This window comes from Neobacillus niacini, from assembly GCF_046591715.1.
In the GTDB taxonomy this organism is placed as follows: Bacteria; Bacillota; Bacilli; order Bacillales; family Cytobacillaceae; genus Neobacillus; species Neobacillus niacini_L.
Genome location: NZ_JAWVNQ010000002.1, coordinates 230,686 through 346,028, shown reverse-complemented (window position 1 = coordinate 346,028; position 115,343 = coordinate 230,686). Strand labels below are relative to the sequence as shown.

The 115,343-nt window shown below is 39.0% G+C and carries 107 protein-coding genes, 1 tRNA gene and 1 other RNA gene (2 of these 109 only partly in view); 20 read left to right on the top strand and 89 right to left on the bottom strand.

What is annotated here, in order from left to right; all coding sequences use genetic code 11:
• Positions 1 to 728 carry the 5' portion of a cation diffusion facilitator family transporter gene (locus SFC47_RS08950; protein ID WP_411253933.1) on the bottom strand. Its footprint begins 244 nt before the window's first position, so 728 of the gene's 972 nt are visible here — the first part of the coding sequence; the start codon lies at positions 726 to 728; its stop codon lies beyond the left edge, outside the window.
• 164 nt (positions 729 to 892) lie between these two features.
• On the opposite strand from SFC47_RS08950, the gene SFC47_RS08945 reads away from it, so the two are divergent.
• On the top strand, positions 893 to 1,600 hold the full coding sequence (locus tag SFC47_RS08945) for a DNA alkylation repair protein (RefSeq protein ID WP_411253932.1): 708 nt from the start codon (positions 893 to 895) through the stop codon (positions 1,598 to 1,600).
• 36 nt (positions 1,601 to 1,636) lie between these two features.
• Here the strand turns inward: SFC47_RS08945 and SFC47_RS08940 are convergent, their stop codons facing one another.
• Positions 1,637 to 1,870 carry a hypothetical protein gene (locus SFC47_RS08940; RefSeq protein ID WP_411253931.1) on the bottom strand — a complete coding sequence of 78 codons (234 nt, stop codon included), beginning with the start codon at positions 1,868 to 1,870 and terminating at the stop codon, positions 1,637 to 1,639.
• A gap of 12 nt (positions 1,871 to 1,882) precedes the next feature.
• Positions 1,883 to 2,884: an AI-2E family transporter gene (locus SFC47_RS08935; protein WP_411253930.1), complete on the bottom strand. Its 1,002-nt coding sequence runs from the start codon at positions 2,882 to 2,884 to the stop codon at positions 1,883 to 1,885.
• A 221-nt stretch (positions 2,885 to 3,105) separates the two neighbouring features.
• Between SFC47_RS08935 and SFC47_RS08930 the strand changes: the two genes are divergently transcribed.
• The 3 genes from SFC47_RS08930 to SFC47_RS08920 all read left to right on the top strand — a co-directional run bounded on the left by SFC47_RS08930 (position 3,106) and on the right by SFC47_RS08920 (position 4,630).
• Positions 3,106 to 3,324 carry a hypothetical protein gene (locus SFC47_RS08930; RefSeq protein WP_411253929.1) on the top strand — a complete coding sequence of 73 codons (219 nt, stop codon included), beginning with the start codon at positions 3,106 to 3,108 and terminating at the stop codon, positions 3,322 to 3,324.
• 62 nt (positions 3,325 to 3,386) lie between these two features.
• Complete coding sequence (locus tag SFC47_RS08925) at positions 3,387 to 4,034, top strand: DUF2085 domain-containing protein (RefSeq protein ID WP_411253928.1); 648 nt, start codon at positions 3,387 to 3,389, stop codon at positions 4,032 to 4,034.
• A gap of 131 nt (positions 4,035 to 4,165) precedes the next feature.
• Entirely contained in the window at positions 4,166 to 4,630 is a 465-nt protein-coding gene (locus SFC47_RS08920) for a hypothetical protein (protein ID WP_411253927.1), read from the top strand.
• A 49-nt stretch (positions 4,631 to 4,679) separates the two neighbouring features.
• Here SFC47_RS08920 and SFC47_RS08915 read toward each other — a convergent pair whose 3' ends face one another.
• From SFC47_RS08915 to SFC47_RS08905, 3 genes are read right to left on the bottom strand one after another with little or no spacing between them, the layout of a single operon-like run.
• The gene (locus SFC47_RS08915; protein ID WP_411253926.1) at positions 4,680 to 5,030 is read right to left on the bottom strand and encodes a 2Fe-2S iron-sulfur cluster-binding protein; all 351 of its coding nucleotides are present in this window, start codon (positions 5,028 to 5,030) and stop codon (positions 4,680 to 4,682) included.
• A complete protein-coding gene (locus SFC47_RS08910; RefSeq protein WP_411253925.1) occupies positions 5,030 to 5,878 on the bottom strand; it encodes a family 1 encapsulin nanocompartment shell protein in 849 nt (282 codons plus the stop codon). The genes SFC47_RS08915 and SFC47_RS08910 overlap by 1 nt, the downstream gene beginning before the upstream one ends.
• Before the next feature lie 20 nt (positions 5,879 to 5,898).
• Complete coding sequence (locus tag SFC47_RS08905; protein WP_411253924.1) at positions 5,899 to 6,477, bottom strand: IMEF encapsulin system ferritin-like cargo protein; 579 nt, start codon at positions 6,475 to 6,477, stop codon at positions 5,899 to 5,901.
• 170 nt (positions 6,478 to 6,647) lie between these two features.
• Here SFC47_RS08905 and SFC47_RS08900 point away from each other — a divergent pair, with 170 nt between their 5' ends.
• Together SFC47_RS08900 and SFC47_RS08895 are read left to right on the top strand one after the other, a co-directional pair.
• Complete coding sequence (locus SFC47_RS08900; RefSeq protein WP_411254096.1) at positions 6,648 to 7,337, top strand: spore coat protein; 690 nt, start codon at positions 6,648 to 6,650, stop codon at positions 7,335 to 7,337.
• Positions 7,338 to 7,463: 126 nt separating this feature from the next.
• Positions 7,464 to 7,871 (top strand): LAGLIDADG family homing endonuclease, encoded by a 408-nt coding sequence (locus tag SFC47_RS08895; RefSeq protein WP_411253923.1) that lies wholly within the window; start codon positions 7,464 to 7,466, stop codon positions 7,869 to 7,871.
• 336 nt (positions 7,872 to 8,207) lie between these two features.
• On the opposite strand, the gene ssrA is transcribed toward SFC47_RS08895, so the two are convergent.
• The 5 genes from ssrA to SFC47_RS08870 form a co-directional block, all read right to left on the bottom strand.
• Positions 8,208 to 8,544: a transfer-messenger RNA gene (ssrA, locus tag SFC47_RS08890) on the bottom strand.
• A gap of 154 nt (positions 8,545 to 8,698) precedes the next feature.
• Positions 8,699 to 9,166 (bottom strand): SsrA-binding protein SmpB, encoded by a 468-nt coding sequence (gene smpB / locus SFC47_RS08885; protein ID WP_411253922.1) that lies wholly within the window; start codon positions 9,164 to 9,166, stop codon positions 8,699 to 8,701.
• Between the two features lie 120 nt (positions 9,167 to 9,286).
• A complete protein-coding gene (locus tag SFC47_RS08880) occupies positions 9,287 to 9,517 on the bottom strand; it encodes a hypothetical protein (protein ID WP_411253920.1) in 231 nt (76 codons plus the stop codon).
• A gap of 62 nt (positions 9,518 to 9,579) precedes the next feature.
• Entirely contained in the window at positions 9,580 to 11,178 is a 1,599-nt protein-coding gene (locus SFC47_RS08875) for a spore germination protein (RefSeq protein WP_411253919.1), read from the bottom strand.
• 49 nt (positions 11,179 to 11,227) lie between these two features.
• Positions 11,228 to 12,427 (bottom strand): Ger(x)C family spore germination protein, encoded by a 1,200-nt coding sequence (locus SFC47_RS08870; protein ID WP_411253918.1) that lies wholly within the window; start codon positions 12,425 to 12,427, stop codon positions 11,228 to 11,230.
• A 171-nt stretch (positions 12,428 to 12,598) separates the two neighbouring features.
• On the opposite strand from SFC47_RS08870, the gene SFC47_RS08865 reads away from it, so the two are divergent.
• Positions 12,599 to 13,714, top strand: coding sequence for a GerAB/ArcD/ProY family transporter (locus SFC47_RS08865; RefSeq protein ID WP_411253917.1), 1,116 nt, complete (start codon positions 12,599 to 12,601; stop codon positions 13,712 to 13,714).
• Between the two features lie 95 nt (positions 13,715 to 13,809).
• On the opposite strand, the gene rnr is transcribed toward SFC47_RS08865, so the two are convergent.
• The 14 genes from rnr to SFC47_RS08795 form a co-directional block, all read right to left on the bottom strand.
• Positions 13,810 to 16,164 carry a ribonuclease R gene (gene rnr / locus SFC47_RS08860; protein ID WP_411253916.1) on the bottom strand — a complete coding sequence of 785 codons (2,355 nt, stop codon included), beginning with the start codon at positions 16,162 to 16,164 and terminating at the stop codon, positions 13,810 to 13,812.
• Between the two features lie 22 nt (positions 16,165 to 16,186).
• Entirely contained in the window at positions 16,187 to 16,933 is a 747-nt protein-coding gene (locus tag SFC47_RS08855; RefSeq protein ID WP_411253915.1) for an alpha/beta hydrolase, read from the bottom strand.
• A gap of 135 nt (positions 16,934 to 17,068) precedes the next feature.
• Positions 17,069 to 17,302 (bottom strand): preprotein translocase subunit SecG, encoded by a 234-nt coding sequence (gene secG / locus SFC47_RS08850; protein WP_095246682.1) that lies wholly within the window; start codon positions 17,300 to 17,302, stop codon positions 17,069 to 17,071.
• A 100-nt stretch (positions 17,303 to 17,402) separates the two neighbouring features.
• Positions 17,403 to 18,320: a DUF7916 family protein gene (locus SFC47_RS08845; protein ID WP_411253914.1), complete on the bottom strand. Its 918-nt coding sequence runs from the start codon at positions 18,318 to 18,320 to the stop codon at positions 17,403 to 17,405.
• Positions 18,321 to 18,716: 396 nt separating this feature from the next.
• Complete coding sequence (gene eno / locus SFC47_RS08840) at positions 18,717 to 20,015, bottom strand: phosphopyruvate hydratase (protein ID WP_411253913.1); 1,299 nt, start codon at positions 20,013 to 20,015, stop codon at positions 18,717 to 18,719.
• 29 nt (positions 20,016 to 20,044) lie between these two features.
• Complete coding sequence (gpmI, locus tag SFC47_RS08835) at positions 20,045 to 21,577, bottom strand: 2,3-bisphosphoglycerate-independent phosphoglycerate mutase (protein ID WP_411253912.1); 1,533 nt, start codon at positions 21,575 to 21,577, stop codon at positions 20,045 to 20,047.
• Positions 21,570 to 22,331, bottom strand: coding sequence for a triose-phosphate isomerase (tpiA, locus tag SFC47_RS08830; protein ID WP_411253911.1), 762 nt, complete (start codon positions 22,329 to 22,331; stop codon positions 21,570 to 21,572). Before tpiA ends, gpmI begins: the two co-directional genes overlap by 8 nt.
• A 33-nt stretch (positions 22,332 to 22,364) precedes the next feature.
• A complete protein-coding gene (locus SFC47_RS08825) occupies positions 22,365 to 23,549 on the bottom strand; it encodes a phosphoglycerate kinase (protein WP_411253910.1) in 1,185 nt (394 codons plus the stop codon).
• Positions 23,550 to 23,694: 145 nt separating this feature from the next.
• Positions 23,695 to 24,702, bottom strand: coding sequence for a type I glyceraldehyde-3-phosphate dehydrogenase (gene gap / locus SFC47_RS08820; protein WP_411253909.1), 1,008 nt, complete (start codon positions 24,700 to 24,702; stop codon positions 23,695 to 23,697).
• Between the two features lie 84 nt (positions 24,703 to 24,786).
• Positions 24,787 to 25,809: a sugar-binding transcriptional regulator gene (locus tag SFC47_RS08815; RefSeq protein WP_411253908.1), complete on the bottom strand. Its 1,023-nt coding sequence runs from the start codon at positions 25,807 to 25,809 to the stop codon at positions 24,787 to 24,789.
• Positions 25,810 to 25,942: 133 nt separating this feature from the next.
• Positions 25,943 to 26,200, bottom strand: coding sequence for a glutaredoxin family protein (locus SFC47_RS08810; RefSeq protein WP_411253907.1), 258 nt, complete (start codon positions 26,198 to 26,200; stop codon positions 25,943 to 25,945).
• Positions 26,201 to 26,213: 13 nt separating this feature from the next.
• Complete coding sequence (rpoN, locus tag SFC47_RS08805; protein WP_411253906.1) at positions 26,214 to 27,539, bottom strand: RNA polymerase factor sigma-54; 1,326 nt, start codon at positions 27,537 to 27,539, stop codon at positions 26,214 to 26,216.
• Positions 27,540 to 27,686: 147 nt separating this feature from the next.
• Positions 27,687 to 28,688 carry a DUF3231 family protein gene (locus tag SFC47_RS08800; RefSeq protein ID WP_411253905.1) on the bottom strand — a complete coding sequence of 334 codons (1,002 nt, stop codon included), beginning with the start codon at positions 28,686 to 28,688 and terminating at the stop codon, positions 27,687 to 27,689.
• A gap of 135 nt (positions 28,689 to 28,823) precedes the next feature.
• A tRNA-Arg gene (locus SFC47_RS08795) sits at positions 28,824 to 28,895 on the bottom strand.
• Positions 28,896 to 29,093: 198 nt separating this feature from the next.
• Here SFC47_RS08795 and clpP point away from each other — a divergent pair.
• The gene (clpP, locus tag SFC47_RS08790) at positions 29,094 to 29,699 is read left to right on the top strand and encodes an ATP-dependent Clp endopeptidase proteolytic subunit ClpP (RefSeq protein ID WP_179595237.1); all 606 of its coding nucleotides are present in this window, start codon (positions 29,094 to 29,096) and stop codon (positions 29,697 to 29,699) included.
• A gap of 42 nt (positions 29,700 to 29,741) precedes the next feature.
• Here the strand turns inward: clpP and SFC47_RS08785 are convergent, their stop codons facing one another.
• The 20 genes from SFC47_RS08785 to hprK form a co-directional block, all read right to left on the bottom strand.
• A complete protein-coding gene (locus SFC47_RS08785) occupies positions 29,742 to 29,999 on the bottom strand; it encodes an HPr family phosphocarrier protein (RefSeq protein ID WP_411253904.1) in 258 nt (85 codons plus the stop codon).
• A gap of 26 nt (positions 30,000 to 30,025) precedes the next feature.
• Complete coding sequence (gene whiA, locus SFC47_RS08780) at positions 30,026 to 30,976, bottom strand: DNA-binding protein WhiA (RefSeq protein WP_411253903.1); 951 nt, start codon at positions 30,974 to 30,976, stop codon at positions 30,026 to 30,028.
• A gap of 44 nt (positions 30,977 to 31,020) precedes the next feature.
• Positions 31,021 to 32,004, bottom strand: a complete 984-nt coding sequence (locus tag SFC47_RS08775) for a gluconeogenesis factor YvcK family protein (protein WP_411253902.1) — start codon at positions 32,002 to 32,004, stop codon at positions 31,021 to 31,023.
• Entirely contained in the window at positions 32,001 to 32,894 is an 894-nt protein-coding gene (gene rapZ, locus SFC47_RS08770; RefSeq protein ID WP_411253901.1) for an RNase adapter RapZ, read from the bottom strand. Before rapZ ends, SFC47_RS08775 begins: the two co-directional genes overlap by 4 nt.
• Positions 32,895 to 32,913: 19 nt before the next feature.
• Positions 32,914 to 33,372 (bottom strand): NUDIX hydrolase, encoded by a 459-nt coding sequence (locus SFC47_RS08765; protein ID WP_411253900.1) that lies wholly within the window; start codon positions 33,370 to 33,372, stop codon positions 32,914 to 32,916.
• Between the two features lie 428 nt (positions 33,373 to 33,800).
• Positions 33,801 to 34,751: a thioredoxin-disulfide reductase gene (gene trxB / locus SFC47_RS08760; protein ID WP_411253899.1), complete on the bottom strand. Its 951-nt coding sequence runs from the start codon at positions 34,749 to 34,751 to the stop codon at positions 33,801 to 33,803.
• Between the two features lie 122 nt (positions 34,752 to 34,873).
• Positions 34,874 to 36,367: a tetratricopeptide repeat protein gene (locus tag SFC47_RS08755; protein ID WP_411253898.1), complete on the bottom strand. Its 1,494-nt coding sequence runs from the start codon at positions 36,365 to 36,367 to the stop codon at positions 34,874 to 34,876.
• Between the two features lie 166 nt (positions 36,368 to 36,533).
• A complete protein-coding gene (gene hisIE, locus SFC47_RS08750; RefSeq protein WP_411253897.1) occupies positions 36,534 to 37,151 on the bottom strand; it encodes a bifunctional phosphoribosyl-AMP cyclohydrolase/phosphoribosyl-ATP diphosphatase HisIE in 618 nt (205 codons plus the stop codon).
• The gene (hisF, locus tag SFC47_RS08745) at positions 37,148 to 37,909 is read right to left on the bottom strand and encodes an imidazole glycerol phosphate synthase subunit HisF (RefSeq protein ID WP_411253896.1); all 762 of its coding nucleotides are present in this window, start codon (positions 37,907 to 37,909) and stop codon (positions 37,148 to 37,150) included. Before hisF ends, hisIE begins: the two co-directional genes overlap by 4 nt.
• On the bottom strand, positions 37,906 to 38,634 hold the full coding sequence (gene hisA / locus SFC47_RS08740) for a 1-(5-phosphoribosyl)-5-[(5-phosphoribosylamino)methylideneamino]imidazole-4-carboxamide isomerase (protein ID WP_411253895.1): 729 nt from the start codon (positions 38,632 to 38,634) through the stop codon (positions 37,906 to 37,908). Before hisA ends, hisF begins: the two co-directional genes overlap by 4 nt.
• Positions 38,631 to 39,257, bottom strand: coding sequence for an imidazole glycerol phosphate synthase subunit HisH (hisH, locus tag SFC47_RS08735; RefSeq protein ID WP_411253894.1), 627 nt, complete (start codon positions 39,255 to 39,257; stop codon positions 38,631 to 38,633). Before hisH ends, hisA begins: the two co-directional genes overlap by 4 nt.
• Positions 39,258 to 39,845: an imidazoleglycerol-phosphate dehydratase HisB gene (gene hisB, locus SFC47_RS08730; protein ID WP_411253893.1), complete on the bottom strand. Its 588-nt coding sequence runs from the start codon at positions 39,843 to 39,845 to the stop codon at positions 39,258 to 39,260. It lies immediately after the preceding gene.
• Positions 39,846 to 39,868: 23 nt separating this feature from the next.
• Positions 39,869 to 41,140, bottom strand: coding sequence for a histidinol dehydrogenase (gene hisD, locus SFC47_RS08725; RefSeq protein ID WP_411253892.1), 1,272 nt, complete (start codon positions 41,138 to 41,140; stop codon positions 39,869 to 39,871).
• Position 41,141: 1 nt separating this feature from the next.
• Positions 41,142 to 41,780: an ATP phosphoribosyltransferase gene (gene hisG / locus SFC47_RS08720; protein WP_411254095.1), complete on the bottom strand. Its 639-nt coding sequence runs from the start codon at positions 41,778 to 41,780 to the stop codon at positions 41,142 to 41,144.
• A complete protein-coding gene (locus tag SFC47_RS08715; RefSeq protein ID WP_411253891.1) occupies positions 41,780 to 42,946 on the bottom strand; it encodes an ATP phosphoribosyltransferase regulatory subunit in 1,167 nt (388 codons plus the stop codon). The genes hisG and SFC47_RS08715 overlap by 1 nt, the downstream gene beginning before the upstream one ends.
• 155 nt (positions 42,947 to 43,101) lie before the next feature.
• A complete protein-coding gene (locus SFC47_RS08710) occupies positions 43,102 to 43,632 on the bottom strand; it encodes an acyltransferase (RefSeq protein WP_411253890.1) in 531 nt (176 codons plus the stop codon).
• Between the two features lies 1 nt (position 43,633).
• The gene (gene ppaX, locus SFC47_RS08705) at positions 43,634 to 44,281 is read right to left on the bottom strand and encodes a pyrophosphatase PpaX (RefSeq protein ID WP_411253889.1); all 648 of its coding nucleotides are present in this window, start codon (positions 44,279 to 44,281) and stop codon (positions 43,634 to 43,636) included.
• Positions 44,278 to 45,225: a nucleoside recognition domain-containing protein gene (locus tag SFC47_RS08700; RefSeq protein ID WP_411253888.1), complete on the bottom strand. Its 948-nt coding sequence runs from the start codon at positions 45,223 to 45,225 to the stop codon at positions 44,278 to 44,280. Before SFC47_RS08700 ends, ppaX begins: the two co-directional genes overlap by 4 nt.
• A 19-nt stretch (positions 45,226 to 45,244) precedes the next feature.
• Positions 45,245 to 46,075 carry a prolipoprotein diacylglyceryl transferase gene (gene lgt, locus SFC47_RS08695; protein ID WP_411253887.1) on the bottom strand — a complete coding sequence of 277 codons (831 nt, stop codon included), beginning with the start codon at positions 46,073 to 46,075 and terminating at the stop codon, positions 45,245 to 45,247.
• A gap of 20 nt (positions 46,076 to 46,095) precedes the next feature.
• A complete protein-coding gene (gene hprK / locus SFC47_RS08690) occupies positions 46,096 to 47,028 on the bottom strand; it encodes an HPr(Ser) kinase/phosphatase (protein WP_411253886.1) in 933 nt (310 codons plus the stop codon).
• 349 nt (positions 47,029 to 47,377) lie between these two features.
• Here hprK and nagA point away from each other — a divergent pair, with 349 nt between their 5' ends.
• Genes nagA through SFC47_RS08675 form a run of 3 tightly spaced genes read left to right on the top strand, consistent with a single transcriptional unit; the run spans position 47,378 to position 50,038 of the window.
• Entirely contained in the window at positions 47,378 to 48,559 is a 1,182-nt protein-coding gene (nagA, locus tag SFC47_RS08685; RefSeq protein ID WP_411253885.1) for an N-acetylglucosamine-6-phosphate deacetylase, read from the top strand.
• A gap of 4 nt (positions 48,560 to 48,563) precedes the next feature.
• A complete protein-coding gene (gene nagB, locus SFC47_RS08680) occupies positions 48,564 to 49,289 on the top strand; it encodes a glucosamine-6-phosphate deaminase (protein WP_411253884.1) in 726 nt (241 codons plus the stop codon).
• A gap of 26 nt (positions 49,290 to 49,315) precedes the next feature.
• Positions 49,316 to 50,038 (top strand): GntR family transcriptional regulator, encoded by a 723-nt coding sequence (locus tag SFC47_RS08675; protein ID WP_411253883.1) that lies wholly within the window; start codon positions 49,316 to 49,318, stop codon positions 50,036 to 50,038.
• A 31-nt stretch (positions 50,039 to 50,069) separates the two neighbouring features.
• Here SFC47_RS08675 and SFC47_RS08670 read toward each other — a convergent pair whose 3' ends face one another.
• The 24 genes from SFC47_RS08670 to SFC47_RS08555 all read right to left on the bottom strand — a co-directional run bounded on the left by SFC47_RS08670 (position 50,070) and on the right by SFC47_RS08555 (position 79,906).
• On the bottom strand, positions 50,070 to 50,429 hold the full coding sequence (locus SFC47_RS08670) for a phage holin family protein (RefSeq protein WP_411253882.1): 360 nt from the start codon (positions 50,427 to 50,429) through the stop codon (positions 50,070 to 50,072).
• A gap of 14 nt (positions 50,430 to 50,443) precedes the next feature.
• Positions 50,444 to 51,559 carry a DUF4097 family beta strand repeat-containing protein gene (locus SFC47_RS08665; RefSeq protein ID WP_411253881.1) on the bottom strand — a complete coding sequence of 372 codons (1,116 nt, stop codon included), beginning with the start codon at positions 51,557 to 51,559 and terminating at the stop codon, positions 50,444 to 50,446.
• Positions 51,560 to 51,645: 86 nt separating this feature from the next.
• Complete coding sequence (locus tag SFC47_RS08660; protein ID WP_411253880.1) at positions 51,646 to 51,963, bottom strand: magnetosome magnetite crystal formation protein family; 318 nt, start codon at positions 51,961 to 51,963, stop codon at positions 51,646 to 51,648.
• Positions 51,964 to 52,049: 86 nt separating this feature from the next.
• Positions 52,050 to 54,926, bottom strand: a complete 2,877-nt coding sequence (gene uvrA, locus SFC47_RS08655; protein ID WP_411253879.1) for an excinuclease ABC subunit UvrA — start codon at positions 54,924 to 54,926, stop codon at positions 52,050 to 52,052.
• Positions 54,927 to 54,933: 7 nt separating this feature from the next.
• Positions 54,934 to 56,913, bottom strand: a complete 1,980-nt coding sequence (gene uvrB / locus SFC47_RS08650; RefSeq protein WP_411253878.1) for an excinuclease ABC subunit UvrB — start codon at positions 56,911 to 56,913, stop codon at positions 54,934 to 54,936.
• 207 nt (positions 56,914 to 57,120) lie between these two features.
• A complete protein-coding gene (locus SFC47_RS08645; protein WP_411254094.1) occupies positions 57,121 to 57,357 on the bottom strand; it encodes a DUF2198 family protein in 237 nt (78 codons plus the stop codon).
• A 228-nt stretch (positions 57,358 to 57,585) separates the two neighbouring features.
• Positions 57,586 to 58,527: a cation diffusion facilitator family transporter gene (locus tag SFC47_RS08640; protein ID WP_411253877.1), complete on the bottom strand. Its 942-nt coding sequence runs from the start codon at positions 58,525 to 58,527 to the stop codon at positions 57,586 to 57,588.
• Between the two features lie 41 nt (positions 58,528 to 58,568).
• The gene (locus tag SFC47_RS08635) at positions 58,569 to 58,970 is read right to left on the bottom strand and encodes an ArsR/SmtB family transcription factor (RefSeq protein ID WP_411253876.1); all 402 of its coding nucleotides are present in this window, start codon (positions 58,968 to 58,970) and stop codon (positions 58,569 to 58,571) included.
• A 128-nt stretch (positions 58,971 to 59,098) separates the two neighbouring features.
• Positions 59,099 to 59,680: a putative ABC transporter permease gene (locus SFC47_RS08630; RefSeq protein ID WP_411253875.1), complete on the bottom strand. Its 582-nt coding sequence runs from the start codon at positions 59,678 to 59,680 to the stop codon at positions 59,099 to 59,101.
• Between the two features lie 234 nt (positions 59,681 to 59,914).
• Complete coding sequence (locus SFC47_RS08625) at positions 59,915 to 61,105, bottom strand: PDZ domain-containing protein (protein WP_411253874.1); 1,191 nt, start codon at positions 61,103 to 61,105, stop codon at positions 59,915 to 59,917.
• Positions 61,106 to 61,391: 286 nt separating this feature from the next.
• Positions 61,392 to 62,852, bottom strand: a complete 1,461-nt coding sequence (locus tag SFC47_RS08620) for a S41 family peptidase (protein ID WP_411253873.1) — start codon at positions 62,850 to 62,852, stop codon at positions 61,392 to 61,394.
• Positions 62,853 to 63,018: 166 nt separating this feature from the next.
• Positions 63,019 to 64,350, bottom strand: coding sequence for a murein hydrolase activator EnvC family protein (locus SFC47_RS08615; protein WP_411253872.1), 1,332 nt, complete (start codon positions 64,348 to 64,350; stop codon positions 63,019 to 63,021).
• 105 nt (positions 64,351 to 64,455) lie between these two features.
• On the bottom strand, positions 64,456 to 65,349 hold the full coding sequence (gene ftsX / locus SFC47_RS08610; protein WP_411253871.1) for a permease-like cell division protein FtsX: 894 nt from the start codon (positions 65,347 to 65,349) through the stop codon (positions 64,456 to 64,458).
• Entirely contained in the window at positions 65,339 to 66,025 is a 687-nt protein-coding gene (gene ftsE / locus SFC47_RS08605; protein ID WP_411253870.1) for a cell division ATP-binding protein FtsE, read from the bottom strand. The genes ftsX and ftsE overlap by 11 nt, the downstream gene beginning before the upstream one ends.
• Before the next feature lie 275 nt (positions 66,026 to 66,300).
• On the bottom strand, positions 66,301 to 66,621 hold the full coding sequence (cccB, locus tag SFC47_RS08600; RefSeq protein ID WP_411253869.1) for a cytochrome c551: 321 nt from the start codon (positions 66,619 to 66,621) through the stop codon (positions 66,301 to 66,303).
• A gap of 51 nt (positions 66,622 to 66,672) precedes the next feature.
• On the bottom strand, positions 66,673 to 67,536 hold the full coding sequence (locus SFC47_RS08595; protein WP_411253868.1) for a YitT family protein: 864 nt from the start codon (positions 67,534 to 67,536) through the stop codon (positions 66,673 to 66,675).
• Between the two features lie 327 nt (positions 67,537 to 67,863).
• Positions 67,864 to 68,965 (bottom strand): peptide chain release factor 2 gene (prfB, locus tag SFC47_RS08590; RefSeq protein WP_411253867.1). Its coding sequence is split into 2 segments (ribosomal slippage): positions 67,864 to 68,892 and positions 68,894 to 68,965, totalling 1,101 coding nucleotides; the frame shifts between segments, so codons are not numbered across the junction.
• 362 nt (positions 68,966 to 69,327) lie between these two features.
• Positions 69,328 to 71,280 (bottom strand): hypothetical protein, encoded by a 1,953-nt coding sequence (locus SFC47_RS08585; protein ID WP_411253866.1) that lies wholly within the window; start codon positions 71,278 to 71,280, stop codon positions 69,328 to 69,330.
• Positions 71,281 to 71,600: 320 nt separating this feature from the next.
• On the bottom strand, positions 71,601 to 73,547 hold the full coding sequence (locus SFC47_RS08580) for an Ig-like domain-containing protein (RefSeq protein WP_411253865.1): 1,947 nt from the start codon (positions 73,545 to 73,547) through the stop codon (positions 71,601 to 71,603).
• A gap of 380 nt (positions 73,548 to 73,927) precedes the next feature.
• Positions 73,928 to 75,442: a cytochrome c3 family protein gene (locus tag SFC47_RS08575; protein ID WP_411253864.1), complete on the bottom strand. Its 1,515-nt coding sequence runs from the start codon at positions 75,440 to 75,442 to the stop codon at positions 73,928 to 73,930.
• Positions 75,443 to 75,620: 178 nt separating this feature from the next.
• Positions 75,621 to 76,592: a 6-bladed beta-propeller gene (locus SFC47_RS08570; protein ID WP_411253863.1), complete on the bottom strand. Its 972-nt coding sequence runs from the start codon at positions 76,590 to 76,592 to the stop codon at positions 75,621 to 75,623.
• A 2-nt stretch (positions 76,593 to 76,594) separates the two neighbouring features.
• On the bottom strand, positions 76,595 to 77,293 hold the full coding sequence (locus SFC47_RS08565) for a tetratricopeptide repeat protein (RefSeq protein ID WP_411253862.1): 699 nt from the start codon (positions 77,291 to 77,293) through the stop codon (positions 76,595 to 76,597).
• A 20-nt stretch (positions 77,294 to 77,313) separates the two neighbouring features.
• Positions 77,314 to 78,495, bottom strand: coding sequence for a cytochrome c3 family protein (locus SFC47_RS08560; protein WP_411253861.1), 1,182 nt, complete (start codon positions 78,493 to 78,495; stop codon positions 77,314 to 77,316).
• Positions 78,496 to 78,526: 31 nt separating this feature from the next.
• On the bottom strand, positions 78,527 to 79,906 hold the full coding sequence (locus tag SFC47_RS08555) for a cytochrome c3 family protein (protein ID WP_411253860.1): 1,380 nt from the start codon (positions 79,904 to 79,906) through the stop codon (positions 78,527 to 78,529).
• Between the two features lie 519 nt (positions 79,907 to 80,425).
• Between SFC47_RS08555 and secA the strand changes: the two genes are divergently transcribed.
• Positions 80,426 to 82,939 carry a preprotein translocase subunit SecA gene (gene secA / locus SFC47_RS08550; RefSeq protein WP_411253859.1) on the top strand — a complete coding sequence of 838 codons (2,514 nt, stop codon included), beginning with the start codon at positions 80,426 to 80,428 and terminating at the stop codon, positions 82,937 to 82,939.
• A gap of 432 nt (positions 82,940 to 83,371) precedes the next feature.
• On the opposite strand, the gene SFC47_RS08545 is transcribed toward secA, so the two are convergent.
• Positions 83,372 to 85,327 carry an SEC-C metal-binding domain-containing protein gene (locus SFC47_RS08545; RefSeq protein WP_411253858.1) on the bottom strand — a complete coding sequence of 652 codons (1,956 nt, stop codon included), beginning with the start codon at positions 85,325 to 85,327 and terminating at the stop codon, positions 83,372 to 83,374.
• 177 nt (positions 85,328 to 85,504) lie between these two features.
• Here SFC47_RS08545 and SFC47_RS08540 point away from each other — a divergent pair, with 177 nt between their 5' ends.
• Positions 85,505 to 86,140 carry a transglutaminase domain-containing protein gene (locus tag SFC47_RS08540; RefSeq protein ID WP_411253857.1) on the top strand — a complete coding sequence of 212 codons (636 nt, stop codon included), beginning with the start codon at positions 85,505 to 85,507 and terminating at the stop codon, positions 86,138 to 86,140.
• A gap of 60 nt (positions 86,141 to 86,200) precedes the next feature.
• Here the strand turns inward: SFC47_RS08540 and SFC47_RS08535 are convergent, their stop codons facing one another.
• From SFC47_RS08535 to SFC47_RS08500, 8 genes are all read right to left on the bottom strand, one after another.
• Positions 86,201 to 86,575, bottom strand: coding sequence for a cytochrome-c oxidase (locus SFC47_RS08535; RefSeq protein ID WP_411253856.1), 375 nt, complete (start codon positions 86,573 to 86,575; stop codon positions 86,201 to 86,203).
• Positions 86,576 to 86,706: 131 nt separating this feature from the next.
• Complete coding sequence (locus tag SFC47_RS08530) at positions 86,707 to 87,549, bottom strand: DUF1028 domain-containing protein (protein ID WP_411253855.1); 843 nt, start codon at positions 87,547 to 87,549, stop codon at positions 86,707 to 86,709.
• Between the two features lie 66 nt (positions 87,550 to 87,615).
• Positions 87,616 to 88,164: a ribosome hibernation-promoting factor, HPF/YfiA family gene (gene hpf, locus SFC47_RS08525; RefSeq protein ID WP_411253854.1), complete on the bottom strand. Its 549-nt coding sequence runs from the start codon at positions 88,162 to 88,164 to the stop codon at positions 87,616 to 87,618.
• Between the two features lie 242 nt (positions 88,165 to 88,406).
• Complete coding sequence (locus tag SFC47_RS08520; RefSeq protein ID WP_411253853.1) at positions 88,407 to 89,123, bottom strand: ComFC family protein; 717 nt, start codon at positions 89,121 to 89,123, stop codon at positions 88,407 to 88,409.
• The gene (locus SFC47_RS08515; protein WP_411253852.1) at positions 89,120 to 90,607 is read right to left on the bottom strand and encodes an ATP-dependent helicase ComFA; all 1,488 of its coding nucleotides are present in this window, start codon (positions 90,605 to 90,607) and stop codon (positions 89,120 to 89,122) included. The genes SFC47_RS08520 and SFC47_RS08515 overlap by 4 nt, the downstream gene beginning before the upstream one ends.
• A gap of 405 nt (positions 90,608 to 91,012) precedes the next feature.
• Positions 91,013 to 91,852, bottom strand: a complete 840-nt coding sequence (locus SFC47_RS08510) for a DegV family protein (protein WP_411253851.1) — start codon at positions 91,850 to 91,852, stop codon at positions 91,013 to 91,015.
• A gap of 107 nt (positions 91,853 to 91,959) precedes the next feature.
• Positions 91,960 to 92,640: a response regulator gene (locus SFC47_RS08505; RefSeq protein ID WP_411254093.1), complete on the bottom strand. Its 681-nt coding sequence runs from the start codon at positions 92,638 to 92,640 to the stop codon at positions 91,960 to 91,962.
• Between the two features lie 44 nt (positions 92,641 to 92,684).
• A complete protein-coding gene (locus SFC47_RS08500) occupies positions 92,685 to 93,830 on the bottom strand; it encodes a sensor histidine kinase (protein WP_411253850.1) in 1,146 nt (381 codons plus the stop codon).
• Between the two features lie 262 nt (positions 93,831 to 94,092).
• Between SFC47_RS08500 and SFC47_RS08495 the strand changes: the two genes are divergently transcribed.
• Together SFC47_RS08495 and SFC47_RS08490 are read left to right on the top strand one after the other, a co-directional pair.
• A complete protein-coding gene (locus tag SFC47_RS08495; protein WP_411253849.1) occupies positions 94,093 to 94,749 on the top strand; it encodes a YigZ family protein in 657 nt (218 codons plus the stop codon).
• Between the two features lie 102 nt (positions 94,750 to 94,851).
• The gene (locus tag SFC47_RS08490; protein WP_411253848.1) at positions 94,852 to 95,892 is read left to right on the top strand and encodes an LCP family protein; all 1,041 of its coding nucleotides are present in this window, start codon (positions 94,852 to 94,854) and stop codon (positions 95,890 to 95,892) included.
• Positions 95,893 to 96,186: 294 nt separating this feature from the next.
• Here the strand turns inward: SFC47_RS08490 and SFC47_RS08485 are convergent, their stop codons facing one another.
• From SFC47_RS08485 to SFC47_RS08470, 4 genes are all read right to left on the bottom strand, one after another.
• Positions 96,187 to 97,257 (bottom strand): glycosyltransferase family 4 protein, encoded by a 1,071-nt coding sequence (locus SFC47_RS08485; protein WP_411253847.1) that lies wholly within the window; start codon positions 97,255 to 97,257, stop codon positions 96,187 to 96,189.
• A 146-nt stretch (positions 97,258 to 97,403) separates the two neighbouring features.
• Positions 97,404 to 98,465, bottom strand: coding sequence for a glycosyltransferase family 4 protein (locus SFC47_RS08480; protein ID WP_411253846.1), 1,062 nt, complete (start codon positions 98,463 to 98,465; stop codon positions 97,404 to 97,406).
• 101 nt (positions 98,466 to 98,566) lie between these two features.
• Positions 98,567 to 99,700 carry a glycosyltransferase family 4 protein gene (locus tag SFC47_RS08475; protein WP_411253845.1) on the bottom strand — a complete coding sequence of 378 codons (1,134 nt, stop codon included), beginning with the start codon at positions 99,698 to 99,700 and terminating at the stop codon, positions 98,567 to 98,569.
• Positions 99,693 to 100,442 carry a WecB/TagA/CpsF family glycosyltransferase gene (locus SFC47_RS08470; protein WP_411253844.1) on the bottom strand — a complete coding sequence of 250 codons (750 nt, stop codon included), beginning with the start codon at positions 100,440 to 100,442 and terminating at the stop codon, positions 99,693 to 99,695. Before SFC47_RS08470 ends, SFC47_RS08475 begins: the two co-directional genes overlap by 8 nt.
• A 283-nt stretch (positions 100,443 to 100,725) precedes the next feature.
• On the opposite strand from SFC47_RS08470, the gene SFC47_RS08465 reads away from it, so the two are divergent.
• From SFC47_RS08465 to SFC47_RS08445, 5 genes are all read left to right on the top strand, one after another.
• Positions 100,726 to 101,802 carry a glycosyltransferase family 4 protein gene (locus tag SFC47_RS08465; protein ID WP_411253843.1) on the top strand — a complete coding sequence of 359 codons (1,077 nt, stop codon included), beginning with the start codon at positions 100,726 to 100,728 and terminating at the stop codon, positions 101,800 to 101,802.
• 15 nt (positions 101,803 to 101,817) lie between these two features.
• Positions 101,818 to 103,269, top strand: coding sequence for an O-antigen ligase family protein (locus tag SFC47_RS08460; protein ID WP_411253842.1), 1,452 nt, complete (start codon positions 101,818 to 101,820; stop codon positions 103,267 to 103,269).
• A gap of 85 nt (positions 103,270 to 103,354) precedes the next feature.
• A complete protein-coding gene (locus SFC47_RS08455) occupies positions 103,355 to 104,461 on the top strand; it encodes a glycosyltransferase (protein ID WP_411253841.1) in 1,107 nt (368 codons plus the stop codon).
• A gap of 39 nt (positions 104,462 to 104,500) precedes the next feature.
• On the top strand, positions 104,501 to 105,454 hold the full coding sequence (locus tag SFC47_RS08450) for a glycosyltransferase family 2 protein (protein ID WP_411253840.1): 954 nt from the start codon (positions 104,501 to 104,503) through the stop codon (positions 105,452 to 105,454).
• A 40-nt stretch (positions 105,455 to 105,494) separates the two neighbouring features.
• Positions 105,495 to 106,931, top strand: coding sequence for a flippase (locus SFC47_RS08445; RefSeq protein WP_411253839.1), 1,437 nt, complete (start codon positions 105,495 to 105,497; stop codon positions 106,929 to 106,931).
• A gap of 50 nt (positions 106,932 to 106,981) precedes the next feature.
• On the opposite strand, the gene SFC47_RS08440 is transcribed toward SFC47_RS08445, so the two are convergent.
• The 7 genes from SFC47_RS08440 to SFC47_RS08410 form a co-directional block, all read right to left on the bottom strand.
• On the bottom strand, positions 106,982 to 108,073 hold the full coding sequence (locus SFC47_RS08440) for a glycosyltransferase (RefSeq protein WP_411253838.1): 1,092 nt from the start codon (positions 108,071 to 108,073) through the stop codon (positions 106,982 to 106,984).
• Positions 108,074 to 108,167: 94 nt separating this feature from the next.
• Positions 108,168 to 109,685, bottom strand: a complete 1,518-nt coding sequence (murJ, locus tag SFC47_RS08435; protein ID WP_411253837.1) for a murein biosynthesis integral membrane protein MurJ — start codon at positions 109,683 to 109,685, stop codon at positions 108,168 to 108,170.
• A gap of 4 nt (positions 109,686 to 109,689) precedes the next feature.
• Positions 109,690 to 110,397, bottom strand: coding sequence for a WecB/TagA/CpsF family glycosyltransferase (locus SFC47_RS08430; RefSeq protein ID WP_411253836.1), 708 nt, complete (start codon positions 110,395 to 110,397; stop codon positions 109,690 to 109,692).
• A gap of 32 nt (positions 110,398 to 110,429) precedes the next feature.
• Complete coding sequence (locus tag SFC47_RS08425) at positions 110,430 to 111,707, bottom strand: nucleotide sugar dehydrogenase (protein ID WP_411253835.1); 1,278 nt, start codon at positions 111,705 to 111,707, stop codon at positions 110,430 to 110,432.
• A gap of 187 nt (positions 111,708 to 111,894) precedes the next feature.
• On the bottom strand, positions 111,895 to 114,129 hold the full coding sequence (locus SFC47_RS08420) for a SpoIID/LytB domain-containing protein (protein WP_411253834.1): 2,235 nt from the start codon (positions 114,127 to 114,129) through the stop codon (positions 111,895 to 111,897).
• Positions 114,130 to 114,236: 107 nt separating this feature from the next.
• The gene (locus SFC47_RS08415) at positions 114,237 to 114,929 is read right to left on the bottom strand and encodes a hypothetical protein (RefSeq protein WP_411253833.1); all 693 of its coding nucleotides are present in this window, start codon (positions 114,927 to 114,929) and stop codon (positions 114,237 to 114,239) included.
• A 47-nt stretch (positions 114,930 to 114,976) separates the two neighbouring features.
• Positions 114,977 to 115,343 carry the 3' portion of a cell wall-binding repeat-containing protein gene (locus SFC47_RS08410; RefSeq protein ID WP_411253832.1) on the bottom strand. Its footprint extends 1,715 nt past the window's final position, so 367 of the gene's 2,082 nt are visible here — the last part of the coding sequence; its start codon lies off the right edge, out of view; the stop codon is at positions 114,977 to 114,979.

Below are 115,343 nucleotides of genomic sequence, written 5' to 3'. Positions count from 1 at the left end.
AATTGCCCAATCTTCTCTTCCATTTCCTCATCGGCCCTTCCTAGAACACCTGCGGCATTATCCAAGAAGACTCGGCCGACAACAAAAAACATCATTAAGCCAATAAGGATAGAAGCAGCACCTTCAATCCAATGGATATGGGTAAAATGGGAAATGATAACGGCAATAATTGCGAGCAGACCCCCGCTAGTCGCGACTGAATCTTCCAGGAATACAAGCTTTGTTGCCGGTTTAGCCCTGTTAAGATGTGTAAAGCTTTTAATAAAAATACTTGGACCGCTTGCTGGTTCTCCCACTTCATGCATTACTTCCTTCATAGCCTTATAAAGGACGTATATCTCGAGTATGAGGGCAAATGCAAGTACACTGACATTAATAAGGAACCCTTCTGATTCAGCTGGATGAAGAATATGATGATAACCTTCTTGAATCGTTTCAAACGCCATAATTCCAACGATTAATACGGCTCCTAATAAAACTAAATTAACTAAACGGCCAAAGCCATTTGGAAATCTGTCGGTTGGTGACTTCTTACTTAAAGCAGAACCCACAAACACAAAAAATTGGTTAGCTGCATCCCCTAGACTATGCATCGTTTCAGCAAACATCGCAACATTTCCTGTATACATATAGGCAACACCTTTAGCGATGGAAATGATGGTGTTAACGATCGCTGCAATCAATGCAGATTTATTACCTTTTCTTAATAATTTTAATAATTCTCCCATGATATCCCTACTTTCTCGTGCATTAGATAATCTTACTATTTTCAAAAAAAGCTGATTTCATGAAAATAGCACACTTCCTATTTAGTGAATTTTTCCCAAAAGGTAAAATTGCTGGTAGAATTAGTAAGACAAAGGGATATACTGATTTTTGAGGAGGAATGGGCATGAACTTGGAAGAAGTGATGAGAAAGCTTGAGGAACTGGGGTCAGAGCAAACAAAAAAAATCTATATGAACCACGGTGTAAAGGAACCATTCTTTGGAGTGAAGGTTGGCGACTTAAAAAAACTCGTTAAGTTTGTAAAAAAGGACCATGAACTTGCGTTAGCACTCTACAATACAGGAAATCATGATGCAATGTACTTAGCTGGTCTTTCTGTGAACCCAAAACTGATCTCAAAAGAAACGCTTCAGGATTGGGTTAAAAAAGCCTATTGGTACATGCTTGCTGAATATACAGTTGCGGGGGTTGCATCAGAAAGCAAATTTGCACTTGAACTTGCCCGAGAATGGATGGATTCACCTGAAGAAATGACTGCAGTATGCGGGTGGAATACATATACAAACTATCTTTCCATTTCACCAGATGAAGAATTGGACATCGAAGAAATACGCAGCAGGTTAACTCAAGTAGCAGCAACTATTCACAATGAACGGAACCGAGTCCGATATGCAATGAATACCTTTGTTATTAGTGTCGGAGCCTATGTGAAAGAATTGCATGGAGAAGCCGTTTTAGCTGCAGAAAAGATTGGAAAGGTTCATGTCAATGTCGGTAACACCGCATGTAAAGTTCCAGCAGCAACACAATATATCAATAAAATTGCCGAGAGGGATAAAATTGGAGTAAAGAAGAAAACGGCCATTTGTTAAAGCAAAAACCCCCAAGAACTTGGGGGTTTTCATTTTTTACACATTTTTCAATACTAATAGCAGCCTGTTATTTCTCGTATTTCTTTCCTCAACTTTCGCTAAATCATATTTTTTCAAAAGATGAAACACTTCATTTAATAGGTCCTGAGTGTGTTCTTCTGAAAAAAATTGAGTAAATAAAGGCTTCAATTCTTCCGGGAGAAAAGCTGCTTGTGATTCATATTTATTTCTTACATCTTCCTTTGTGTGGTCCAGTTTGCATTCACTCATAAGGTTCACCTTCTATACTTTCTTATTATCAGTTACTTCCAACACATCCAATAGGAAAACAAAGACCGGAATACCTATTATTAATCCCCAAACACCAAAGAAATGTTCCGAGAAAATTAATACTAGGAAGGTATAGAAAACAGGTAAATTGGTTTTTGAAGACATTAAATTTGGATTTAATATATATGCTTCAATCGCATGAATAATCATGATGGCAATAAAGACATAAAGGACTGTCATGATTCCGCCAATACTATACCCAATAATAACAAGCGGGATAAGAGAAATGATCACTCCCGCAACCGGAATTAATCCAAGGAATAAAATCATAATGGATAATCCGCCTAATTGCGGAAAACCAAATATCCATAATGCAATGGTGGTCAGGATACAGTTAACGACTGCGATGATAATTTGGGCTTCAATAACTTTACCAAATGTACCAACAAATTTAAGTGAAAAGAATTCTATTTCTGCATAAATAGAAGCTATCTTACTCTTTTTAAACTTTTTAGTAAATTCAATTAAACGAGGTTTTTCTAGTAAAAAGAACAAGCTCATCAACAGAGCAATAAGTATTTGTAAGCCAAAGGTACTAATATCAGTAAAATAGGTAATTAAAAAGGTAAATCCTCTCTCCAGATAATTAGAAATCTGAATTTCCTCAAGGCGGCTGACCAAATAATTTAATATGATATTGTCATGTTCTTTTGTATAAAATGCAGTGATTTGTTTTATTAATGCTGTTATCTCACCGATGATCATTGGTAAGTATTTCACAAGACCATATGAGAGCAGCCCAACAATTGTAGAATAGGAAGCTACAACAAGGATTTTTCGATTTAATGGAATTTTTCTAGATAAGAAAATCACCAGCCGGTCCATTAAAAAGGTGAAGATAAACGTAAATAAAATCAAATTAATCATATCTTTTAGTCCATAAAGAACTAGCGCCAATAAGACAAAAATAGAAATTCTTTTAAACCCGCTGCTTTTAATTAGATTATTTATCATATCAAACCCCATTTATTATGTCCTAATTTATGTATTATCTTTATTATAACAAATAAGTATCTGATTGTTACTTTTAAGACTGAATCTTTATAAAAAAAGATTCAGTCAAAAGACCCAGAGGAATTTTATAAAGCTAGACAGGCAAAATATCCAATTACCTCTCATACATATTCAAAGAGCATGCATTTACCTGGTTTTTAGTAAGGAATGGAGGGGTCGATATGTCTGGCGGTCAAAGAGCACTGTTATACATTTTGTCTTTTCTTATACCGGTTGTTGGAATCATTTTAGGGATTGTATGGATGAATGATCAAGATATAGACAAAAAGGCAGTGGGAAAAACTTGTTTAATTGTTGGTATTGTTGCGATTGCCCTTAGTTGTATTTGCTGGTTTGCAGCTTCTGCATTATCTATTATTCCGGCATTTATGACCTATTAATTCTCGGAACGAAAACCCAATTCTTCTGATTGAATTGGGTTTTTTGATTACAGGAGTGATGCATGATGCTGCATGATATTTTACATTTTCTTGGCCAGGCGTTATGCCATCAATTAGAAGAACGGTCACTGCAAGTGTCCGGTCGTTCGTTGGCTGTGTGCGCAAGAGATACTGGTATTTATATAGGGATATTTTCAACGCTTATCTATTTACATGTTTCAAAACGAAAACAAAGTATTACCATTCCATCAATTAAAACAAGCTTTACGCTTCTGTTGTTCTTAGTTCCATTAATAATAGATGGTCTAGGTTCATACACTCATCTTTTTGAATCGACTAACCCACGGAGATTGGTAACGGGGATTTTCTTTGGATTCGTTCTGCCTTATTTTATTTATCCTCTTCTTTCGAAAAAACACCACGAACATGACAGTATCGCTGTAATTAGAAAGGGACAAGATCTATTTATCCCCCTGATGGTAAGTGTTATTTGGGGCGGGTTATTTTATTTAGGGCTGTTACCGCATATGGTTCTTGACAGCTTTATTATACTTTCAGTAATCGGATGGTTCAGTCTGTTGGCTTCCTTCTTTTTTCCTTTTATTCGTAAGCCAAGTCTAAAGTATTCACTTTCCATTATGGTCAGTTTAACTTTTCTTTCACTTCTATCTTTTGCGCATTTTTGGGTTTCTTCTCTTGCTATGAATTAGATTTTGGTTTGAATTTCCAGCGGGCATTTTCATATAAACGTCAAAAATAGACATTATACTCCATTGACAATGATTCTCATTATCTATAGAATCATCAATATAAAGTACTTCGGAAATGGGGGATCATCACTATGTTTAACATGTTATTTGGGTTAAAGGATATTCACACGGTCATAGCCAATCAACGTAAAATCGGCGGTGCAGCAGAAGCAGACTCTATCACTCTTTCTTCCGGTGAAACCTATTTAAACCCTGTGTTTACTAATGTTGATTTCTCAAAAGGACAATATGTATCTGTTGGGTTTATCGATGAAGACGGCCAAAATATCATCGCCCATGTCGATCAAATTGCCGTTATTAAAGGATTAGAGCATAAATTAATTTGCCAGCTCAAGAATGCCTTTATTAAACAAATGCTCGTTCGCGATACATTACAATATCTGCAAAAACTATGTGAGGTCAACAGTGGCTTCATTACAAAAACCTTTAAAAAAGAAGCATTAAGACTTGTACATGATATAAGTGTGACTGAATTACAAAAGCACAATTTCTCACTTCCGTTCCCTGTAGAAGAAAAAGTGGTTAAATTAGCATAATAAAAAACGAGGTCCTGATTTTGTGGACCTCGTTTTTTTGTTGAATTTTTTATAGAATTTCTGCCTGGCAAGCTAAACGATAGCTCTTTGTTAGTTCATCCTTTAGCTTTTTCTGCTCCTGCTCATTAGGGAGAGACAATCCAGAGCCTTTTATGACTTTGACTTTACACTGTCCGCATGTACCTTTTTTGCATTTATAATTGATCTGTTTTCCTTGATTTAAGGCTGTGTCGAGCAGCTTTCCTTTTACCGGTTGAATTTCAATCTTGCTGCCGTTTTGTTCCACAACGATTTTTTCTGGCTGCATTTTTTCTTTCTTTTCGACTGGTACTGGTGCTTGGGGTTTAACCATCAGCCTTCCCGGTATGAGTGAACCGACGGTGAATACGCGATGTTTCATTAATCCCCCATAGACTCCAATGTACAAATAGCAGAAGGGCGCTTAATTCTCAGTACGACGGTTTCATAAACCCGGAAAGGATGATTCATCCCTTCTACACCTAAGTATGCAGTATCAAAATCCTCTGATATAGCAAGGTCTAGATTATTTTTCCCTGTATTCACCAGTACGCCTGATTTTCCTTTTAAAACAGGAGATTGGAACACCCCATCTGTAACCAATTCACGAATATGTTCAATTTCTAATACATTTGTATCACGGTGGACACGATGGATCAGGGAATATAATTGTGGAGATAGTACAAGTGCAAATGGTCCATTATGGTTCATTTCAAGCAGCTTATTCCTGGCATCAACAATATCTTGAAAAGCATTTCCGGATTCATACCATTCCCCAATCAAGTGGGTTAGACGGCCGGGAACATTCATCAAACCAGGAATATCAAACTCCCTTGTACCATGGAAAATCATTTGGTCTTCAAGTATCGCCACATCACGAGCCGCATTGGCTGCCGCAGAAAAATCTATTGGGATATCTAATACCTTTGCCTGCTCTAAGTCACGCCAATACAATACAAAGTCCTTATAAAGCAATGGAATCGTATAGTTCACCCTCTTACTTGTCTCGATATCCGTATCGAAGGACCCCTGAAAATCCATTTTAGCTTCTAAGTTTTCTGCAAAAATATCATTAAAGATACTTTGTACGCCTCTTCCCAGCGGGCCGTATAATTCAATAAAACGGCGCCCGACCAATTGTCTCCTTGCTGCATCAACGACAGTTTGATCTAACTGAGTAAATTCTTGATTTGATAACGGTGAATCAGGATATAACTGTATTTTGTTCATTTGTTTTTCCTCTCTTTTCCTTAAATTAAGCTTCCCACCGTAAAGCCTCTTCTCTGTTTAGTCTGTGGAGCCGTATGATGGTGATGGTCCATCGTTACCGAATGGGACCGGTCAAGGTGGTCATGTTCCTCATCATGATAGGCATGTGGGTCTACATAATTAGTATCAAATCGACTATTAATATCGATCAGCATTTGTTTAACCTGCTGATAATCCTTATAGGAAACTTCCCTTAAGCTATTTAACAAGCTGCTTCGCTCTTCATCTGTAAAGCGAAATAGTGCTAAATCTAAGTGTTCTACGAAATTATGTAATCCGAATTTCTCAAGATTAAGTTCTTGTAGAAGCCGATTAAATTCATTGTTAGCTGGAGAAAATTCCTTCTCATCCTTCACTTGCTGAAATTTACTAATAAGTGGAATCAGGACAACTAAACGGGAAAGCCGCTGCTCTTCTTCTTCATAAATATGGTGATAATATAGCCGTTCATGTTCATCAGCCGCATTTTGAATTATTGGGTCGAGCATATTCATAAATTTTTCAATTGCATCTTTTGTGGTTGTAAATATTTGATAAAAAATCTTTAATTCTTCTTGCATTGGCTGCTTCACCTCCTGCTACTCATTACCTGCCATTATTGACGTGGAATTCTAATTCTAAAACCCCTACCGTTACAATCTTTTGAACAAATTGTACAGGTGAATAACTCCGGTCAATTGATACATAATAACTATGGCTAACATCTACACATTAGGAGGAGAAGAATATGATGCAAAACCAGCAAGGACAACAAGGCCAAATGCACCAAAATATGCATACGGGAAATGTACCTCCGCAATTGAATCATGGAGGCCATGAGGTAATTGATTTAAATGAGGTTCTAGGAGCAGCAATTGGCACAATGAATTCATACATGTTATTACGCCAGCATGTAAAGGATCCAGAATTACTGGATATTCTTGATCGTCAATATAAATTTATGCAGGATGAATACAACATCACGGTCGAATGTTTCAAAACTGGACAAAATCCTTCCCACCCTACTTCAAAATATATGATGAACCAAGGTAATGACTTCATCTATGGAATGAAACCAGCTCAGCCAAAGAAGCCTTGGCAATCACCATCGGAAATTAATGATGAATACATTTCAAGCTGTATGCTGGCTTCTTGCAAATCAAGCGCATCAATGAAAACGATGGCAGCATTAGAGACAACGAATCCAGTGGTACGTCGCGTGCTCGCAGATTCAATTCCAAATTGCATTGAAATGGGCTATGAGCTTTCTATTTATCAAAATAAACATCATTACTATCAAGTGCCGCAGCTTGCTGAGCAGGATATGAATAATTACAGAAATACTTTCGCCCCTGCACAAGGTTCAGCGATGGGGCAGAATATGGGGCAGCCGCAAATGCCGCCTAACAATATGAATATGAATAACAATATGCCGCATTAAATAATAAAAGCTATCCTTTCTTGATGAAGGGATAGCTTTTGTTAAATTTGAAAGTTTTAACAAAATATCATATAATATAAATAGAACGTATGTTTGTATTTCATTGTATGATGAGGAGTGATATAAATGGAAAGTTGGGAAGCTGCATATATTGCAGGTATTATTGATGGGGAAGGCTCCATTTCTTTAACTAGAATGCATGTACACGAACATCGACGCCCTTGCATATCCATTGCTTCAACAGATAAAGAACTATTAGTTTACATACAGTCTCTATCAGGAGGAACAATCAATAATAAGAAAAATTACAAACCTGATAAGCATAAGAATTCATATACCTTAAATATAAAGAAAAAAGAAGCTGTTATATCCATACTAAGACATATATCTCCTTATCTAAGGGTAGATAAAAAAAGAAACCGAGCACAATGGATTCTTAAAAAGTATGAGGAGGTTACACCCCGAAACGGAAAGTACACTATGGAATCTCTAGAAAAGAAACTAGCTTTTGAAGAAAGCTTTTTTAGTATATAAAAAAAGACCAGCATCAGCTGATCTTGTATTCCACCTTATGTATGGTGGAGACGGCGGGACGTGCGTTTCCATGCTTTCGTCATGGCACTGACTATATCTTGAACCTGCGTAGTTTACAGGTCCTTCGGCGTCTTATGCGAATCATATTTTTTACCTAAAGGTAAGGATTTCGCATCCTAGTACTACCAATTAAATGGCAGCCTATAAGTCGATACACGGCTGTTGGATTACTCCACATACCGCTCGGCATTGCCTTATCGCTCGTTTAAGCGACTTAGGTTTCACCGATAAAGCCGAATTTTCACTTATGTGTTACCACATAAGGCGACTATTTACTAATCGAACCCGCGTCCAAAGATATCGGCACTTAAGCTTCTACGAGTGTAGTCGACATATTGGCGATTCGCTGATCCTTTTGCCTGTCGACAGGCGGCCGGTCAGCTAGTCTGGTTGTTCTCTTCCTTCGTCCTCAGACGGTGGACTCCGGCGTAGCCTACTATCGTTGAGTCCGCTACCCTACCACATAGGCGATGGAGGGGCGAACAGCTATGCAGTTATTAAGCTGCGAAAGCTAAGTTGTTGTTAGTTTTGCCAGTTATAGGCGTTGACGTTTTAACGAGGCCGATCCCCTCGACTCGCAACCCAAGCTCGAACTACCCCTGTCGAATCCGTAGCGTCCCCATTATAAAATGAGCAATAATCTACTTAAGATTAAAGCTAGTGACGTCGGATGCTCAACAATAGTTTGAGCAAAAGTTATCGCCGCTCCTTAGCGACAAACTTATTATAACACACTGAACGTCTTTTTCAATTGTAAGTTTTTGTAATTACATTTTTTGACGCTCACGGAATGCTCGTTCAATATCACGCTTGGCTTCTTTCTGCTTCAAGACCTCACGCTTATCATAATTCTTTTTACCCTTTGCTAATCCTAATAAGATTTTTGCAAAGCCATTTTTCAAATAAATCTTTAATGGAATAAGCGCATAGCCTGCTTCTCTTGTTTCTCCAAAAAGCTTATTAATTTCCCGCTTATGGAGCAAAAGTTTTCTTTGTCTCAAAGGATCATGATTATAGCGATTACCTTGCTCATATGGACTAACATGCATATTTAATAGATGCATTTCACCATTATGAATCCTTGCATAGGAATCCTTTAAGTTCACTTTTCCAGCGCGGATTGACTTGATTTCTGTTCCTTGTAGGACAATTCCAGCCTCATATGTTTCTTCAATATAGTAATCATGGTATGCCTTTTTATTCTGGGCAACCACTTTCCCTTCACCTTTTGGCATAGACAACACCTCTTCTCTAGGCTTTTATTGTAGCAAAAAAAATCCTTTATAACAATTGAAAGGAAGCCTATTTGAAGGTTAAAACTGCCGTTCTTAAAGTAAAAGACTACGTAAGGAAGTTTATGTTAATAAATTTTTCAACAGATTAGAAAATGGTTTATAAATGAATGTAAGCCAGATTAGCGGATTAGGAATCCAAACATGTAAGGCTCTAGCAATACTTAGTACGGTCCCAAATAATAAAAGGAAGGAAAATATCCATAGCTCTTTTACCAATCGTTTTCTTAACATATGAGGTACATCAATCGCAATAATGATCGCAACAACAACTAAGATTCCGGCTATAGCCACTTTTATAGCTTCTTCCTTTCTTCTTAAGAATAAAAATCAAGACAATGAAATGGAGGTCAATATTAAATTTTATCTTCCGGTGGAGTTGGAACCGGATTATGGCCACGATTTTTGTTGGTTTTGCTTATTAGCCGAGGGCGAGAAACCATCCTCCACCATGGTAAGCGAACAATTGAATCCCCTATTTCCTCCTTTATTAAAGGACCGAAGGGGCTCATATAAGGAACGCCAAACGAACGGAGGCTGCACAAATGGAGAATAAGTGATATTAAACCGACAATTATACCGAATAACCCAAAAGAAGCAGCAAGCCCCATCATTGGAAAACGAAGCATTCTAAGAGACGCTGACATGGCAATGGAGGGAAGTATAAAGCTAGAAATTGCCGTGATGGCAACAACAATTACCATGGCTGCTGATACGATTCCAGCCTCAACTGCAGCTGTTCCAATGACCAATGTTCCCACAATTGAAATGGCTGAACCTATAGCCCTTGGCATTCGTAAACCAGCTTCCCGCAAAATTTCAAATGCAGCCTCCATCATGAGCGCTTCAATAAATGCTGGAAAGGGAACACCTTCTCGTTGGGCAGCAAGATTTATCAAAAGTGCAGTCGGCACCATCTCCTGATGAAAAGTAGTGATCGCAACAAATAAGGAGGGGGCCAATAATGCAATAAATAGACTTAAAAATCGAAGCAAACGGATAAGTGAGCTAATATCTGCCCGCTGATAATAATCTTCAGCAACATGTATAAAAGAAACGAACAGTGCTGGTACGATTAAAACATTCGGGGTTCCATCCACTAGTATCGCAATTTTTCCTTCAAGGAGCTCCGCAGAAATCACATCAGGCCGTTCTGAGTAATATACCGTTGGAAACGGAGTATAGGTTTTATCCTGGATCAATTCTTCAATATAACCACTCTCCAAAATCCCATCTATGTCAATTTGATTTAGCCGTCTATGAACTTCCTGTACAATTTTGTCATTTGCAATTCCTTTTATGTACATGATCGCTATATCGGTTTTAGTGAGTTTACCGATGTTTTTCGATTCAATCCATAATTGCTGCGATTTTATTTTTCGGCGAATCAATGCAGAATTCGTACGGATTGACTCAGTGAAACCTTCCTTTGGACCTCTAATGACATTTTCAGCGGTTGATTCACTTACAGCCCGTTCCTTCCAGCCGCACATACTGATCATGAGACCTTGAGCAATTCCATCCAGCAAAAGAATGACATCCCCTGATAATAAGGAATTGAACAGAGTGGTGTAATCCATAACATCTTTTATGGATCCAACAGTAAGATAGTGGTCCTTTAAGACTTCTAATATACTTGACCTAGAAGCTAAAAATTGATCATTATGGGAAGTAATGTCCAACATGAGCGGTTCCAGGACAGATTTTTGAATAGATTCAGTATCCACTAATCCATCACAATAAAAAATGCTGGCTCTAACTAAATTCTCTTTGCCAATTTTTATATCCCTAATTACAATGTCGCTGCTATTTCCAAGTTTCTTCAGGACGAATTTTTTATTTTCTTCTAGGCTTTCGCTTAAGTAACCCTTACTATTGTTAAGACTTTGATCATCTATTTCATCTGTGAAAGGGTTTAATCTGTTTTTATTTTTTAGTTTCTTAAAAACCACCATCCATTTATCCCCTCTCATTTTCTTGAATCCATTATATGAAACAGAAATTTCATTTTAATTCTTCTAAAAATGAATTACCTACCGTTCCTATACTATTGATTTTTCCATGGACATTCACATTTACTTCCATGTCTTCGAATTTTTTATCCCAGTCTTTTTTTAGTTTTTCCCATTCTTTAGGATCTGCCCTATAAATTGCCTGACCAAACCCAAAAATGTCTACTTTTTCATTTTTCTGAACATGTTTAATTGCCTCTTCAAGCATTTTCTTTGTTTCTTTTTCATAGATTTTCTCTAAATTATCAATTGATTTTTTCCCTTTCAAATCAAGATCACATTCAATCTCAGCCACTTTGCCCTCTACGCGAACATTTATATCAATTACAGGTTTTCCATTTACTACTCTTCCTTTTACTTCCGTTTCTGAATTCGTCACTTGATAAACAAATTTCCCTCCTTTTGGACAGGATACATTTCCAACAGAACTTAGTTCGTTGTTTGTGACAATACTGTAAGTTTTACTTTGAGCTTCGTTTAACCAGCCGATTAATTTATCTCTTTTAAAAACCGCTAAATCTTTAAAATACAATCTAGCAACAGGATCGATTTTTTCTACTATTTGTTTACTGAAAGAAGTTTTTTCGTCACCTTTTACTTTTACATGAACACCTGTCAACACCGGTTGTTTTCCTTCACTTACCATATCCTCAATCAATTCATCTAACGTAACATATCTTGTTGCTGACCATGCCTTCGCGGAGACTTCGAGAGTATTAAACAATTTATTCGCAGGTATTCGTTCTAAAGAAGTTGGAACCTTTAAGATATCTTCTGCTTTCTTTCCCTTTGCTACAGCAATGTAAAAATCAGATCGCAATTCCCAATCTCTTAAGAGCAAATCTAATGGTTTTCCAATCCCCTCCTTTGCTAAAGACTCTCCAATTACCAAGATTCGGAGATGAGAAGGATAAATTTTCCTTGGAGCTTCCATGGTCATTTTTCTGAATGCCTCAAGCATGGAATCCCCCTCAGCTTGAAAAATAATGACTGGTGCATGCCCCCTAGCTTTTGTCGTAATTTCTCCTGGATTTACCACTTGAGCAGTCACAAGATATTTACCATCCTCGTTTAGGTCAATTCCCATAGCCAGAGTAATAGCAAGTTCATTTAATTCACGACGGTTCCAGCAGCCGGTTGTGATTATTTGAATTACAATTAATAAGACCAAAATTGCCTTTCTCTGTATCATGGATTCCGACCCTTTCTATTTAAGCAAATACATAAAGGGAAAATTTTAAAAAAAGTTCCGCCTCAATACTTCCAATGTTTTCTATCAAAGAATAATATCCCCATTTGCAGAAGAAAATATATATTAACCATTACCTTTATTACTTGGAATTTAATGAAAAGGACAACAACGATGCAGAAAGACGGTAAAATATCTGTAGGTCAATTATCTATTCTAGTCATTTTATTAACAGTGGGGAGTACGATCTTAAATGCGCCTACAGGGTTAATTACGTATGCCAGACAAGATGCTTGGGTTTCCATAATAGTTGGAATCATAATTGGAATGTTACTCATGTGGTTGTATTACACCCTGGGAATTCGTTTTCCAGACATGACATTGGTTGAAATAAATGAAAAATTGTTAGGAAAATGGTTAGGTAAATTCGTTTCTCTTTTTTTTAGTTTTTGCTTATTCATCATTGCAGCCACTCTATTATTTTTTTTAGGAGAGTTTTTGACAGTACAAATATTGCCCGACACCCCAATTGAAGTGATCCTTATTCTCTTTTTATTGATTATTATTCAAGGGGTACGTCATGGTATAGAAACTGTCGCGCGAGCAGGGGAGATCCTTTTTCCCTGGTTTATATTGCTTTTTATTATTTTTATCATTTTTGTTTCACCTAAAATTGAAATACAAAATATTCAGCCCGTCTTTGTGACGGGGATAAAACCAATCATATCAGCTATTCTCTTGTACTTAGATTTTTCTTGCCTTTCGCTTATCTGCCTGTTAATGGTTTTTCCAGGCTATATTCAACATCCTAAACAAGCATTTAAAGCCCTTATCATTGGGAATTTAATTGGGGGAGTATTGCTTTTAATTATTACAATATTAAGTATCTTGGTTATTGGTGTTGATAATTCAGCAAGGCAGTTATATCCAAGTTATGCATTAGCTCGAAAAATCAATGTAGGCGGGTTTGTACAACGTTTAGAAGCAATGCTTGCTATCATGTGGTTTATTTCTCTTTATTTCAAAATTACGATTTACTTTTTTGGATCTGCCGTAGGATTTGCTCAAACGCTGAACATAAAAGATTATAGGCCGCTGACTTTACCCTTAGGCATGATATTAGTGATACTTTCCTTGATAATATATCCAAACATTACATATTCAGAGTCAACAAGTATGGAGGTTTGGATTCCACTTTTGTTAACTATAGGGATGTTTCTTCCACTTTTATTATTATGCCTGGATTTAATTCGAAAAAAAATCAACACCAAAATATCAGCTAAGAATTAAACTTCTTGAATATAGAGGGCACAACAAAAAAACTGTTCGAGTCACGGTTATTAAACCGCTTCGAACAGTTTTTTCTAGTGTACTAAAATAAAAGCTTATCTCTTCTTTTTCCGCTTTGTACTTTTATTTTTAGGGACATTATCGTAAAACTTCTTTTTCTTGCGTGTACCAGATCCCTGCCCAGAACTGCCTCCACGGCCTTCTGACTTTTGACCACCGCGGCCTTCCTGGGTTTTATTACGTCTAGGCTTTTTCGTATCGCTTCCGGTTTTGAACACTCTCGGAGTGTCTGAACGTTCACGACGGGTCCCTTTCATTCCGACAATTTCGAAGTCGATCGAACGTTCATCTTTATTGACCTTTACAACCCGAACCGTAATTTCATCGCCAATTCTGAATACATTACCGGTCCGTTCGCCAATCATGGCAAAATGACGCTCATCAAAACGATAGTAATCATCAGTCAGGTAGCTGACATGAACGAGACCTTCAATCGTATTGGGCAGCTCGACAAACATTCCAAAATTGGTCACGGAGCTAATAATACCGTCATACTCTTCACCAATCTTGTCTTCCATGTATTCAGCTTTCTTCAGCTCATCCGTTTCACGCTCTGCATCAACCGCACGGCGCTCCATCTTCGAGGAATGCTGAGCAATTTCCGGTAATCTCGCATTCCACTTTTCCCTTGTTGTCTCATCAAGTTTTCCTTCAATAAGATACGTTCGGATTAAGCGATGAACAATGGTATCAGGATAGCGACGAATTGGCGATGTGAAATGAGTATAGAACTCTGTTGATAATCCAAAGTGCCCCAGGCTTTCAGGGTCATATTTCGCCTGCTGCATAGAACGAAGCATCACCGTTGAGATAACCATCTCTTCCGGCTTCCCTTGTACCTCTTCAATAATTTCTTGCAATGCCCTTGGATGTACATCATTGGCTGTTCCTTTGACAATATATCCGAAATTCGTGATAAACTCAAAAAATCTTCTTAGCTTATCTTCTTTTGGGTCCTCGTGAATACGGTAAATAAACGGCACTTCCATCCAGTGAAAATGCTCAGCCACTGTTTCATTGGCGGCCAACATAAATTCTTCAATTAATCTTTCCGCAACCGAACGCTCGCGAAGAACAACATCAGTCGGTTTACTGTCTTCGTCAACCAAAACCTTTGATTCTTTAAAATCAAAATCGATTGCTCCTCGCTTCATTCTCTTCTCTCGCAATATTTGTGCGAGCTCTTCCATTTGCTCAAACATTGGAACAAGGGACTCGTAACGACTGCGTGTTTCTTCATCTTTATCAACTAGAATCTTATTGACATCGAAATATGTCATTCTCTCAGTCGTTTTGATTACGCTTTGAAAAATCTCATGATTCACAACGCGGCCTTCATCGTTGATCTCCATATCACATGACAATACTAAACGATCAACCTTTGGATTAAGTGAACAAATTCCATTTGATAATCGATGTGGAATCATCGGGATAACCCTGTCTACTAAGTATACGCTTGTTGCCCGTTCTTCGGCCTCAAGGTCAATAGGCGTTCCTTCTTTCACATAGTAGCTTACATCCGCGATATGTACGCCAAGCTTATAATTGCCATTCTCAAGCTTCGTCACCGTAACCGCATCATCCAGGTCCTTTGCGTCTGCTCCATCTATTGTGACGATGGTTTCATTTCGTAAATCTCGGCGGTTAGCCAGTTCACTTTCATCAATCGTATCTGGTGTTTCATTTGCCTGCTTTAATACTTCATCAGGAAATGCCATCGGCAGACCATGCTTGTGAATAACTGATAAAATATCGACACCTGGGTCATTTTTGTGGCCAAGAACTGTGATAACTTCTCCCTCAGCACTTTTCCTGCCTTCTGGGTAGGTGGTTAACTTAACCACAACCTTATGACCTTCGACTGCACCTTTAGACGCAGATTTAGGGATAAACACATCACTCGCAAACTTTTTATCATCAGGGATCACAAAACCAAAGCTTTTGCTTTCTACATAGGTACCGACAATTTGCTGAACTCCTCGTTCGAGAATGCGAATAATACTGCCTTCTCGGCGCTGTCCTGAGCTTTCTGAAGAGATACGGGCTAGTACGGTATCACCATGCATGGCTGTATTTGTTTCATTTGGCGGGATGAAAATATCGTCCATTCCCGGCTCATCTGGAATCACAAACGCGAACCCTTTAGCATGACCCGTTAATTTTCCGCGGATTAGATTCATTTTTTGCGGCAGGCCATAACGGTTGCTGCGAGTACGGACAACTAGACCCTTTTCTTCCATTTGTACAAGTGCTTTTACAAATTCCTTAAACTCGCTTGAATCTGAAATTCCAAAAGCCTCTTCCAGTTCTTGAACAGTCAAAGGCTTGTATGCCTCGTCCTTCATATATTGTAATAGCTTATCAACGTGTAGTTGAATATTATCTTCCAATAAAATCCCTCCTCAATAGGATTTACTTCTTCCAATCTAATTTTTCTAAGAAGGCATAAACATCTTCATGAAGCTGCTCCCGCTCTTTATCTAAGGTAATGACATGTCCTGATTCCTCATACCATTTGATCCCTTTTATCACGGATTCCACTTCATTGTAAATAATGTTGGCACTGTCTGTATTAATCATCTTGTCATGTCGTGCTTGCACCACAAATGTTGGAGCATAAATCATATCAACATGATTTCGAACGTCAGCAATTAATTCTTGCAGCGCTTTTAAAGTTTTCATCGGTGTCTTCCGAAACTCATTCATTTCTAGTTCGATTTGTTCCTCGCTTTTTCCTTCTCGTACCTTATATTCACGTGCATACTCAAGAATTCCTTGATACATGACTTCCTCACTTTTTATATACATGGGTGCACACATTGGAAATACACCCTTTATAGGTACAGTGTAACCCAATTTCAAGGAAAATACGCCGCCAAGAGAAAGTCCTCCGACTGCAATTTCCTCATATCCTTGATTTTTTAAAAAGTTATATCCCTCTAATACGTCCTGCCACCAATCACTAGGCCCGGTGTGCACCAGCTCCTCTGGCGGAACACCATGTCCCTTATAGTGCGGTGCATGACAGGTATATCCCCTTTTTTCTAAAAAGCGCCCCAGCATTCTGACATCTGCTGAATTTCCTGTAAATCCATGAAGTAATAGAACAGCTCGTTCTCCCCCTTTAAAGGTAAAGGGCTTTGGTGCAGCAATTTTCATAGTTAAAACTCCTTCAGTTCAATAAAATCCATTATCTTAGTTTAAGCAAAGTATTGGGTAACATTCCAGAAATACGCCTTCGATTTTTGCGCATAAAAAAAACCTGACAGTGAGCCAGGTTTCTGAGCATTCTTATTAAACTTCGAAGTATGCAACCAATACCGCTAGGATAATGAAAAGAACGGCTAAAACAATGGTAATACGGTGTAAAATTAAATCAAGACCTCGTGCCTTTTGCTTACCAAATAATGTTTCAGCACCGCCTGAAATGGCGCCGGATAATCCAGCACTTTTACCTGATTGCAATAATACAACTAGAATAAGTCCAATACTCACGATTACTAATAATGTAACAACCAATGCATGCATGTAAGCCACCTCCTGTTAGTTCGTACATTTCACAGTATTTTTAATGTACCATAATATTGCCCTTTTAACAATACTAGTGTTTGTGTCAGCTTTTAGGAGATTACCTTAAGATCGATGATGCCATTCTTACATAAGTATGTCGTTTTCCTCTTACAACGATTGAATATGAGGTGATATTTTCAGGAATCGCCATCCCTGCTGCCCCAGCATCACCAATATGGAAAAGGTCACCACCTGCCATCTTGCTGTTTAAAGCTATCTGTCTAATGGTTCCTTCGTCTGCTCCTTCTTGGCTGGTGCCAGTGGTCAGAATCGCAAGAGCGCCTTTTTCATGGACAGCATCAACTAATTTTGACGTCTTCTCAACTGTGAATCCAGGTACCGTTCCGGGTGAAGGGATCAGGATAATATCTGCTCCTGCTTCAATAAATGCATGCAGGGTTTCAGGCGACATCAAACTGCTGCCCACCTCGCCAGCCACACCTGCACTGTGCATTTTACCTGCAATAATTAGCCCATCTTCACCAAACACACTCCGTGCCAGCTGAATGGCCCTGGTTATCTCGGAGTTAGAAACTCCTGTTTTCGGATTTCCTGTTAGGCAGACAAAATCAAATCCTAATTCCTTCGCTTTTTGCAGCGACTTTTCCGTGGCTGTTCTGCCCACTGGAAGTTCAACCAGGTCCTCTATCTGCTTTGCAGTTAAATCGACTGGTTCTAGGTTAAGGCCAATGGGACGGCCGACTAGCTTTTTAAGTGAACGGATTAAGGAGTCTGGGTTTTCTGCTGTTAGCCCTTCTAAACTCGGATTAAAAACGTCAAAGAAATTTAACAGGATTAAATCTGCCCCAAATGCGGCCGCCATCTCTGCGTTTGTAACTGCAGGATAATAAGGGGTAACTGCTCCAATAACCTCAGCTACAATCGTTCTTCCTTCCGATGCAAGAATCGACTGCTTCAGGTCCCTGCCGGTCATTTTTTCAAAGTCTGTGGCTGTACAATCTAATAAACGTTTCATCTTTGATTACCTCCATTAGATATCATGATTATATTTTACAAGAAGGCGGGTACATTTGTAAAAAATTGTCATCATTAGAGCTAGGCATGCCGGAATGACCATGATTCCTTTTCACACCTTGAATGGTGCATTCCAGATTCTCTCCATTGACCCCAAACTCATTTCCTCCCATGCCTCGGGCACTCCAGCTCATCTGCATTAACCCAAAACTCGTTTTTTCTCATGCTTCGGGCACTCCAGCACCTCTGCATTGACCCAAAACTCATTTCCTCCCATGTCTCGGGCACTCCAGCTCCTCTGCATTGACCCAAAACTCGTTTTTTCTCACGCTTCGGGCACTCCAGATCCATTACTCAAAAAGGCACTCATTCGTCAATGAGTGCCTTACCTTGATGATTATTTCTTTAAGTTGTAGAAAGATTTTAATCCATTGTATTGTGCAGTTTCACCTAATTGATCTTCGATGCGAAGCAATTGGTTGTATTTCGCAACACGGTCTGTACGTGAAGGTGCACCTGTTTTGATTTGACCCGCATTTGTTGCAACAGCGATGTCAGCGATTGTGTTATCTTCAGTTTCACCAGAACGGTGAGAAATAACAGCTGTGTAACCAGCACGCTTCGCCATTTCAATTGCGTCAAATGTTTCAGTTAATGTACCGATTTGGTTAACTTTGATTAGGATAGAGTTGCCGATTCCTTTTTCAATACCTTCAGAAAGCTTTTTCGTATTAGTAACGAATAGGTCATCCCCAACTAATTGAACTTTTTTACCAAGGCGTTCAGTTAGAAGCTTGTGTCCTTCCCAATCGTTTTCATCTAAACCGTCTTCGATAGAGATGATTGGATATTTAGTAGACATATCCTCATACCAATCAACCATTTCTGCAGAAGTCTTAACAACGCCTTCACCTTTAAGATGGTATTTCCCATCTTCTTTGTTGTAGAACTCAGAAGAAGCAGCATCCATTGCTAAGAATACTTCTTCACCAGGCTTGTAGCCAGCTTTTTCAATTGCTTGAACGATTGTTTGAAGTGCTTCTTCGTTAGATCCTAGGTTTGGAGCAAATCCACCTTCATCACCAACAGCAGTGTTAAGGCCTTTTTCTTTAAGAACAGACTTTAAGCTGTGGAAGATTTCTGCGCCCATACGAAGTGCTTCTCTGAAGTTAGGAGCTCCAACAGGCATAACCATGAATTCCTGGATATCAACGTTGTTATCAGCGTGCTCTCCGCCGTTTACGATGTTCATCATTGGCACTGGAAGCTGCTTAGAGTTGAATCCGCCAAGGTATTGATATAAAGGAATATCTAAGTAGTTTGCAGCAGCATGAGCTACAGCCATAGAAACACCTAGGATGGCATTTGCACCTAGTTTCCCTTTGTTTTCAGTTCCATCAAGCTCGATTAAAGCTTGGTCAACAGAAACTTGATCAAGAACACTGAACTCTTCGCCCACTAGATGTGGAGCAATAATTTCATTTACGTTATCTACTGCTTTTAATACACCTTTACCAAGGTAACGTTCTTTGTCTCCATCACGAAGTTCAACTGCTTCATATTCACCAGTAGAAGCACCGCTTGGAACTAAAGCACGGCCAAAAGCTCCTGATTCAGTAAATACTTCTACTTCAACTGTTGGGTTACCGCGGGAATCTAATACTTCACGTGCGTATACATCTGCAATAAATGGCATTTAATTTCTCTCCTTTTGATATATAAAATTTATTTAATTAATGATTTCCCTGTCATTTCCTCTGGCTGATTTACACCAAGCAATTTTAACATCGTTGGAGCTAAATCACCAAGGATTCCACCTTCACGCAATTCTACATCATTTTTTGTGATAATGACTGGAACTGGGTTCGTCGTATGAGCTGTCATTGGCTCACCTTCAATGGTGATTACCTCATCTGCATTACCATGGTCAGCTGTTATAATCGCTGATCCACCTTTTTCAAGAATTAAATCAACAATTTTACCTAAGCATTCATCAACGGTTTCAATTGCCTTTACAGTTGGTTCCAGCATACCTGAATGACCAACCATATCAGGGTTTGCAAAGTTTAGGATAATAGCATCAAATTTATCATCTTGAATTTCCGCGAGTAGCGCATCTGTCACTTCATAGGCACTCATTTCCGGCTGCAGGTCATATGTTGCAACTTTAGGTGAATTGATCAGAATCCGTTCCTCACCTGGGAATTTATCCTCACGGCCGCCGCTCATAAAGAAGGTAACATGCGGATATTTTTCAGTTTCAGCAATTCTTAATTGCTTTAATCCATTTTGCGACAATACCTCTCCCAAAGTGTTATCTAAGTTAGAAGGCTTAAACGCCACATATCCATTTACCGATTCACTGAAGTGTGTTAAACAAACAAAGAACAAATTCTTCGGATGCTTCTCACCGCGATCAAATGGACGGAAATCTTCGTTTGTAAATACATTCGAAATTTGGATTGCCCGGTCTGGACGGAAGTTATAAAAAATGACTGCGTCGTTTTCCTGAATAGTCGCAACTGGCTTTCCATCTTCTTTTGTTATGACAGATGGAATAACGAATTCATCAAAAATTCCATGCTGATAAGAATCTTCTACAACGTCTAATGGATTTGTGTAGGCAGGTCCATCTCCATATACCATGGAGCAATATGACTTTTCCACACGCTCCCAGCGCTTATCGCGGTCCATTGAATAATAGCGTCCAGATATGGTAGCAAACTCACCAACGCCATACTCCTTCATTTTGTCCAGAGTCTGCTGAATATATGTTGCTGCTGTTTTCGGACCAACATCACGTCCGTCAAGGAAGCCATGAATATAAACATTCTCTACGCCTTCCTCTTTCGCCATCTTTAACAAAGCAAACATATGGTTAATGTGGCTGTGTACACCGCCATCAGATAACAACCCAAATAAATGAAGGTTTGTACCGTTTTTCTTCACATGGTCCATCGCACTGCAGATGGTTTCATTTTTTACAAATTCACCTTCACGAATCGCAATGTTCACCCGTGTTAAGCTTTGGTATACAATCCGGCCGGCACCAATATTTAAATGGCCCACTTCGGAGTTACCCATTTGACCCTCAGGAAGTCCAACTGCCTCACCAGAAGCCGTTAAATGCGAGTGGGGGTAAGAATTCCAATACCGGTCAAAGTTTGGTTTTTTTGCATGATAGACTGCATTCCCTTTTTGTTCATCCCTGCATCCAAATCCATCGAGAATGATGAGGGCAACGGGAGACTTACTCATAACTTCCTGCCTCCAATAGCTGCAAGAATGAATTCGGCTCAAGGCTTGCGCCGCCAACTAGAGCACCATCAATATCTGGCTGTGCCATGTATTCCTTAATATTTTCAGGTTTCACACTTCCGCCATACTGAATTCTAACAGCATTTGCAACCTCTTGATTAAATTGCTGCGCGACAACTTGACGAATATGAGCACATACTTCATTTGCATCTTGAGCAGTAGAAGATTTCCCTGTTCCAATTGCCCAGATTGGTTCGTAAGCTATAACTGTTTGTTTTACCTGCTCATCTGTTAAACCAGTTAAAGCTTTTTGAATTTGTGAACCAACAAGTTCATTTGTTTCACCGTTTTCACGCTGCTCTAATGTTTCACCGCAGCAAACGATTGGAGTTAAATTATATTTAAAAGCTGCTAATGTCTTTTTATTAACACTTTCATCGGTTTCATTAAACATTTCACGGCGTTCTGAATGTCCAAGAATCACATATTGAACCCCAATTTCAGAAAGAGGCTTTGGACTAATTTCCCCTGTAAAAGCTCCGCTCTCTTCGAAATGCATGTTTTGAGCCCCAATTTTTACATCGCTGCCTTCAGTAAGTTCTACAAGACTTTGTAAAAATAACGCTGGTGCACAAATAACGGAATCCATTTTTTCATGATGTGGAACAAGACCTTTTACTTCCTCTGTAAAGCTCTTAGCCTCAGCAAATGTCTTATTCATTTTCCAGTTACCTGCAATAATTGGTTTACGCATTGGTGGCACTTCCTTTCTAACTACAAGTTAAAATTATTTATCATTTAAAGCTACAACACCCGGAAGTTCTTTGCCTTCCATGAATTCAAGTGAAGCTCCGCCGCCTGTTGAAATATGACTCATTTTATCTGCTAAATCGAATTTTTCTACTGCTGCTGCAGAGTCTCCGCCGCCAATGACTGAATATGTACCTTCTGCTTCGGCAAGTGCTTGTGCCACTGCCTTCGTCCCGCCAGCAAATTTATCAATTTCAAACACACCCATAGGTCCATTCCAGATTACTAATTTGGACTTTTGAATAACTTCACGATAGATTTCTCTTGTTTTAGGTCCAATATCAAGGGCTTCCCAATCAGAAGGAATCTCTTCAATTGCTACTTCTTTAGAATTCGCATCTGCAGAGAAATCATCCGCAACGATTGCGTCAACCGGCATATAAAAATTGACACCTTTTTCTTTTGCTTTTTCAATAAAGGAATTTGCTAGATCAATCTTGTCAGCTTCAAGAAGTGACTTACCAATTTCATGGCCTTGTGCCTTAATAAAGGTATAAGCAAGTCCGCCGCCAATTATCAGATTATCAACCTTTTCTAATAGGTTTTCAATCACGCCAATTTTGTCCTTTACCTTAGCACCGCCAATGATAGCTGTGAATGGACGCTCCGGATTTGATAATGCTTTTCCTAGTACATCAAGCTCTTTTTCCATTAGAAGACCAGATACAGCAGGAAGATGGTGTGCAATACCTTCTGTTGATGCATGAGCTCTGTGAGCTGCACCAAAGGCATCATTTACATAGACATCCGCAAGCTCAGCAAAGGATTTTGCTAGTTCAGAATCATTCTTTTCTTCTCCTGGGTAAAAACGAACGTTTTCTAGAAGGAGAACATCGCCCTCGTTCATAGCTTCAATTTGAGATTTAACAGAATCTCCATAAGCTTCATCCGCTTTTTGCACGTTCTTGCCTAGAAGCTCAGAAAGTCTTACACCCACTGGAGTTAAGCGCATTTCTTCTACCACTTTACCCTTTGGTCGTCCAAAATGGCTTGCAAGAATAACTTTTGCACCCTGATCAATTAAGTATTGGATAGTAGGTAATGCTGCGCGGATTCTTGTTTCATCCGTGATTTTCCCATCCTGCATTGGAACGTTAAAATCAACTCGGCAGAAAACGCGTTTTCCTTTTACATCAACATCTTTTAATGTTTTCTTATTCATGCGAAAAGCCTCCCTAGAGCATTATATACACAAAAAAAAGGGAAGGGGGAATGTTCCCCGCTCCCCTTTGAAATACCATAAATCATTATAGCTGTTAGAAGAAAGAAATACCATTATCAGCCAAATAATGAATGAAAGTTTAGGATTATAGACCTTTTTGAGCGATATAACCAATTAGGTCAACTACACGGCTTGAGTAACCAACTTCGTTATCATACCAAGATAATACTTTAACCATATTATCTTCAAGAACCATAGTTGATAATGAATCAATTGAAGATGAAGCAGGGCTGCCATTATAGTCAGTAGAAACTAATGGAAGTTCGCTGTAGTGAAGAATTCCTTTTAATGGACCTTCAGCTGCTGCTTTTAGTGCTGCATTTACTTCTTCAGCTGTAACATTCTTTTCTAACTCAGCTACTAAGTCAACGATTGAAACATTTGGTGTTGGTACACGAACAGCCATACCATTCAACTTACCTTTAAGCTCTGGAAGAACTAAAGAAACTGCTTTCGCTGCACCAGTTGATGTTGGAATCATGTTCTCTGCTGCTGCACGTGCACGACGGTAGTCCTTATGCGGTAAATCAAGGATTTGTTGGTCATTAGTATAAGAGTGGATAGTAGTCATCATTCCACGCTTAATTCCGAATTCATCATTTAAAACCTTCGCAAAAGGAGCTAGACAGTTTGTTGTACATGAAGCGTTCGATAATACGTGGTGGTTTGCAGGATCGTATTGATCATGGTTAACACCCATAACGATAGTGATATCTTCGTTGTCTGCTGGAGCTGAAATGATAACCTTTTTTGCACCTGCTTCAAGGTGTTTCGCAGCGTCATCACGCTTTGTGAAACGTCCAGTTGATTCAACAACTACCTCAACACCAAGATCTCCCCAGCCTAATTGAGCAGGATCGCGTTCAGCAAGTACTTTTACCTTTTGGTTGCCAACTACTAGGAAAGAACCGTCAACTGTTACATCTTGCTGAAGAGTTCCATGAACTGTATCGTACTTTAAAAGATGCGCAAGCATATTTGCATCTGTTAAATCATTGATTGCTACGATTTCCATTTCTGGGTTATTTAATGCCGCACGGAATACGTTACGGCCGATACGGCCAAATCCATTAATACCAACTTTTACTGTCATTGTTATTTCCTCCTTGTATTGAAAAAGGTTTATTTTTGGCTGTGTTCAATTATTGTGATGAAACAAAGCCTTATTTAAAAAGGATTAACCTTTTAATAACTTTCTTGCGGCACCTTCGTCTGTGATGAGAATCGTCGAGGGTGGTGCTTTTTTCATATATGCTTTTATTGCTTTCGCCTTTGAGGCTCCGCCCGCAACAGCAATTACGTTTGGAATCTGTGCCAGGTCTTCTAGTTGAAGTCCAATGGTTAGTACCTTATGGACAATCTCGCCTTTTTCATTGAAATAATAGCCGAAGGCTTCCCCTGCTGCCGCATTCTCTATAAGTTTTTGCTTGACCTCAGGTTTTGAGTTTCTTCTTTCAGCCATTGTGATAGCGTCCCCTATTCCATGAAGAACCATGCTTGCGGATTTAATTAAGTTTAAGACTTCATGAATTTCTGGTTCTTTAATAAGGGATTGATAAATTTCATTACTAACTTGGTCAGGAACATAGAATACACGATGTTTTGACTCTGTATTTTTCGACATAATTGAACTAATTGTATTTGCCTGGTTTTGAACATCCTCACCAATGCCTCCCCGAGCAGGAACAAAAAGAAGATCCTTTTTACCAAGCTCCGGTGTAAGCACATTTGCGACAGCTGCCATCGTTGAGCCGCCAGTTACAGCGATAATATTTTTTCCTGTTAAATAGTTTTTCATGCAGATTGCGCTAGCCTTACCAAGGTCATTCTTCACCATAGAAGACTCATCGCTATTACCAGGAACAATTACTACCTTACGTATTTTGAGGCGGTGCTTCAATTCAAGTTCCATGACGTCAATTCCGATTAATTCACGTATCATGTCTTCCAAGTCTTCTAGTAAATTTTTCCCTTCAAGGGTCAAACTCATTCCTATATTGTTAATCGAAACAAGATTTTGTTCCTTTAGAAAATCCACTTCACTTCGAAGGACTCGTTCTGTATAACCAAGATTAGCAGCAAGACTTCTTCTTCCAACGGGCTGCATAAAACCAATATGCCTTAGGATAGAATATCGTTTATGTAGCACTTGAAGGAGGTCAGGTAATAGTCTTTTTTGGATATCGATGAGTGATTGCATAACATCCTGCTCCTTTATTATATGTAACTGGTCATAAAATGTCCACCCTAGACAAATTATGTCCCACTTCATCGAAAAAAAATCACCCCTGCTAACAATTTACATTCTAACAGGAGCGAAAACCTATTTCAACTTAAATGTTTTGGTTTTTTTCTTGCAAACGGTTACTTATGTCAGTTTTATTAATAATTCCAAATGCAGCTTCTTCTCCATTAATATGAACCACAGGAATCATAATTCCAAAAGCTTCAGTTAATTCATCACTTTCGTCAATATCAATTTCATCTAAGGTAAAATCCCATTCTTCTTTTAATTCTAAAATTATTTTTTTCGCCTTCTCACAAAGTGGACAGCGCTTTCTCGTATAAAAGGTAATCACTGTTTGCTGCATTTTTCAATTCCTTTCAATCAAACCTTTTTCTTTTAGAGGAGGACTGTATCCCCAACTGATCTCGATATTTTGCAATCGTCCGCCTGGAAACCACGATACCTTGGGTACTCTTTAATCTTTCTACTATGTCTTGGTCGGATAAAGGACTTTGTTTGTTTTCTTTTTCAATCATATCTGCTATAGCATTTTTCACCTGACTAGAGGATGTATTTTCGTTTGAAACCGTTTGAATCGTACTTGTAAAAAAAGATTTTAACGAGAAGGTTCCAACGGGTGTCTGGATGTATTTATCCTTTACTGCCCGGCTTACTGTTGATTCATGAATATCCAGCTCTGACGCAATTTCCTTCATGGTCATCGGTACAAGATATTCGCTCCCTTTTTGAAAAAATAGCGTCTGCTTTTCAACTATTTTCCTCGTTACTCTTGTTAAGGTTTCTTTACGCTGCTCAATACTTCTCTGTATCCATTGATAATCTTGGAACTTTTCTTGCAGGAAACGGCCAACTTGTGAATCCTTTTCTGCACTAAATTTTTGATAATATTGGTCATTAAAGCTAATTTTAGGAATGATGTCATCACACAATCGGACAGAGAACTGGTCACCAGCCCGTTCAACAATAGCATCAGGGACGATATAGGATGCACTTTCCTGCTCTAAAAGCGCACCAGGCCGAGGGTTCAGCTTTTGTATGGTATCAAATACTTCTTGTACTTTCTGTAAAGGAATATTCAGTTCTTTTGCAATAAGCTTCCATTTCTTTTCGGCAAATGGTACGAAGTAGTGTGTAAGAATACTTAACGCTATATCGTCTTTAAGGTTTTCCCGCTCAATCTGAATTAATAAGCATTCCTGAAGATTCTTTGCCCCAATTCCAACCGGCTCCAAGGCCTGAATTACAATGATGCTCTCTTCAACCAGTTCCAATTGAACACCCAATTTATCTGCAATTTCCTCAGGAGAAGGTATTAAGTATCCGTTTACATCAAGATTCTGAATCAAATATTTTATTATTTTTAATTGGATACTAGAGTATTTATGAAGATTAAGCTGATTTAACAATTGGTCTTCGATGGAAGATGATTTTGCTGCAATTTGTTCTATCCACTCGTTTTCCGTATTTCGCGTATGTTTCCGCCGATTGCGGTCTATTAATGGGTTAATAGGCTGAATGTTGTTATTATCCACTTGCAGCAGGGGATTTTCAAGCGCCTTGTTTTCTAAAAAAGAAGATAGCTCTTGGGCTGAATATTGTAACAGTGCAATTGCCTGTGTTAATTCCTGCGTCATTGCCAATTTCAAAGATTGCTGCTGCCATAATCCTGCTTTTAAGTCCATTTCCTAACCCCCCTTTTTCTATTTTACAGGATTTTAGACTATTGGTGAATGGATAATATATGATTATAAGGACTTTTAGAGGATATGAGCACTTATTTTGGTTATAAAAGTAGAAAAAGACTCTCATGTAGACAAGTCTTCTTCTCTTTATTTCATATTTTCAAGCTCTTTTCGATTAGGCGCCATTGGAGGCTGCTGCATCCAGCCCCGGTCAACCATTAAATTAAACCCTTTACCAGCATAAATCATAATTTCTGAAATGAATTTTTGATAATTAGCACCCAAGTCTGTTCGCATTGACACGGACAATGCGTGACCAAGCAGCGATATATCAATCCCATTTAAGGCGTGAAATAAGGTAACAATTAGTTTATTTGAAAATGGAAGAAGTGTTGAATCTGTTATCTCCATATTGGTTGAGGTATTGCCAAGAAGCTGCTCTTTTTCTAAAATTTCTTGAAATACTCTAATTTGCTTTTCTGAAATCTCTTTTCCTTCTTTAATAAATTCCTTGATCTCTTTATCCTTTACCACCTGAAGTAACGCAGAACACAAAAGTATCGAGAAATAATTGCGTTCAATATTAAAAAAGATTTCGGCTATTTCAATTGCATTTAATGGTCTTTTCTTAATCATCCCGCTTAAATACGAAAGTTTCTCAATGTATTCTACCTGCTTTGGATAAGGAATCATGGGTGGGCGATCATATAAACCCTTTGACAACAGGAGTACGGTTGAATCCTTAAATAATAAGGATGCTTCATTTACAGCCGATACATAAAAATTGAGTACATCTTCCCGAGCAACATTTGCTGTCAGAAAACCAGAGTTAATCATATCCAGCCGGTTCATCATATAAACAAAGGTTAGACCAAACATATCATAGAACAAAGGCGGTGCTGCATAATTAATATCTTCATCTGTAAAGGGAACAGGTAAGGGTATATGCTCCTTCGAAAAAATAGCAGCTATTTGCTGGATATGACCTTCAGATTTCTTAAGCGCTTTTTCCAGCAGGGGTTTAATTTCTTCATCCTGATTGTGATGCAGAAAGTACTTTACTAAACAAATTGCCATACTCTCTTGGATAAAGGTTGCCCATAAACCGCCAATTTCCGCACTTGATAATCTTATACTGTGCTTCACCATGATTGATGCCTCCCCTTATCAGTTCTAATTGAAATTTTCCCTCTAGGCAGTTGCTTTATTCATGGTTCAAGCGAAGCGCTATACGAAAAAAAAGCCTCTACACTAAATAAGCGTAGAGGCTTTTGTTTACTTTGACGCGCTCGGAGGGAATCGAACCCCCATTTTAAGAACCGGAATCTTACGTGCTATCCGTTGCACCACGAGCGCATATATGCGACTTACATATTATATGCCAATTTGTGAAACTTTGCAAGTCTGATAGGTTTAAAAAAGTCCTCAATGGTTATGCTGAATTAGTGAAAGTTGTCGAACAAATTTAAAAGCGAATTGTTTGACCTTAATTGACCATCAGTGTATCATTAACTATACATATTAATACCTTTCATACTTAAAGGAGGAAGAAAAATGAACTTGATTCCTACAGTTATTGAACAAACAAACCGCGGAGAGAGAGCTTACGATATTTATTCCCGTCTCTTAAAAGATCGGATTATCATGCTTGGCAGCGGTATTGATGATCATGTAGCGAACAGCATTGTTGCACAATTATTATTCTTGGAAGCGGAAAATCCTGAAAAGGATATATCCATTTACATCAACAGCCCTGGTGGAAGTATTACAGCTGGGATGGCCATTTATGATACGATGCAGTTCATTAAACCGGATGTTCAAACCATTTGTATCGGTATGGCTGCATCCATGGGTGCCTTCTTACTGGCTGCTGGTACAAAAGGTAAACGCTATGCATTACCAAATGCAGAAGTAATGATTCACCAGCCATTAGGCGGAGCACAAGGTCAGGCAACTGAGATTGAAATTGCTGCTAAGCGTATTCTATTCCTACGTGAAAAATTGAATGGAATTCTCGCAGAGCGTACTGGCCAGCCTCTTGAAGTAATCCAAAAAGACACTGACCGTGATAATTTCATGACAGCTGAAAGAGCAAAAGAATACGGTTTAGTTGATCACATTATCACTAGAAGCCTTACAGAAGAAAAGAAAGATAAATAGTAATAAAAAGAGTTTGACCCATTTTAGGTCAAACTCTTTTTATTATTGTTCATTTTGGACAAATTCAGTTAATGCTGCAACAGCTCTATCTTCATCATCGCCATCTGCCACAATATTAACCACTACTCCTGAGCCGACAGCTAAGCTCATTAAACCCATTATGCTTTTTGCGTTTACTTTTTTGCCATCTTTCTCTAAGAAAATATCAGCAGAAAAGCGGTTTGCCTCTTGAACAAATAATGCTGCTGGCCGTGCCTGAAGACCCGTTTTCAACTTAACTTCTACTTGTTTCTCTATCATTACAAAATCCTCCTCATGTTTTTCCTCTATTTTCTTGTAGCCATTTCACCTATCCGCAATTTTTCAGCGATTTCATCAATCTTTCTTAGCCGATGATTAATTCCTGACTTACTAATGGTACCGCCGCTAACCATTTCGCCTAGTTCTTTCAGGGTCACATCCGTGTAATGTAAACGGAGTTCTGCAATTTCTCTTAACTTATCTGGCAAAATATTCAGCCCGACCGTATCATTAATATAACGAATATTTTCAACCTGACGAATCGAAGCGCCTATAGTCTTATTTAAGTTCGCTGTTTCACAATTAACCAGCCGATTAACCGAATTTCTCATATCCCTTACAATCCGCACATCTTCAAAGCGAAGAAGTGCATTGACTGCACCCACAATATTTAAAAACTCGGTAATTTTTTCTGCTTCTTTTAAGTAAGTAATATAGCCTTTTTTTCGTTCCAGCGTTTTGCTATTAAGACCAAATTTATTCATTAACTCGCATAAGGAATCATTATGTTCCTTATATAGCGAAGCAATTTCCAAATGATAAGATGAAGTTTCTGGATTATTAACAGAACCTCCAGCAAGGAATGCACCTCGTAGATATGAACGTTTACAACATTTCTTCTTTATGAGGTCACTAGAAATATCATGGATGAAGGTAAATCCATCACCCAGGATTTTCATATCCTCCAATATTTCCTTAGCACGCTGAGATAGACGCACAATGTAAACATTGTTCTTTTTTAATCTCATTTTCTTTCGAACCAATAGTTCTACTTGAACATCATAACTCTTTTTTATTAAAGTATAAATCCTTCTTGCGATTGCTGCATTTTCTGTCTGAATATCAACAATTAACTTTCGGTTAGAAAAGGACATAGACCCATTCATTCGTATGAGTGCAGCGAGTTCAGCACGAATACAGCATGGCTTTATCTCCAAGTTCGTCAGTTCTTTTTTCGTTTCCGAAGCGAAAGACATCCCTTCACCCCCTTTAATCCGGGTTTTTAATCCGGATACTATTATTACGCTTCATATCTCTTTTTGGTTTCACGTACGAGCAAATTATATAATATTTTTGCTACCTTCTTTGGATCATGTCTAAGTGCACCATTTTCCTGTACCGCAATATCTGCATGAACCACTTCAAGACCCAGCTCAAAAATACGTTCCAAATCATAGTTGACAGGATTCGCAAGTTCTTCATTATAGCGAAGTTGAATATCTTCTGGTATTTCTTTGTCATTTACAAGGATGGTATCCATAAATGCACAGGCCATATGATCATAAATGGCCTTTACATGATCGCTCGCTGTGAATCCGTGTGTTTCACCTGCCTGAGTCATCAAATTGCAAATATAGACCTTTTTGGCATGTGATCTGCACACTTCTTCCCCTAATCTTGGTACAAGTAAATTAGGCAATATACTCGTATACAAACTGCCAGGTCCTAAAATAATTAAATCTGCTTGTCTAATGGCTTGAATTGATTCTGGAAGAGGTGTAATAGTTTCAGGTGTTAAAAACACCCTTTTTATTTTTTTGCCTGAATAGGGAATTTTCGATTCACCAGATACAACTGTCCCATCCTCCATTTCCGCATGAAGAACAACGCTCTGGTTTGCTGCAGGCAGGACCTTGCCTCTGACATTTAATACCTTACTCATCTCTTGTATCGCATGGACAAAGTTTCCGGTTATAGATGTCATTGCCGCCAATATCAAATTACCCAGTGAATGCCCCGATAATTCATTGGAGGTCTTAAAGCGGTGCTGAAACATCTCTTCAACAAGCGGTTCAACATCTGATAAAGCAGCTAACACATTTCGGATATCTCCAGGCGGCGGGATTTGCAGGTCATCACGAAGCCTTCCTGAGCTCCCGCCATCATCCGCAACCGTCACAATGGCGGTAATATCAACTGGATATTGTTTTAATCCCCGTAGTAAAACAGGCAATCCTGTTCCTCCGCCAATGATGACAATTCTTGGCTGTCCTAACTCGCTCATGTCGTTTGATCCTTTCTCCTCTCAATGTCACGATGTGAAACTAGTGTCTTGTAATCACCTGCAAAATGTTTAGCAAGGTATTCTGCAAGCGTAACGGAGCGGTGCTGTCCGCCGGTACAGCCTATTGCGATTACAAGCTGCGCCTTTCCTTCCCGTTTATAATGAGGAAGCATAAAGCTGAGTAAGTCTGTAACCTTCTCTAAGAATTTATGCGTTTCATTCCATTTCAAAACGTAACTAGAAACATCTTCATCTAGACCTGTTTTTGGTCTCATATGATCGATATAGTGAGGATTCGGCAGAAAGCGTACATCAAAAACTAAATCGGCGTCGATTGGAATTCCATGCTTAAATCCAAATGACATGACATTGACAGTAAAGATTGATTGATTATTCGAAGTAAATTCAGTAATGATCTTTTCACGCAATTCACGTGGTTTCATTTGCGATGTGTTATAAATCAACTGGGCTCTGCCTTTTAATTCATCAAGAAGCTCTCTCTCCAATTTAATTCCTTCTAGAGGCAATCCTGATTGTGCGAGCGGATGAAATCTTCTTGTTTCTTTATATCTTCGAACCAAAGTAGCATCATCTGCATCCAAGAACAAAATCTGCGGGCTCACCCAAGAGGTTTCTGCCAGCTCATCCAGTGCTTTAAATAAATGATCGAAGAACTCTCTTCCTCTTAAGTCCATTACTAATGCTACTTTATTCATTTTATTCCCAGATTCCTTCATAAGTTCAAGGAATTTTGGAAGCAGAGTCGGAGGCAGGTTATCCACACAGAAAAACCCTAAATCCTCTAAACTCTGGATCGCAACTGTTTTTCCAGCTCCAGACATCCCCGTAATGATAACCATTTGCGTTTCATTTGTCGCTCCCGTACTCATTCTATATTCCCCCCTCAGGTTAACTTGGATCTAATCGATAACTAATTAATTGAAAATCTTTTGTATAAGTAAAAGTACCGTAAATAATTCCATTTCCATGAATCATGTAATCAATGATATGATAATCTCCTGCCGCCATTGGCAGGTTTTTAAGTTGATTGAGGTGCTGCCATTCCAGTTTTCCCTCTTCTGACTCGTCCACCTGCATTCCATCAGAATCAGTCGCAAAGAAAGTAAACATCATCCATTCGGATAATACTAAGTCATTTTCTTTTATAATGAAAGTAAAAATACCTTTCAACTGTGGATTTTTTAAGTAAATACCTGTTTCTTCCCGATACTCTCGAATACAGGAATCACGAACGGATTCACCCGGCTCCATTTTGCCGCCTGGTGCCACCCACCAGCCCCGCCGCGGTTTTTTCAACATTAATACTTGATTATCTCTAATTAGCACACAATTGGTGACTCGCTGCACAACACTCACCCTCTACAAGAAAAGCGGAGCGCCTTGCCCAGGGGCGTGAGTCTAGACGAGCCGGCAAGAAGGTTGCGCTCTTTAACCTTCTTGACGGATTGGCTTATGACCCGAGCCCCTAGGCGCGGAGCTAGACAATTCTCAAAGTTAAAAGTTTATTCTAGTTTATCTAATACAATGCTCAGTTATATAGAAAAAAGCGCATATTTATTCCTCTTATTATACTCCTTTTGGAAAGCGGTCACAATGAAATCAGATTTCTTAATTTTGTTAAAAATATGTAAAAAAATAGCACAGGCTTTAAAAGCCTGTGCACCAAGTGAATATTTTTAAAGGGGGTCAATTCTTATTTACATTCTACCTTATTAATATTTCACCTTTGTTACAGCAGAATTAAAACAGGATTACGTTTATGAAAAATTTGTAAATTACTGCTTGATCTTTAATTCTTCTTTAAGTTCTTCTATATAATGCTGCGCACTTTGTGCGGCAATACTGCCATCACCCGTAGCGGTAACAATTTGTCTTAGTGTTTTCTCACGAATATCTCCTGCAGCAAAAATGCCAGGTACTTTTGTTTCCATTCGCTCATTCGTTTCAATATATCCATTTTCATTCGTAATACCTAAATTTGAAAATGGCTTAGATAGCGGGATCATACCGATATATATAAATACTCCATCTGCTGAAAGCTCCTGCTCCTCGCCATTTTCAGTGGAAACAAGAGTTACACTGCCTACTTTTCCATCCTTATCATTAATCGATTTAATGGTATGATTCCAAATGAAGTCGATTTTATCATTGGCAAAAGCACGGTCTTGAAGAATTTTTTGAGCACGAAGTTCGTCACGACGGTGTACAATCGTTACTTTAGAAGCAAATCGTGTTAAATAAACACCTTCTTCAACAGCCGAGTCTCCGCCGCCAATCACATATAACTCTTTACCTTTGAAAAATGCTCCATCACAAACCGCACAATACGATACACCGCGGCCGCTAAGTTCTTTCTCCCCTGGTACTCCTACCTTCTTGTATTCAGCACCTGCAGAAATAATAACAGAATAAGCCTTGTATTGCTTTGAACCTGCAATAACAGTTTTGGTGTCGCCATTGTCGATAATTTCTTTAATATCGCCATACGCATATTCGGCACCAAATTTTTTGGCATGTTCAAACATTTTGGTGGATAAGTCAGGACCCAGGATACTTTCAAAACCAGGATAGTTTTCAACATCCTCTGTGTTAGCCATTTGGCCTCCAGGCATACCTCGTTCGATCATAAGTGTTGAAAGATTCGCACGAGATGTATAAACAGCAGCTGTCATACCAGCAGGACCAGCGCCAGCGATAATCACATCATAAATTTTTTCCTCTGACATATTTGTCACTCCCTATATATAAAAAAATACGATTAAGTATAGTATTTCCTACTTAATCGTATTAAACAATCGTTATTTAGTCCATTAATCTGCTTAATGAAAAGCGGAGGCGCCGCAGCTCATTAATTTAGGTGTTTTGACACTAATTTCACATATTTCCCTATGGTTGCAGGCGAGATATCATAGCGTTTGGCAATTTCTTGCTGTGACACCTTTTCATTGCTTTTCTGGTACCAGACATATTCCATCGCTCCAGCCCAGGCACGTTTGTTGTTTAAGTTAATCTGTGACTTTGAAATCTCTACAAATACAGAAAACCACATTAAATATAATCCTGACTCAATTGTTCCGATTGGCTGATGTTTCTCATACAGAACCTCGGCAATCTCCTGTGCGTCTTTAACGGAGGAAGGAGTTCCTGACTTTACTAAGGAAACATAATTTTTTTCCATACTTGTTAGTTTCTGATTTTGCTGAAAACGTTTAGAAGTGAAGATTTCCTCTGTTTTTCCAGAAACTGAAGCTAAGAAAATAGCAAATAACCGTTCTTCTATATAATCACTTTCAAGTTTTTGAAAAATAGAACCCGCGTGATCCTCAAAGCCATTTGCTACAGGCTTTTCTGCATTCCAAGGTTCAAATCCTTCTTTATCTGGGTTCCGTTCAATAGCACTTTTCCAAATACTCCGCGCAAAATTTTCATGATTTGTATAATACGCAGAATAAGAAAGCCAATAATAAAAAGGACCGTCACCTTCAAAACCATTTTTATATAGCTTTTTCAGCCAAAAGTACGCAGACTCATATTCACCCACTAAAGCAAAGGTTGCCCCGAGTTTAAATTGGTGATCAATAAGCATCGGCTGAATTTTCTTTAAGGAATCCATTAAGCGGGCTACAGCCTTCTTTTTTCCTTGATAATGCGCAAAGACAAGGCGATTACACAATGCATGGAGATTTCCTGGATTTCTTTCTAATACATCGTCAAGAATCGATTCTGCTTTTTTAGTTTTCCCTAAATAAAAATAGGCTAATGCCAAATTATTATAGGCAGACCAATATTCTGGATAGGCTTCAACGACATCCTTTAACAGCTCTATCGCTTTTGGGAAGTATCCAGATTCCAATAAATCACGAGCCTGCTCCTGCTTAATGATAAGATCGTCTTGTTCATAAAGTTCATCTTCCAAACCCTCCGCCTCAAACGAAAGAAGCTCGAGAAGGTCATGTGTATCTTCATTAAAATCCCCATTTGGATCCAACTCCAAATACATATTTGCATGATGATACGCATCTTTAAAGAAACCCATATGGGCATAATTATTCGCTAAGAAATAATGACATTCAGCCATCTCTTCATCAAGATCTTCAAGGATTAAATGCAAGAGTCGATTAGAATTTTCAAACTCACCTAGCTCAGTTGAAACTATAGCAAGCTGACAGGTTATCATTGGTTCACCCGGCTCCAGCTGCATCGCCCGCTCGAGATACTTTTTAGATTTTTTAAAATCACGGCGATGGTATGCCTTAATACCCTTCGTGAAATAATATTCCCCAGTCGGAACAAATGAGAGAATCTTTCCCTTTTGAATTCTTGCTTTCGAGTCTTTAATCATGGAGACCTCCATCTATACACAATAAACTAACTTATGTAGTATACCACAACCAAAGCCTATACGAGAAGGGCTAGAACAGCATTGCTAAAACTGGAATTTCCTTCATATGCAAAAACACGCTGCATAACAGCGTGTTTTTGCATATTTGGTGCCTGTCACCGCAATATTATCTTTTATGTCTTTCTTCCAAAGTTTTAAGTACTTCTTTAAATGGCAGACCTTGTTCCACTAATAGTACTTGCAGGTGGTAGAGGAGGTCGGCAGCTTCCCATTTTAATTCCTCTTTGTCGCGGTTTTTGGCTGCGATGATGACTTCTGCGGCTTCTTCACCAACTTTTTTCAAAATTTTATCGACGCCTTTTTCGAAAAGGTATGTAGTATAGGCTCCTTCTGGACGCTCTTTTTCACGTTCGATAATTAGTTTTTCTAATGTTTGCAGGATTTGATAGTCACCTAGGCCGGAAGCTGCTCTCTCTGAAACAACACCTTCCGTGAAGCAGCTGACAGCTCCTGTATGGCACGCTGGCCCTTTAGGCTCTACAAGCACTAGAACAGCATCCTGGTCGCAGTCATATTTCACACTCACGACTGATTGAGTATTTCCACTCGTTGCTCCTTTATGCCACAGCTCCTGACGGGAACGGCTATAGAACCATGTTTCCCCTGTTTCCAGTGTTTTCGTCAGTGATTCTTGGTTCATATAAGCTAATGTTAATACTTCTTTCGTATCGGCGTCCTGTACGATGGCAGGTACAAGTCCTTTTTCATCAAAGCGAATATTCATCGGACACTCACTCCCTTCTCATGCAAATAGCTTTTCACTTCATGAACTGAGGTTTCCTTATAATGAAAGATAGAAGCTGCGAGAGCAGCGTCTGCTTTCCCATTTACAAAAGCCTCTTCAAAATGACGCGCATTTCCTGCACCGCCAGAAGCAATCACAGGAATACTAACCGCCTCACTTACTGCTTTTGTCAAGCTTAGATCAAAGCCATTTTTTTCTCCATCACTATCCATACTGGTAAGTAAAATTTCTCCTGCACCTAATTCAGCCGCTTCTTTTGCCCATTGTATTACTTTCCGGTCTGTTGGCGTTCTGCCGCCATGTGTATACACACGCCAAGTTCCAAGGTCTTCATCATACTTTGCATCGATGGCAACTACAATGCATTGCGTTCCAAAGTAACCTGCCCCTTCAGAAATCAGTTCAGGGTTTAAGACTGCTGCTGTATTTAATGACACCTTATCTGCACCTGCACGCAGGATTCTTTTCATGTCTTCTAAAGAATTAATACCGCCGCCTACGGTAAAAGGAATCGCAAGCTCCGAAGCGACAGACTTTACCACTTCTACCATCGTTTTTCGACCTTCTACAGAAGCTGAAATATCAAGGAAAACTAACTCATCTGCTCCTTGTTCATCATAAAATCTTGCTAACTCAACTGGGTCACCGGCATCCCGAAGCTGTACAAATTGAATTCCTTTGACCACTCTTCCTTCTTTTACATCAAGGCAAGGAATGATCCTTTTCGTCAGTGTCATTTGCTCACCCCGCTAATCGCAAGTGCTTCCTTCAAGGTAAAGCGCTTCTCATAAAGGGCCTTCCCAACAATTGCCCCTTTTACACCCTCTGCATGCAGCGCACGTAAATCAGCTAAACTGCTCACACCGCCAGATGCGATTACTGTTTTTCCTGTTACCTCTGCCATTTGGCAAACAGCACTAATATTAGGTCCAGAAAGTGTTCCATCTGTAGCAATATCAGTGAAAATAAACGTCTCGGCACCGGCATCGGCAAAGCGTTTACTAAGATCCACAGCTTTCACTTCCGAGGTTGTCAGCCAGCCATGTGTGGCCACATACCCATTCTTTGCATCGATTCCCACAACAATCTGTTCACCGTACTTCTTTATCATCGCAATCGCAAATTCCGGATTGGAAACGGCAATACTTCCAATGATCACGCGTGTAATCCCGTTTTCCAAATAATGAAGAATGTCTTCTTCAGAACGAATACCTCCGCCAATTTGAACGTTTACCTTTAACTGCTTTGCTGCTTCAATAACAAAGGAGTCATTAATCCGTTTACCATCCTTTGCCCCGTCAAGGTCAACCATATGTATCCACTGTGCACCATCTTCTGCAAATGCTCGAGCCATATCAAAAGGTGAATCACCATAAATCGTTTCTTTATCGTAATCACCTTGTAGAAGGCGAACGCAATTCCCGCCGCGCATATCAATCGCTGGATAAATAGTGAGTGTCATCGTACCGCCTTCCTTTCTTCCACTAAGTTCAAGAAGTTTTTCAATAGAGCCATTCCAAGCTTACTGCTCTTTTCTGGATGAAATTGCATTCCGTAAATATTATCCTTACCAACAACCGCAGACACCGCTTCATTATAATTTGCTTTTGCCAGCAGCACCTCAGAATTTTCGGCATTCACATAGTAGGAATGTACAAAATATACATAATCCTCTTCTAGGCCTTCTAAAAGTGGCGAGGAGCTTACAAATTCAAGCTTGTTCCAGCCCATATGCGGAACCTTATACGTTTCTCCCTCAGGGGTTTTGCCAGGAAAACGGCGTACACTTCCAGGCAATAATCCAAGCCCTTTTGTTAAACCATTCTCATCACTATCTTCAAACAATAGCTGCATACCAAGGCAAATCCCAAGTAAAGGTTTCCCGGTTGCAGCGAACTCCTTAATGGTATCAACCTGCAGTACTTCCATTGCATCCCGGAAGGAGCCTACTCCTGGAAGCAGCAGTGCATCAGCACGAAGAAGCTCTTCTCTTTCTCCTGATATAAAATAATCGGCATTCAACCGCTCAAGTGCCTTACTGACACTAAAGAGATTGCCCATACCGTAATCGACAATACCGATCATTTACAACATCCCTTTCGTTGACGGAACTCCTTTGATGCGAGGGTCAATGGTCGTTGCTTCATCCAGGGCCCGGCCAAGCGCTTTAAAAACAGCCTCAATCATATGGTGTGTATTTTGACCATAATGTACAATCACATGAAGATTCATGCGGGCCTCTAGGGCAAGCTTCCATAAGAATTCATGAACGAGCTCCGTGTCAAAAGTACCCACCTTTGAACTAGGAAACTCAGCACGCATTTCAAGGTGCGGCCGGTTGCTGAGGTCAACCACAACCTGAGCTAACGCTTCATCCATTGGTACAAAGGCATTACCATAGCGTTTAATTCCTTTTTTATCACCAAGGGCTTCCCGCAATGCCTGTCCAATACAAATCCCGATATCCTCTGTAGTATGATGATCGTCTACCTCGATATCTCCTTTTGCGTTCACATTAAGATCAAATTGTCCGTGTTTCGTGAATAAATCAAGCATATGACTAAGGAACGGAACTCCTGTTTCAAGTTCAGAATTTCCTTCGCCATCAATGTTTAGCGATAAGCTGATTTGGGTTTCATTTGTATTTCGTTCAAGCTTCGAGTATCTTTCCATGGAAGGGCCCCCTAGCAAAATAATTATTGATTTTTTAGTCTTAATTCCACTGCACGTGCATGTGCCTCAAGGCCTTCCATGCGTGCAAATTTTGCGATTTTTTTTCCATTATCTTTTAATGCTTTCTCACTATATATAATAACGCTGGACTTCTTTTGAAAATCATCCACATTTAAGGGACTTGAAAATCTAGCGGTACCATTGGTCGGCAGTACATGGTTAGGTCCCGCGAAATAGTCGCCAACTGGTTCTGAACTATAACGGCCAATAAAAATAGCTCCTGCATGACGAATTTTCCCGAGCAGCTCTATCCCGTTGTCAGTCAAGATTTCTAGATGTTCTGGTGCGAGCTGATTCACCGTTTCCACAGCTTCCTCAAGGGAGGAAGTCACATAGATTACACCAAAGTCAGCAATCGACTTCGCAGCTATTTCCTTGCGCGGCAATAATGCTAGTTGCTGCTCTACTTCAAGTGCCACCGCTTCCGCTAACGTATTAGAAGGTGTGACAAGGACACTGCAGGCACGCGGGTCATGTTCAGCCTGTGATAATAAATCTGCAGCAACCTCATCAGCCCGTGCAGAATCATCTGCAATAATTGCGATTTCACTTGGTCCGGCAATCATATCAATATCAACATCACCGAATACCTCACGCTTTGCCAATGCTACAAAGATATTGCCTGGACCTGTAATCTTATCAACAGAAACAATAGACTCTGTTCCATAGGCCAATGCACCGATAGCCTGCGCTCCGCCGACCTTATAAATCTCTTTCACTCCTGCTTCCTTCGCTGCAACCAGAACTGCTGCTGGCAGTTTTCCTTCTGTGTCAGGAGGTGAAACCATCACGATTCTTTTTACCCCTGCTACTTTTGCTGGAATGACATTCATAAGTACCGAGGAAGGATAGGCTGCCGTTCCCCCTGGGACATATACGCCTACTGAGTCAAGCGGAGTAATTTTTTGACCAAGTATACTTCCGTTTTCTTCGGTTGTCATCCAAGAAGGACGCAATTGTTTTTCATGAAAGCTTCTAATGTTTTCAGCAGCCTCTCTCACAATCGAGATAAACTCAGAATCCACCTGCCCATATGCGTCATTTATTTCATTTTCGCTAACAGCAAAGGATTCCAGCACGACCCGGTCAAATTTCTCAGTGTAAGTCCGCAGCGCTTCGTCACCAGAGGTACGAATGTCAGAAATTATTTCCTTCACGACAGCTAATTGTTCAGCAGTTCCTGATTCTATGGACCGTTTAATGGAAACAAGTTCACTTACTTTCACTATTTTCATCCTATTTTACCTCCACGGAGACAACGCCGCTTAACCTTGTAACTAATTCGTTAATCACCTTGTCTTTAATCCGATAGCTTACAGGGTTGACGATGAGCCTTGATGTCACATCTTTAATTCTTTCAAATTCAACTAGACCATTTTCAACAAGTGTTCGGCCGGTCGAAACAATATCAACAATTCGATCCGCTAAACCGATTAGGGGAGCAAGTTCGATTGAACCGTTTAATTTAATGATTTCTACTTGTTCGCCCTGCTCGCGGAAATAAGCTGCAGCCACATTAGGATATTTCGTTGCCACTTTTGGTGCAACATCGTTCATGGCTGTCCCTGGCAGACCGGCCACCGCTAAATAACAGGCGCTGATTCTTAAATCAAGCAGTTCGTATACATCCCGTTCTTCTTCAAGTAAAACATCCTTACCTGCGATCCCGACATCAGCCACCCCATGTTCCACATATGTAGCTACATCCATTGGTTTTGCGAGAATAAAACGCATGTCTTCTGCTTCTACATCGATAATAAGTTTCCTAGAATCATCGAATTCAGGGGGCAGGTTGTATCCAGCTTTCCGGAGTAAATCCAAAGCTTCTTCAAAGATTCTTCCTTTTGGCATCGCAATCGTTAATTTCGCATTCATCATGAAGCCCCCCCAATTAAATAGGTGGTATTGGCAAAGTTCTTTGTAAATGCATCAAGATTCTTTACACCATTAATGTCCTGCAGGACGATTTTCTTTCCAGCAGCTTTCATAGTTTCAGCTAATTGAAAAGCTTCCTTGCGCCTTTCCCGGCTGAAGAATATACATTCCATCGTATTTGTAACCTCTTGTGGTCCCATTGCTTCTAAAAGTTTATCGAGTCTTACAGCAAAACCTGTGGCACTCGCATTTTTCCCAAATTTCTCAATCAAGCCATAACGGCCGCCATTTCCAATCGGGAAGCCGACATTTCCGGCATAGGCTTCAAATAAAATCCCTGAATAATAACTCATATGACTGACAATGGTAAAATCAAATTTCACATAGTCCTTCAAACCGTAGTCTGTAATGACCTCCCATAATTCCTTCAACTGTAAAAGAGATTCTTTTCCATAGCCGTCTTCAATGATGTCGAGTGCTTGACCGATTACCTCAGCGCCTCCCCTTAATTCGAGAAGCTGTAGCAGCCTTTGTTTATCAATGGAAGATAGAGAATAAGAGTTTACCTGCTCACGGTATCCGACAAAATTCTTTTCATATAAAAACCGTCTTAATGCGGTCGCGCGTCCATTTGTTCCTAAGATTTGCATAAATAATTCCTGGGCAAAACCAATATGTCCGACAGAAACTTGAAATTGACTCAGCCCCGCTTTTTTAAGAGAAGAAACCAATAGTGCAATTGCCTCGCCGTCACTAGAAACGGTGTCATCATTTATGAATTCCACACCAATTTGTTCAAACTCAGCAGGTCTGCCTCCTTCCCGCTGCTGTGCGCGGTAGACCTTACCCGCATACGCAAGCCTTAACGGGAGATCATTTTCTAACAGGCGGGAAGCCGCTACTCTGGCAATCGGCGCCGTCATATCCGGTCTGAGCACGAGGGTGTGCCCATCTTTATCAAGTAATTTGAACAGCTCTGGGTCAAGTATGGCCGAGGCTGTTCCAACGGTTTCATAGTATTCTAATGTAGGTGTTTCTATAAATTGATATCCCCACTGCTTAATGGCCTCTTCCATCAATGAACGGACATGTTGTTTCTTTTCATATAGTTCCGGAAGCGTATCTCTCATGCCTAAAGGCTTTTCAAACATAAATAAACGGCTCATCCAAATCATCCTTTATTTTCAGAATCCTTTAGTTCGCTAATATACTAATGAATTAAAGTTTACCTTTTTGATTCATTTTCGTCAACTGAAAACTAAAATCCCGCACTAACCCTTAATATGTAATAAAAAAACCAGGTTCTAAAACCCGGCTTCTTTTATTTCTTCCCATAAATTTCATCATCGGCCCAGCGTTTATCCATCTCTTCTTTTGAATAGATGATTCGCATGGGATTGCCGCCGACGAATGCACCAGCAGGGACATCTTTATGAACGAGTGTTCCAGCGGAAACGATGGCACCGTCACCAATCGTTACCCCAGGGAGAATGGTTGAATTAGCCCCAATCATCACCTCACTGCCAATATTAACAGGTCCCAGCCGATATTCTTTTATCAAATATTCATGGGCAAGAATAGTGGTATTGTAGCCAATTACTGTATTACGACCCACACTGATTTTCTCAGGAAACATCACGTCAAGCATCACCATTAAAGCGAAGGAAGTCTCTTCCCCAACCTTCAGTCCTAAAAATGTTCGATAAAGCCAATTCTTCATACCAAGAAAAGGTGTGTACCGTGCTAGCTGAATCACAATAAAGTTTTTTACAACCTTCCAAAAGGGAACCGTTTTGTATACATGCCAAAGGGAGTTTGCTCCTTCAACACGGTAGCGGGTTGTATTTCTCATCTTATTCCTCTCCGAGAATACTTAATAAATCTTTCATGTTCTCTAACATGTAATCCGGTTCATATTTTGCTAGATACTCTCTGCCCTTAATAGACCAAGCAACTCCTGCAGTCAATGTACCTGCATTTTTCCCCGCCAATACATCGTGAAAATTGTCGCCTACCATTAAGGCTTCCTCTGGCTTCGCACTTAACTTTTCAAGCGCTAAAAAGATCGGTTCAGGGTCAGGTTTTACTTTTTTTACATGATCGTACGCAATCATGACGTCAAAGAAGGCATCCAATTTCATCAAGCGAAGTCCCTTAAAAGCAACATCTTCACGTTTCGTCGTAACAATTGCCAGCTTATATCCCTTTTTCTTCAAGATCTCAATAGTTTCCATCACACCGGCAAATTCTTTTACAAGAGCATCGTGATTAGCGATATTGTAAGTTCGATATTCGACTATCATTTCCTCCACTCGCTCGGGATCCATTGAACCAAAAACTTCATGTAGGGTCGGACCAAGAAACGGCAAGACATCTTCCCGGGCATATTTGCCTGGATAGTATTTTTCAAGTGTGTGCAGATAAGTTGAAATAATTAATTCATTGGTATCAATTAACGTTCCATCTAAATCGAATAGAATCGTATCTATTTTATTTTTCATAAGTTGGTTTTTGCTTCCTTTCTAGTCAAGATGCCTGACTTTTTCCAAATCAAACCGACAATCAATGTCAGTGCAATCGCTACACCAATCCGAATTAAAAAGAGCGGCCAGACTGGAATTCCAAGCGGTATAAAGATAAGCGTATCCTCCACTACTGCATGGCAGGCCATTAGAAAAATAAAGGCGAGTGTCAGATCCTTCTTACTGACTCCATCTTCCTCCACAGCCTGGATAACAACCCCTGCACCATACGCAAGTCCAAATAACAAACCCGCTGCCATTGTTGTAGAGGTGTTTTCGTTCATTCCTAGGCTCCTAGTAATCGGAGACATCCCCTGTGAAAACTTTTTAAGCCATTGCAAATCTTTTAAAATTTGAATCACAATCATCAGCGGAATTACAATCAAGGCCAACTGAAGAATTCCCAGACCCGCCTTTTCAACCGCTGCCAGTAATATGGACCCCAATCCTGACACCTGTTCATCACTTTGTGCTTGAATCATTCCATATTGGGCAGTCTCGCTGCCTCCCTGCCAAACTAAATTGATCACGATGGCTGACAGAAATGCAAGCCCCAGCCTTGTAACAAGCACAAGCCAAAGCTTTACTCCAACTTTCATGGCAACGCCTGACTCAACAATTAAGTTATGAGAAAATGAGAGCATAACAGCTAAGATAAATACTTCTTTTACCGTAAGATCTAAGGTTAAAATCGCCCCGATTGCCGCATAGAGATTGAGAAAGTTCCCTATAACAAGTGGAATTGCCGCATCGCCTGATAAGCCCAGCAATTTCATCAATGGTGTAATCGCCTCAATGATCCACGGTAAAACAGGAGTATACTGCAGCAAAGCCACAATAAGGGTTACTGGAAAAATAATTTTCCCCAAGGTCCATGTTGTTTTTAACCCTACCTGAATACCTTTTTTAATTGAGTTAATCATTTCTCCGATGTCTCCTTCTTTAGTGCGTTAAGGCTTGATTGTTTTTATCTAAATATCTGTCTTTCGCTAGATTTTTCTTCCGGCGGTAAACCAGAATGATTACAGCACCAACTATTAATGCGATTGAGATGAATTGTGCCATTCTTAAGCCGCCCATCATTAAACTATCTGTTCTTAAGCCTTCAATGAAGAAACGGCCGACTGAGTACCAAATAACATAGGATAGAAATAGTTCCCCTCGGCGAAGGTTCACAGTTCTAAGCATGATTAATAGAGCAAAACCGAGGATATTCCAAATAGACTCATAAAGGAAGGTCGGATGATAATAAGCACCATTAATATACATTTGATTAATGATAAACTCAGGAAGCTGGAGGTTTTCGAGGAAGGTTCTAGTGACTTCCCCTCCATGGGCTTCCTGATTCATAAAATTCCCCCAGCGTCCGATGGCTTGACCTAAAATAATGCTTGGTGCAGCAATATCGGCAATTTTCCAAAAAGATATCCCGCGTTTTTTTGCGAAAACATAGGTTGTTACAACGGACCCGATTAGTGCTCCATGGATGGCAATGCCTCCATTCCAAATCTGAATGATTTGACCTGGATGCTCTGAATAATAGCCCCATTCAAAAATAACGTAATACAAGCGTGCTGAAAGGATTGCAATGGGGATTGCCCAAAGCATTAAATCAGCGAAGGTATCCTTTGGAAGTCCCCTCTTATCGCCTTCTTTAATGGCGAGATAAAGCGCCAATGCTAAACCTGAACCGATGATAAGACCATACCAATGAACTGAAATTGGTCCTAATGAAAATGCAATCGGGTCAAGCGGCTGTATAGTTGAATTCATACCATTTCTCCTTTATTTAATTATTCCTCGTGTTCTCCATCCTCAATTACATCTGATAGGCGTTCTGTAAATTGCTGTGCAGCATTGACGCCCATTCTTTTTAGACGATAGTTCATTGCAGCTACTTCAATAATAACAGCCAGGTTTCGTCCAGGTCGGACTGGGACAGTGATTTTTGTAATCTCCGTATCAATGATTTTCATCTTTTCATCATCTAACCCAAGCCTGTCATATTGCTTCTGAGCATCCCAGATTTCCAAATTAATAACCAAGGTAATTCGCTTATTGCTTCGAACGGCACCTGCTCCAAAAAGAGTCATGACATTGATAATGCCCAATCCGCGAATTTCTAATAAATGCTCAATTAAATCGGGAGAGGTTCCAACAAGTGTATCTTGATCTTCCTGCCTGATCTCTACACAGTCATCCGCAACAAGTCTATGTCCGCGTTTTACCAGTTCTAATGCGGTTTCACTCTTACCTACACCGCTTTTTCCTGTGATCAGTACTCCTATCCCATAGATGTCGACTAACACCCCATGTACAGCAGTAGTTGGTGCAAGCTTACTCTCTAAAAAGTTAGTTAATCGGCTTGAAAACCGTGTTGTTTTCATATTTGAACGCAATACAGGAACGGATTCACGCTCGGAAGCTTCAATCAACTCTTCAGGAATTTCTAATCCCCTTGTAAGAATGATGGCAGGAGTGATATCTGTGCACAATCGCTCCATTCTTGAAATACGTTCATTTTTGGGTAATCCCTCATAGAAGGAAAGCTCCGTTTTTCCTAATAGCTGAATTCTTTCTGCTGGGTAATATTCGAAGTATCCAGCGAGCTCAATTCCCGGTCTCGATATATCACTAGTAGTAATTGGGCGATTAATTCCTTCTTCACCGCTGACTAGTTCCAAATGAAATCTTTCATAAATATCCTTCGTACGTACCTTTGGCAAAAGTTTTCCTCCTTAATAGAAAAGCGGAAGCGCCTGTCCAGGGGCGGCCGGCATAAGACGAGCCGGCATGAAGGTTGCTCTTTAACCTTCATGTCGGATTGGCTTATGCCCGAGCCCCTAGGCGCTGCAGCTAGACAAAAATCATTATTGAACTAAATTAATTTCTTCTTATTTTAGCACTATTTAATTAATTTTCATAACACAATGGAAGTTATTGTGTGATTAATACAATCTTAATTTAATGGAAAAAATAAATAAGAATGAAATAGCCAACTGGTATAGACAACTATTCCACTTGAGGATATAATAACCTCATAAAGGTACTATTATTGAAATGGAGATGAAGATTTTGAGCCAACTTTTACTGGTACACGGCAGCACCATTTTAGAAAATGAAGTGGCAGAATCTATCTATATTTATATTGAAAATGGAAAAATCCAAGAAATTGGTCCAATTGATACGCTTCCTGCACATTTATCTGCAATAGAAACAATAGAAATCCCTAGGGAACAATATGTTGTTCCTGGTTTTATAGATGTTCACATTCACGGAGCTGCGGGAGCAGATACCATGGATGCAAGTATTGAAGCGTTAGAAACGATGGCAAAAGCACTCCCAGCTGAAGGAACCACAAGCTTCTTGGCTACTACGATTACCCAAAAACATGAAAATATCGAAAAGGCTCTGAAAAACGCAGCAGTTTACGTTAAGGGACACAATAACGCTGGAAAGTCAGATATTCTCGGCGTTCACCTAGAAGGGCCCTTTATTAATAAAAAACGGGCTGGTGCACAGCCGAAGGAATTCATAATAGATCCTGATATTGAATTATTTAAGCATTGGCAAGAGCTTGCTGAAGGAGGCATTAAACTAGTAACCGTTGCCCCTGAACTTGAAAACGGGACAAACTTTGTTTCTTATTTACACGAAAATGATGTGATCGCTTCTATTGGACACTCTGATGCCATTTACGAAGAAATAGAAAAGGCCGTTCGTGCTGGAGCAAAACAAGTGACACACTTATTTAATGGCATGAGAGGAATCCATCATCGAGAACCCGGCGTTGCTGGTTCTGCGCTTGTTTTTAAAGAGTTAATGGTGGAATTAATTGCGGATGGAATTCACGTCCGCCCTGAAGTAATGAAGCTTGTCATGAATGCCAAAGGTTCAGAAGGCATGATTTTAATAACAGATTCGATGAGAGCAAAATGTCTCAAAAATGGAATTTATGACCTTGGCGGGCAGGATGTATCCGTTAGTGATGGGAAGGCTCTTCTAGCCGACGGAACACTGGCTGGCAGTATTTTAAAAATGAACGACTCTATAAAAAACATTCTAGAAGCAGCAGAAATTTCTCTGCGGGAAGCTGTTCAGATGGCAAGTGTAAATCCTGCTAAACAATTGAAAGTCTATGACCGTAAAGGGAGCATTTCCGAAGGAAAAGATGCAGATATAACCATCTTATCGAAGGACTATCAAGTTGAAATGACCATCTGCCGCGGGGAAATTGCATACAAAAAGGGGGAATAACAGCATGAAACTAATTCGCACAGAAAATTATACAGAAATGAGCCTAACAGCTGGAAAAATTATCGTTGACAAAATACGCTCTAACCCAAGTCTAACACTGGGACTAGCAACAGGTAGCACACCACAGGGTATTTATGATTTTTTAATACAGGATCATGTAGAGAATAAAACCAGCTATAAAAATGTCAGATCCGTCAATTTAGATGAATATATCGGACTTCCAATTAAAGATGAGAATAGCTACCACTATTTCATGAACCAAAATTTATTTAAACATTTAGATATCAAAGAAAATCATACTCATATTCCAAATGGTGCAGCGAGCGACTTAGAACAAGAATGCCTTCGTTATGAGCAGCTCATCAAAGAACTTGGTGGAGTTGACCTGCAGCTTCTTGGCATTGGACAAAATGGTCATATCGGCTTTAATGAACCAGGTACTGCTTTTTCCAGCAGAACTCATATTGTAACTTTAGCCCAAAGTACAAGGGAAGCGAATTCAAGATTTTTTAACTCACTGGAGGAAGTGCCTACTCACGCAATCACCATGGGTATTGCCTCCATCCTAGATAGCAAGGAGATTCTCCTGCTGGTTTCGGGTGAGAGAAAAGCTGAAGCATTAAAAAGGTTTGTAAACGGAGAAATAAGTGAGGATTTCCCTGCCTCTGCGCTAAAGAACCATGAAAATGTAACTGTCATTGCAGATAGAGATGCATTAAAATATATCTAGTACTTTTCTAAGGAGGAGGTGATTGAATGATAAACAAAAATTCACCAGTTCCCATTTATCATCAACTAGAAGAGTACATTAAACAACAAATAGAGAATGGTGTTTTAGCAGAAGAAAGTGTCATCCCTTCAGAACGGGAATATGCAGAGCGATTCCAAATTAGCCGAATGACTGTAAGACAGGCCATTAATAATTTGGTTTCTGAAGGCTATTTAAAAAGACAAAAAGGCAGAGGCACCTTTGTTAATATGAAAAAGGTCGAACAGGAATTACAGGGAATGACAAGTTTCACAGAGGACATGCTCTCAAGGGGAATGAATCCAAGCAGCAGTTTGTTATCCTTTCAAATTATCCCTGCTGACAAAAAAACCGCTTCTTCCCTTAATATTGGAGAAAATGACTCTGTATACAAAATTACGCGGATACGTTTAGCAGATGGTGCCCCGATGGCACTTGAAACTGCCTTTATCCCCGTTGAGATTGTCCCAGGTCTGACAGAGGAAAACAGCAATCTTTCTCTTTATCAATACATCGAGGAAAACCTTGCTCTTACGATTAGTGAAGCGACACAAGAAATTGAAGCGTCTATTGCGGACCATGTTGATGCACAAGCGTTAGAAATAAAACTCGGAGATCCTATTCTCTTGATCGAGCGGATTTCTTATTTACAAGACGGTATCCCCTTTGAATTGGTCAAGTCTACCTTCCGTGCAGATCGATATCGATTTATTCATACGATGAAACGGTAAAGAAGCAATTGGCTAAAGCCAATTGCTTCTTTTATTTTTCTTTAGAGGAATTAAGGATCGTCTTATCCAGAATCAGCGTGACAATCGACATAATGACTGCAGCTAATAACGCCATTCCAAATCCTGCAATTTCAAACGCATCCCCCATCAAATAATCCGTAATCTCAAGAGTCATCGCATTAATAACAAACAGGAAAAAACCTAATGTTAAGATTGTCGCAGGTAAGGTTAAAATGACTAGAATCGGGCGTACTATAACATTAATGATTGAGAGTAAGAAACTTGCAGCTAGTGCAGCGCCAAAGCCTTCTAACACAAAACTTTCAGAAAAATATCCCGCTATCGCCATGAACAATACTGCATTTATTAAAATCCCAATCAACCATTTCATTTTTCAATCTCCTATTATTTGTTAACCTCATCCGATTTGTGCAGCGTAATCGATCCTGTTTTAGTATCAACAAATATCTTTAACATGCGGTCAGGGTGATTAATGGACTGAAAGCGAAGCATTTTTTGGATCATTTCACTTTTTTCTTCAAGTACCTGGATTCCATCGAGTTTAATATTAAAACCGCCAAGATTCGTCTTTAACTCCCCGCTCGCAGCTACTCCATCGGGAATGTACAAATCGATTCCGCCTGTAGTTGCTTTAGCAGCAATTAATTCACAGCGATTACCAGTTAAGTTATAGGTTGTATTTCCATTTAACGTTTGCGTTTCGACTTTTCTAAAGTCACCATCAAGCTTAATAGCACCATTAATGGTTTCTACCTCAAGTGCATCAATTGTACTCGTTTGAAGGGTAATATGACCATTTGCCGTTTCAACTTCTGCCCTTTTCCCATTTAGGCGGGCAAGTTCAATTTTCCCATTGGCTGTTTTCATACGCAAATCACTAATCGTTAATTCTTCACCTGAAATTGGACCATTAAACATTCTTACACGAACACGTTCATATTCAGCTTGCGGAACATAAACTACTGCGTCGACCTTCATCCATTTTTGCTGAGTCAAAAATCGCAATTTTTGCCCATCAATCGCAAAATGGACATCCTTTAGAAAGTTTTCCCTGGCTTGTTCGGCATTCTCTACACGATATACCTTTGCCTGGCATTCGATCCGAACATCGTTTTGATCCCAAGGTACCAGTTTAAGAGAGCCATTCGCAAGATCAATATCCATATCACGTAAGTAGACATCGCCTTGATGAAATATATGTGAGATTTCAACCGATTGACCAAAGTTCAAATCAAAGTCAAGGTCCTTAATTTTCTTCAAAGCACTATCGACAAAATCAAAAATTTTATCTTTCGTGGAATGAACTTTGCTTTGTGCAGTCCCCTCTTTCTTTGCTTCCTCAAACTTAAAGGCAGTTGATATTTCTTGTGCAATTTGTTCCTGCTTTTGTTCCATATTCTGTCCTGCTTTTTCAAGTTCTTCTAGTAAGGTTAAGGCTTCATCAACGTTAAGCTTTCCATCTTCAACCATTTTTAATATTCTTTTACGTTCTTCCTTCATCTCATATCCACTCCAATAAATATATTTCATTGGCTGTGTTCAATTAGTCTGTTGATTTTCGCTCTAACACAGCCGTTCATTTAATCCTATTCCATTGTTAAGGCTTTTACGCCTTTTATCACATTCCAGATCGTGACAATTAGACTAACTAAGACGATTATACCGGCCGAAATTAGTGTAAAAACAGGAATAGCGTCATTGTTTATAGCATTAATATCACTAAAAATTGCAAATATTAAGAGCGGTACAGGTATCAGCGGGATTAAATGGGATAAGAATGCTTTTTTTGCATGGCTTTTGGTCATTTCGTCTCCAGATGCAAGCATAACAACAAGCGGAAACAGAATTCCAGCAAAGAAAATACTAAAGTAACATAAACCTGAAAGAACCTTCCGAGTTTCCATTCATCATCACTCCCCCTCACAGAATATTTACGTATGGAGAATATGAAAGTTTCAATATATCTATAAAAAAAGCTAAAACGCAAGTTTTAGCTTTTTCCGATTGTTTCTTTTTCTTGTATTTGTTCTTTCATCCGCAGCCGGTCACGATCTAGGATTGGTTTTAAGTATCTTCCCGTATAGGATTCCGGTACTTCCGCCACCTTTTCCGGTGTTCCAGTTGCCACTATTGTACCACCCTTGTCTCCACCTTCTGGACCAAGGTCAATGATATAATCTGTTGCTTTAATCACATCTAGGTTATGCTCAATAACTAGTACTGTATCACCATTGTCAACGAGCCTCTGCAAGACGACTAATAATCTTGAAATATCGTCAACATGAAGTCCTGTTGTCGGTTCGTCTAAAATGTAAAAAGATTTCCCGTTTGAGCGTTTATGAAGTTCCGATGCAAGCTTCACACGCTGTGCTTCCCCGCCAGAAAGAGTTGTCGCCGGCTGGCCTAGTGTAATATACCCTAACCCAACATCCTTGATGGTTTGCAGCTTTCGACTGATTTTAGGAACATTCTCAAAAAATTCTACGGCTGTTTCGACAGTCATTTCAAGAATTTCTGAAATGCTCTTTCCTTTGTATTTCACTTCAAGTGTTTCACGGTTATAGCGCTTTCCATGACAAACCTCACAAGGAACATAGACATCAGGAAGGAAATGCATTTCTATTTTGATAATTCCATCACCGCGGCAGGCTTCACAGCGTCCACCCTTAACATTAAAGCTAAAACGTCCTTTTTTATAGCCGCGGACCTTTGCTTCATTCGTTGTCGCAAACAAATCACGGATATCATCGAAAACCCCTGTGTATGTTGCCGGATTTGAACGAGGTGTTCTGCCAATTGGAGATTGATCGATGTCGATAACCTTATCTAAATTCTCAATCCCCAAGATATTCTTATGTTCACCAGGCTTTGTTTTCGCTCGGTTAAGCTTCTGGGATAACGTCTTGAGAAGAATTTCATTGATTAATGTACTTTTCCCTGATCCAGAGACACCCGTTACAGCAACAAACATGCCTAGTGGAATTTTCACATTTACGTTACGCAAGTTATTCTCAGCAGCGCCTTTTATTTCTATAAATCTTCCATCGGGCTTACGACGTTCAATCGGAAGCGGAATGAACTTTTTCCCAGACAGATACTGCCCTGTTAAAGAATCAGGATGCGCCATTACTTCAGCAGGTGTGCCTGCTGCAATGACTTGCCCGCCGTGAATCCCTGCACCAGGACCAATATCGATTAGATAGTCTGCTGCGATCATTGTATCTTCATCATGTTCCACCACAATTAGGGTGTTTCCGATATCACGCATATTTTGCAGTGTTCCGATTAAACGGTCGTTATCTCGTTGATGAAGACCAATTGATGGTTCGTCTAAAATATAGAGAACACCTGTTAACTTAGAACCAATCTGGGTAGCTAATCGGATCCTCTGTGCTTCTCCTCCTGAAAGAGTACCTGCTGCTCTTCCTAAGCTTAAGTAATCAAGTCCAACATTCATAAGGAATCCAAGCCGCTCACGAATTTCTTGAAAGATTAATTTGGCGATTTGCATTTCTTTGTCTGTTAGTGTTAATTCATTAAAAAATTGATAAGATTCTTCAATTGATAACTCTGTGAGTTGGGAGATATGACGTCCAGAAATGAGTACGGCCAAGGTTTCCTTCTTTAAACGATGACCCTTACAGACCTGACATGGCTGCTCACCCATGTACTTCTCCATCTGCTCTCGAATCCAATCAGAGCTGGTTTCCTTATAACGGCGTTCAACATTACGAATGACGCCTTCAAACTCAATATGGCCCTCTCGTATTTGTCCAAAATCATTCTCATAGCGAAAATAAATTTTATCTCCTTTTGAACCGTAAAGAACTTTTTCAATTAGGTGCTGTGGGATATCCTTATAAGGCATGTCCATATCGATCCCATAATGATTGCAAACTGCTTCAAGAAGCTGTGGATAATATTGCGAGCTTGATGGTTCCCATGGCGCAATTGCATGCTGCTTTAATGACAATTCCTTATTTGGAATGACAAGGTCCACATCTACCTCAAGCTTAGACCCTAGCCCATCACACTCTGTACAGGCACCAAAAGGGCTATTGAACGAAAACATCCGCGGTTCCAATTCACCGATGGAAAACCCGCAATGTGGACAGGCATGGTTTTCACTGAACAAAAGCTCTTCTACTCCAATGACATCGACGATTACTTTCCCTTCGCCAAGCCTTAAAGCCGTTTCGAGTGAATCAGCAATCCTTGCCGTAATCCCTTCCTTTATAACAATTCGGTCAATTACAACCTCAATGGAGTGTTTTTTGTTTTTATCTAAAACAATCTCTTCTCCAAGGTCAAGCATCTCACCATTGACACGGACACGAACAAATCCTTGCTTCTTTATATCCTCTAAAACCTTAACATGCATTCCTTTTCGTCCAGAAATGACTGGAGCTAGAATTTGCATTTTTGTCCGCTCTGGGTACTCCATTATACGGTCGACCATTTGTTCAATTGTTTGTGAGGAAATCTCAATATTGTGGATTGGACAAGTTGGTCTTCCGACACGGGCAAAGAGTAATCGCAAATAATCATAGATTTCTGTCACCGTTCCCACTGTTGAACGCGGGTTCCGACTTGTTGTTTTCTGATCGATTGAAATCGCTGGAGATAATCCTTCAATAGAATCTACATCAGGCTTATCCATCTGCCCTAAGAATTGCCGTGCATAGGCTGAAAGTGATTCTACATAACGGCGCTGCCCTTCTGCGTAAATCGTATCAAAAGCAAGGGAGGACTTCCCTGAACCAGAAAGTCCTGTTATCACAACAAGCTTATCTCTCGGAATGGTGACATCGATATTTTTTAAATTATGGGCTCTGGCGCCTTTTACAACTAATTTTTCCATCGCCATGTTAACGTCATCCTTCCGCTTTTAACTCTAATAATAAATCACGAAGCTCAGCAGCACGTTCAAAGTTAAGCGCTTTTGCCTCTGCTTTCATTTCTTTTTCCATCACAGCAATTAACTTTTCTCTTTCCTTCTTCGACATCTTACCGAAGGATGCTGCTGGTTTGTCATTTTCCTCTTCCTCAGCAGCATGTGTCGCACGGATGGCCTCACGTATTCCCTTTTGAATCGTCATTGGCGTAATACCGTGCTTTTTATTATATTCCTCTTGAATTTTACGGCGCTCTCTAGTTACATTAATCGCGATTTCCATCGAGTTTGTTATTTTGTCTGCATACAAGATAACATGACCATTGGCATTACGGGCAGCACGGCCGATGGTTTGAATTAATGATCGTTCGGAACGGAGGAAACCTTCTTTATCGGCATCAAGTATCGTTATCAGCGAAACCTCTGGAATATCCAGTCCTTCTCTTAGAAGGTTAATCCCAACGAGGACATCGAACTTGCCTAGACGAAGCTCGCGGATAATTTCAATTCGTTCGAGTGTTTTCACTTCGGAATGCAAATATTGAACCTTGATTCCAATTTCCTTTAAATAGTCTGTTAAATCCTCTGACATTTTCTTTGTCAGAGTCGTAATAAGCACCCGTTCATTTTTCTTAATTCGCTCCTGTATTTCACCAATGATATCATCAATTTGACCCTCAATTGGCCGGACCTCAATTGTTGGGTCCAACAATCCTGTCGGCCGAATGATTTGCTGAATCATTTCTGGAGTATGCTCCAGCTCAAAAGGACCCGGAGTTGCTGATACAAAGATTGCATTATGAATATGCTTTTCAAATTCATCAAAGGTTAACGGCCGGTTATCAAGCGCTGATGGCAGACGGAAACCGTGGTCCACAAGCACCTGTTTCCGGGCTCGATCACCATTAAACATCCCTCTAACTTGTGGAAGGGTCACATGGGACTCATCCACAATTAAGAGAAAATCCTCTGGAAAATAATCTAGCAGCGTATAAGGCGTTGAACCAGCAGGTCTCAGCGTCAGATGACGTGAGTAGTTTTCAATTCCTGAACAAAAGCCCATTTCCCGCATCATTTCAAGATCATAACGAGTACGTTGTTCGATCCGCTGTGCTTCAAGCAATTTATTTTCCTCACGGAGCTCTTCTAGGCGTTCTTCAAGTTCTTTTTCTATATTCTCAATGGCAAGTCTCATTTTTTCTTCTCTGGTTACGAAGTGGGAGGCCGGGAAAATAGCGATATGTTCACGCTCGCCGATAATCTCTCCCGTTAATGCGTCAACTTCACGAATCCGATCTACTTCATCTCCAAAGAATTCTATACGAACACAGTGCTCATCACGTGACACGGGGAATATTTCCACCACATCGCCGCGGACTCGGAACGTACCGCGTTTGAAATCAATATCATTTCTATCATATTGAATATCAACCAAACGATGCAGCAGGTGGTTTCGTTCAATTTCCATACCTGTCCTTAGAGACAGCACCATTTCCCGGTACTCTTCTGGAGAACCGAGACCATATATACAGGAAACACTCGCAATGATAATAACATCTTTCCGCTCAAAAAGGGCAGAAGTGGCAGAGTGTCGAAGTTTATCTATTTCATCATTTATACTGGCATCTTTTTCAATAAATGTATCTGTCGAAGGAACATAGGCTTCAGGCTGAAAATAATCGTAGTAACTTACAAAATACTCTACAGCATTGTTTGGAAAGAACTCTTTAAACTCGCTGTAAAGCTGACCAGCTAAGGTTTTGTTGTGAGCGATGACAAGTGTCGGCTTGTTCACTTCTTTTATTACATTCGATACCGTAAACGTCTTACCTGTTCCAGTGGCCCCAAGCAAAGTCTGATAGCGCTTGTTTTCTTTTATGCCCTGAACTAACTGTCGTATCGCTTCAGGCTGATCACCCTGTGGTGAATATTTCGAAACTATCTCAAATTGGTCCTTCACAAAAATCTTCCCTCCCTGTCTATGTATATGAAAAAATTTCCATTTAACGAGATGATGTTAGAAAATGTATCCTTTAAAAATCACATATTAACATTTTAACACAATTGACAGAAAACAAACCAACAATATACGAACGAATATTCGTTTTTTTATTTAATTAAGCAAAAAAAGCCTGCCAATAGATGACAGACTTAACATGGTAGTAGTTCATGGTGTTTTTTTGACCACTCTCGGCTTCATTTTTGCTGCAAGCCAGAAACCAGCTGTAAGTGAAAAGGCATCTACAACGATAAGCGGTAAAGTGTTGGTATATCCTTTAAAAGCAGAGGCAGCGATGAGCCCGACAGTCAGGGCAAGACCGATTAGCCGATTATATGTGACTCGGGTAAATAGCAACACGAGTAAACCTGGCAAAATAAGTGCAGACAAATATCTAATAACCATCTCCAAAATGGTTCCACCTCATTTATTCATTTCTGTTTATTAATTTTAGAAATTTATTCACAAAATTGCAAGAAAAAAGACAAGAGATTTACACTCTTGTCTTAAGATGCAATTAGCTAACTTCTTCAGGAATTAACACTTGAATTTTTGTTGTCAGAACATCTTCTTTTTCTGAGAGAATAATTTTCAGATCAAATAGGGTGTCCCAAAAGTACGGGACACCCTCAATTAGTTACACGTCCCATGCGGGCTGGGACAGCCCATTTCAGCCTTTTCAACTTGAATCGTACTATGTTCAATATGAAATTCATCATGTAGTATTTTTTGAGAACGTGCCAAAACCTCATCATGGATTCCTTCATCTAATATGGTAATATGACAACTCAACACTGGATAACCAGAGGTAATGGTCCAAATGTGTAAATCATGGACTTCCTTCACAAGAGGAATTTTACTAAGTGCCTCTTTGACCTGATGAATATCAATTTGCGTTGGTGCCCCCTCCATCAGAATATGGAAGGAATCTTTTGTAACTCGGATACCACTAATAATAATTAATATCGCTACAATCACACTCGCAATAGGATCTGCCAGGGTCCAGCCGAAGAACATAATTAACAAGGCTGCCACAATGGCTCCGACTGAACCAAGCATATCACCTAATACATGTAGAAAAGCACTCCGGACATTGAGGTTATCATCTTTGTCACCGCTCATTAAAATCCATGCTGCAATAATGTTTATGACTAAACCGGTTATTGAAATCATCAGCATTCCTGTACTTTGAACCTCAGGCGGAGCGAAGAAACGTTGAAATGCTTCATAAAAGATATATAAAGAGATGATGATCAGGGTAATCCCATTTAAAGCAGCTGCAATAATTTCAAAGCGTTTGTAACCAAAGGTTTTTCCCTGCGATACATGTTTTTCCCCTAGCTTAATGGCAAAAAAACTTAACCCAAGTGCTGCTGCGTCGCTAAGCATATGCCCAGCGTCAGACAATAACGCTAAACTGTTTGTTAAGATTCCGCCGATAACCTCGACCACCATAAAAGCGGCAATCAAAATAAATGAACTTAGCAGTGCCTTTTTATTACTTGTATGTGAATGACTGTGTCCGTGTCCATGTCCATGTCCATGTGAGTGGCCATGGTGATGATGGTGTCCCATATTTATTCCTCCCCCAACAAGAGTTGGCTCTTAGTTTTTTCTTATCTCTTTTTTGCAATACGCTCTTCCATACTTTCTTTTCGGTGTGCTACCTCTTCTTGATGCTCGAAAGCAATGTGAATGAGTTGTTTCACATGATCATCATCGAGAGAATAATAGACTAGCTTTCCTTCTTTTCGGTATTTTGCCAGCCCAAGACTCTTTAAATGGCGTAAATGATGGGAAGCTGTGGCTGTGGTTGCACCGACAATATTGGCCACATCACAAACACAAAGTTCTTCCTCAAGTGTAAGTGCATAAGCAATTTTCATTCGTGTCTCATCGGATAGGGCTTTAAAAAGCTTTGTAACCTCAAAAATATTTCTGTTATCAACTAAAGGCTGCAGTTTAGTGGTTTTGTGGCTGTCTACACATGTTACTTCGCAAATATCACGATCCTTCATTCCATCACCTCATACATTCAAATCTTTATTTGATTATATGATATTCAAATCCATATTTGAATGTCAATCATTTATAAATTTTTTTAAAACAAAAAAACCCTTCTATTTACCTAGAAGGATTTGTGCATTTATTGTACAGGATTAGGTGATTTTGCCTCTTCAAACACTTGAGTGGTATGCCTTCTTATGGACAATGCAAGTTCTGCAATGAAATATAAGATCACTGCCGGCCAAATCCATGACCATAGCATCTCGACTTTTCCATACACAGCAATAATTATAGGATGAACCCAATTTATACAAGCTAAGGACAACAGAATCCAGCATAGAGAAAATGGCAGACAAATATGGCCGTTAATTTGCAATGGCATACCGGAATAGTCCCACCATTGACGCTGAAAAAACTTCTTTAGCAGTGCACCGCTTATGTACTCTATAAAGGTAGGAATGAAAAAGCATAGCAAAAGGATAATTCCCCATTTTGTATCCGGACCAATTAAATAAACCAACAGCACGGGTGCAAAGCCATACATCGGCTTAAAGGGTCCGAGAAAAAAATTCGGCTTAAAAAATTTACGTTTTATCATGTAACTGTAGCTATTTTCTAACAGCCAGCCAATTAACGAATAAATCGTGAAATAAAAAACAACAGCAGATACTCCTTCAAAGCTAATATCAATCGGAGTGTTAAAGTTTAAAAAGCTAATCATATGGCTAAACCACCTTTCTTGAAATTAATTTCCCATTTTAGGTTTAGCACTCACACTCTCAAATATACGATAAATTCCCATAGAAATCCCGCTGCCAAAATAATGAGCAGCGGGATCTTATCTAACTTTTAAAATAGGACATTACAATAATTCATTTGCAGATTTCAAATAGATGGGGATTTGATTAATTTATTTTTGAAAAATCAGTTGATTGAAATAAAACAAACACATTCTTTATCCAATTCTTTCATCAAATTTCCGCTGTTCCTGTACAAAAAGGATTCCGAGTTCATAATGGTCACCCTCATACAGTGCACGCTGAACGAAACGGACTTCGCCATTTATGTCGAGAACTTCGAGTTTACAATGAGCTCGATTTTTTTGCAGCCCTTCATAAAAAATATGTTCATTTCTAATGGCAACTCCATTGACTTTTGAAATTAATTCACCGACTTGAAGTCCCATTTTATCAGCAGGAGATTGCGGTATAATTCCAATAATCATTAAGCCATTGTTTTTCTTCGAAAAGTAAAACGGTAAATTATCGTCCTTCAAACGCTGCATTAAGGAAATCAATTCACGGCCGATTATTGCTACTGCAGCTGTTCCGATAGAAATTAACGGATACCAGTACCCGACAACTGACAAGATCATGATCAAGATTCCAAAGGTGGTAACTCTACGCCCCTGCAAGAGAATCGATTCCTTCGGCAGCATACCTTGGATTTGTTGGTTAATGCCAATCGCAAACGGTACTAGAACTAGCGAGTAGGATTCGGCCCCGATGGTGAATACCGGCCACCAATCAAAGTTCAGAGTCAAGACCTCACCTGGGATCAGTAAGAACATCGGAACAATCCAAAACCGCTTTACCTCATGGGCACCAACAAGTTGTCCCCTCCTGCTTCTTACCAGCTTCGGTGAAGTACCTTTTATTGCATTTTTACTAATAAGTATTCCCTCTGAAATCAGTAAAAGTGCCATTAGTATGACTAAGCCAGGATATACCTTTTCATCTAAAGCCTGAAATGTATCATTAAAAAACGGCAGAGTCCATTCATACTCTATTATTAGATTAATGGCAAAAAAAGCGGCACCTACCGTGTATACCGGCGACATAAGCCTAATATTACCAGTTAAACTCCACACTAATGTAAAGACAGCAATAAGAAGGATGGCTGCAAACGGAAGTGTTAACCCCGCCATTAGGGTGACAATGGTAAGTATTAGACCCAGTAGTAATCCAATAGGGAACAACTGCCGCAGTTCAAAATAGGCATCAAATGTCCTGTTATGAAAATTTTTCCGCTCACGTTTTACCCTCAATACTCCTAGTATTCCAGAAAGGAAAATAAGATAGTAAAATACCGGATTTAGAAAAAGCCTGCCTGTTCCTTTCAACAGCTCCAAAAGCCATAATTCCACCAACTCCTGCCACCTGCCTTTATTATAAAATTAAATTCTATTATTCTAGCTCTAAAGATTATTTTACCAAAATGGCAGGATAAAACCTATTGCTAGATTCTTGAAAAAACAAAAAAATGTCGAATTTTTATTTTTTATTAAAATTTCCTTTTTATACTTCAGCTTAATTCGTGTGATTTCATTTGTATTCAACAAATATTTCCACGGAAATCTTTGCAGGCTGCAAAGATAAGTATCTTGTTTTGTCGCACACAAAAAAACAGAGGCAGGTGCCTCTGTTTTCGGATTATTTTGCGAGTAGTCTTAACGCTGTTTGAAGCTGGATATCATTTTTCTCTTTTTTCATTTCCTTTATTACCTGTTCCTCTAACTTTGCAGCTGTTTTTGCATCGATCTTTCCTGTTGCCTGCAGGTTATTGTTTTGCTGGAAGGCTTTAACAGCTGTTGTAGTTTCTTTACTAAAATATCCGTCTGTTCTTCCTGGAGCAAATCCTAAACTGGACAATATCTCTTGAGCATTCTTTACCTGTTCATTGTTCATATCCTCTTTTAGCGGTTCTTCAATTTGAAGTGGATGTGTATTATAGATAGCAGGCTGTTTGATTTCAACATCCGGTTTTACTCCTTTTTTGTGTATCCAGTTTCCATCAGGCGTCAGCCATTTGAAGAGTGTCAACTTGATATTGCTGCCGTCTCCCATAGGGACTGCCTGCTGTACCGTACCCTTTCCAAAAGTTGTTTCTCCGACCAATTGATAACCTGCAGCTTCTTTTAACGCTCCTGCTAAAATTTCTGAAGCAGATGCACTTCCTTTGTTAATAAGGACAGCAACTGGATACTCCTTTTTCTCAGTAAGATTAGAGAAGTGCCTTTCCTTATCTCCATTTCGTTTCTCAATTTGAATAAATGGTTTATCTTTGGTTACAAATTCTTTTAAAATATCCTCAACACTTACGAGCAGCCCGCCAGGATTTCCACGTACATCTATGATTAGACCATCAATATCTTTTTTCTCAAGCTCTCCCAGCTCCTTTTTAAAATCAGCAGCTGTTTCCTGAGAAAACGAAGTAATTTCAATGTAACCGATCTTTTTTCCATCTTGTTTTTTCACTTCTGCATGAATCGTTTCAAGTGGAATTTCATCACGTGTCACATCAATGGTAATAGGGTCCTTTAAACCCTTACGAGCGATTTCTAATTTTACCTTTGTTCCTTTTTTACCGCGTATTTTTAAAGTTGCTTTATTCAAATCCAGCCCCTCTACACTTTTTCCATCTACTTTTAAAATTTCATCATTCGGCTTTATTCCGGCTTTTTCCGCTGGTGAATTCTTAAATGGAGAAATAATGATAATTTTCCCATCCTCCATCCCCACTTCTGCACCGATCCCCTCAAAGGAAGATTCTAACGTTTGACTGAATTGCTGGGCAGTTTCCTTATTCATATAAACGGAATAAGGATCATCTAGAACTGTGAGCATTCCTTGAATTGCTCCCTCCACGAGCATCTCATGGTCTACCTTTTCAACATAGCGGCTCAGAATTAATTCGTATGCCTGATTTACTTTCACAAGGTCCTCCACCGCCAGATCATTTTGATCTGCTGGTGCTGTATCTGTTTTCATTAATGTTTGTTCAAGGGCAGTATTTCCCTCTGTTCGTTCGTACCAATTCATTCCCGCATATGTGGCCCCCGCTCCCGTAAGAAGCGATCCAACCATCATCAGGGCTATCCACTTACGTTTCATTCTGTTCCTCCTCATGTGCAGCATCAATTAAAATGAGTCTCCTACCCCCTGTTTATTAACTATTATGTAAGGAATGGACGAGTTATTCCTGAAATATGGAGGCTCGCTATTGGACTTGTTTTTAACCAAAAGAAAAGGAAGAAGCATGGCTTCTCCCTTTACATTATTATGGCATCGGTACAATCCCCACAGGATTGATCGCGTTACTTTTACTGCCATTCCATTGTCCTCTATGAAGTTCAAAGTGTAAATGTTTGCCTGTTGAATCACCGGTGTTACCCATAATTCCAATTTGCTGGCCCTTTTTCACAACGGCTCCGGAGCCGACTAATCGCGCCTCCATATGAGCAGAAACCGTTGTATACGTTTGTCCATTTACAGAATGAGCGATAAAAACAACATTCCCATAACTGCTAGAGTAGTAGGATCGAATAACAACACCATCAGCCGCTGCCCAAATAGGCACATTGGCAGCACCATTAGCTATATCCACCCCATAATGGAAGGAGCCCCATCTTGGTGCAAACCCTGATGTAAACGTTCCATTCGCCGGCATCGTGAATGCTCCACTAGAAACAGGTGGAGATGGTTGTGTCGGTGTCGGTGTCGGGGTATTATTCCCACCGCCGCCGCTAGTAGACCCAGAATTATTGTTGTTCGCTGCTGCAGCTGCTGCAGCTGCTGCAGCTTCAGCAGCTGCTTTTGCTTCGGCAGCCGCAGCTGCCTGTCGCTGTTGTTCAAGCTCAATTGCCTTTTGAATCGCCGCTGATTGCGCCGCTAGGATTTGCGCTTCTTCTTGAAGCTCCATTTTATGTGCATGGATTTCATCTTCCTGTTCTTCGAGCGTTGCTAATAATCTATCCTTTTCAGCCCTCTGCGCATTCAATTGCTGGTTCATCTTTTCTAAATCAGCAAGAATCGTTTGAACACTTGCTAAATCTACTTCAAGCTTTGCTTGATTTTCCTCAAGACTCTTTTTATCCGCTTCATGCTGCACGAGAATATCTTGGTCTGCCTGCAAGATGGTAGCCACAGCACTAGCACGGTCAATAAAATCACTAAAGTTTTTTGAACCCATTAATACATCAAGATAACTAACCATACCGCCTGTTTCTTGGTAATTTCTAGCACGATCTTTTAACAGCTCATTTCGCTTTTCAATTCGTTCTTTTGTCACCTTAATTTCTTCTTGGAGTCTAGTAATTTCTGCTTTTGTTTCCTCTAGTTCTGCGGTTTTTTCTCTAATTTTTTTATGTGTCTCACCAATTGAAAGGTCAAGGCGAGTCATTTCTTCTTTAACATCTGCCTGCTGGGCATTTAAACTATTAATCTGTTGGTCTGCATTATTGATATCAGAAGATACTTCTGAATTTTTCTTTTCAATTTCTTGTTGCTGTTTTTGTAAGCTTGAAATGGAAGCTGCTTCCGCGATTCCACCAAAAATACTGCTTACAATGAATGTCCCTGCCACAGCTATCGTTACAATTGATTTATTCAAGTCCCAGTTCTCCTCCCCGCTTATTTTATTTATGTAAGGGTAAGTCGTAATTTCCCTGCCATTTAAATCAGGAAGGACATCTTTACACTGCCCTTCCTGACAAGATTAAACCTTTAAGAACTTTCTAACCGACATCACACTTCCCCAAATCCCGATTAAGCCTCCCATTAATAGAAGGAGTCCAGAAACCTGGTACATAAACGGATTGTATGGAAGAATTTGAATGAAGTTCCCTATTAATTTTGGTGCTAAATATTCATAAGCGTTATAGTATGCGATCGATATTAGAATAATTGGCAGGATTGCCCCAAGAACACCCAGCCACAATCCTTCTAAGAAGAATGGCCACCTAATAAAGTTATTCGTTGCTCCTACAAGCCTCATAATCTTAATTTCTCTTCGCCTTGCGATGATCGTAATTTTAATAGTATTAGAGATTAAGAAGACCGCTGTGAAAAATAATCCAGCGATTAGCACAATTCCTACATTTCGGCTGGCCTTAATAAAGTTAAATAATTTTTCAACGGTTCCCTTGCCGTACACAGCCTTTGTAACATACTCGAGCTTGCCAATTTCTTTTGCGGCATTCATAGTATCTTGTGGCTTTTTCGTTTTTACGATAAATACATCGTTAAGTGGATTGTCTTGTTCGAAAAGTTTAAATGCTTGTCCATCCTCACCCATGCTTTTTATTAAGTCTTCAAGCTCTTGCTCCTTGGATGAAAATTTCACACTCGCTACTTCTGGAATTTGTTCAATCGCACTTTTTAACTTTTGCTGATCTTCATCATTTGCCGCTACATCGATGTGAACGCGAATTTGTACGTCCTCTTCAATGGTCTGTGCCACTTTATTGAGATTCATCATAATAACGAAAAAGACACCAACTAAAATGAGCGTTACCGTTACAGCACTAACTGAGGCAAACGTCATCCAGCCGTTTCGTCCAATACTCTTAAAGCTTTCACGCGCATGACGGCCAAGAGTTCTAATTTTCATAACCGTAATCACCTCTTTGTTCATCACGTGCAATTTTTCCGCCCTCAATCGCAATTACCCGGTGTTTAATGGTATTAACGATTTCCCTATTATGGGTCGCCATTACAATTGTAGTACCTCTATTATTAATCTCTTCAAAGATATTCATGATTTCCCACGATGTCTCTGGGTCAAGGTTACCAGTAGGTTCGTCCGCAATTACTACCTTTGGTGAGTTAACAATCGAGCGGGCAATCGAAACACGCTGCTGCTCGCCTCCGGATAACTCAGTTGGAAGCATTCGTGCTTTATGCTTAAGATTAACTAGGTCAAGGACTTCCATGACGCGTTTTTTGATAAACTTTGGCTGTGCTTCAATAACTTCAAGCGCGAAGGCCACATTCTCATAAACGGTTTTCATTGGCAATAGCTTAAAATCCTGAAAGACTACTCCAAGATTCCGTCTAAAAATAGGAACTTTCTTGTTTTTTATTTTAGCGACGTTCACACCATTCATTGTGATCGTACCTGAAGTTGGGACTTCTTCACGATACATCATTTTAATGAAGGTAGATTTCCCGGCACCACTAGGACCAACCACATAGACAAACTCTCCTTGGTTAATCCGTACGTCTATCCCATTTATCGCAGTAACCCCATTTGGGTACTTTTTAAACACATCCTGCATTTCTATCATTTTAGATCACCTTTATAAGTTAGTTTCGAAACAATATTATTCGACATTAACCTCTTATTTTCTTGCACAAAAACAAAATCCTAGACAAAATACTGCAGGATTTCGCATAAATTCATTATAACATTGTATGCAAGTAATAAAAGCGGTAAAAATATTACAGTTTCTTTTCAAAAACTACATGAATTGTTATATATATCCTATATTTTTCGACAAAGTGCGAAAATGTTAAAAAAAATAAAAAACGTTCTGTCTAAAATAACAGAACGTTACCATTGTTACTTTTTATTGGAAAGCCAATCTGCAACCTTATCAAGGTCTTCGCCTTCAATTAAACCTCCAGGCATTCCACCATTTGTACCATCTTTAATAATCGCAGCTATTTCATCTTTTGATTTGCTCGCTCCAACTGCAGTTAGGTCAGGACCCATTCCACCCTTTAAGTCACCGCCATGGCAGCTTGAACATTTCTGAGAATAAATTTTTTCAGCATCCCCTGCTTGTGCTGTGTCTCCACCCTCGTCGTCTCCTCCGCCACATGCAGCTAGACTCATCACAAGAGCTGTTCCCAATAACATTTTAAGCAGCTTTTTCTTCATAATATCTCCCCCGTAATGAAAAAATTACCATACGAGATTAGTATAGCAGTCTTACGCTCTTTTGAAACCTTCTCCCAGCACTTCAGAAGCATCCATAACGACGACAAATGCAGTCGGGTCAAGGCTTTTAACCAATTGTTTCAATTTTGTGAACTCACGCTGATCCACTACACACATTAGAACAGGGCGCTCATTATCAGTAAAACCGCCATGTGCCGATAGTTTTGTTACACCTCGATCAATTTTATTCAGTATTCCCTCGCGCACTTCCTCTTGCTTATTGGTAATAATCATGGCCGTTTTCGACCTGCCTAATCCTACCTGTACTAAATCGATTGTTTTACTTGTTACATATAGAGCTATCAATGCATATAATCCACGTTCAATATCAAACACAAGGGCTGCTGAAATGACGATAATTCCATCAATCAGTACTACGCTTGTTCCAAGTGTTAAACCGGTATACTTTGTAATAATTTGTGCCGCTAAGTCCGTTCCTCCGGTGGAAGCATTTCCTCTAAAAACAATTCCAAGTCCAAGACCTACTGCAATCCCGCCAAACAAAGCACCAAGTAATGCATCATTCGTCCATGGTTCAATATTTTTTGTTAAAAAAACAACAAACGGTAAGAATAAGGTACCCACAAGGGTTTTTACCCCAAACTGCTTTCCTAGCAGTAACACTCCAGCGATAAACAATGGAATATTAAACGCCCATTGTACATAAGCTGGTTCCCAGCCGATTACGCTTAATAATATCGTACTGATCCCGCTGACTCCGCCTGAAGCAATTTGATTGGGCAGCAGGAAAACATTAAACGCCAATGCGATAATGGCCGATCCAATGAGAACATTTATGTATTCTAAAGTACTTTCGAATTTTGGTGCAGCCTGGTTACTTTTTCTTTTATTCATAGTACAATTCCCCTCTATATTACCTTTTTGCTATAATTTCTAAACTCAACCGAAAGTGAGTATAGCATGGCAATAATTTGCTGTAAATGGGATTCAGATAACGCATTAAAGGGTTAAATTTTTTATAGTATTTGTCATTCATACAGTTTTCATGAGGAATTCTCGAATAGGATTTTTTACTATTAAAGATGGCATGTCCCTTTCAGTAACCAGCAAAAGGAATAAGCGGAATTAATCCGTCTATTACGTCAATCCTCGTGACTTTGATAAGAAAGAACCTCAAAAAGGAACCCTTTGCACTCATAATGCAAAGGGTTCTTAGATAGATTATGAAATTCTAGAACGCAGGTAAGCATCTATAAATGGATCCAAATCTCCATCCATTACCCCCTGGACGTTTCCACTTTCGGCACCCGTCCGGTGATCCTTTACCATGGAGTATGGGTGGAACACGTATGAACGAATTTGACTTCCCCAGCCAATTTCCTTTTGTTCACCGCGAATTTCCAAAAGCTCTTTTTCCTGCTGTTCGATTTCGCGTTGATAGAGCTTTGCTTTCAGCATTTTCATAGCAGCCTCACGGTTCTTAATCTGTGACCGCTCATTCTGACAGGTAACAACAACTCCTGTTGGCATATGCGTAATCCGAACAGCTGAATCGGTGGTATTAATATGCTGTCCACCTGCACCGCTCGCACGATACGTATCTATTTTTAGATCCTCGGTACGGATTTCAATTTCAATTTCATCATTAAATTCAGGCATAACCTCGCAGGATACAAAGGAGGTATGACGTCTTCCGGAAGCATCAAACGGTGAAATCCGCACTAATCGGTGCACACCTTTTTCCGCTTTCAAATAACCATAAGCGTTATGACCTCTTATCGCCAAGGTAACACTTTTAATCCCAGCTTCATCACCAGGAAGATAATCGAGCGTTTCAACCTTAAAGCCCTTTTTCTCGGCCCAGCGTGTATACATACGGAGCAGCATGGATCCCCAGTCCTGTGATTCCGTTCCGCCAGCACCTGGGTGCAGCTCTAAAATCGCGTCATGCTTATCGTATTCTTCGCTTAGCAGCAACTGAAGTTCAAATTCATTTAATCTTGAGGTTAGCTTGACTAACTCTTCCTCAAGCTCTGCTTGGAGTTCCGCATCACTTTCTTCTTTTACCAGCTCATAGGTTACTTCAAGATTCTCAAAGGTTTCAAATAAATTTGTAAACTCATTTACCTGATCCTTTAATACATTGGCTTCACTAATAACGGATTGAGCCGCCTGCTGGTCATTCCAAAAATCAGGATGAAGCATTTGATCATCCAGCTCAGCTATGCGCGCTTCCTTATTTTCAAGGTCAAAGAGACCCCCTAAAGTCCACTAATTTCTTAGCTGATTTTTCAAGTTCATTGCGAATTTCTGCTAATTCCATTTTCGTCACCTCTATAAAAATTACGGTCTATTTCTAGCATATGTCATGGGCGTTCGTTTGTTCCTTATCCATTATAGCCTGAATGAAGAGGAAATTTCAAAAATGAATACAATTGGTCTTACCTTCTGTGTATAACTCTACTTATCAACAGGCTGATTTTTTATTTTTATAACGACCTTTGTGGATAAGTAGAGTTATCAACTGATTTTTTTAAAAAATCTAAAAATTCCATCCACATATCTACAAGTCCACAGGAGTTATCTACAGTTTTTTATAGGTTTTCTGAATATTTAATACTTATCCACATGAAAAAGCTCTCCATTTTAGTGAAAATGGAGAGCAGCATAAAAAGATTTATATCATTAATAACTGTTTGTATGACATTTTTTACAATCGCTGTGTACACCATTATGAAGTTGCTTGTGACAAGAAGAACAAGACGTATTTCCATCGCTGACCGCCTTCGTTACGACAGGATCAGTACTATTATGGCAGGTCTCACATGTCATTGCTTCATTATTCTTATCGGTTCTGTCATCCCTAGCATGCTCACTTGTTAGAGATTTCGCATGACATTGGGTACATGTATCTTCCGTTTTGTGAAGTTCAGGAATATCGTGATTATTTAATGTTCTCGTCGGTATTGTTAGATAGCCCTGATATCCTTTAACCCCAGATCCTGGCTGATGGCAAATAATACAATCATTCATGGAGCGGTTTTCAGTTACCCGAACAGGGAAATTAGGATCAAAATTTTTAGCCTGATAATGAATCGAAGGTGTCGATCCATGTGGTGCATGTGCATATTGATCACCTTCTGGATCATCATGGCACTGACTGCATCCTGCTTCTAAAGTGATGTAATTATGACAATTCTCACAACGATTTTTAGAATGCGTTCCGTTAAAACTTAGTTTCTTCTTATGAACATTTTCAAGAACCCCGTTTGAACCTTCAAAGCTAGAATCATCATGACATGATGTACATGCTTCTGCACTAGAATCATCCATTTCCTTATAGGTATTAGAATAAAATTTCCATTCTCTATCTAAGGAAATCCCCGATTGGTCAGCTACGGTTATAGTAACTGTATGATAACTTTCATTTTTCAAGTCCTTTGTCGGTGTATAGCTAACTAGTCCTTTACTCTGGTCAAAATCAAAATTCACAGTTTCATTATCTACTTTTACAACAATGGAATCTGCGTTTATCTCACCATTAGGGGAAGTTACCACCGCTGAAATTGTTGGTTTTAAATCACTCAAACCATGCTTTAACGGCGATACATCTGAAATTTTCGGTTTAACCGCTGCCGAAAAATTCCATGTGCGGGTTATTTGATTACCAAGTGTATCTTCGGTATATAACTCTAATGTATGGCTGCCGTTAGGAACCATTCCTTCATACGTTAATGTTGCACTTTTTCTAGAGGTAATTACATAATCTCCATAATAATCAATTTCCCCTGGATACTTAAAATCAATCGCTAACGGTTCCCCGTCTAACTTTAGGGTTACATTATCCTTGATATCTACTAAATCTTTTAACCCGATACTCAACTTTAGAGGACCATCAGTGAGTGTCATTCCATCCTTAACGTAATTTGAACTACTCACTTCTGGCGGTGTAGAATCGACTACGAATTTCCATGTCTTTGTAGACTTTTTTCCAACACTATCTGTTGCTTCTAGGTAAGCAGTATAACTTCCCGTTGAAAAATTGTTAGCAAACGAAACAGTTCCAGTATCTTTATTTATCTCTAGTGGAGTTTTCACTACATTATTGATTTTCAAAAGTACAGAATTCCAATTGATTGTGCCATTATCTGTTACAATAGCAGATACTAGATTTAGACTAGCTTGTTCACTATTGTTCGCTGGGCTCATGTTTGTAATTTTTGGTGCTTCAGCCACATTAAAGGTCCAAGTATCGCTATAAACGATAGAGGAATCTGCTTTGTCTTTCATACTGACCTCGATGGTGTTCACACCATCCTTGAGATTTGTTGCATTAAAACTGATTGTACCTTCCTTGCCCCCAGTGTAGCTTTTAGCAGTAAATGCTGCAGGAACTTGCAGTCCATTTACTTTCATGATTGCGCTTGTACTATTTAATTCGTTCACACTCTTAATATATACAGATATTTTCGTGTTCGATGCTGTAATAGCAGCATTTTTACCAGGTGAGTAATTTGAATAATAGGTATCATTTGCTGAAACGATAAAGTTACCAAGTAAAACTGCTGTTGTAATAAATAACATAAGAATAATAATCCGCTTATTTTTCAACCTAAAACTTCCCATTTTCTCGGACACTTTTCATGCCTCCTTCTATTTTTCAAACCATTAAAAATAATATTTGTGTACCATCCCCCCCTTTATTTCTGCGATATTATAAAAAAAGACCAAGTGGAAGTTAAATCCTTGAAGCAAGGTCTTAATTTAAGTGCTCATTAAACGAACATTAACACTATCCTAATATTGCAAATTTCCATATTATTCCTTATTCAGAAGATATTGTACCACCATAGATAGGTATAATTTCCTAACCTTTTCAACAAATCTGTTAAGTTTTATTATTTAAAAATAAAAAAAACAAGAGTTACAGAACCTCTTGTTTTTTTGATTATTACTTATCAGGGTACCAGCCCTTTTTTGGGAGCGTGAGCTGCACTTAAGGCTTTTTCGACCTCTGTCTCTCCTCTTCCATGACAATATGAACAGGACTTACTTGGATATGCTTTATGTTCTGTACGTGCTGCATCATAATTTTGGCCTGTTACACCGTAGATGGCTGTCGTGCCATTGTGACACGCCAGACAAAACGCTCTTTCCTTGGATTCAGATAAAATACTAAACTCAACTTCCTTGTTGTCCATTACTACTTTTACGTTTTTACTATCTGTATCTCCGGCTGTGAAGGTCTGTGCATTTTCGTGTCCTAACGATTGTTTTAGCTGCTTTATATTGTTAGATCCATGGGTATCGTGACACTCGGCACACGGCAAATGCCCTGCAAGAGGACTGCCGTCCAAAGCTTTGATGATGTGTCCTGAAAAATTCTTCTCCGCTGTAGAAATCTCTCGGTTAGCGAAAGATGAAGTACCGTTTGTTACTTCGTACTGTTTCTTTATTTCTTCTGTCAAATTGTTATAATGACTTGCGATATCCGCAGATTTGCTATATTTACTCTTGAAATCTTCATTATGACAGCGAAGGCAAAGTTCATAATCTTCATAAATACCAGTTGCAGTACTAGATTTACTATATTTGAAAACAGAGTACTCTACATCTTCATGTGCGATTTTCTCAGCACTGTCGTTTTCATGACATGACTCACATAATTGTTCTTTACTGCTTAATTCTTCAGTTGGCTTATTTGGATCAACCGGATTAGATGGTTTATGTGTATAAGTGATATGGTCTTGTGCCATATTCGGATTAGTTTCTGATCGTTCCAAATGCGGATTATGACAGCTTCCACAAGAGCTTCCACTTGGTGTGCCGTCAATCTTTACAGCTGCATCATGGGTATGATTGGCTTTGCTATTTTCAGGAATAGGCGCCACCACTGTTCCGTCATGACAAGACATACAGAATTTATCTGCGGCTAACTCTTTGGTCTCGTTTGATTCAGTTTCATTTGGTACTGCCTCAGGCGTGCTGGTTTTTGTAGTTAACAAATTGGCATCCAGTGCGTTGTGCGTACTGTGGCAATTTCCACATGTATCTACATTATTGGTATAACTGCCATGAGGATTTTGGTGTTTTTCAGATTTTATACCGACAGTCGTAAACGACCAAAACCTAGGAAAAGCACTATTTTTTGCAGCGTCAATAATCCCTAATGGACTAATAAAAACATTATACTTTTTACTAGGCAACAATACTTCTAATGGTGTGAAGGTAATCTCTTTTGTAACTTCATTAAAGCTAGTGGTTCCTTTAACATTTGTACCATTTTGAGAGACATTGATGCTATTCTTTATTTCTGCTTCATTTAACTCTGAAGCATCGGATATTTTCACCTTAATTGCTGTATCTAATGAAACTTGAGTCATATCTTGTTTCGGAAAAACAGCCGGCAATACTTGAGGTCTCAGAGTATCTACGATAAATGTTACCTTATTAATAGTTGAAATGTTCCCATCGCCGTCAATAGCCTTAGCATAAACAGTATGGCTGCCTTCTGTTATTTCGGGAATCTGATATAGCCACTTTCCCATACTATCAGGCTGCACTGACACCCACGATCCAATGATTACACCTGCTGAATCCTCTGTGCAATCCATACATAGATTAACAGTTGCCTCTGATTCAGCGGTCCCTTCTACGACTTTTGAATTTAGGTAATCTCCATGTTTAGGTTTGATAATTGCAATAGATGGAGGGGTAGAATCAATTGTAATCTCACTTTCTGGTGATGGGCTTTCAACTAATTCATCTGTTGAATCGGAAGAATCATCCGTAATAGGTGATTCTATATCGGTTAATTCCTCATTATTAGCGTTTGTTTCATTGGAGGAATCGGTATTTGTTGGTTCCGTAATTTCCTCGCCTTTAACGTGTGAAATGGGCAACAATTGTTGGGGTCCTAACAATTGTATACATAAAACAAGTATGACAAGTACTTGAAATTTGGTTTTATGCAAAAGACCTCTATACCTCATTTAGCACCTCTCATTTCTACTATATTTGCTTTTCGCAAATTGTTGCTCTCTCTATATTTTATTCCTATTAATAGGAAGCTTCTAGAGAATGAGGTGATAATTCAACAAATATTCATATATAAAAAATCAATATTTAACCTTACAAATTGACGGTGAAATAATTGACAATTTTATGACATTATTGGTAGAATAATTGCAAATAACAAGGTGCTATGCAATCGCATAACACCCTATTTTCCGAACATTTAATTTTGAGCTAATAATTAGTTGCAGCTAATTGTTAGCTTATTTTTTTAGTTTGTACCAGGCATTCCAACTGGGTGATCAGCACGACGCTCAGCATTCTTAATTGTTTCAGCATGAGAGCTGTTGTGACAAGCCCAACATACTGACATGTTCGTGAACTTCTTAAGTGCTGATGAAGCGTTATTGTCTGTCATGTAATTCATTGCATCATCTTTTGTAGGGAACTCAGGAGTGCCAGTTAAATCAGCTACTGTGCGTCCAAGAGCATCCTTCATGATTTCTGCATCAGTTCCGTGTGAGTAGTGGCAGCGTACGCAAGTGTAGCTGTCGCTATTTGTGCTGTGACGGTATGCAGCAGTTTCTTCACCGAAGTGTGATTTCTTACCTTCAGAGTTAGCTTGCATGTAGTCAGTATGACAAGCCGCACAGAATTTAGACATTTGAACACCGACGTTTGTTACTTTACCAGAAGCATCAACTTTGTATCCAAGATCTACTAATTCTTGTGAAGTTTTACCGCCAAATTGTGCGATAGGAGCACCTAACCAGTACGCACTTTGCACTGTGTGATGACCTTCTTGAGCCATTTCAACAACTACAGGACGAGCGATGAAACCCTTTGTAGCAGTTTTAAGAATATCAGCACCAGCTTGGTTTACAGAGTATACTTCAGCATGATCGAATGAGAAGTATACATTCTTATTATAAGAAGAAATACCAGCAGTTGCATTTTCTAAACGTGTCCAATAAAGTTTTTCATTTGTACGGTTGTCATAACCATATAACCATGGTGCTGTTGATTTTACATATGTTGAACCACTTTTATTATATTGAGCTACAGTTACTACACCATCTGCATCTACAGTACGATAAAGGACTACATCTGGTTTAACAGTATCAGTAGCTACTGGTAATCTATCAACTACAGGAACATTTTCTAACTGGTTACCACCTTGAGAAGCAGGCATTGATCCAATTCCGTTTGGATTATATTGAAGTAAACGGTCAGAGTAAGATCCGTGTGGAGCGTGACAGCTTGCACAGTTGAAGCTTTCTCCCCACATTGTACCTTTAGTTTTAGAAGTGTCTACTGGGTTTCCACCAGGAGCAGCATTGATTTTAATAGTATCATTTGCCATATGCATAGATTCTCCGTGAGAACCACCGAATGTACCAGCACCATCTGTAGTTGCCTCTGAACCATCAGCGAATACATTTAAAAATCCTAAAGTTCCATCATGACAAGCAGTACAAGTTTGGTAAACCGTATCTGCAAATAATAATTGGTCACCTTTTGAAGTATGTGTTTGGTGACAACTTGCACAAGAGTTAGTGTTATTTTGGTAAGAAGTATGAGTCTTATGACCTTGTAAGTTTTTAATTACAGAACCTCTAGCAGTTCCGTCATTTGTGTCAACACCATCAGCAGTATTATTAGCGTTTTCCAACACGCCATCAACATCTGTAGTAATGATTTCTGCATTGTGATCGGGATCCCCATTATTATTCGCTGGGTCTGGTCCTTCTGCAGACGCTGCTATCGCAAACATACCGAACAGCATAAGTGCGAATAAAAAGCTTAAACTAAACTTTCTCATTCTTTAAAACCTCCCATGTAAATCTCTCTTTTTTCTCTCTTTTTTCTCTCTTTTTTATAAACCTATGAAAAAACTATGCTGCTATTCTTTTTAAACCACCCCCTTAAATATAAGGATATAAGTGATTGACCTATTTGCAATTTTATTTAAAAACTTGAACCCTAAGGTTTAATGTATCGGTTATATAGACATTGTCTTTGCTGTCGATAAACAATCCATTTGGTAAATAGAATTGTCCATTTTGTTCTCCCATACCGCCAATTTGAAAGATTTTCTTACCATCCTTGTCGAAGCCGTAAACCATGTGTGTTAGATTGCTGACAACATACATCTTACCGCTGCTGTCAATATCAATTCCTCTAGGGTTAACAAAAATAGATTCTCCCTTACCATTTTCGGAACCATTAATCATCTTTACAAACTTACCTTGTTTATCAAATATCTGCACCCGCTGATTACCGGTATCAACGACATAAATGTTACCTTCCTCATCCGAGGTGATTCCATTTGGTGCATTAAATTCTCCATCGTTTGTGCCAGGGTTACCTACTTCAAGGAGCAACTTACCTGTTAAATCAAAAACATATGCTTTGTTGGCCTTAATGTCTGTAACATAAACCTTTTTATCAATAATCCGCAATGCAGCCGGAGCTGACACTTTTCCATCTTTGCTTGATTCTGGTGCAAAGTATTCAATAAACTTTCCTTTTTCATCGAAGATAGAGATTTTACCATTATATAAATCCGCTACATATACTCTACCTTTTTCATCGATTGAAATTCCGTATGGGAATTTGAACTGTCCCTCTCCGGTACCATCCTCACCAAATGCAAATAAAAGGTTACCACCCGCATCGTATGCAAGAACGCGTTTATTATTTGTATCGGTTACATAAGTAAAAGAGCTATTTACTGCTACATCCATTGGCTTTTCCATTGGCTTATTAAAATCCCCAGTAAGAGACTGGCTGTGGCTCGGGGCACCATTTGGATCAAGCACCTTTAATAATCCTGTATCAACTGCTTTTGTATTATTTATAAATAGCAGGGTGAAGATAGCTGCCGTGACGATAGCAATGAGTGCCATTCCGATATACACATTACGTCTTTTCATTGTTATTCACCTTCAGCCTTTGTGTCTTTATCTTTTAGTCTATCAAGTGCATCGACAGCATCTTGGTATAGTGGATCATAGGCTAGAGCATCCTTGTAAATAGCAATCGCATCACTGTATTCACCTTTTGCCTCAGCCACCATGCCAATTTGATAAATAATGTCTGAATTGGTTGGCGCTAATTTGTTTGCTTGTTCTAGCGCCTTTGTTGCCTTGTCATATTCCTCTAAACCGCGATAGGCGATCCCCATTTGAACGTGGCCCTTATAATCTTTAGGAGCGATGTTTACCGTCTTTTCGAATTCAATTAATGCTTCGTTATAGCGTTCTTCTGATAAAAATACTAGACCTAAATTGTAATGGGCATCATAGTAGTTTTTATCCTGCTCTAAAACATAATCAAACTCTTTAATTGCCTTTTCATTATCACCCTTTAAGAAATAGGTGTATCCTAGGACAATACGATTTTGCAGATTGGAAGGATCTTTCCTAACCTCTTCCTTGTAATACGTGAGCTGCTCATTCACTCTATTCATATCCACATCATTCCAAAAATAAAAGTGACCGAGAGCATACCCAGTGCCTACTGAAAATACTAATGTTAAAAATAACAGTAGAATACTAGTCTTTTTTGTAAAAGTCTTCGGTTGCTTCTTGGCTGTCCTGCCCTCAACTTCCTGAGGTACTTTTGCTGCTTCCATTTTAAATCCCCTCTCGGAAATTATTTCTTGGCTTTCTGATTACTATCTTGCCTATGACATTTCGTACATGTTGTCTCAACGTGGCATTTTAAGCATGTTTTATCAAATTTCTGATTTTCTGCAAGTTTCACTGGGTGTTTGCTCTTCCAATTATCTTTGTGAGTCCTTGTATGACAGGAAGAACATTGAACCTTGGTAACTGGTACATCACTGGTAATCCGATTCTCATGACAGGTGAAACAGGTTTGTGTATCCTTAGATAACTCTCCATGCTTCGTCATGAAAGAATTGATTTGATGGCTTTTAGGCCTCTCACCATGGCAGTCTTTACAGAAGGTATTTGTTTTTGCATAAGCATTTACCGTTACATTGGATGAGTCAATTTCTTCATTATTTAAATACTTCTTATAACTAGGATCTTCTTTAAATAAGTCATATTCCTCTGATGACATATAAGAATGACACTTCTCACACGTTTCCAATTCTGAAGGCTTTATTTTTCCGTGATCCCCAGATTTAAATTTTTCCGTTTTGTGGTCGTCAGGTACCATGGTTGATTCATGACAAGCTGTACATTCAAGCGTAACTTTTCTTGCCTTATGACATTCCATACAAGTATCCATTTGCGGACGTATGTACTTCGTGTCACTCATGACGGAAGCACCTAACTTTGCATTCCATTTTCCGTAGTCACTTTTATAGGTCATTTTTCGATCTGAAATTTCCCCGTGTGCAGTACCACTATGACATTGAACACACTCAATTCCTTCAGTCTTGTGTTTATCGTGCGGTATAATAATGTCCCCAGAAGGAGTGACACTTCGAGAGTTCATATTATGGCACCTTTCGCACGCTTCATCTGGTATCAGATTAGGCATTTTGATTGGTGCTAGATAAGAATCTGTCTGCTTCTTGTAAAGTTCAACTACTCCATTTGCCTTCGATTTTACATAATTTTCGGCTCCTGGCTGAACATGGCAGCTCGCACAATCAACCTCACTATGACTGGATGCCTTCAATGTATAGTACTGTGGTTTCATCTCATGGCAGGAGGAGCAGAACTCCGAACTCGAAGTGGTTTCTACTCCTACTAGTCCTAATGAGAAAAAGACAACGATAAAAAACACTGCAATTGTTAACCGTTTAAATAATTTATAGCCTTTCCGGGGAGGGGAGGTTTGTTCTATATGTTCTTCTTCCATTCACTGTCCCTCCTTTTAAACAACCAAATCTTTATTTTTTCTCATCATCCTTAAAACCAGTTCTATGACAATATTCACAGTAAACATCCGTTGGTGCTTTTAGTTCCGTTGAACCAGTTTTTGGTTCTTGACGATCGTGACAGACAAAGCACTCGGCTTTTTCCTCTGGTGATAATGCGTTGTTTGCATGGCCCACTAACCAGTGATTGCTCTTTTCGTGGCTTGCAGGACGTTCACTATGGCAGGCGCTGCAGAATTTATTAATACGAGCTTGTTCTCTCACAACGGTCATATTTGCTGTATATTTGTGATCTTTATCCTCTTCTTTAACCTCTTCCATTTTCAATAATGACATTAAGTCTTCTTTCGGAATATCTCTAATCCATTTAGAATCCTGGTGACAGTCAACACATGTGTCTAGCTCTTGAAGGGCAGTACCGCCATGATTTCCATTCCAATTTTCAACTCGGTGATTTTCTGGCACTTTCACTCTTTGATGACAAGTTTCGCATGCCATCGAAAGCTTCACGTCTTTTGTTTGCTTCCCTACTGCTTCTAAAATAAGCGCTTGTGTTTTTTCTTCATGATTTGCAATTGCCTCTTTAGCTTCTGCTTCAGTTGCTGCATCATGTTTTACTTCATTTGAAGTTTTCTTGGCTTCTTCTTCAAGGTGTGCTGGATTTGGCGGCACAAGGTAAGCTACATCTTTCCATGGTTTTTCACCGTTATTCACTTTATCGTGACAGTCAATACATGTCCCCATGTTTGGTGATAGATATTTCTGTTCCATCATTTGCTGTGCAACTTCATCTGTCCAATGACCGCGGACTTCTTCGGTGTTGATTCCACGAGCAGCGATTTTAGCGTGCGCAACCCCAGAGTGACAGGAAATACAAGGCACACCTTCTTCAATATGTCCTTTATGGTTTACAATTAAGTCTTTTGATGCCGTTACAAGTCGATTCTTAGAGTGACACTGTAAACAGTTTTCATCTGAAACTGCTTCATGTTCCGTTTGTACAATTTGTTCAGGTATCCCCATTACGTGGTGATAAACCTCTTTCAATGAAATCATTTTATGTGTCATCATGTTGATAAAACCTGGTTTAATATGACACTGAACACAGGTTATTTCACTATGTGCACTCGCTGTAAATGTGGTTACTTCAGGCGCCATTTCATGGCAGCTGGCACAGAAAGTTGGATTGTTGGTGAAGGAGATAACTCCATACCCTCCCCCAAAAATAACAATAGACCCTATTAGGGCGACAAATAATGCTTTCCATCTTGTAACTGGGTCCTTCCAGTCTATGTTTCTAAATTTCTGCCAGAGTCTGCGAAAAAGTCCAGGCTTCTTTTTACTCTCTCTAGATTCGGGTTTCTCTTTATCTTTCTTCCCCCAAAAAGCCACTTGACTCACCCTTCCCATTTTAAATTTTTTTATCTCTCTCTATTTTTTTAGTTAACCTCTCTAATGGTAGTATCTAACATTGCAAAAGTATTTTCCAATGTACAATTTGTGAATATTTTTCATATAGCGTCAACATGACCTTATACCTAAAAACAACATGAAAACGTTGATAATTAAAGGTTTAGGTTACTACCACAACCAAGTTGTTTACCTGCATAAAATCTAATTTTTATACACTACCAGTGTTATTTATTCATCCTAAACACTAGTTTCATTGGCTATAAAAAAAAGAGATTGCATACAAATATTTGACAATTTTGATAAAATAGAAATTCCTCTATAAGATTGAACGTAAGAATCCGTCTTTTAAAATGTGGCTATAACGGTAACAATGTTGTCACTCTATAGCGGAAGTGGTAAGATAAAAAGGGAAATTAGCGATTATTTTTGATACAATTTTTTAATAAATATTCATACTCTTGCAGGATAAAACTTCGAAATAAAGGAGCGTTTCATCATATGATGGGGATTTTAAATAAAGTGTTCGACCTCAATAAGCGCGAGCTGAAACGGCTGGACAAAATGGCGAAACAAATTGACGAACTAGCTGCAGAAACGGAAAAACTTAGCGACGATCAGCTCCGTGAAAAAACGGAAGAGTTCAAGCTTCGCTATCAAAAAGGTGAAACACTAGACGATTTACTTATTGAAGCCTTTGCTGTTGTCCGTGAAGGTGCCCGCCGTGTGCTTGGCTTATATCCATACCCTGTTCAGTTAATGGGTGGGATCTCACTCCACGAGGGGAACATTTCCGAGATGAAAACGGGTGAAGGTAAAACGTTAACCGCTACCTTGCCGGTTTATTTAAATGCTCTGTCAGGAAAAGGCGTTCACGTTGTTACTGTCAACGAGTACTTAGCCAGCCGTGACGCTAACGAAATGGGACAACTCTATCAATTTCTTGGACTAACTGTTGGTTTAAATTTAAACAGCATGTCTAAGGAAGAAAAACAGGAAGCGTATGCTTGTGACATTACCTATGGTACAAACAATGAATTTGGCTTTGATTACCTGCGGGATAACATGGTCCTCTATAAGGAACAAAAAGTTCAGCGTCCACTGTTTTATGCAGTCATTGACGAAGTTGACTCGATTTTAATCGATGAAGCGCGTACTCCATTGATTATCTCTGGTTCTGCTCAGAAATCAGCTGCACTTTATATTCAAGCCAACGCTTTTGTTCGAACACTGACTAAGGATACAGATTTTACCTATGATGAGAAAACAAAAGGCGTTATGCTGACAGAGGAAGGTATTAGTAAAGCAGAGCGTGCTTTTGGAATAGAGAATTTGTTTGATATTTCTCATGTTACCTTGAACCATCATATTAATCAGGCTCTTAAGGCAAATGTCAGCATGCACCTTGATATTGACTATGTGGTGCAAGATGGTGAAATCATCATCGTTGACCAATTTACCGGCCGTTTAATGAAGGGCCGCCGCTATAGCGAAGGCCTCCACCAGGCAATTGAGGCAAAAGAAGGTTTGGAAGTTCAAAACGAAAGTATGACCATGGCTACAATTACCTTCCAAAACTACTTTAGAATGTACGAAAAGCTTGCAGGTATGACAGGTACAGCGAAAACAGAAGAAGAAGAATTCCGCAACATTTATAATATGAACGTTATTGTCATTCCAACGAATAGACCGATCGCTCGTGATGATCGTCCTGATTTGATTTATTCCTCCATGGATGGAAAATTCCGTGCTGTTGTCGAGGATATTGCTGAACGCAATCAGAAGGGGCAGCCTGTTCTTGTTGGTACGGTAGCGATTGAAACATCTGAGCTCATTTCTAAGTATTTGTCGAAAAAAGGAGTCAAGCATAATGTCTTGAACGCGAAAAACCATGAACGTGAAGCTGAAATTATTGCGGAAGCCGGTCACAAAGGCTCTGTAACCATTGCTACGAACATGGCAGGACGCGGTACAGACATCAAGCTTGGTGAAGGTGTGAAAGAGTTAGGCGGTCTTGCAGTTATCGGTACAGAACGTCACGAAAGCCGCCGGATTGATAACCAGCTTCGCGGACGTTCAGGCCGTCAAGGAGATCCTGGTGTCACCCAGTTCTACTTATCAATGGAAGATGAACTAATGCGCCGTTTTGGCTCTGACAATATGAAAGCAATGATGGAAAAATTGGGAATGGACGATTCTCAGCCTATTCAAAGTAAAATGGTTTCTAGAGCCGTAGAATCTGCGCAAAAACGTGTTGAGGGTAATAACTTTGACGCACGTAAGCAGCTGCTGCAATACGATGACGTTCTTCGTCAGCAGCGTGAAATCATCTATACACAGCGTGATGAAGTATTGGAATCAGAAAACCTGCGCGAGATCGTAGAAAAAATGATTCTATCCACCATTCAACGTAATGTTGATGCCCATGCGAATAAGCATGAAGATCAAGAAGAATGGAACTTACAAGGCATTATCGATTATGTGAATGCTAATCTGCTTCCTGAAGGTGACTTTACAGTAGAGCAATTGCGCGGTAAGGATCCCGAGGGAATAACAGAAGCTATTTTTGCAAAGGTGCAGGAACGTTACAGCGAAAAGGAACAAGTTCTTTCTCCAGAGCAAATGCGCGAATTTGAAAAGGTTGTGACACTCCGTGCAGTTGACAGCAAGTGGATTGATCACATTGATGCGATGGACCAGCTTCGCCAAGGTATTCATTTACGTGCATATGGACAGATTGACCCGCTTCGTGAGTATCAGCATGAAGGGTTCGCGATGTTTGAGGCCATGATTCTCTCGATTGAAGAAGAAGCTTCTATGTATATCATGAAGGCTGAAATCAGAAATAATCTTGAGCGCCAAGAAGTTGCAAAAGGTCAGGCTGTCAATCCGAAGGACGACGGAGAACCAGTTAAGAAAAAACCAAAGGTTAACCAAATGGACATCGGCCGCAACGATCCATGCTATTGTGGAAGCGGAAAGAAATATAAAAACTGCCATGGTGCAGGGAAATAGAATGAGTTAGAGGGCCGGCATTTCGCCGGCCCTCTTTATTTGTCTCATTTTGTGTGCCTGGTAAAAATGGGAGTGATATCCCCTTTTTCAATTACCCAAAAGCTTTTTATAATTAGGTACAGGCACTCTAGCTCTCCTGCATCGACCAAAAACTTTTTCTCCATCACCATTCGGGCACCTCCAACTCCTCTGCATTAACCCAAAACTCTATTCCCATCAGTCTGCGGGCACTCTAGAATCTCTGCATTGACCCAAAGCTCTATTCCCATCAGCTTTCGGGCACTCCAGCATCTCTGCATTGACCCAAAACTCTTATTTCATCACCATTCGGGCACTCCAGCATCTCCTCTTATCTCCTATCCTCTATTCCCCTCGACATTAACCCCTTCCGCTAGCATCTAAAATAAAAAATCGAGAGGATTCCCCTCTCGATTATTGTTTCTTCAACCATTTCTCTACTCCATCTATCTTGTCCCAAAGTTGAAAATGGTCATCTGCATAGATGATGGCTTCACTCTCGTCCCCCAGCATAAACCCTTCTGGCAGGAACCCAGGGATTTTCTTTTTCCCTGTAAGGAATGGTATCACATGCGGATTAGCTTTTTTCGCTTCCTTCAATAATTTAACTGCTTTTCGTGAAAAACCATTTTTATATAACTCAAGTAAAAGTTTGTTATATAAGCCATTTGCAGTTTCCTCTTCATACTGTTTCAACAAACGTTCACAAGCTTCAAATTCCCCTGCTTCTAGGTAAGCCCCAAACAAGAGATAACGAATACCCTGATTATCATTTGGATTTAATTCTAGAAGCTGTTCGTATTCGCGAATCGCAACCAAAGTGTACCCTAATTGATGAACAGCATCCGCATACGCAGCTTTCGCACGCATATATGGTCTTGTTTCGAGTAAGCCCCAGAAATGGCCTTTGTTCTCTTTGAAATAGGCTTTTCCAAGTTCTTTTTCCCCAATCTCCTTGCCTTTATTTGAAAGCATCATTGCTTCCTCATCGGTATTTGCAGCATCAGCTAGAATAACATAGGCATCAACACAGTTGGGATCTAACTTTAGAGCTTCTTCTGCAAGTTGGCTTCGATAAAAGAGTCCACGTTCTTCCATAGCATCGTATATCAATTGCTGGGCACGCTCTTTATTAGTTTTTGGTTCCTTTTTAGGTGATGGATTCAAGAGCCTAGAATTCAAAAATGCATTTATTTCATCGACTGACTCAAAATTGCCACCTTTAATTTCAGCCAATACTTCCTGCATCGCTTGCTCTGTCGGCATAGGTCCCTGCAGCGATTTAGCTGGCATTGTCATGGATGGAGTTTCATTTGCTTCTTCATAGGAAATTTCAATAACCCTTCGGATATCTTCCTCTAACTCGTCATCCAATTCTGCATAGGCAGATGAAAGAGAGCCTGCGGAAACTCCGTACAGTTTTGCGGTTTCCTTTTGTGTAAGCGGCGAAACCATATGGCTAAACAACGAGAGTAAATAATGCATAGAGGCTGCATATAGATTTGGCTTTCGAATATTCTTTTGCTTTTTCTCGCAAAATTTAAACCATAGAATAATCCCTATATCTACCGTTGAAGGCATTTCACCTTGTGACTCCAAGTTTGTCTTTAATAGCTCTGCCACTTCCTTATATATAGGCTTTTGCCACTCCATACTTTCAATATCCACCATGCCGCCAACCATAGTAAGGTCCCTCATTATTTCCATAAAGAATTCTGTTAAGAACTCTTTAGGAGATTGGATACCCCCGATTTGACTCTTTTGTTTTATATGATCAATACCTTGGACGACCGGCAAATCCGGCAAATCAAAAGGTCCTGGGAAAAAGACATATTTTTCACCAAACGGCAGAAGGAACCCGATAAAAAATGATCCCGTTTCAAATGTTCTTTGAGTATTTATTACGATAGCTTCATATTTTTCAAAGGAAAATCCATCTTCTACAATAAGTGAATTATTTTCAACTTGAGTAATTTCACCTGCAATGGCCCTCGGTTCTGCCCAAGACTGAAGGATATATTTTAATTTTGGGCGTTTAATTTTCCCAACTTCTGATGAAATAAAATGTTCTAAAATGGTTTTCCCGTCTTCCAATATATGAAATAGGGAGAACCAGATACTGTAAACAAATTCGTAAAACTCCCGCTCGTCCTCTTCAATATCAAAGTAATCCTCATATTCCTCAAAGCCTCTTACTATTTCCTCTTCATAATAATTAAGAGCAAAGTGAAGCAATTTCTTTTGCAAATCATCCATTTCATTTTCAATTACATGTGTAATTGAAACAGCTTCCTTACTCCCACAGCATTTCTTATACTTTTTTCCACTCCCACATGGACAGAGTTCATTCCGGCCTATTGCTGAAGACATCCGCTCTCGCCCTCTCTTCCTCTATGTATATCTTTAATTAATTAAATAGTACCATTTTTGACAGTTTAATATGGATTATACGTAAATATTTCGCTTACCGAGCTTTTAATTTGAATAATTAGAAAATTATAATTACTATTAGTTCTATAGGACTTTTCTAGAAGGGAGCTTAGAGGGTTGAGGAAAGTTATTTTGCTGCTATTTTTGATTGTCACTGCATTAGGGGTTTTACCGACTACGATCCAACTCATGGGACCTCTAACCTCAAAAATCAGTGTGGTTAGGACGGATATCAATCCATACCGGAATGCATTTGCTAACACATTGATTGAGCTGGCTGAGAAAAGCCCTTACCTGCTTCCAAGTCAGCCTATCCCTAGCGATGACCGTGAAATAGTAGAACTTGCAAAACGTTTAACCGCTGATAAGATTAGTACCTTGGAACAATCAAAAGCACTCTTCACCTGGGTCGCACAAAATGTTACGTATGACGTGGATACTTTTGCTAATGATAAATACTTTTATCTTGATCATCCCGATGCTGTAGAGGTTCTTCATTCTAAACTAGCAATGTGCATGGGATACTCTAGACTAAATGCCGCTCTGCATCGAGCTGTAGGAATTGAAGCAAAGGTTGTTTTTGGGGAGGGGCATGCCTGGAATGAAATAATGATAAACGGCCATTGGCAGACACAGGACCCAACTTATGCAGCAGGTTTTATAGATGAAGCTTCCCAGTCCTTTATCACGGCATTTACGCCCCTTTATTTCTCAAAAACGGACTTGAAAAAGGAAGGCGAATATGAATGGTAACAAAAAAGGCAATGATGATTTCTACAGGGAGATCATCATTGCCTTTTTAATAGATTAGTATCAGTTTGGATCTTTGCCAACATGCTTGAAAACATTGACCATAAATAAAATAACACCAATTACCACCGCTATAGAACCAATGATTGTTGGAGGAAGCGCCGCGGATACACCCAATATTTGAAGTGCAAGCCCGCCTAACATCACGGGTACCCCAATATTGTGTAACCAGAATTGAGTTTTAGCCAGCTTTGTGTTTGCTGCCTGTGGATAAAAGTGATAAATAAGTCCAAATAATGCCATCGTTACCCAGCCAAGTAGATTTACATGTGCGTGGACTGACGTAAAACGAAAATCATGAATAATTCCCATCGTTAGCCCAGCCAAAACCCCAATTGTAAAATAAACAGTCGCTATCTTTATATAAGCCCTTCCCACTATTTACCTGCCTCCCTTTGTTCAATTTCATGACTAATATACTATATTTCAAGTGAACGACAATATTACCACTATTTTTAATAGAATTTTGGGCATAAAAAAACTCCTATTTGCATAGGAGGAAGATTTGATTATGATTTTTTCATATATTCGAGAACCTCTAAGTCAATAAATCCTTTTGTTTGTTCTCTCATTTCAAAGTTTTCAGTATGAATATAAGCTGTCAGTGCCTTAAAGAGCTCTTCATCGCTAGGATTCACACTGCCAAGATAAGACAATCTTGTTAATTGATGAGTCAATTCGTCTTTCACTTCTCCTTCAATCTCTGTAATACTTTCAGGCTTTGAGGGCGCAAAATATAATTGCTGAAGCTGGTATATTCGGATTAACTCTTTGATTGGATCTGGATGGTCATCAACCCTTAGGTCGATATACCGGTCATTAAAACCTCCGTAACCGCCTTTTTCTTTCACGATATACAGCGCAGCAGACTGTTTCCCCCTGCTATCGCCTCCAGCCTCCTGACCCGCATCTAAAGCAGCTAGCAGCTTATGTGCGAGCGGCCCGTTCGTTTCTGAAAATACTCGTGCCATTGCCTGTACCGTTTTTTCATCCACCAAAATATTACCCTGTGCTGCAAAGTGGGTGCCTGTCACCCCGCCTGCCCAATCGTAGCAAGCTTTCCCTGTAAAAGAGGCTGGATTTCCTGAGGCATCAATCAGCCCCACCTGACGCATTTCTCTGTCTGGGTCGTCTGCTAAAAGCAACTCTAGCGTTTCCTCTGCAGACTTCCCTTCTTCCATTAACTGAAGTGCCTTTGGACCATATGCAGTGTTTGCATAGGATTGGGTTGCCACCGCACCTGCACCTGCCTTTGCCCATGGTACCACAGCACCTACTCCTAGAAACTTTGACTGAACGGCAATGCCCCATTCCTTTTCAACTGGATCAAAACCTACGATTGAAAACGTCATAAAAAAACCTCCTTTTATTCGGAAAAAACGCAGCTCCGATTTCTCGGAACTGCGTTTTTTATTTTATTAATGTGTTTCAATTAATCCGTATCTTCCGTCTTTACGCTTGTAAACTACGTTTGTACGGTTGGTATCAGAGTTGTTAAATACGTAGAAGTTATGTCCTAAAAGGTTCATTTGCAGGATAGCTTCTTCACTGTCCATTGGCTTAAGATCAAAGCGCTTGGTGCGGACAAGTTCTAAATCATCTTCATCTTGATCTACTGCATCAGTGTTCTCAGATGTTGCAAACGTAATCGGGAAATCCCCTTTTTCACGGAACTTACGATTAACCTTTGTTTTATGCTTGCGGATTTGACGCTCAAGCTTGTCTGAAATTAAATCAATACCAGCATACATATCTACATTCGTTTCTTCTGCACGAAGAACTAGATTTGGCAGCGGAATGGTTACCTCTACTTTAGAAGTTTTATCTTGATTGAATCTTAAATTCACATTAACCTTTGCTTCAGGTGCTTCTGTGAAATATCGTTCCAATTTTGAAATTTTCTTCTCAACGTAATCTCTAATTGCTGGAGTTACCTCAATGTTTTCACCACGAACGTTATAATTCATTTGTGGACTCCTCCTTTATATTCCTATGTAGATACATTTCTATTTTACCCTGCGATTATCCTGCTAAAACAGAACAATAATTTTGTCGAAATTTTGACAAAAACATAGGGGAAATAGTGACAACCATTTTTAGCCATTCCAAATCTTTAAAATACCTTACACCTTTAGTCTATTATGTTCAGGAACAAAATACCACCTATAAGTCTTACGAAAATCGCACAATGAAATGTACAAAACACAATTTACCTTGCGAGCGTTAAGGATTGTATCATCCCCGCTCCCGATTCTTTTAACAGCTTGGCTGCATGTCTAAGAGTAGAGCCGGTAGTATAAATATCATCGAATAACAGGATATCCTTTCCTTTTATTTCAACTTGAGAAGAAATCCGAAAAACCTGTGGAATATGAATACGTTCCGATCGTGATTTTTTCGATTGTTTTTCTCCGTGGATGCGGGTAAGCAGCATACTAGAAATTAACCCTGACTCAATAATCAGCGCCTCTGCTTGGTTAAAGCCGCGCTCATACAGCCGCTCTTCACTTAAAGGTATGGGTACAAGTAAATCTGGCTTTAGCGTTTTTACGGATTCCTTTATACTTTCGGCAAATACTTTTGCCAATATATAATCACCGCGGAATTTATATTTTGCCATAACTTCTTTAAAAAAATCATTGTAGAGAAAAATAGAATGATTTGCTTCGAGAAATCCCTGCCATTCACCATCTTCCTCCCACCGTTTGCAGTCATGACATAAATCCCCGCGGCGAAACTTCTCATCTAAATATCGAAACGGCCGGCTGCACATCTTACATAATTCTCCCTCTATTTTTTCGAATTGATCCTGACAGGATGAACAAATAGTAAGTTCTTTTTCCTCTGAAAAAATGGATGTCCAGCACATCACAGGTTGAATTTTTTCATCACAAATTAGACATTGCACCTCCGGGAAGAGTTTCATGAATCAATCAGCCCCTTTCTAATTCCCTCCTGGTTCATGGTGGTAATTTGTTTTTGCGCTTTTATCATTTCGTCTGTTTTTCCATAATGGAAAAATGTCACGACACCTGTGGGATACTCCTTGCTTCTTCCCGCTCTTCCAGCAATTTGCACCAAAGCACTTTCTGCAAATATGTTATCCTCTGCACCGATAACAGCCACATCAATATTGGGAAAGGTAACGCCTCGTTCAAGGATGGTAGTGGTTAGGAGAAAAGGTATTTCTTTATTTCGCATTTTCTGGACCTTTTCTTTACGATTTGGATCTTCAGCATGAACTGCCTGGATGTCAGGGGATAATTTACGGAGAATGGGGAGTGCTTTCTCCATAAGAGCAATATGTGGAAAAAAGAGCAACGCCTGCTTATTTTGATCAAGTCTCTCTTTTACCCAGTGGAGGACATTTGGCGGCAGCTTGTCTTTTTTCAATTGCTTTTGCCAGTTGCCACACCACGTAAAGTGAGGAACAGGCAATGGATGACGATGGAATCGTGCTGGAATTGTGGTGAAGGTGCGTTTTCCTGTCCTGCACTCTCTCTGCCATTTTTCATTTGGGGTAGCGGTTAGGTAAATCATGGCCGATTCAGGCTTTCTTGCCTTAACTGCGGCATATTGAAGGGATTCTTCCACTGTATATGGAAAGGCATCGACTTCATCTACTATGACTGTGTCGAAAGCCTGATAAAATCGGAGCAGCTGATGGGTGGTCGCGATCGTAAGCGGTGCATATAGATGGCGGTCCTCACTCCCTCCATATAAAGAAGCCACTTTAATTCCCGGAAAGGCGGCTTTCAGCCGGGGCGTCAGCTCTAGGACCACATCCGTTCGCGGCGTTGCGATACAGACTCTCTTTTTCGCTTGCAGGGCTGATTCAATGCCTCCAAAAAGAACCTCCGTTTTTCCTGCACCACAAACGGCCCAAAGTAGCAGCTCTAAATTGGTATCCACCGCTTCAACAACCTGATTAGAGGCGGATTGCTGCCCTTCTGACAGCTTACCTTTCCACTCCAGGATGGTATTCGGCATATCGTGTTCTGGTGCTGGCCCATTCCAGCCTAGTAAAGGAGTACAAGCGCTGATTCGCCCCATCATCAAACATTTACGACAATAATGACAGATTTCTCCACACCGTGAGCAGGGAAATTGCGCAAACCCATTTGTTTCCTTACTGCCGCAACGAGAACATTGAGGCTGATTTCTACTGTATTCGATTCCTTTTCGGTAGGTAATATACCCATTTTCATAATGTTTTTGGATTTCCTCGAGAGGGAAAGGCAGGTCATCAAGCAAAAGTTGTTTGCCTGAAAGGAGTAACTGAAGCTCTGGGTTATAGGGAAAGTTTGGATTGAGTAATGGCTGCGGGATGGTTTGAATTTTGGAGATTGGAAGAGAGTGTTCTTTATTTAATGTCGGGAACAAACAATTGTCCTTTAATTGGAAACGCACGGAGGAGGACTCCCTTCAGACAAGTAAATTGCTTTCCTCTGCTTTAATAAATGTTTAATATTTATCACTCCTTTAAGCTTTTATGTAATGTTCTACAAGAAACGGCAAGATTCCTGCTCCTTGTCGAACGATTTAATTTTGCCGATTTAAAACATAGACAGAGAAATTCCGCTTATTTTGTAAATAGCATCAAAAAGAGCAGAAATAGGCGGAGAGATTCCGCCTATCTACTAAAAAAACGTGAAAAAGATACAGTTTGAGTTGAATAACCGGAAAACCTCCGCTTATATTCCCCGAAATGAGCTCCATTATGCACTTAACCGGAAAATCTCCGCTTATTCTACTAGGTTACTTGGTTACTGGCTTACTTTTCTTGGTAACTGAATGAGACAAGGCATCTTCTGCCTACTTTTTCATCCACCCAAGACCCATAGCACCTTCTCCTAAGTGTGTACCGATGACAGGTCCGAAATAGCTGATGGAAAATTCTACATTGGGATACAGGCTTTCAAGCTCTGATTTCCATTCCTGCGCCTCACTTTCACGGTTAGCGTGGATGATGACAGCTTGATAAGGCTCCCCGCTGGCAGCGTCTTCTCCTAACAGGTCGACTATCCGCTTCATTGCTTTTTTCCTCGTGCGAATTTTTTCAAAAGGGACGATGACCTTGTTTTCAAAGTGCAGCAGCGGTTTCACTTGAAGGAGACTGCCAATAATCGCCTGTGCGCTCGATAGACGGCCGCCCCGCTGCAGATGAGACAGATCATCCACCATAAAATAGGCACGGGCTGTTTTTTTCAATTCCTCAAGGCGCAGCATAATTTTCTCTGCCTCTACGCCATCTTGCGCCATTTTGGCTGCCTCGATAGCATATAACCCCTGCGGCATGCAGCTAACCTCTGAATCAAATGGATAAACCTTGAAGTCGCCTGCCATACTGCTTGCAGTAACGGCTCCTGCAAAAGTGCCGCTAATCCCGCTTGAGAGGTGAATACTAATAACAGCATCATAGTCCTTAGACAATTGTTCAAACAGCTCTACAAACTGCCCTATAGGAGGCTGGGAGGTAGTTGGGAGTTCATTGTCCTTTACTTGTTGATAGAATTGGGCTGCTGTAATATCCACTTCTTCCTGATATGCCTCATTGCCAAAGATCACATTTAACGGGATCATATGTATATTCCATTTATCGCGTATTTCTTTCGGTATGTATGCGGTACTATCCGTAACAACGGCAGTTTTCATATTGAAACCATCCTTAAAGTATGTTTTGTTCTATTCTATCTGAAAAACGATAAAAAAAACAGAGGGCATGCCTATTAAAAGAGCATACCCTCCTATAATTCGGAAATTTATCGAACTTCAACCCAGCCGTTTTTAATTGCCACAACTACTGCTTGTGTACGGTCATTAACATTCATTTTTTGTAGAATGTTACTTACATGGTTTTTGACTGTTTTTTCACTGATAAATAAAGCCTCGCCAATTCCACGGTTACTTTTCCCATCTGCCAGCATTTGCAATACTTCACATTCGCGGCGTGTTAACAGGTGTAACGGACGACGCAGCTCAAGAGTTTGTACAAAGGCTCCGCCGGCTGAACGTCCAGCTGTCAGCTTGCGGTATTCATTTACTAGGTTATGAGTTACCTTTGGATGTAAATAGCAGCCGCCCTCTGCAACAACACGAACTGCTTCAATCAATGCGTCAGCGTCCATTTCTTTAAGCAAATATCCTCTTGCACCTGTTTGCAGGGCGTGGGTAACATAGTTTTCATCATCATGGATGGATAAGATAATAATTTTAGTATCAGGGAATTTCTCAGACAATTCACGTGTAGCTTCAATCCCATTCACCTGAGGCATATTGATATCCATAATTACTACATCCGGTTTATACGCATTAACAATAGTTACGGCGTCACTTCCGTCATCACCTTCGGCAACAACTTGGAATGCCTTTTCGAATTCGAGAATTCGTTTTACCCCTTCTCTAAATAGCTGATGGTCGTCAATAATTGCAATCTTAGTCATCATATATTTCCCCTCCTGCTCCGTATCAATCATTTTATTTTGTGTTAAGACTGTATAGGAACCACGATAAACACGGAAGTTCCTTTTCCGATTTTAGATTCAAATCTTATATTTCCTTCAAGCAGCTCAACCCGTTCTCTCATTCCGATGATGCCAAATGACTCAGGCTTTTTCTGGGTGGTATCGAAACCTGCCCCATTATCCTTAATTAGAACGGTTAGCTCGTTCTTCATCATTTCCAGCCTTACTTGTATAGAACAAGCATTGGCATGCTTTAGTGCATTTTGCACAGATTCCTGGATCAAACGAAATAGCGCTACTTCATATTTCACTGGCAGTCTGCGTTCGATTCCAATGTTAGTAAATTCAATTTTCGACTTGTTATGATATTCTTCGATGGTTTGTAAATATTTTCTGAGGGTCGGAACTAGTCCTAAATCATCAAGAGCCATCGGACGAAGGTCATAGATAATTCTTCTGACCTCATAAAGAGCGGAGCGCACCATCTTTTTGAAGCTTCCAATCTCTTTAAAGGCTTCCTCAGGTCCTTGTTCACGATATACACGATCCACTAAATCCGATCTCATTATGACATTGGCAAGCATTTGTGCAGGCCCATCGTGAATTTCTCTGGATAGTCTCTTTCTCTCTTCCTCTTGTGCCTCAATAATTTTCAATCCAAAGTCCTGTTTTGCCTTCGCATTCTCTAATTCTTCACCCATAAGCTTTAAGTCACTCATAAGATAATTCATAACAACAGATATTTGGGAAATAAGCTGATCGGCACGGTCAATCGTTTCATCTAGTCCTAATAACCTTCGCTCAAGGTCTGCTCGTTTTTCTAATAGCTGTTTCTTATACTGCCAATTAATGGACAGGTCCATTTGCAGCTGATGTGCTTTTTCATAAGCCTCTCTAACCTCAGCTTCAGTATAAGCCTTAAAATTTAAGTTTAACTCTGATAGTGTTAATCTTGCCTTAAGAACTTCATCTTCAAGGCGTTCCTCTTCTGCTATCAGTTTCCCCATCATCTCTTTAATGGTTCTTAGCTCACTTGTCATATTATCGTAGTCTTTACGGCATTGTTCACTTATTTGAAAGATATCACTTTTACTGCTAGTAACAGTTTCAATCATCTCTTCACGAATTTCATCAATGGATTTCACATTAATCTTCTGAATTTTCGCCATGCTCTCCTCCAGAGACCTTTTTTCTAGTTTAACGCTTATTGGAATATTTTACTATATATAGGCATTAAACCAAAAATTTTCCCAACTTTCTAGTTCATAAGTAGTATAATGTTTGTTAGCTAAACTACTATTTTAAAAAAGTAGAATTTACACTATTGAAACATTACTTATTATAACACGGATAAATTATTTCTATATTAAAGTTATATTACACCAATGTTTTTTTTATATTATCTAATACCAAGTTATGGAGGGTGAACCTATGCTATCTCGATATACCACAGTTAATAAAGAAGCGTATCAACATGAAATAAATATTCAAAAATCACGATTTATTGCCCATATACAAAGAGCAGAAAATGAGGCGGAAGCCCAGGAATTTATTCAATACCTTAAGAAAAAATATTGGGACGCTACTCATAATTGTTCTGCCTATATCATCGGTGAACATGACCAAATCCAAAAAGCGAATGATGATGGTGAGCCCAGCGGAACAGCAGGTGTACCCATTCTAGAGGTGTTAAAGAAAAGAAACCTTAAGGATACCGTTGTCGTGGTTACCCGGTACTTTGGCGGCACTAAATTAGGGGCAGGCGGACTAATTCGTGCCTATGGCAAGGCGACTTCAGAAGGATTAAACGCCGGCGGAATTGTCGAAAGAAGGCTTGTTCAAATCGTCCAGGTAACTGTTGACTATACTTGGATAGGCAAGCTAGAAAAGGAACTCAGGGCGTCTTCCTACATCATTAAAGAAATTCATTACCTCGATAAAGTAATCTTTGAGGTATATGTTGAAGAATCGGAAGTTCAAACGTTTATGAATTGGGTGATCGAATTAACCAATGCAAATTGTAACTTTATTAAAGGTGATAACGTCTATTTAGAAGAAAATATCAAAATCTCTAAAGATATATCATAAATCTACAAAAAATTACAATTTACTAAACCAGTAAAAAATAGTAAAATGTAACACAGCTATGAATAGAATTTAAATGTTGATATAAAAAAGGAGATCACCTTTATGTCTCAAGAAATTAGAACGATCAGAAAGCAAAATAAAAGGAAAAAAAGAAAAAAACGTATTCTTACATGGATCTTAGTCCCACTCGTTGTCGTTGCATTGAGTACGGTTGCCTACGGTACCTTTTTATATAAAAAAGCGGAGTCAGTTGTAAATGAGTCCTATAAGCCTATCAAAACGGAAACAGTCACCCAAAAGAGGGAAGAAAAGGTTGACCCTATGATGGATAATGTCTCCCTTCTTTTAATTGGTGTCGATGACAGTGAGACCCGTAAATTTGGAACCGGAACAAGGTCAGATGCCTTAATGGTCGTCACCTTTAATAAAGATGAAAACTCTGTTAAATTGCTGAGCATCCCACGTGACTCTTATGTTAAAATTCCTGGCAAAAAGAATAAAACGAGAATTAACGCTGCCCATGCAATCGGAGGAACCGACCTTGCGATTGAAACCGTTCAAGAAGTTTTAGATATACCGATTGATTATTATGTGAAAATGAATTTTAACGCATTTATTGATGTCGTAGACGCGTTGGATGGTGTTGAAGTAGAAGTACCTTATCTAATTACTGAACAGGATTCTAAAGACCAAGCAGATGCTATTACCCTTGAGCCGGGTCTCCAAACGTTGAATGGTGAAGAAACGTTAGCACTCGCAAGGACACGCCACCAAGACAGTGATATATACCGAGGCCTGCGCCAGCAAGAAATCCTAAAAGCCATTGTTAAAAAAGGCACATCAATCAATTCTCTTACAAAATTATCTGATATTATTAATGCAGTCGGCAGTAACATGGAAACAAACCTTACTTTTAATAATATGAAATCATTTGTGAATTATGTAATTAATGATAAGAGCTTGAACTTTGAGACATTAGCATTAGAAGGAAGCGACTCCACAATTAATGAAGCGTATTATTATCAGCTGGATGAACAATCCCTTGAAAACGTAAAACTCATGCTGCAAACTCACTTAAACGGAGACACCACAGATATGACAGCTGAAACAGAAAATGCATTAGCCGAAAATGGAACAGAATAAGCATATTCTTTATTACCTGTATAGAAATTATTCTATACAGGTTTTTTCTTTTTAACCAATATCTGTGTAATAGCAGAATAGAATTTGGCACTCTGTTGATTTGCGCGGAAGGCACGAAGACTCCTGCAGGAGTACGGAGCAGGGGAGATCCCGCAGGCGCTTCAGCGCCGAGGAGGCTCCCCGCAACGCCTGCGGAAAGCGAAGTGCCTGGAGCGCAAATCAACAGACCTATTTAACACACCAAACAAAAAAGGGAAAGGATTCACAGCCCCATTCCCAGTTTCCAGATATTGATTAAACCTTTTTTCGATTTCTATCGAGAGGAAATCGAAATGACCTCAATAATTTTAATAAAGGATTAAAATCTCTGCCGAACAAGCCAATCTTTTCAGCAATAATCTCAATAAGGAATAAGAGTACAGCCCCTAAAAACATTGCTCCCCAAAGCTTTGCCTGTGCAAACACAACAGCTACTAAACCAAATAATGCAGCCATCGCATAGATGATGAGTACAGTTTCCCGGTGCGAATAACCGAGCCGGAGTAAACAATGATGCAGATGAGACTTATCAGGTGATGACAGCGGCTGCTTATTAATAATTCTGCGAAGAATGGCAAAAATAGTATCTGAGATCGGTACTCCAAGGATAATAATTGGAACGATAAATGAAACAAATGTAATGTTTTTGAATCCCAGGAGTGATAAAACAGATATCATGAATCCTAAAAATAAAGCCCCTGTATCTCCCATAAAGATTTTAGCAGGATAAAAATTGTGATAAAGGAAGCCGATTGTACTTACCAGAAGGATGGATCCTATCGTTACAACATACAGGTTCCCCATGATAAACGCCATACCTGATATTGCAACTAAGGCAATCGAAGATACACCTGCAGCAAGACCATCTAATCCATCAATGAGATTAATGGCATTGGTGATACCGATAATCCAAAGAAAAGTAAAAGGGATACTTAAAAATCCAAACTCAAAGAGGCCGCCAAATGGTAAATTAATAAACGTAATTTGTAATCCGCCATATAGAACAATCACAGCTGCTGCAGCTACCTGTGCCAGAAGTTTAATCCTTGCTGATAATTCATAAATATCATCGAGAATTCCAGAAAGAACAATAATTCCACTGCCAATTATAATAGAAGCGCCATATGGATTTTCTGGCTGTAATAAGATGACTCCAGCTAAAAAAGCTAGATAAATGGCCAGCCCGCCAAGCCGAGGCATTAGAGTTTGATGGACCTTCCTCTTATTTGGTTTATCTGTGGCTCGTATTTTGTAGGCTAATTTTTTCACCAGAGGTGTGATAAGCAAGGAAATCATAAAACATATGAGCAAGGTAAAAAATATCATGAACACCCTCCTTACTAAGTATCTTGTCCAATTAAACAAAAACAAAAACAAAATAAGGATAGTAATATTCGGAAATTCGCCATGATTAACTTTCCAATAAACACAAAAAAGTCTAAGAAACATAATAAGTTTCTTAGACTAATAGATTATCGATTTTTAGCATTAACCGGTCTTATCCCTTTTAAAAACTTAATCAAAGGTTGATAGTCATCACGGATTAAGCCGATCTTTTCAACAATGATTTCAATAATCACGACTAACGTTAGAATCATGATTAACGATCCCCAAACGGTAGCTTGCGAGAAAATGAAGGCTGCAAGACCAAAAATAGCTGCCATTAGATAGATTAATATCACTGTTTGACGATGTGAGAAACCAGATTTTAATAGACAGTGATGCAAATGCGATTTATCTGGCGCAGACAAAGGCTGCTTATTTACTAATCTTCTAATGATTGCAAAGAATGTATCTGAAATAGGAACTCCTAAAATGATAATCGGAATGATCAGTGAGATAAACGTAACACCTTTAAATCCTAAGAGAGATAATACCCCGATGAGATAACCGAGGAACAATGCTCCTGTATCTCCCATAAATATTTTTGCTGGATAGAAATTGAAAATAAGGAATCCTAGTGTAGATACGGCTGCAATAAGTGCTACCATTGTAACATATGGATTTCCCATAACTGCTGCCATTCCAGCAATAGTTAACAGTGCAATCGTAGAAACACCGCCGGCAAGTCCATCGAGTCCATCAATGAGATTGATAGCATTCGTGATCCCAATAATCCAAATCATGGTTAGCGGGATACTAAAGAATCCAAAGTTTATTTGACCGCCAAAAGGTAAATTAATAAATTCAACGTTCAAATCACCCAAGACCACCACGATAAATGCTGCAAGTATCTGTCCAGATAACTTAAGCTTCGGTGAAATCTCTTTTATATCATCTACAATTCCAGTTGCTATAATAATCATGCTGCCAAGAATAATTTCCCAATGGAACTCGTAGTGCGGCTGAAGAATCAGTATTCCTATTAGGAAGCTTAAAAATATCGCTAAACCTCCGAGTCTAGGCATGATCTTTTGATGAACTTTACGAGTATTTGGTTTATCTGTGGCACCAACTTTAAATGCGATTTTTTTCACAATTGGTGTTAGGAGTATTGCCGCTATGAAACTAATAATCATTGAAAAATACAACATACAGGCCCCTCCGAAAACTCGTTATATGTCTATATTAGTAGATTTATGATAAAGAATGTACCATATTGGATTATAGCACACCCTTTTCATGAATGAAACCATTATTCGTGAACAAACTTCTTATATGTTTGATAAATACTATCAGCTGTGGACTGAATCGAGAAATTCTGTGAGGCAAAGTTAAAGAATTTTTCTCCCATTTCACGAAGCTTTCCAGTTTCTTTTAATTCAATTGCAGTCATAATAGCATCGCTGATATCGTCAGGATTATCATCACCTAAGACAAAACCATACGAAGAATCAGGTATCATATCCCTGACACCGCCAACATCCGTCGTAATAACGGTGGTCTTTTCCCTGGAAGATTCTAAAAGCACTAACGGGAAACTTTCTGTTTTAGACGTAAGGAGTGTAAGATCACAAAGCTTATAAAAGGATTCAACATCTTCCCTATGTCCCAAAAACCGTATATTCTCCGTCAAATCTTTATTCTTCACCAGCTCTTCGATGTTTTCACGAGAAGGTCCATCGCCTACAAAGAGGAGCTTAACAGAAGGATATTTCTTTAACACCTTTTCCATTGCTAAAATCGCCAGTTCATGCCTTTTAACAGGGTCAAAACGTGCTACCATTAATATGACGAAATCCAGCGGGTTAAGTTTCAATTCTTCAGAAGAAATTCTATTTGTACTTTTTTTGTCAAAATCAATGCCATTTAAAATGGTGGTAATCTTATTGTGTTGAACACCAAAATCCTCCATCATTTGGGCAAAACGTTTCGAAATGGCAAAATAATGGTCGGGCGCCTTTAAGACAGCTAAATTTAACCTGGTAAAAAGATTCCCTTTTAGACCGCGTCCAAGGAAGTCATTTCTCGGATCACTGTGAACGGTTGTCATCCAAACTGTCTTGGTAAACTTCCGTATAAAATAACCATATAAATTGGCCCTTGGCCCGTGAGTATGAACAATATCGATATGATGCTCCTTAATAAACTGGATAATCTTAAAAAGCACAGATACATCATAACGGGTGGTTTGTCCAAAGACGATTGTATTTACTTCCATTTCCTTTGCTTTCGTCTCAAAAGTCCCATGTTCAAGCAGCCCTAAATAAAACTCTTCACGATTGAATTGATTTAGCAGAGATAAGATGTGGACCATTCCCCCGCCTGTTTCATTTCCAGCATTAAGATGCAGCACTTTCATTCGTTGTTCGCTCCTAAGATTACTCATACGATTTCTTAATATATTTTCCAACAAACACTTTATATACAAACTGAGGCAGAACCAGCATTCGTTTCCATCTGCTTGGCTGCTGAATTAACCGATATAACCACTCAACATTCATTTTCTGCCAAGCAACCGGTGCCCTTTTCACTTCACCAGCGAGGACATCAAAACTTCCTCCAACCCCCATAAAAAGTCCCTTATCAAAAGACTCAATATTTTCCGAAATCCAAATTTCCTGCTTAGGAAACCCCAAGGCTACGAAGATTAAATCCGGTTTCTTTTCCTTAATCTCATCAGAAATATGCGAGGATGCCCAGTCAAAATAACCGTCATTCCAACCAGCTATTTTAAGGTGAGGATAGTTTGTCTTCACATTATGTACTGCCTTTTCTACTACTTCTTTTTTGGCGCCTAAAAAATAGGCAGACCACCCTTTTTCATTTCCAACCTTTAATAATTCGATTAACAAATCGTAACCGGCAATTCTCTCAGATAGCGGGTCACCAATCATTTTTGAAGCAATAATGACCCCAATGCCATCAGGAATGGTGTAATCCGCATTTTTGACAACTGAAGAATAAACTTGGTCACTATTAGCATACATGACAATTTCAGGATTTGCGGTAACTAAAAATGTTTTTTGATTTTGTGAAACTTTTTCAACCAATTTGTTCACTAATACACTTTTGGTTATATGATCAAAAAAAACATTTAAAATTTTTACTTTATGTTTTTTGTCTTTCATTATTTCATCTCCAAATACTCCATACAGTTATAAAACTGGTTAACATGAAAAGCCATTTTAATATTCTTCAGAAATCATTATATTCTATTAGGTTATTGATGACAAATATGATTGAAACAAAAAGCGTTTAACGGTAGTCTTTATATTGTATATAAATAGGCAAGCCTAAGGGGTTGTATTTGACGTGTTACCTTCCATAAAATATACTTTAAGCGGTAAACATCTTTGTGAATTGTGACCTTTATACACCTAACTTTGCACATTAAAGGGACTGATATCCAGCATGACAAAAATTATGTATATCCTCAACTATCCAGGTGATGGGGGAACAGAAAAATATGTTCTAAATCTAATCGCTGCACTTGGGAAAAACCGATGTGTTTTTGTTTACTCAGAAAATGGTCCTTTTTTAGACAAATTTAAAGAATTGGGCTTACCAACCTACCAAGTTACCATGAATGGTCCATTTGACCTGAAAGCAGCAAAAAAGATAAAGGAAATTTGCCAACAGGAGGGTGTTCAATACATACATGCTCAATTTTTAAGAGAAAATTACATTTCACTGCTAGCGAAATTAATGGGTGCTAAAGTTAAGGTAGTTTGGACCTATCATGTCAATGTTCCCATGCCTGCATTATTTAAGATGTTAAACACCTTTATGATCCGTTTAAATCATAGGGTCATTTCGGTTGCGAATTTTATTAAAATGGAACTATTACAAAAGGGCATTCCTGAGGACAAAATTACCGTTATATATAATGGAATAAAAGTGCCAAAAGTAGTTACATCGAAAAGAGCAAATAGTAATGAGAAAATAATCTCTGTTGTTGGCCGGTTGAGTGAGGAAAAGGGTCATAAATTTCTATTTAAGAGTCTGGCAAAGTTAAAACATACCCATCCCCATTTAAATTGGAAGTTAAATATCGTTGGAGACGGACCATTAAAGGATGAACTGAATTTATTAGCAGACAAATTAAATCTACGAGCTAACATTAACTTTCAAGGTTTTGTAAATAATATGGATACTGTTTATATCAATAGTGACTTAATCGTATTGCCATCTGAAAATGAAGCTTTTCCCTTTGTTGCAATAGAAGCATTGGCCTATGAAAAACCAGTTATTTCAACCAATGTAGGCGGTCTGCCTGAGATTATCAGACAAAATGAAACAGGTCTTTTGGTCCCCTATGGTGACGAAAACGCCATGGCTGACAGTATCTTAAAAGTATTAGAAGACGATGACTTTGCAGAAAGTATTGCTGCTGGCGGTAAGGACTTTTTCCTAAAGAACTTGACCTTTGACAAGATGTTAAATCAAACATTAGCGATCTACAATCTAAAAAATGAAGATAATAAATAAAAGAGGTACTATTTAATGAATATCATGTCTAATCGATTTATCCCCATCTTAATCGGAGTTTTCCTTGTAATCATAGGATTATTTATTCCTAATCCCATTATCGGTATTGTGATTTGCCTGCTTTTAGCAGCCGTTGTATTTTATGATGAAAAAATTGCCCTGCTCTTTTTAATCGTAATGGTCCCTATTCGGCCGTTTTTAATTGTTTATAATAGCGGATATAAATTTATCGCAGACCTGTTGATCTTTTTCCTTCTTCTTAAAGTGATATACAATCAGAGGAATAATATTCGAAATCTATTTCGTTTTAATTTACTTGAAATTTCCTACATCCTCTTTCTTGTAGTTGGAGTTGTTTCTGCCTTACTGACAGGAGTTTCGTTGGCCGCGATTATTATGCAGGTCCGGGCATTCCTTGTCTTTTTCCTTCTATATTATATTGTGAAGAGAATGAACATTGGCGAGAAGGATATACGTGATTTTGCTTTAACTACCTTTATTACAGCAGTTGTATTATCAATTCATGGACTCGTTGAAAAGATTTCTGTAAGAACCCTTCTTTTACCAGAGTTATGGGCAAATATGACCTTATCACCAACGAATAAAATACGTATTTATGGTCTAATCAGTGGTCCAAACGAACTTGCCCTCTACTTATTTATCGCATTTTTAATTAGTTTTTATTTATTAGCCAAAACAGTCGGCAAGCAGAAAATTTTTATTTATATTGGGATGACCTTAATGCTCTCCGTTTTCCTTTTAACATATTCAAGGGGAGCTGTACTGGCCGTCGCAGCCTTTTTAGTCGCCTATATTATTGTTAATCGTAAAATTCACCATTTCAAGCGTGTTATCATCCTTGTCGCGGCGTCAATGGTTACCTTCTTCGCCGTAGCATCTTTATCAGAATATATGGATAAACATGTCATTGTTGAAAAAGCACCAAGTGAAAAAGATGGAGAGAATACCGGAAAAGGAAAGAATGGCGGTTTGAACCGTTTTAAAGAGGCACTATCAGAGGAAAATATCGAGCTGAGTAATGCAGATGGCCGGGTATATTATGTTAAAAAGGCAATCGAAGTGTTTAAAGACAAGCCGATTATGGGCTATGGCTTTGCCACTTTTGGCGGCTCTGCAACTATGACCTACTCTTCACCAATTTATAAAGATTATGAAATAGCATGGAATTTTTATTCTGATAACCAATACATTCAGATTTTGGCTGAAACCGGAATTATTGGAGTTCTTCTAGTTGCTTTGTTTATTTATGGTATTTTTAGAATGACATGGGCATTACGTAAAGGCTCTCTTATTTCCCCATTACTGCTCTTTTTCCTTTTTGGCGGCGTGACAAGTGCTGTCGTTTACAATATTCTAGAAAACGATGTATTTATGCTTTATTATTTCATCGTTCTCGGATATGCTTATCAGTTATTGGAAAAAGGGAAATCAAGTTCTATAAACTAAAGTACTAACTTCATACATTTATTTATTTGAGACACCTCCTATGCCGGAGGGTCTCTTTATCTTGTATTGGTGGAAAGGGATGTAAATGAAGAAATTATTAATCGCTATAGATAATTTAGGCGGAGGCGGAGCTGAAAAGGTACTCATAAACCTCTTGAAAAACTTAGATAAGAACAAATACAGTGTTACCTTATTGTTATTATTTAATGAAGGGGTCTATTTAAAGGAAGTTCCTCCTCACGTGAAAATTAATTATCTTTTTAATCCTAAGAGCACCTTATTACGAAAAATAATTTATAAACTGTTTAAGTATCTCCCTGCAGAGAAAATATACAAGAAATATGTCAAGGAAACCTTTGATATTGAAATAGCCTTTCTAGAAGGCTGTACAACAAAGCTAATTTCTGGTTCAGCAAATCCTGCTTCCAAAAAGATCGCCTGGGTTCACACGGACTTCTCTAATCACCATTGGACAGTTCACTATTACAAAAGTGATGAAGAAGAAAAGCAGCAATACCAAAAATTTAATGATATTGTGTTTGTCTCGAATGACTCCCGGAAAGGGTTCGAAACGACATTACAGCTCCACGGGAATCATCATGTAATCTATAATCCGATTGATGCAGAAGATATCATTGATAAAGCGAAAGAAGAAAGAATCGTAAACAAAAAAGTAACGATTTGTTCGGTGGGAAGATTAATCAAAGCAAAGGGCTTCGATCGATTAATCAATGTTCATGCTAGACTAATAAAAGAAGGAATAGACCATGACCTTGTATTAATTGGTGAAGGCGAGGAGAAAGAATCACTGCATGAGCAATGCCGGCAATTAGACGTCTCAAACAGCGTTCATTTTCTAGGTTTTCAAAGTAATCCCTATAAGTTTGTAGCGGGCGCTGATTTATATGTAAGCTCATCACGGGCAGAAGGGTTGCCGCTGGTCGTGGCAGAAGCATTAATTCTTGGAACACCAGTATTATCGACAAGATGCAGCGGCCCAGTAGAGTTATTAGACAATGGAAGATATGGTATGATTGTTGAGAACTCCGAGGAAGGTCTATACGAAGGCGTGAAACAGTTCTTACTAGATAGTGATGAAAGAAAACGGTATGGAGAACTCGCTCTTTCTCGAAGAGGTTTTTTCAATATTAAGCGGATTTTAGAACAAATTGAAGAATTAATTGATGCTTAGAGTTTTTGAAAAGTAGATTACTTTTAAAGGAGGGTTATCATGGGAGATTTAGTTTCAGTTATTATGAGTACATACAATGAAGAACCAGAGTGGTTAAAGAAATGTATCGATTCGATCTTGAATCAAACCTATTCTCACTTTGAATTCCTTATTGTTTTGGACAACCCCGAAAATGTGCAGTTAAAGGAACTGCTGGATGCTTATCAGAAAAAGGATAACCGAATCAAACTTATCCCTAACCCCAAAAATATGGGGCTGGTAAAGAGTTTAAATACTGCTTTGGAGCATTGTAATGGAAAATATGTGGCTCGGATGGATGCAGATGATATCGCTGATCCTGAGAGACTTGAGAAGGAAAAACGTTATTTAGAAGAAAAGAATTTAGACTTCGTATTTTCTAGCATGATTGTTATTGATGAGAATGACCAAAAACAGTACGAGTGGGATAATAATGCTTTTACACCTGAAGAAATAAAAAAGGTAATGGAAATATGGAATATCTCTCTTCACCCTACCTGGTTTCTAAAAAGAGAGGTTTATACCTCGCTTGGCGGCTATAGGGACATTCCGTTTAGTGAAGACTACGATTTTTCCCTTCGAGCACTATCCAATGGTTATAAAATTGGAAAATTAAATGAGAACTTATTGTTGTACAGAATGAGAAGCACTGGTATTTCCAAAAGTAATAATTTTGAACAATTTATTATTTCACGAAAGTTAATTCAACTTTATAAGAAGGATAAATTAAATGATTATTCCTATGTGAAAGACGCAATTAATAAAGCACAAAATCAAATAAAAAATGGTGAAAAAGAAAAGTATAGTGAAGCGGAGGATATCTTCCATCAAGGTGTAGGACAAGTGAAAGATGGTCAATACCTTAACGGGATATCTAAACTAGTAAAAAGTCTAACGCTCTCTAAATATCATATCCGGAAGTTTAACGAACTCCTTAAATACAAACTCTTAACAAAACAAATGAAACACCAATAAAAAAACTTACAGTACATGCTGTTTAATCAGGTGATCATCATTGAGTATTAAAAAAAATTATTTATATAACCTGGCTTATCAAGTGTTAAATATGGCCTTGCCATTGATAACTGTTCCCTACATTTCAAGGGTTCTAAAACCAGAAGGTGTTGGAATCTATGCCTATACCAATTCCATTGTGCAATACTTTATGTTATTGGCCATGCTTGGTATCGGAACGTATGGGAACAAGATGGTTGCAATCGCAAGAGATAATAAACAGGAACTAAGCAGAACTTTTTTCAGCATTTTTTTCCTGCAATTATTTTTTTCCTTTATCTCTCTCTCCTTGTATTTCGTATTTGTATTCTACTTTTTCCAAGAGTATAAATTAATTGCTTTGCTGCAGGGAATTGCACTTCTAGCAACTGTTCTGGACTGTTCCTGGTTCTTTAGCGGGTTAGAAGACTTTAAGAAGATTGTCACTCGAAATATCTTTTTCAAGGTTTTGAGTTTAATCGCCATCTTTATATTTGTAAAGGATACGAGCGATTTAACCCTTTATACAATCATTATGGGGCTTTCTCTGTTACTAGGATCGATTGTTCTTTGGTATTATGTTAAACCACATGTGGTACCTGTTTCTATTTCTTTTCAGACTGTGTTTTCGCATTTTAAGCCAACCATTGTTTACTTTTTACCGCAGATCGCGACACAAGTCTATTTTGTCTTAAATAAGACGATGCTTGGCTATTTATCAACCACCAGTGAAGTTGGGATTTATGATTATGCAGACAAAATTCTAAAAATCGCATTAGCGATTGTGACTTCATTAGGAATAGTTATGCTTCCGAGGATGGCCAATACCTTTGGAAAAGGCGATTTAGATAAAGCAAATGAATATATTAGAAAATCATTGGAGTTTACCACCCTGTTAGCGATTCCGATTATGTTTGGATTGGCTGGTGTCGCTAAGGAATTTGTTCCATGGTATATGGGGGAAGAGTTTAATTTAAGTGCCAATGTCATCATTATTTTAAGTCCGGCGATCTTTCTCATGGCCTGGAGCGGTGTCTTTGGTACTCAATATTTAGTGCCATTAGGAAAAATGAAGCAATACACCAGCACGTTATATATCGGTGCCATTGTAAACTTAATTGTCAATTTTATTCTGATACCGCCTTATGGAGCAATAGGAGCTGCATACGGTACATTAGCTGCAGAAATAGCTGTTACCCTTGCGCAGATGTATTTTGTGCGGAAGGATATTCATATCGTAAAGGTTATGCCTAAGACGTTATATTATCTCGTTTCTGGCGGTATTATGTATGGTGTTGTAAGGTGGATTGGTCTGGCGCTTGGTTCGTCAATACTCACTACTATCTTACAAGTTGCTGCTGGGGTTTTAGTTTATGTTACGATTGTTATTTTATTTGAGGTTTTATTAAAAGATGGGTTAATACTGAATGAGGTTAAACGCAGGCGTTCTAGGTCTTAGTCTCATAAAAAAAGCGAAAAGAAGCTGAACTTCTTTTCGCTTTTTTAATTCTATTTCGTTTCATAAATTTCTTTAAGTTTGTTTATGATATTTTTTTGATTATGTTCTTCTGCTCTTTTTAATCCATTTTGGATGAGGGAGTCTCTTGTTTCTTTGTTTGTTAAGACTTGGGAGATTCCTTTTGATAGTGCCTGGCTGTTGTGTGGCGGGATGAGGATTCCGCTGTTGTTATTTAATAAGTAGGAGAGTCCTCCTACGTTGCTTGCAACTACAGGGGTACCGCACGCCATTGCTTCTAGTGCTACTAGTCCAAATCCCTCGATGTAAGATGGCAGGACAAAGACATCACCTGCATTCATCCACTCTGCAATCTCCTCTTGGGGCTTGGGATCGTGAAAAACAATGCCTTCTATTCTTTCTTCTTTTATGATGGAAGTTAATTCCTCTACAAAGGGTTTATTCTTTGTTGAACCAATTAGGTGTAATTCAGCTTGAGAAATTTGTTTTTTTACTAAAGCGAATGCTTTTACTAATTCAATTAATCCTTTATCACGCGTAATATTGCCGACAAAAAGGATGACAGGAATATCTTTATTTATCTTCAACTTTGATTTCATCGTTTCTTTTTCTGCTATTTTTCTAAAAATGTTAGTATTGACTCCCATTGATAGCAGCAGCAGCTTGTTAGGTTCTATCCTATAATGCTCCTGTATTTCTTGGTACAGCCTCTGCCCCACTGCTATGACAGTATCTGACTTTTTTAGAATGTGTTTTGTGACCTTTTGGATGAGGGGGCTTTTTTTGGCCATTTTATCTATATCCCCGCCATGTGCCGTCACCACTAATTTCGACCTCCATAACAGCTTGAATAACAAGCCGATTAATCCTGAAGGAAAAACATAATGAGCATGAACAGTTTTGTACCGATATCCTTTAAATAGCAGGAAAATCCCTCTAAATAACCATGATAAATATTTAAAAATAACATCCTGTTTTTTTGTACTTGCATTTGTAATCGCAAGAACATCAACCTGAACTCCCTCTTTACGTAAGGCCACTACTTGATTTTTCACGAAAATGCCAAAGGTAGGTGAATGTTCACTTGGATACATATTACTTATTATCAATACACTGTTTTTCATCAATGCTAGTCACCCAATTTTTTATATATTTGCATTTTTATAAAATGAGAGGCAAGTAAAATACTTGCCTCTCTCGTTTTAAAGATAGAATAACTTATTGTTTCCTTCTCTTAAAAGAAATGGTATCTAAAAAGGTAGAAGATTTTAATATAACGAGAACACCCGCAAAAACAAGCCCGCCAATAACCGTGTTTATCAAGATATTCGGTATATCGCCCAGCACAAAGAGGCCAAAATAGTGTTTTATCCCGATTAACACTAGAACCATCAGAAGTGTTGCGATTGCAATTTTTCCAACTTCTTTTAATAGGTATTTTATATTAAAGCCGCCGGATATTCGGTATAGAGTTGTAAAGGTTAAAGTTGAATATATAAAACCAACGATGGATGCCGACAATGCTAACCCTTCTGGCCCCATAATTTTTGCTAATAGATAATTGGAAAGTATGTTAATAACAATTGATAGAAGTCCAATTCTCATGATATAGTGGCCCTTTTCTAATGTATAAAAGCCTTTGGCGATGACAGCTTGAATACTGTAAAAGAAAACTGACCCCATATAAAACAATGCATATTCCGAGGTAAGCATTGTTGCACTCTCTGTAAATGCACCTCGTTCGTATACGATACGAATAATAGGTTCAATCAGAAACACCATTCCCGAAATGGTCGGAGCAAGTAACAATAGCATGACGGCTAGGCCTCGTTCAATTCCGCGTTTGAACAAATCATGATTTGACTCTGCTTTTGCCTGAGCTAATATAGGAAAGATTATCGTGGCAATCGTGACCCCAAAAATGGCTTGGGGGATACTAATCAGCCTGAAGGCATAGTTTAAATTGGAAACCACCCCTTCTCCCATTCCTGCAGCAAAGAGCATATTAACAGACAAATTAATTTGTCCAACAGCAATGGTAATTCCAACAGGCAGGAAAATCCAATAAAATTCTTTTACCTCTTTCCAGTCAATTCTTTGATTCCATAAGAGAAATTTCTTAGGAGTAATGATGACAAGTTTCAAGATAAAAGAAAGAATGGTTCCAACAAGATAACCGATAGGCACGGAATAAATTCCCCACCTAACATGGAATAAAAGAGCAAACAAAACTGTTACCAATACCACAATGGTTTGAGAAAAAGTAGAAATAGAAAACTTTTTCTTGGCATCAAAATAACCTTCATAGATAGCATTAACTCCGACAAAAACGACGGAGAGAAAATATAACGCAATCGTCCACTGTGCAATACTTGTCCCGTGCTCATAACTGCTAAAGTCAGGATAAAGTATGTCAACCAAAAAAGGGGACAAAATTGTCCCAATAAGTGCAATAGCAATCGAGAAGAGAAACGTACTTTTTATGATATTCGTCTGATGAGAGAAGCCTGCCCCCTTAACTTCGAATTTGTAATAACTTGGGAGAAAGGCATCCTTCAGTCCGGTTAACAAAAAAAGAATAATCGTATTAGGAATCGTCATCGATGCAAAATAAGCATCGGCCATGTAGGAATCTCCATAAAGTCCAGAAATGACTAAATCGCGAATCATACTTGAAAATTTTAAAACCAATGTTGATAACAATAGCAGAATGACAGAAATCTTCAACTTTGACATCGTCTTATTCCTTGAGTGCCTTAATTAGAAATTTAGGCAGAATGGTTTGACGCTTCCACCTTACTGGTTCTTTTAAGAGGCGGTACAGCCACTCCAAACCAAGCCTTCTGAAAGCAGAAGGTGCACGCTTCACACGTCCTGAAATGACATCAAACGAACCGCCCACTCCTTGAAACACTTGAGCTGAGAGATGATTCATATTGTTCACAATCCAGTATTCCTGTACAGGACTGCCGAGGGCAACAAATACGACATCTGGATTTGCACTATTAATCGTGCTTCTAATTTTTTGTTCATCCTTTTCATAACCATTGAGGACGCCGGTAATATTAATGTTTGGAAATAGGATCCTCAGACATTCGCAAGCCTTTTCAGCAACTCCCGGCTGGCCGCCATAAAGAAAAATGGATTTATTGTTCCTCGCAAAAGCCTCACATAGGTGCATCATTAAGTCAATACCGGTTACCCGCTGACTTATTTTCCCCCCTTTTAATTTCGAAGCCAGGATAATACCAACTCCATCAGGGATTTGAAAATCAGCTTTATTGAGTAGCTCCATTAATTTAGCATCACTTTGAGCCTTCATAATCTTTTCCGGGTTAATTGCGACAATAAAGGATTTTTTATGATGACGCATTCTGTCTAAAAGGTTTTCAGTTATCTGTTCATAGGTTTCGTTACTAACATTAACGCCTAGGAGATTTTCTTTCATTTGAACCACCTGTCTAAATGGTAAGCGCTGATTTAATTTGAGCTTGAATCACCCAGTACGAATACCTCAAATCCTGCTTGCTTCCATTTATCTTCATCAATACATTTTTTCGTATCATAAATTATTTTCGTTCTCATTTTATCCTTAAGACTTTCTGGATTCAACTTTTTAAATTCCTGATGATTGGTCATAATCAAAATCAAATCAGCATGTTCGACTGCTTCCTCAATACTTTTCGTTTGTTTCATAAAGATTTGTTCTTTGATATGCGGGTCGAATACGCTGTATTCAATTTTTTGTTCCTCCAGCGCTCTCATAACGTCCAGCGATGGACTTTCCCTTGTATCATCAATATCGGCTTTATAAGACAATCCTAAAACAGCAACTTTCCCGTTAAGAATAGACTGCTGCTTGATAATCGATATGACCTTATTGGTTGTATATTCCGGCATTGAATCATTAATATTTCTAGCTAATCCGATCATTTTTGCGGTATCTGGCTGAAGCTCCACTAAAAACCATGGATCCACTGCAATACAGTGACCGCCGACACCTGGACCAGGACTATGGATGTTGACTCGTGGGTGATGATTTGCAAGCTTAATCGCTTCCCATACATTAATGTTAAGATTGTCACAAATTCTAGCTAATTCATTAGCAAATGCGATATTGACATCACGGTAGGTATTCTCAATTACCTTAACTAACTCTGCCGTTTTGGCATCAGTAATATGAATATTTCCTATTACAAAAGTTCGATACAGTTCAACCGCTAATTCAGAGGATTTCTCATTAATCCCACCGATTATTCTATCATTATTTATCAATTCTTCAAAAACTTTCCCCGGAATAACCCTTTCTGGAGAGTGTGCGACAAAAAGTTCAGTTCCGATTTCTAAGTTCGTTTTCAATAGAACTGGCAGCATGACTTTCTCTACGGTTAATGGTGGTACCGTTGATTCTAGAATAACCAGGTTACCTTTTTGCAGGTAAGGAACAATGGCCTCTGTCGCCTTTTCCACATAGCTGAGATTTGCTGTTTTATCGTCCTTAATTGGCGAAGGAACGGCAATGATAAAAACATCTGCTTCCTCAGGGCTGGTTGAAACCGTTAAATGTTTTTGATCAATTGCTTCTGTTAACTTCTCCTTTAAACCTTTTTCCTCTATATGCAATTGTTTTCGATTGATTTTATTTACTATTTCCTCATTAATATCCACACCATGGACAACTTTACCATGATTCGCAAACATCACTGCTGTTGGAAGACCAATATAGCCTAGACCTACCACACAAATTTTATTTATCACAATATGTCTTCCTTTCAAAATTACAATTTAGCCTATTTTCCATTATATCGAATTTTGTCGCCTTCCGACAGTATTTCATGCTAGAACATATTGTAAGATACTAAGTCAGCTTTGGAAATGGTCGAAACAAACTATTTTAACCACAAAAAAGGGATACAGTATGCAGCTCACTGTATCCCGTTCATGATTATTTAGTTAATTGTGCTCCTGGATAATAAAAGTCAAGAATCTCTGTATAAGATTTACCTTTATCCCCCATTGATTTGGCTCCATATTGGCTCATCCCAACACCGTGGCCATATCCTTTACCATTAAGAGTAATGGTTGTCCCATTGTTTTCTACACCTGTAATATGGTAACTCTTAAACAATGCACCGCCAAGAATAGACCTTAGAGTTCCAATCCCGACATTCTCTTTTGAGAGTGTAAATAACTTAATGTCACCTAGGAAGGTATTTTTCACTTCCGCTCTTGTCTTTTCACTAATGGCAACTGGTCCGCCAAGGTAATATACCTTTGGTCTAGAAGATAACTCTTTCAACCACGCTTTAGGAGCGCTCGAGAACGTATCTTTCTGTGTAAGAAGGACCGGTGCATTATACTGGGCAGCTAATGCAGCACCAGGCAAGGCGTCAATAAATACATCACCGTTTGCAAAGAATACATTATTTAAATCAAAGTTAAATCTCTTAGCAATCTCAACACTTGTATCGTAACGCTTTTCACCAGCAATACGTTCAATGTTAGTGATACCTAAATCTTTCATTTCAGTTACTACATTGTTCGAAACAGCAATTGTTCCGCCAATGACATATGCCTTACTAATTTTGTGATCCTTAATGTAGTCCTTCACATCTTTTGGAAGACCATTTGATGGAGTAACCAAGATTGGAATCTGATTTTTTGCTGCATATGAGGCAATCGATAAAGCATCTGGTGATTCACTGCTTCCGCTGGTAATAATCAGTTCTGTTGAAGTCGTGATTTGCTCAGCGATTTTCACAGCTGTTTGATATCTTGTTTCACCAGCAATCCGCTTAACCTGAATTCCAGTTTTCTCAATTTGCGCGATAACATCATCAGAGATAGCCACTTTTCCACCTAATACATAAACTGTGGATGGGTTTAACGATTTAATTTTATCTAATACCGTTTGAGGTACAGAAGTAGATGTCGTTAATAATAATGGTGAATTAAATTTTTTGGCTAAAACTGTTCCTGTCAATGCATCAATTGGAATATCGCCGCGGCCTAGAATGACAGCGTCAGATTTGCTCCAGCCTTGATTGGCGATGGCTGTACTTGTTTCATAGCGAGTATTTCCTGCTAAAGTTACGGAATAGTTATCCGGTAACTGATCGCCCGTATTCCTCACATAGCTGCCATCAGCATTTTTCATGAAATAGTTAACCACTAATGAACCTTTTGTTGCTTTGCCGCTATTGTTTCTTTCATCTGAAATTTCAAGTTTAGGAACAGAAACGATTTTTATTTGTTTATTTGGGGAAACATAATTGTTAATATAACTCTTTATATTACTGATTACCTGTTGATCATTTGGATTTTCAGAAACCTTTGACCACCATGCATCTGGGTTTAATAAATCTAAACCACTCGTTGAAATTTGCTGTTTATTGACTGAAAGCTTCCAAGCAATTTGTGGATCATATGGATCTGGCTTAGAAGGTAAATATGGAACATAAGCGGAACCCCAATAGTTTGAATTCGATTCTGTATGTCCGCCATTGCTTGATGAGTAAACAGCTGAAATCAAATTACTTCCGTATCTGAGTACTTGACCTGTTGTTTCCTCTACCGCTTTATTAGAATTTTGATATTGAGAGCTATTCCAAATATAACCGCCATAAACTTGATACGAAATAGTGTCATCAATAACATTATTAATTCTAGCAAGTGCGTATGTTCTTGCCGCAACAGTTTGAGCCTTCAGGGCGTCAACGTCCCAGCCCGCAGGCATTTCATAGGGAACTACACCCTTTAAGTAATCTTCAAGCGGCAGCTTATTAATAGATTGTATCGAATTATTCGTTACCGTAAACTGCATATCACCCAGGTATTTCCTGCCATTTACTGATACAGTATGACTCGTACCGTATTCCTCTGGAGTGATGGTAAAAGAATTGCCATAATTTTTTACAAGACTGTTATCTTTATATAGTGCTAACGTACCATTTTCAATACGCACATTAAAATTTTGATTGGAAAGGAGATTCGTATCTGTATCACCTTTTACAATATATTTACCATTTATATTTACTTGGATACTTTTTTGTAATCCTAAGTAATTGTTTAATTTAACGGATACAATAGGATCTTCACTATTTGCACTTGCTGTTTCCGGCACACTAGCTAACGGAGATAATAGCAGCACTAGAAGAAAACCTAATATCGTTTTTTTCATTTACTCTCCCCCAATTAAATGAAATAGTACTAACTTACTAGACAATATGATACATAGATTTACATGTTTCATCAATAGAATAGAAGAATGTAAGATTTCCCTATTTTTTATTCTTCGATTTTTTGAAGCAGTGATTCTGCGGAATAACCTTGCTCACCGGTGACTTCAAACGTTTCTTTGATCAATCCGACACCTGGCGCGATATAGTTGGTATATATTGTATCTGCTCCTTCAACCTCATTGGTGATTTTTTGAATCACATAGACATTTGTAAATGTTTGATACGGTGTCTTTACGGTTTCATTCTCACTGATGACTTTCCAATTTGCTTCAATAGAGTCAGATTTAGATATCATCACTTCTTGTTTGGTTTCTTCATTGATGCTTTCAAGATAGTTCTTATAAGGGTCATCGGGATTTTTTATTGTCTCTACAATAGAGATTTCATTTTCTGCCCATTTATAAATCACAACACTTGCACTCTGCCCGATTGTTACAACGCTCTGGACATAGTCTCCGTTCTCAAAAGCCACTTCTTCTGTAAGCGATGGAACATTTTCATGATCAATAAAAATCTTTTTTACCCCGGCCTTTGGACGATATCCCTTTAAACCAGCTTCAACGGTTTCTTCCTCTTCACTGACGACCGGATCATTACCTTCTGTCTTCTTTTCTTCTTTTTCTTGATTCTCTTGTTCCACGACCTTTTCTTCACTATTATTCTTACTTTCTTTATTAAACAGTGAACAGCCGGACATACTTCCTGCTACTAGTATTAGAGCAATGAATAACCTAACCATTACTTCTCCTTTCTAAAAAGAAAGCAAACTCGAGAAGAGTTCGCTCCTTATTTTGCTTTATTAACCATCATAGATTCTAGTGATTCTGGTACCGCAACCGGTCCGCCAATCACGTTAATCTGCTTGATTAAGTTTTCCTCGGTGTATTGGAAAAGGAATGACTCAATATTTTTGTATAATCCGCTGCCTAATAGGATCAGTGGAGCTTTATTCTGTATGGAAAGCGGAGCTGCTGTTAATGCATCCGGGAAGTTTGCCCCAGTTGCAATATTTATTGTTTCGGATTTCATTTGGTCTTTAAAATGCCATAGTAGACTGCCCAGTGTTTCATAACGATCACTACCCGCAAGTCTGACAACATTTTCGGTACCATTTTGTTGAACAATTTGCTTTTCGATAGCATCAGAAACGACA

Coding starts and splice junctions, on each gene's coding strand:
- SFC47_RS08775 (WP_411253902.1), bottom strand. CDS start 32,004: ATGAGCGAGTTAGGACAGCCAAGAATTGTCATCATTGGCGGAGGAACA.
- SFC47_RS08495 (WP_411253849.1), top strand. CDS start 94,093: ATGCTATCTCGATATACCACAGTTAATAAAGAAGCGTATCAACATGAA.
- SFC47_RS08845 (WP_411253914.1), bottom strand. CDS start 18,320: ATGAAACGTTTATTAGATTGTACAGCCACAGACTTTGAAAAAATGACC.
- SFC47_RS08565 (WP_411253862.1), bottom strand. CDS start 77,293: ATGGAAGCAGCAAAAGTACCTCAGGAAGTTGAGGGCAGGACAGCCAAG.
- SFC47_RS08825 (WP_411253910.1), bottom strand. CDS start 23,549: ATGAATAAGAAAACATTAAAAGATGTTGATGTAAAAGGAAAACGCGTT.
- SFC47_RS08560 (WP_411253861.1), bottom strand. CDS start 78,495: ATGGAAGAAGAACATATAGAACAAACCTCCCCTCCCCGGAAAGGCTAT.
- hpf (WP_411253854.1), bottom strand. CDS start 88,164: ATGAATTATAACGTTCGTGGTGAAAACATTGAGGTAACTCCAGCAATT.
- SFC47_RS08455 (WP_411253841.1), top strand. CDS start 103,355: ATGAAGAAATTATTAATCGCTATAGATAATTTAGGCGGAGGCGGAGCT.
- secG (WP_095246682.1), bottom strand. CDS start 17,302: ATGCATGCATTGGTTGTTACATTATTAGTAATCGTGAGTATTGGACTT.
- rpoN (WP_411253906.1), bottom strand. CDS start 27,539: ATGGACTTAAAAGCAGGATTATGGCAGCAGCAATCTTTGAAATTGGCA.
- SFC47_RS08415 (WP_411253833.1), bottom strand. CDS start 114,929: ATGGTTAGGTTATTCATTGCTCTAATACTAGTAGCAGGAAGTATGTCC.
- SFC47_RS08510 (WP_411253851.1), bottom strand. CDS start 91,852: ATGAAAACTGCCGTTGTTACGGATAGTACCGCATACATACCGAAAGAA.
- SFC47_RS08905 (WP_411253924.1), bottom strand. CDS start 6,477: ATGCAAGAAGAATTAAAGATTTTTTATCAAATATTTACAACCACAAAA.
- tpiA (WP_411253911.1), bottom strand. CDS start 22,331: ATGCGTAAACCAATTATTGCAGGTAACTGGAAAATGAATAAGACATTT.
- SFC47_RS08475 (WP_411253845.1), bottom strand. CDS start 99,700: ATGAGTAATCTTAGGAGCGAACAACGAATGAAAGTGCTGCATCTTAAT.
- SFC47_RS08460 (WP_411253842.1), top strand. CDS start 101,818: ATGAATATCATGTCTAATCGATTTATCCCCATCTTAATCGGAGTTTTC.
- SFC47_RS08595 (WP_411253868.1), bottom strand. CDS start 67,536: ATGAATAAAAGAAAAAGTAACCAGGCTGCACCAAAATTCGAAAGTACT.
- SFC47_RS08930 (WP_411253929.1), top strand. CDS start 3,106: ATGTCTGGCGGTCAAAGAGCACTGTTATACATTTTGTCTTTTCTTATA.
- SFC47_RS08480 (WP_411253846.1), bottom strand. CDS start 98,465: ATGTTGTATTTTTCAATGATTATTAGTTTCATAGCGGCAATACTCCTA.
- SFC47_RS08785 (WP_411253904.1), bottom strand. CDS start 29,999: ATGATAGAGAAACAAGTAGAAGTTAAGTTGAAAACGGGTCTTCAGGCA.
- SFC47_RS08935 (WP_411253930.1), bottom strand. CDS start 2,884: ATGATAAATAATCTAATTAAAAGCAGCGGGTTTAAAAGAATTTCTATT.
- clpP (WP_179595237.1), top strand. CDS start 29,094: ATGAACTTGATTCCTACAGTTATTGAACAAACAAACCGCGGAGAGAGA.
- gpmI (WP_411253912.1), bottom strand. CDS start 21,577: ATGAGTAAGTCTCCCGTTGCCCTCATCATTCTCGATGGATTTGGATGC.
- hisF (WP_411253896.1), bottom strand. CDS start 37,909: ATGACACTGACGAAAAGGATCATTCCTTGCCTTGATGTAAAAGAAGGA.
- SFC47_RS08500 (WP_411253850.1), bottom strand. CDS start 93,830: ATGGCGAAAATTCAGAAGATTAATGTGAAATCCATTGATGAAATTCGT.
- SFC47_RS08665 (WP_411253881.1), bottom strand. CDS start 51,559: ATGAAGGAAGAACGTAAAAGAATATTAAAAATGGTTGAAGATGGAAAG.
- nagB (WP_411253884.1), top strand. CDS start 48,564: ATGAAACTAATTCGCACAGAAAATTATACAGAAATGAGCCTAACAGCT.
- gap (WP_411253909.1), bottom strand. CDS start 24,702: ATGACAGTAAAAGTTGGTATTAATGGATTTGGCCGTATCGGCCGTAAC.
- SFC47_RS08465 (WP_411253843.1), top strand. CDS start 100,726: ATGACAAAAATTATGTATATCCTCAACTATCCAGGTGATGGGGGAACA.
- SFC47_RS08875 (WP_411253919.1), bottom strand. CDS start 11,178: ATGGTGGTTTTTAAGAAACTAAAAAATAAAAACAGATTAAACCCTTTC.
- lgt (WP_411253887.1), bottom strand. CDS start 46,075: ATGAATTCAACTATACAGCCGCTTGACCCGATTGCATTTTCATTAGGA.
- SFC47_RS08520 (WP_411253853.1), bottom strand. CDS start 89,123: ATGAAACTCTTCCCGGAGGTGCAATGTCTAATTTGTGATGAAAAAATT.
- eno (WP_411253913.1), bottom strand. CDS start 20,015: ATGCCATTTATTGCAGATGTATACGCACGTGAAGTATTAGATTCCCGC.
- SFC47_RS08915 (WP_411253926.1), bottom strand. CDS start 5,030: ATGAAACATCGCGTATTCACCGTCGGTTCACTCATACCGGGAAGGCTG.
- SFC47_RS08430 (WP_411253836.1), bottom strand. CDS start 110,397: ATGAAAGAAAATCTCCTAGGCGTTAATGTTAGTAACGAAACCTATGAA.
- SFC47_RS08800 (WP_411253905.1), bottom strand. CDS start 28,688: ATGGTGAAGCACAGTATAAGATTATCAAGTGCGGAAATTGGCGGTTTA.
- SFC47_RS08485 (WP_411253847.1), bottom strand. CDS start 97,257: ATGATATTTTTTACCTTGCTCATATGTTTTATGATTTCCTTGCTTATC.
- secA (WP_411253859.1), top strand. CDS start 80,426: ATGATGGGGATTTTAAATAAAGTGTTCGACCTCAATAAGCGCGAGCTG.
- SFC47_RS08910 (WP_411253925.1), bottom strand. CDS start 5,878: ATGAACAAAATACAGTTATATCCTGATTCACCGTTATCAAATCAAGAA.
- SFC47_RS08710 (WP_411253890.1), bottom strand. CDS start 43,632: ATGAGAAATACAACCCGCTACCGTGTTGAAGGAGCAAACTCCCTTTGG.
- SFC47_RS08570 (WP_411253863.1), bottom strand. CDS start 76,592: ATGAAAAGACGTAATGTGTATATCGGAATGGCACTCATTGCTATCGTC.
- SFC47_RS08545 (WP_411253858.1), bottom strand. CDS start 85,327: ATGTCTTCAGCAATAGGCCGGAATGAACTCTGTCCATGTGGGAGTGGA.
- murJ (WP_411253837.1), bottom strand. CDS start 109,685: ATGTCAAAGTTGAAGATTTCTGTCATTCTGCTATTGTTATCAACATTG.
- SFC47_RS08865 (WP_411253917.1), top strand. CDS start 12,599: ATGCAGAAAGACGGTAAAATATCTGTAGGTCAATTATCTATTCTAGTC.
- whiA (WP_411253903.1), bottom strand. CDS start 30,976: ATGTCTTTCGCTTCGGAAACGAAAAAAGAACTGACGAACTTGGAGATA.
- SFC47_RS08700 (WP_411253888.1), bottom strand. CDS start 45,225: ATGATTAACTCAATTAAAAAAGGTATTCAGGTAGGGTTAAAAACAACA.
- SFC47_RS08870 (WP_411253918.1), bottom strand. CDS start 12,427: ATGATACAGAGAAAGGCAATTTTGGTCTTATTAATTGTAATTCAAATA.
- SFC47_RS08635 (WP_411253876.1), bottom strand. CDS start 58,970: ATGAAGGATCGTGATATTTGCGAAGTAACATGTGTAGACAGCCACAAA.
- hisIE (WP_411253897.1), bottom strand. CDS start 37,151: ATGAATATTCGCTTTGATGAAAAAGGACTTGTACCTGCCATCGTACAG.
- ppaX (WP_411253889.1), bottom strand. CDS start 44,281: ATGAAAAATAAAATAGATACGATTCTATTCGATTTAGATGGAACGTTA.
- hisD (WP_411253892.1), bottom strand. CDS start 41,140: ATGAAAATAGTGAAAGTAAGTGAACTTGTTTCCATTAAACGGTCCATA.
- SFC47_RS08490 (WP_411253848.1), top strand. CDS start 94,852: ATGTCTCAAGAAATTAGAACGATCAGAAAGCAAAATAAAAGGAAAAAA.
- SFC47_RS08920 (WP_411253927.1), top strand. CDS start 4,166: ATGTTTAACATGTTATTTGGGTTAAAGGATATTCACACGGTCATAGCC.
- SFC47_RS08810 (WP_411253907.1), bottom strand. CDS start 26,200: ATGCAGCAAACAGTGATTACCTTTTATACGAGAAAGCGCTGTCCACTT.
- SFC47_RS08675 (WP_411253883.1), top strand. CDS start 49,316: ATGATAAACAAAAATTCACCAGTTCCCATTTATCATCAACTAGAAGAG.
- SFC47_RS08815 (WP_411253908.1), bottom strand. CDS start 25,809: ATGCAATCACTCATCGATATCCAAAAAAGACTATTACCTGACCTCCTT.
- SFC47_RS08470 (WP_411253844.1), bottom strand. CDS start 100,442: ATGAAAGACAAAAAACATAAAGTAAAAATTTTAAATGTTTTTTTTGAT.
- uvrA (WP_411253879.1), bottom strand. CDS start 54,926: ATGGCGATGGAAAAATTAGTTGTAAAAGGCGCCAGAGCCCATAATTTA.
- SFC47_RS08620 (WP_411253873.1), bottom strand. CDS start 62,852: ATGAAACGTAAGTGGATAGCCCTGATGATGGTTGGATCGCTTCTTACG.
- smpB (WP_411253922.1), bottom strand. CDS start 9,166: ATGCCAAAAGGTGAAGGGAAAGTGGTTGCCCAGAATAAAAAGGCATAC.
- trxB (WP_411253899.1), bottom strand. CDS start 34,751: ATGTCAGAGGAAAAAATTTATGATGTGATTATCGCTGGCGCTGGTCCT.
- SFC47_RS08660 (WP_411253880.1), bottom strand. CDS start 51,963: ATGGAAACTCGGAAGGTTCTTTCAGGTTTATGTTACTTTAGTATTTTC.
- SFC47_RS08945 (WP_411253932.1), top strand. CDS start 893: ATGAACTTGGAAGAAGTGATGAGAAAGCTTGAGGAACTGGGGTCAGAG.
- hisA (WP_411253895.1), bottom strand. CDS start 38,634: ATGACACTCACTATTTATCCAGCGATTGATATGCGCGGCGGGAATTGC.
- SFC47_RS08670 (WP_411253882.1), bottom strand. CDS start 50,429: ATGAAATGGTTGATTGGGATTTTAATAAATGCAGTATTGTTCATGGCG.
- SFC47_RS08575 (WP_411253864.1), bottom strand. CDS start 75,442: ATGCTGTTCGGTATGTTTGCGATAGCAGCGTCTGCAGAAGGACCAGAC.
- SFC47_RS08940 (WP_411253931.1), bottom strand. CDS start 1,870: ATGAGTGAATGCAAACTGGACCACACAAAGGAAGATGTAAGAAATAAA.
- SFC47_RS08630 (WP_411253875.1), bottom strand. CDS start 59,680: ATGATTAGCTTTTTAAACTTTAACACTCCGATTGATATTAGCTTTGAA.
- SFC47_RS08755 (WP_411253898.1), bottom strand. CDS start 36,367: ATGATTAAAGACTCGAAAGCAAGAATTCAAAAGGGAAAGATTCTCTCA.
- hisH (WP_411253894.1), bottom strand. CDS start 39,257: ATGATCGGTATTGTCGATTACGGTATGGGCAATCTCTTTAGTGTCAGT.
- hisG (WP_411254095.1), bottom strand. CDS start 41,780: ATGAATGCGAAATTAACGATTGCGATGCCAAAAGGAAGAATCTTTGAA.
- cccB (WP_411253869.1), bottom strand. CDS start 66,621: ATGAAGAAAAAGCTGCTTAAAATGTTATTGGGAACAGCTCTTGTGATG.
- SFC47_RS08925 (WP_411253928.1), top strand. CDS start 3,387: ATGATGCTGCATGATATTTTACATTTTCTTGGCCAGGCGTTATGCCAT.
- SFC47_RS08645 (WP_411254094.1), bottom strand. CDS start 57,357: ATGGTTATTAGATATTTGTCTGCACTTATTTTGCCAGGTTTACTCGTG.
- ftsX (WP_411253871.1), bottom strand. CDS start 65,349: ATGAAAATTAGAACTCTTGGCCGTCATGCGCGTGAAAGCTTTAAGAGT.
- ftsE (WP_411253870.1), bottom strand. CDS start 66,025: ATGATAGAAATGCAGGATGTGTTTAAAAAGTACCCAAATGGGGTTACT.
- SFC47_RS08530 (WP_411253855.1), bottom strand. CDS start 87,549: ATGACGTTTTCAATCGTAGGTTTTGATCCAGTTGAAAAGGAATGGGGC.
- SFC47_RS08640 (WP_411253877.1), bottom strand. CDS start 58,527: ATGGGACACCATCATCACCATGGCCACTCACATGGACATGGACATGGA.
- SFC47_RS08895 (WP_411253923.1), top strand. CDS start 7,464: ATGGAAAGTTGGGAAGCTGCATATATTGCAGGTATTATTGATGGGGAA.
- SFC47_RS08900 (WP_411254096.1), top strand. CDS start 6,648: ATGCAAAACCAGCAAGGACAACAAGGCCAAATGCACCAAAATATGCAT.
- SFC47_RS08420 (WP_411253834.1), bottom strand. CDS start 114,129: ATGAAAAAAACGATATTAGGTTTTCTTCTAGTGCTGCTATTATCTCCG.
- SFC47_RS08450 (WP_411253840.1), top strand. CDS start 104,501: ATGGGAGATTTAGTTTCAGTTATTATGAGTACATACAATGAAGAACCA.
- SFC47_RS08855 (WP_411253915.1), bottom strand. CDS start 16,933: ATGAAAATTGCTGCACCAAAGCCCTTTACCTTTAAAGGGGGAGAACGA.
- hisB (WP_411253893.1), bottom strand. CDS start 39,845: ATGGAAAGATACTCGAAGCTTGAACGAAATACAAATGAAACCCAAATC.
- SFC47_RS08505 (WP_411254093.1), bottom strand. CDS start 92,640: ATGACTAAGATTGCAATTATTGACGACCATCAGCTATTTAGAGAAGGG.
- SFC47_RS08440 (WP_411253838.1), bottom strand. CDS start 108,073: ATGAAAAACAGTGTATTGATAATAAGTAATATGTATCCAAGTGAACAT.
- SFC47_RS08715 (WP_411253891.1), bottom strand. CDS start 42,946: ATGAGCCGTTTATTTATGTTTGAAAAGCCTTTAGGCATGAGAGATACG.
- rapZ (WP_411253901.1), bottom strand. CDS start 32,894: ATGAGTACGGGAGCGACAAATGAAACGCAAATGGTTATCATTACGGGG.